Genomic DNA, 115,343 nt, shown 5'->3' on the forward strand with positions numbered 1-115,343 from the left:
AACGGACAGCGTGTCGATCACCGCGAGATCGAGTTCAAGAAAGAGTCCAAAGACACTCCTGTCGTGCCTTGCCTGACGGCGGCGGACTATCAGGATTACGGCGTAAAGCTGCCTGGCGATCTGACTACCGCCGGCGCCGCGCAATGCTATGCATTGCCGCAAGAAATCTCCGGCGCCAAGCTGAGCTATGATGCTGCCGTACAACGTATGGATCTGGAAGTGCCGCAGGTGTTTCTGATCCCGCGTCCGCAAGGCGCCATTTCCCCGAAAGTTTACGATCGCGGCATCAATGCCGGCTTTGTTAACTATAACTTTAGCGGCACCCATAACCGCTATGGCAATAACCAGAACGACAAGACTTCTGACTATTACTTCCTGAGCCTTAACAATGGCCTCAACATTGGCGATTGGCGCCTGCGCAACAACTCGACGCTGAACCAGCAGTCGGGCGCCGGCACGCACTGGAAGAACATTTCCAGCTGGGCGGAAACGGATATTGTTTCTCTGCGCAGCCGTCTGGTGATCGGCCAGACCAACACCAATAACAACGTCTTCGACAGCATTCAGTTCCGCGGTGTGCAGATGTCCAGCGCCGACGACATGCTGCCGGAAAGCCAGCGCGGCTATGCGCCGGTGGTGCGCGGCGTGGCGACGACCAACGCCCGTGTTGAAGTGCGGCAGAATGGCTATACCATTTACAGCACCAACGTTCCGCCGGGGCCGTTTGCACTGACGGACATTTTCCCAAGCACCCTGAGCGGTAACCTGGACGTGACGGTGATCGAAGCCAATGGTTCGAGAACCTCCTTTGTGGTGCCTTTCTCCTCCGTGCCGAACATGCTGCGCGAAGGGATTTGGAACTATCAGCTGACCGCCGGTAAATACCACGACGGCACCAGCCGTTATCAGCCTAAATTTGTGCAGGGTACCTTGTCGCACGGCATGGCGTATGACATCACGCCATACGGCGGCGTGCTGGTGGCGGAAAACTACCGTTCAGCGGTGGTGGGCCTGGGCAAAAACCTGGGGAACTGGGGGGCTGTTTCCTTTGATATGTCCTATTCCGACACCAACCTGGTGAACGGCGATGACAAACAAGGGGAGAGTTTCCGTTTCCTGTATTCCAAGTCGCTCAACGACTGGGGAACTGAATTCCGCATTGCCGGTTACCGTTACTCGACTTCCGGCTACTATGACTTCTCCGATGCGGTGGCTGAGCGCGAACGCTATGAGAACGGCTATTACCGCAACGATTATTACGATCAAAACGATCGCAATCTGGGCGTGCCGGACTGGGCCGAGTCGCGTCGCCGCAGCTATTATACCAGTCGTTTCAACAACAAACGCCAGCGCGTTGAGTTGTCTGTTAATCAGCGCATTGCCGGTAGTTCGACGCTGTACGCCAACCTCAGCAACCAGTCTTACTGGGGAGGATCCGGTGAAGATCGCACCGTACAAACCGGCTTCAACAGCAGCTATAAAAATATCAGCTATGGCGTCTTTTATCAGGACAGCCGCAGCAACTACGGCTATAAAGACCGCAGCGTTAACCTGACCGTATCGATTCCGTTCAGCTTCTTCAGCAAGGATTCGTCGGACATGACCGCCAGCTTCAACGCCGGCCACAGCAAGCAGAGCGGCAATACCTACAGCGCCGGCCTGAGCGGCACGGCGTTGGATGACAACCGCTTGAACTATGCGGTGCAAAGCGGTCATGATCGTTATTCGGGCCAAACCAGCTCGGCTAACGTCGGTTATCAGGGCAGCATGGGGAACATCAATGCTGGTTATAGCTACAGCAAAGATTATCAGCAGTCTTCGTTGGGCGTGGCGGGCGGCATCGTTGCACACTCCGGCGGCGTGACGCTGACCCAGCCGCTGCAGAATACGTTTGTGCTGGTGGAAGCCAAAGACGCCAAGGGCGTTCGTATCGAAAACCAACCGGGCGTCGCCATCGACCGCTTCGGTTACGCGGTGATGACCTCTGCGTCGCCATACCGCCATAACCGCGTGGCGCTGCGCACCGAAGATATCGGCAACGGCCTGGATATCCCGATGGCGGCAAGAGACGTGGTGCCGACTTACGGTGCGATCACCCGCGTGAAGTTTGAAACGCACACGGGCCAAAGCCTGCTGGTGCACAGCAAGATGGCCGACGGCAGCGTACCGCCGATTGGCGCCAACGTCTTCAGTGCGGACGGCAAGAACAACGGTACCGTCGGTACCAACGGCGATATTTATATTTCAGGTGCCTCCGCAGGGGATCGCCTGCTGGTGAAATGGGGCAACGAGGCGGGCGAAAGCTGCTCTCTGGTGGTGCCGGAATTGAAAGCGGCGACCGAACAGCTGATGGGTTATCAGGAACTTTCGCTGACCTGCGGAAAACCGTAAAAGGAAAGGATATGTCTTCTTTGTTAAAGCATAAGAATCTCGGATTGGCGGCGGGGCTGCTGGTCACGCTGGGCGCGTTTTCGCAGAGCAGCTATGCGCTGTCGTGTAAGCAGAACGGCAACATCCGTCAGGATATCGTGCTGGATAAGGCCATCAAGGTGTCGACGGCTAATACGGCACCGGGGGCATTGCTGTGGCGTTCGCAGCTTTTCACTTCGACTTTCCAATGTACGGATGACTGGAACAACCCTAAAGGGGAGAACGCCTACCTTTACTGGGATCCGCAAGCTCGCATGAGTCAGATCCATAACTCGATCGAAGTGGGCGTCACTTACCAGGGGATCGATGTTAAACCGACTAAAGGCGCGCGTCAGGATGTCGGGCCTGGTACGGAATGCCGTCCCTGGGGCAACCGCTGTCAGTCTCCGGCTAAGTCGCTTACGGTAACCGTGTCTTACGCTATCTATATTAAAGCAACCGGCAAGGCGCCGCCGGCCGGCGGCAAGATAAACGACAATAACGCCTATTCGGTATTTCAGGTCGATGGCGTCGGCGGCTTGAACAGTACGCCGAACAGCAACTTTAACGCCTACATCTCCGGGCTGGGTAATATTCAGTTTATCTCCTGCAACCCGAAAATCACCGTGGTGGCCAACAACGGTTCGACGGTGAACTTTGGCACCATTCCGCGTCAGAATGCGGTGGTGGGTAAAATCGAGAAACAGGTGCCGTTCTCGGTCGCCGCCAATATGTCCGATCCAACGACCGGTCAAGACTGCAAAGGGGAAACGCTGCAGGCCAGCTTCAGCACCACCTATCCATTGCAGGATAACAGCGTGATCCTGCCGACCAGCGACAGCGGCTTCGGTATTTTGATCTCGCAGGCGGCGACGCCGAATACGCCGATCATGATGAACAGCCCGGTCGATCTGGGGCTGGTAAACGGCACCATCGTTGAAAAGAACTTTTTGGCCAGCCTGAAATGGTTGAGCACCAATCCTAAGGTTGGGCCATTTAGCGCATCGGCGAATATCGACGTCACCTTCAAATAATCCGGTGTCGCTTCAATAAAAAGGGGTCAGTTCGCGCGAACTGACCCCTTTTTTGTACCTTATACCGTGCTGATTAACGCAGCCCCATCCAACTGGTGCAGACGCCTTCCGGCGGCTTGCCCGCATACCAACGAGGCAACGTAGGAGCATCGTGGCGCGGTTCGGCCTCCACTTCTACCGGCTGTGCCGGCCATTCCGCGACGTCCCAGCGGGTGGTACGGCGATAGACCGCTGGGGTTTTGCCGAACTGTTTCTTGAAGGCGCGTGAGAACGAAGGCTGAGAGTCGAAATGGTATTGCAGGGCGATATCCAGGATCGGGCGTGGGCTGGAACGCAGCGCCTGCGCCGCCTGCGAAAGACGCCGCTCGCGGATATAGCTGCCGAGCGCATGGCCGGTGGTGCTGCGGAACATGCGCTGCAGGTGCCATTTGGAGTAGCCCGACTTGGCTGCGACGTTGTCCAGCAGCAGCGGTTGATCCAGATGAGTTTCAATCCAGTCTAGTAAATCGTGAATGATATTGACGCGATCCATGGTTTTAGTTCTCCCGCAAAAACGACATTCAGGTCACAGTGACTTAGCTTAATTATCCAAGAATATACTTTGATAATAGGCGCGAGCACGCCGTTACGCAAGGGTGAAGCGGGGGTAAAAAGGTGACCAAAAATGCTCTTTGAGCGGCAGGGGTATAGAAAAAAGGCCGCATAAAGCGGCCTTTTCAGCAAGAAATGATTGGGAAATCAGTTGGTTTCCGGTTTCACTTCAATGTAGTTCAGACCCAGCACGCTGCTGGTGTAGCCGCGGATCTTGTTGGTCATCTCGATATCGCCGTTCAGCTTGTGGCCGTAAGACGGGATGATCTCTTTCAGCTTGCTCTGCCATTCCGGCGTCGCCACTTTGTCTTTGAACACGGTTTCCATCAGATGCAGCATGATCGGCGCAGCGGTGGAAGCGCCCGGCGAAGCGCCCAGCAGAGCGGCGATGCTGCCGTCTTCGGAGCTGACGACTTCGGTGCCGAACTGCAGCACGCCGCCTTTATCCGCGTCTTTCTTGATGATCTGCACGCGTTGGCCTGCGGTCCACAGCTTCCAGTCTTCCTGCTTGGCGTCCGGGAAGTACTCTTTCAGCGCGGCGAAGCGATCGTCGTCGTTCATCATCAGCTGGCCGACCAGGTATTTCACCAGATCGAAGTTATCCAGACCGACGTGGGTCATCGGCATCAGGTTCGAGGTGCTCAGCGAGTGCAGCAGGTCGAACAGCGAGCCGTTCTTCAGGAACTTGCTGGAGAAGGTGGCGAACGGCCCGAACAGCAGCACGCGCTTGCCGTCCAGCATGCGGGTATCCAGGTGCGGCACGGACATCGGCGGCGAACCTACGCTGGCCAGGCCGTACACTTTGGCCAGGTGCTGGTTGGCGATCTCCGGATTGGTGGTGACCAGGAACTGGCCGCCGACCGGGAAGCCGCCGTAGCCGTCGGCTTCAGGGATGCCGGATTTCTGCAGCAGGGTCAGGGATGCGCCGCCTGCGCCGATGAACACGAACTTGGCGTTAACGGTGGTTTCTTTACCGTCGCGGTTCAGATCGGCAACGGTCACGCTCCAGGTCTGGTCGGCGTTGCGCTTGATGTCGCGCACTTCGTGGCTCAGGTTCAGCTTGAACTTGTCGCTGGTGCTCAGCGCGTCAACCAGCTGGTGGGTGATCACGCCGAAGTTGACGTCGGTACCCAGCGGCATGCGGGTGGCGGCGATTTTCTGCGCCGGATCGCGGCCGTTCATCACCAGCGGTGCCCACTGCTTGATTTGCGCAGGATCTTCGGAGTATTCCATGCCGCGGAACAGGGTGCTGTGCTGCAGCGCCGCGTAGCGTTTACGCAGGAAGTTGACGTTGTCGTCGCCCCACACGAAGCTCATGTGCGGTACGCTGTTAATGAAGGATTTCGGATCTTTCAGGACATCGTTTTTCACCTGATAAGACCAGAATTGACGGGAGATTTCGAAAGACTCGTTGACCTTCACCGCCTTGCTGATGTCGATGGTGCCATCGGCTTTTTCCGGCGTGTAGTTCATTTCGCTGAAGGCGGAGTGGCCGGTACCGGCGTTGTTCCAGCCGTTGGAGCTCTCTTCCGCCACACCGTTCATGCGCTCGTACATGTCGATGGTCCAGGTCGGCTCCAGCTCATGCAGATAGGTACCCAAGGTGGCGCTCATGATGCCGCCGCCGATCAACACCACGTCGACGGTTTTATTCTTCTCTTCAGCCGCCGCCTGCTGCGTAACGCTAAACAGGCTGAGACTGAAAATCAGGACGAGTAATTTTCTCATTGAATTAAATCTCTTGTGTGTAAATTCTACTCATTGCAGGTGAAAGAATTTAGCGGGAGTTACCCTGGAAAATAATGAAGCCGACCGCCCGGCGTGAGCCGATAGGCAGCGATAATGCCTTTTTGTTAATAGGGTTTTTAACGAAAAGTGAACTATTGCAGGCCGTCCGGATGCAAATTGATCGGTTCACGTTACTGGCGGGGTATTATTGTTTGCGAGAATGTTAAAAACTACTTTTGTAACTAAAAAAAATGAATATAAGCAAAAAACGGCCGGTTGTTGTCGCAGGAATAAACAGAGAGGGCAGAAGGGCTATATAACCGCGTTATTTCCAGGGGTTAATTGTCGCGCAATTAAACGTTATTTCGTTATCACACAATAATTGCGGTTAAATTGCAAATACGCATCGGTAACCAATAATAAATGGCCGCCATTGCGGGCGGCCAGGATTCACAAGGCGGTTACTTGATGCCCATCGCATCGCGCATGGTGAAGAACAGATCGGTCTGATCGGTCAGGCCCACCACGTTGGCGGCGTGCGGGCCATAGGCCGCAACGCGCAGCTGGGTGCCGGTGTGCCCCTGCGACTCCTCTTCCGAGTTGCCGTAACTCAGGGTCATCGGCGCGCCGTCTTTGGTGGTCAGCGTCTGGGTCAGGCCCGGCGCTTTGGCGTCGGCGGCGACGATCTGGCTGGAATGCGCGTGGTCGGCGGTGACGATCACCAGCGTGTTGCCGTCGGCGCGGGCGAAGGCCAGCGCTTTTTGCACCGCTTCATCCAAATCGACGGTTTCGCCAATCTGCCCGCATGGGTTGGCGGCGTGATCCTGCTTATCGATCGACGCGCCCTCTACCTGCAGGAAGAAGCCGTTCGGGTTGTCTTTAAGCAGCGCGATCGCTTTTTCGGTCATCGCCGCCAGCGTTGGCGTGGCGGCGGTGCGCGCCGGGTTGTTTTCGCAGGTTACCGCCGGTTTGTCGAGGTTGCCGTGGTAGCTGGCTTTCGGCCCCAGCCAGCGCACCGGCATGTTGCCGTCGGCGAACAGGCCCAGCAGCGGTTTTTGCTGGTCGGCCAGGGTGACGGCCTGCAGTTCATCCGCGTTGCTGACCCACTGATAGCCCTGCGCCGCCGCCTGGTCTTTCAGCGATTTCCCCTGCCATTCTCCGCTTTTTGCCAGCTGGTTGAAGGATTTCGCGCCGCCCCCCAGCGTGACGTCGGCGCGGGTTTTCAGCAGCTGTTCGGTGATGGAGCCGCGGCCGCCGTTTTCCAACGCGTTAGCGGCGCATTTCTCGCTGGTTTCCTCCGGGCCGTAGCATTTGCGCGAGGTGACGTGCGACACCAGCGCCGCCGGCGTGGCGTCCTGCAGTTCGGCGGTGGAGACGTTGCCGGTGGCCTTGCCGGCCGCTTTGGCGATCTCCAGCAGCGTCGGCTGGTCTTTGCCGTTCACGTCCACGCCGAGCGCGCCGTTATAGGTTTTCACCCCGGTGGCCCAGGCGGTGGCCGAGGCGGCGGAGTCGGTCACGTAATCCGGCTTGTGGGTTTTCTTGTCCAGCGAGTAATGCGTGTATTGCCCGGTCAGCGGCAGGGCGTCGATGCCCTTGAAGTAACCGCCCGCGCCTTCAGCGTAGTTGCGCGCGGCGGTGATCTCGGAATCCCCCATGCCGTCGCCGATCAGCAGGATCACGTTTTTCGCCGGTTTGTCCGACAGCGACGCCTTCAGCGCGGCGGTCTGATCGCCGGCCAGACGACGGGCGCCGCCCGGTTCGACGAGGTTGCCGCGCGCGGCGCGCTCGGTCAGGCCATCGGCATTGGCCGAGGTTTCCGCCGCGAGGGCGGAGGAACAGAGCAGGGCGGACAGCACGGCGCCGGCGATCAGGGATACAGCAGGTTGCATGGGGTAAGCTCCTTGTCGTAATACAACAATGTAAATAACATCAAATTGTTACGTAAGGAGAGTAGAGCAGAGGGATGACAATTTTATGACAGCGAAAATGGGACGACCTGACGGTCATCCCGTTTGGCATTCAGGCTGGGCGCGCCGGGATCGCGAGCCCGCGCTGCACCGCCGACCGAGCCAGCCCGCGCTCCAGCCACTGCGCGACGCGCGGGAAGCGGTCGAACTCCACCAGCTCGCGCGCCTCATAGAAGCCGATCAGATTGCGCACCCAGCCCAGCAGCGAGATATCGGCGATGCTGTAGTCCGCCCCCATGATCCAGTCGCGGCCTTCAAGGCGCGTTTCCAACACGCCGAGCAGGCGTTTCGATTCATTTTTGTAACGCTCCAGCGGCCGCTTGTCTTCATATTCGCGCCCGGCGAATTTGTGGAAGAAACCGAGCTGGCCGAACATCGGGCCGACCGCCGCCATCTGGAAGAATACCCACTGAATGGTTTCGTAACGCTGCGCCGGATCCTGCGGCAGAAAGCGGCCGCTCTTTTCCGCCAGGTAGAGCAGAATAGCGCCGGATTCGAACAGCGGCAGCGGCCGGCCATCGGGGCCGTCGGGATCGATGATAGCCGGGATCTTGCCGTTCGGGTTCAGCGCCAGGAATTCCGGCGTCCAGGTTTCGTTGTTGCCGATGTCGATCAGGTGCGCTTCATAGGGCAGGCCGATCTCTTCGAGCATGATGGACACTTTGACGCCGTTCGGCGTCGGCAGAGAGTAGAGCTGCAGCCGTTCCGGATGCTGAGCCGGCCAGCGTTTGACGATCGGGAATTGGGTGGAATCGAGCATGGAAACTCCTCGGGTTGGCGGGATCGTTTAAGCGTACCCCTTGAGTATTGCAGTAAAACTACCCCGACGCAGAGCTACAGCGTGAGTTCAAAATGTGCGGCCAGCGCTTTTTTACCGGCGTCGGTCAGCTGCAGCTCGCGGCTGTCGAGTTGGCGCAGCATCCAACCGCGTTTGATAAAGGCGTTCAGCAGCGCAGCGCCAAGCGCGCCGCCGAGGTGGGCACGGCGTTCGCTCCAGTCCAGACAACCGCAGGCGAAACGGCGGCGGGTGGGGGCAGGGGAACAATCGACGCCCAGCCGCGCCAGCGCGGCCTGACCGGCGTCGCTTAAGCGGTAGTCTTCCTCGCCACTCAACCAGTTCAGCGCATGCAGCCGATCGTGCAGCTTCACCGCTACCTCGCCCGCCATATGGTCGTAGCAGGTGCGGGCATATTGCAGCGAGGTCGGCGTGCTGCTCTTCACCGACGGGCGCGGCACGCCCGTCAGTGCCATCAGGCCTTCCAGCGCGGCGGCCACCGGTTGCCCGGCCAGCCGAAAATAGCGGTAACGCCCCTGTTTGAGGCAGGCGATCAGCCGCTGTTCCAGCAGTTTCGCCAGATGCGCGCTGGCGGTGGAGGGAGCAACCTCGACCGCCGCGCTGAGCTCGGTGGCGGTGTAGGCGCGCCCGTCCATCAACAGGCACAGCATACGCGCCCGGGTGCGGTCTGCGATGGCGGCGCTGAGCGCCGCTAAACGATCTTCTATCTCGATGTTATGCATACTTCGAGGTTAGACGAAGTATGACGGCGCGTCCATCGTTAGCCTGTGGTTATCGCCATCTGGCTACGAGGGAGAAAACCATGTCCGTGTGTCCTTATGCCGCCGCGCTCGCCGCCGAGCCGCAGGCCCATTATCGCGCTCTGCCGCCCCTGAGCTGGGATAGCGCGTGGCAATGTTGGGTGGCCGCGGCGCCGCAGCTAGTGAGGGAAGCGCTGCTCAATGCCGATCTCGGCGTTCGGCCGGCCGATGAGCCGGTGCCGGTGGCCTTGCTGGAGACGCCGATGGCGCCGCTGTTCGCCGGGTTGGTGCGGATGCGCGACGGCGAACAGCACCACGCGCTTAAAGCGGCGCTGCAGCGGGCGCTGGCCGTCTGTTCGGATGCCCTGGTTCGGCAAACCGCTGCACAATGCGCTGAGTGGTTAGCGCCAAAGGTGCCCGATGCGGCGGCGATCACTCGCTTTAACTACGGATTGCCACTCTGCAGCCTCGGCGCATTGTTGGGTGTGCCCAGGGCGCAATGGCCATGCCTGATCGACGACGGTCTGGACTTCGTCCGCTGTATCGCACCTGGCAGCACACCGCCGCAGCTGGCGCGGGGTATAGCGGCAGCGCAGCGGCTCAGCGCCCAACTGATGGCGGAGCATGGCGTGCTGCGCAAGGCTTTGGAGCGGGAGATTGGCGATGCCCGGCTTGAGTTGGCCAATGCGCTCGGCCTGCTGTTTCAGGCCTGTGAGGCGACGGCGGGCTGGATCGGACAGGCGTATTGGCTGGCTCGGCAGAACGGTGAAGTGGACATTGCGCTGGATCGGGTACGGGCGCTAACGCCGCCGATCCAAAACACGCGCCGTTTCGTCTTGCGCGAGACGCAGCTTGGCGGTTGCACGCTGCGCGTGGGGGAGACCGTCTTGCTGCTGCTCGGTGCCGACGGCGAACTGGCCTTCGGCGCGGGGGCGCACCGCTGCCCGGGCGAACGTTGGGCGAGGATTATCGCGCGCTGCGGCGTTGCGCATCTGTGTTCGCTGGATATTGATGAGCGGGCGTTGAAATCGGTGCAGTGGCGCCGTTCGCTGAATGCGCGCGTGCCGGAATTTTACCGTTGAGAGGAGACGAGGATGATTGCCGTGATTTTTGAACTGCAGGCCGCCGACGGGCAGCGCGATACCTACCTGGCGCTGGCGGCGGAGCTGAAGCCGCTGCTGGCGCAGATCGACGGATTCATCTCCATCGAGCGCTTCCAAAGCCTGACGGAACCTGCGCGCCTGCTGTCGCTCTCTTTCTGGCGCGACGAGGCGGCGGTGCAGCAGTGGCGCAATCTCGAACAGCACCGGGCGGCGCAGGCGCGCGGCCGTGGCGAGGTGTTGGCGCAGTATCGGCTGCGGGTGGCGGAGGTGGTGCGGGATTACGGGCTGGACCAGCGCGAGCAGGCGCCGCCGGACAGCCGTTGCTATCACTGCACCTGAGTAAAAGCCCGCCGGCGGCGGGCTTTCATCCACTTATTTCGCCTCGCTGCCCACCTTCATCGCTCCGGCGTAGCTGGCGCCCATTCCCCAGGCGGCGCCGTGGTCGCGGGCGATCTGCAATACGCCTCCCGCCGTGGCCTTGCGGCTCCAGTCTTGCTGCCATTCCAGCATCAGCGCCACCCAATTGATGGGGGTAGCGCCCGCTTGCACCAGGCGCTGCATGGCGTTGTTTTGCGTGTCTGGCGTAATATCGCCGGTGACGTCTGACAGGATATAAACCTCATAACCCTCGCCCAGGGCGGACAGCGCCGGCAGCATCACGCAGCTGGCGGTCCATAGCCCGCCGATGATGATTTTCTTGCGGCCGGATTGCTTGATCAGATCCGCCACGCGCCGGTCCTGCCAGACATTGATGGCGGTGCGATCGTACACCTGCAGGTCTGGGCGCGCCTGCGTCACCTGCTGGAATACCGGTCCGGCGAAGCTTTTGGCATTGGCCGATGCCAGAATGGTCGGCACATTGAATACCTTGGCGGCCTTGGCGATACCGGCGGCGTTATTCACCAGGTTGGTTTGATCGATAGAAGAAACGGTCATGCCGAACATGTCCTGCAGATCGACCAGCAGCAACAGGCTGTTGTCGGCGGTCAGCGGTTGCACATAACCCGCCTGACGGCTGTCGGCGACAGGGGATTGCGCCAGCGCGACGACGGGGGCGGTGGCGGCGCTCAGGCCGAACATCAGGGCGAATAGGGTCTTTTTCATTATTAACTCCACGATTATCAGTAAATTAAGTTCACTTACCACTCAGGGAAGCGGTTGGATAAAGTCTACTGATGTTGATGGGGTTAATAATCTGTGGTTTATTGAATTTATAATTAACCTGTAGGACATAATATGGATGTGCTACTGACGATGCGCGCCTTTCGCCGCGTGGTCGAACGCAACAGTTTCTATAAGGCGGCGGAGGATCTGGCGATCACGCCGGCGGCCTTGAGCAAGCAGATTAAGCAGCTGGAAAATCGATTGGGTACGCTGTTAATCGTGCGCACCACTCGCAGCATGAGTCTGACCGAAGCCGGCCAGCTCTATTACCAGGAAGCCTGCCGGCTGCTCGGCGAATTCGACGCGCTGGAACAGACGGTGGCGGCCAGCACGCAGCAGGTTTCCGGCATGCTGCGGGTTAATGCGCCGCTCTCGTTTGGCCTGACGGTGCTATCGCCGCTGTTGCCGCTATTTATGCAGCGTTACCCGCAATTGCAGGTAGAACTGACTTTGGATGATCGCGTGTTGGACGTGGTGGCAGCCGGTTTCGATATCTCACTGCGCATTCGTCGGCGGTTGCCGGATTCATCGCTCAGCGCGCAGGCGCTGGGGGAGATACAGCAACGGATTTGCGCCGCGCCCGGTTATCTGGCGCAGCACGGTGCGCCACGGGCGCCGGAGGAACTGCAGCGGCACAGTTGCCTGGCGTATTCTTTGGCGGAAAGGCCGGGACAATGGCAGTTTAGCGCCGGCAGCGACAGCCTGAGCGTGGCGTTAACGCCGCGCTTCACCGCCAACAACAGCCTGATGTTACGCGATATGCTGGTGGCGGGGTTGGGGATCGGTTCACTGCCGTCGTTCGTGGCCGATCCCGAGATCGCCGCCGGTCGGTTGGTGCCGCTGTTCCCCGCAATGGCCGCCGAAACGCACCAGGTGTTTGCGGTGTATCCGACGCGCCGGCATTTGCAGCGGAAGGTGAGGTTGTTCACCGAGTTTGTGCGTGAATGTGGGCTGAGAACGCCGGATTGACAACGGTATTGGATTGTCATATTCATTAGACATGAGCAAATCTTACCGCCCATTCGCGCAAATTATTATCACCTTTCTCCGAAGGGTGGGATAGCGCGTCTGTCGCAAATAAAAAACCCGCCGGCAAGGCGGGTTTTTTTATCCCCTTCCGGCAAAGACCGGAGAACATTATGAAAACCCACCCTGCAGTTTTACACCTGATGTGCGGCAAGGCCGGCGCGGGCAAATCGACGCTGGCGCAACGTTTGGCGCAGCAGCCGCAAACGCTGCTGCTGGTTGAAGATGCGTGGCTGGCGACGCTGTATGAACAGGAGATGACCACCCTGCAAGACTATGCGCGCTGTTCCGCCCGATTGTGGCGGGCGCTGGGCGGGCACATCGTTCAACTGCTGCGCGGCGGCTGGTCGGTGGCGCTCGATTTCCCGATGAATACGCCGGACCGGCGGCGCTGGGCCAAAGCTCTGGCGGAGGAGGCCGGCGTCGCGCACTGCCTGCACTATCTCGACGTCAGCCATGCGCAGTGCCTGAGCCGCATAGCGTTGAGGAATGCGCGCGGCGAGCATCCGTTTACCCTGAGCGAAGCGGAGTTTGAGCACCTGGCGCAGTACTTCGTTCCTCCGACGGAAGAGGAAGGAATGACGGTGGTACGCTATGGTGAACAGGACTGAAAACCGGCGCCGTAATGGCGCCGGTAACAGGGTTAGGCTTCGGCGTTAAACGCGGCGTGGAAAGCGACTTCAGCACGCGGCAGCCCACCCTGGAAGGCGACGGCGCGGAAGTACTCTTGCGGTACGCCCGGCAGGGTCAGGGCGGTCTGCGCCTGGAAGCCGAAACGGCCGTAATAGTTCGGATCGCCCAGCACCACGCAGCCTGCGGCGCGCTCTGCTTGCAGCTCGGCCAGCAGTTGGCGGATCAGGCGGCTGCCGATCCCCTGGCCTTGGTAAGCCGGCAGTACCGATACCGGCGCCAGCCCGTACCAATCGGCGGCGCCGTTGCTGAGTACGACCGGAGAGAGGGAGGCGTGCCCGATCGGTGTGCCATGTTGTTCGGCGATCAGCGACAGGGTGAGCGCACCTGCTGCGCGCAGCGCGTTGACGATAAACTGCTCGGTGTGGCTGCTGTGTTCGGCGTGCAGGAACGCGGCGGCGGTCAGGGTGGTGATGGCGCTGACGTCGGCCGGCGTTTCGTGGCGTAAAATGATGCTCATAGTCTTTTCCTTATACGGATAAGGGGGTGCCGGCCGGGCAGCCTGCCCGACCGGTATCGATGATTAACGGTTATCCAGCTGCGCGCGCACGGCCTTGAGCCCGGCGACGGTGACGCGATAAGGGCGCCCCTGGCGAGAGAGGATCAGGCGTTTGGTTTTGAGCTTGGTGAAAATGGCCAGCGAGCAGTCGGCCAGGCCGAGCCCTTCGCGGGTGTAGCATTCGACGCGGGTGACGTGACCGGCGTCGCTGCGGGTGAAGGCGATATAGCCGCCTTTGGCCAACACGTGCAGCACGCGTTGTTCCGCTTTGGAAATGTTCATGTTGGGAGATCCTGTAATAACCCCAGATACGCGCATCCCCGCGCAAACGCGCGTCGGATACGTCAGAGTCCCTCGCCATACGGCAAGGAAGCGACTATCGGGTGGTTACAATCTCCAACATACAGGCCTCGGGCAGTGAAAAACGCCAGGGCGGCGTTTCAGCGCGGTTACTGTAGCCAATGACCGATTGGCTGTCAATCCGCCGGCGACGCGGGCCGCCGGCGAAAGGCCCATTAGAAAGGCTTGGTCGGCAGGTATTTGCCGTCCAGGGTGATCACCGCGCGTTCGCCGCCGTCCGGATCGGCGACCTTCTTGATATCCAGCTTGAAGTTGATGGCGCTGATGATGCCGTCGCCAAACTGCTCGTGCACCAACGCTTTCAGCGTGGAGCCGTAAACCTGCAGCATTTCATAGAAGCGATAAATGGTCGGATCGGTCGGCACGCCGCCGGGGATGCTGCCGCGCAGCGGGATGGTTTGCAGCAGCCGCACCGCCTCTTCGTCCAGCCCCAGCTTGGCCGCTACCGCGCGCGCCGCCGGTTCCGGCAGCGCATGCTGCCCGAGCAGCGCGGCGGTGACGAATGCCAGACTGAGGCCGGTGCCTTCGGTCAGCGCTTCGAACGTCAGGTTCTGGCGGATTTTGGCGGCCATGATGGTGTCGGTAAGCGCTTCGCGCGGGGCGGCGTTATGCAGAGAGTGTGTCATATTGGCTCCTTGTTGGCTTAAAAACGGGCGATCGCCGGCGTGGCGGTCACCTCGGGATGGGTGGCGAGCGGCACGAAGCGGCGGGTTTCACCGTCCAGCGCCTCGATAGCGCCGCTGGCGATGTCATAGACCCAGCCGTGCAGCTTCAGGCGGCCCTGCTCCAGCGCCAGGGCGACGGAAGGGTGCGTTTTGATGTTGTTGAGCTGGGCGATGACGTTCTCGCGCACCATCGACATGACCCGCGCCTCATCGGTGGCGTGCGGATAAGCCTGATTGACCGCCCTGGCCGAATCGGCGTAGCGCAGCCAGCCGGCGACCGTCGGCAGGTGATCCAGACACTGGCAGGTGGCGATGGCGGTCATCGCGCCGCAGTCGGAATGGCCGCAGATCACGATATCCTCCACGCCCAGCGCGGCGACGGCGTACTCGACCGAGGCGGAGACCCCGCCGGGTTCGGGGCCGAAGGAAGGCACGATGTTGCCGGCGTTGCGGATCACGAACAGATCGCCCGGCTCGCGCTGGGTGACCAGCTCCGGCACCAGACGGCTGTCGGAACACGAGATAAACAGGGTGCGCGGGTTTTGGCGGGTCGCCAGCCGCTGAAACAGCGCCGTGCGTTCAACAAAGGCTTCGCGCTGGAACTTCAGAAAGCCCTCAATCACCTCTTTCATCTTTTTCTCCCTGGGGTGTCGTTATGCGATGACGGCATGATGAACGCTTCTGGCTATAGGGTCTAAGACCCATTTATAATGATATCTATAGTTATTGCTAATAGCTGGGGCGCTATGCTGCTGCGACACATTCGATATTTTCTGGCCGTTGCCGAACAGGGCAATTTCACCCGCGCCGCTGAAGCGCTGCACGTCTCGCAACCGACGCTGTCGCAGCAGATCAAGCAGCTGGAGGAGGCGCTGGGGGCGCCGCTGTTCGATCGCAGCGGCAGAAGGGTGCAGCTGACCGACGCCGGTGAGGCCTGGATGCGCTATGCTCGGCTGGCGCTGCAGGATTTGGACGCCGGCGCGCGGGCGATCCATGACGTAGCGACGCTGGAGCGGGGCCATTTGCGGCTGGCGATGACCCCGACGTTCACCGCCTATCTGGTGGGGCCGGCGATCGATGCGTTCTACCGTCGCTATCCGGGAGTCACGTTGAGCATTGAGGAAATGGCGCAAGAGCGGATCGAAACGCTGCTGGCGCAGGATCGACTGGATCTGGGCATCGCTTTTGAGATGGCGCAGTCGGTGGAGGTGGAAGCCACGCCGTTGTTCAGCGAGACGCTGGAGCTGATGGTCGGCGCCGATCATCCCCTGGCGGCGCGGCGTCGGCCGCTGGCGCTGGCGGAGTGGCAACATCTGCCGCTGGCCTTGCTGAGCGGCGACTTCGCCACGCGGCAGTTTATCGATCGCTACTGCACGCAGCTCGGTTTTCGGCCGCAGGTGGCGGTGGAGGCCAATGCGCTGGGCGCCATCCTTGAGATCGTGCGGCGCGGGCAGCTCGCCACGCTGCTGCCGGCCGCCATTGCGCGCGAGAACCGGCAGTTGAAAAAGGTGGTGCTGGCCAACGCCATGCCGGCCCGGCAGGCGGTGTTGCTGCAGCGCAAAGGCGCTTACCGCAGCGCCGCCGCGCAGGCGTTTATCGCCGTATTGCAGCAACAGGGCGTTACGCCAACGCACTCCAGCGCTGCGTCATCCCGAGCAGATGCACCAGCCCGAAACCGAGGCAAATCAGCGAGCTGACGACGATGAAGCGTTGGCTGCGGCCGGTATCGCGCAGGGCGAAGGGGCCGGCGACGCCGCGCAGCAGGTAGATAAAGGTGATGATAAACAGCGCGGGCCGCAGCAGCGGCAGCGGCGCGATCAGCCCGGCGCCGGACAGTGCGTACAGAGCCCAAATAAACAGCACCAGCGCGATACCGGCGGTGACGACGGCCGGGAACTTTTTACCGGCTTCCGCCGCCTTAATGAAGCGATCGCCGGCGCCGCACAGCCGATAGCCGCGCGGCCCGGCGGCGATCACCCAAATATGCAGCAGGGCGGCGATGGCGCTCAGCGCAGCGCCGATCAACAGCGCGGTGTTATAGAGGTGTGGCATGGTAGGGCTTCCCTGTCAGCAGAGTGGTTGGCATGAAGCGTAGACCAGAAAAGACGAATTAACCGAACGCAACAGGGAAGAGGAGCACGTGATGAGAGTGGCGACAGGCATGCTGAGCGTATTGGCGCTGTGGAGCGGGCTGGCGATAGCGCAATCTGCGGCGCTGACGCTGCCGCGGGAAGACAAATCGAGCATTCGTTACTATCTGGATGCCGCCGTGCCAGGGAAGACGTCACCGGCGCTGCTGGTGATCCTGCAAGGCTCGGATTGCAACAGCGTGCGGCATATTCGTCTGGTCGCGCCAATGCGGCAGGTGTTACCGGCCGCAGACCTGCTGACGGTGGAGAAATACGGCATCGACGACCGGTTGCCGTACAGCGAAGACGTGCCGCGGTGGGATTGTCCGGACGCTTTCGTGCAGCGCGACACGCCGCAGCAGCGGGTGAGCGATGTCACCCAGGTGCTGCAGACGGTGATTAAGCAAAACGGCTATCGACAGGTTGCGGTGCTGGGGGGCAGCGAAGGGGCGGTGATCGCCAATCTGGTGACGGCCTCCTCGGGCCGGATTGACGCCACCCTGGCGTTCAGCGGTGGCGGACGATGGTTCATCGACGACGTGCGCCACAGCGCCGCCAGCGCGCCGGCGGAAGAGAAAGCCGGGCTGAACGCATTTTTACAGCAGGTGCTGACGGCGCCGCCGTTCACCCTGAACGCCAGCGATCATGGCTATGGCTGGTGGCACGGCATGCTGAGCATCGATCAGCTCGCCACCCTGCGAAGCATCAAGACGCCGGTGCTGATCGTTCAGGGCGAGCGGGATCGCGCCGTTTCACCGGGGGCAGTCGGGAAAATGATCGCCGAGCTGCGGGCCGCAGGCAAAACGAATATCACCTACCTTAATTATTCGGCATTGGACCATGTGATGCGGCGCGAGAACGGCGACAGCGAGATGACGCGGGTGGTGGCGGATATGCGCGTGTGGCTGGAGCAGCAGCTGCGTTGAGCGGCCATGCCACTCACAAATATTCTTGCTAATCAGGCGGTGCGCTCGTTGGGGCGTTTCGCCTGGGTATTTTCCGCTAAACCGCCTGCGGGCGGATGTGCCCGCAACCGCTCAAAATGTCACCGAAACTTCCCGCGATCTCTGCACCCCGTTGTGGCATAATGCGCGCCAAATCACATTCCCTATGTATAAAGAGCGAGCGCTGTGTTAAGCACTAACAACATCACCATGCAGTTCGGCAGTAAGCCGCTGTTTGAAAACATCTCTGTCAAATTCGGCGGCGGCAACCGTTACGGCCTGATCGGCGCCAACGGCTGCGGCAAGTCCACCTTTATGAAAATCCTCGGCGGCGATCTGGCACCGAGCGGCGGCAACGTGTTCCTCGATCCGAACGAGCGCCTGGGTAAACTGCGTCAGGACCAGTTCGCCTTCGAGCAGTACAGCGTGCTGGACACCGTGATCATGGGCCACACCGAACTATGGGCGGTGAAGGAAGAGCGCGACCGCATCTACGCCTTGGCGGAGATGAGCGAAGAAGACGGCTATAAAGTGGCCGATCTGGAAGTGGCCTACGGCGAAATGGACGGCTACAGCGCCGAAGCGCGTGCCGGCGAACTGCTGCTCGGCGTTGGCATCCCGGTGGAACAACACTACGGTCCGATGAGCGAAATCGCGCCAGGCTGGAAACTGCGCGTGTTGCTGGCGCAGGCGCTGTTCTCCGATCCGGAAATCCTGCTGCTCGACGAACCGACCAACAACCTGGACATCGACACCATTCGCTGGCTGGAAAACGTGCTCAACGAGCGCAACAGCACCATGATCATCATTTCGCACGACCGTCACTTCCTGAACATGGTCTGCACCCACATGGCGGATCTGGACTACGGCGAACTGCGCGTTTATCCGGGCAACTACGACGAATACATGACCGCCGCCACTCAGGCGCGTGAGCGTCTGCTGGCGGACAACGCCAAGAAGAAGGCGCAGATCAATGAGCTGCAATCGTTCGTCAGCCGCTTCAGCGCCAACGCCTCCAAATCCAAGCAGGCCACCTCACGTGCCCGCCAGATCGACAAGATCCAGCTGGAAGAGGTGAAAGCCTCCAGCCGTCAGAACCCGTTCATCCGTTTCGAGCAGGACAAGAAGCTGTTCCGTAACGCGCTGGAAGTGGAGGCGCTCACCAAGGGCTTCGATGAAGGTCCGCTGTTCAACAAGCTAAACCTGATGGTGGAAGTGGGGGAGAAGGTCGCGGTGCTGGGCGCCAACGGCATCGGTAAAACCACCCTGCTGAAAACACTGGTGGGCGACGCGCAGCCGGACAGTGGCACCGTGAAGTGGTCGGAAAATGCCCGTATCGGTTACTACGCGCAGGATCACGAATACGAGTTCGACGACACCCTGAGCGTGTTCGACTGGATGAGCCAGTGGAAGCAGGAAAAAGACGACGAGCAGGCGGTGCGCAGCGTGCTGGGCCGTCTGCTGTTCAGCCAGGACGACATCAAGAAGAAAGTGAAGGTGTTGTCCGGTGGCGAGAAGGGCCGCATGCTGTTCGGCAAGCTGATGATGCAGCGCCCGAATATTCTGGTGATGGACGAACCGACCAACCACCTGGATATGGAATCCATCGAATCGCTGAACATGGCGCTGGAGATGTACGAAGGCACGCTGATCTTCGTCTCCCACGACCGTGAGTTCGTCAGCTCGCTGGCGACGCGCATTCTGGAGATCACCCCGAACAAGGTGATCGACTTTACCGGCAACTACGAAGACTATCTGCGCAGCCAGGGTATCGTGTAATCCTCACGGCAACGCATCAGGGCGGGAATTATCCCGCCCTTTTTTTATCCGTCATTTCCCGCCGCACACCTCGCAGTGCGGATCCTTTGGCAGTTTCATCTCCCGGAACTGCATGCTCATCGCATCGAACATCAACAGCTTGCCGCGCAGCGGCTGACCATAGTCGGCCAGCAGCTTGATGGCTTCCATCGCCTGCAGAGTGCCGATAGTGCCGACCAGCGGCGCCATCACGCCCGCTTCAACGCAGGTGAGGGCGCTGTCGCCGAACAATCGGCTCAGGCAGCGGTAGCAGGGTTCGCCCGGCTGATAGGTGAACACGCTGAGCTGGCCCTCCATGCGGATCGCCGCGCCGGAAACCAGCGGCTTGCGCTGCGCGTGGCACAGACGGTTCAGCGCATTGCGCGCCGCTACGTTGTCGGTGCAGTCCAGCACCAGATCGCAGGCGGCGATCTCTGCCGCGACTGCGTCATCTTCCAAACGACCGTCGATCGCGTCGATGCAGATATGCGGGTTGATGGCGCTCAGTTCCTGCCTGGCCGAGGCGACCTTGCTCATGCCGATGCGATCGTCGCGGTGCAGGATCTGGCGCTGCAGGTTGGAGAGCGAGACGGTGTCGAAATCCACCAGCACCAGATGGCCGACGCCGGCCGCCGCCAGGTAAGGCGCGGCGGCGCAGCCCAGCCCGCCCAGCCCGGCGATCAGCACGCGGGCGGCCTTCAGTTTCTCCTGGCCGTCGAAGTCAAAGCCGCGCAGCACGATCTGGCGGTTGTAGCGCAGCGCTTCGGCGTCGGTCAGTTCCGGCAGCATGTTCAGCTCCTCAGCAGGGCGTTGAACGGCTCAATCTCCACCGTTTCACCCGCTGCCACTGAACCGCGTTCGCGCTCCAGCACGATGAAACAGTTGCCCTGGCTGTAGGAGCTGAACACGTGCGAACCCTGGTGTCCGGTGGTGCTCACCTCCAGTTCGCCCGCGGCGTTGCTGCTGAACACGCCGCGCTGGAAGTCGAGGCGGCCCGGCGATTTCTTCAGCGGCGTCAGTACCCGCGCGCGCAGGCGCGGCGGCAGGCGCCAGTCGCTGTGGCCGGCCAGCTTCGCCAGCAGCGGTTGCACCAGTTGGTAGAAGGTCAGGGCGGCGGAGACCGGGTTGCCCGGCAGGCCGCAGAACCAGGCGTGGCCCAGTTTGCCGAAGGCGAACGGTTTGCCGGGTTTGATCGCCAGCTTCCAGAAGCTGACCTGGCCCAGTTCGTCGAGCATCTGTTTGGTGTAGTCGGCTTCGCCGACCGAGACGCCGCCGCTGCTGATCACCACGTCAGCCTGGCTGTCCGCCTGTGTAAAGGCGGCGCGCAGCGCGTCGCGATCGTCGCGGATAATGCCGAGATCGAGCACTTCACAGCCCAGCTGTTCCAGCATCAGGCGCACCGCGAAGCGGTTGGTGTCGTAGATCTGGCCCGCCTGCAGCGGCTGGCCAACCGGCTGCAGCTCGTCGCCGGTGGAGAACACCGCAACCTTCAGCTTACGCATCACCTGCACTTCAGCGACCCCGAGCGAAGCCAACAGCGGCAGCTGCGCGGCGCCCAGCTTCACGCCGGCCGGCAACACGCTCGCGCCCCGGCGAATGTCTTCGCCCGCCAGACGGATATTCTGGCCTGCTTCTGCCGGTGCACTAAAACGCACGCCCTGGTCGCTCACTTCGGCCTGTTCCTGCATGACTACCGCCTCCGCACCGGCCGGGATCGGCGCCCCGGTCATGATGCGCACGCAGCTGTTGGCCGGCCATTCGCCGTCGAACGGCGCACCGGCGAAGGCCTTACCGGCGACCGGCAGCGGAACGTCGGCCTGTAAATCGGCAAGGCGCACCGCATAGCCGTCCATCGCCGAGTTGGCGAACGGCGGCACGTCGAGCGGCGAGACTACCGGCGCGGCGGTGATGCGGCCGGCGGCGGCGGTCAGGGCGACGGATTCGGTTTGCTGCAGCGGGGCGATCTGCCCGAGCATTTTTTCCAGCGCTTGCTCCAGGGAGATGAGATCGGAAGTATGGCAATGATCCATAAGAGGAACTCCGTAATCAGGGTGCGCTCAAAGAGCGACAAAGTGCGGCTATTATGGCAGAGAACGCCGGGGGGGAGAACGGATTATGCCCGCCATCTTTCGCACTGCGTCGTGAGGGCGTTCGGGTATAAACTGGGGAAAACAGAGGAGAATCATGATGCATAAACAGGTTATCGAGTTCTGGTTCGACGAGATAGAACCCATCATGTGGTTCAAAAAGGACGACGACTTCGATCGTCTGCTGCACAGCCGCTTCGGCGAAATCTGGCGGGCGGCGGCGGCGGGGGAGCTGGCGCACTGGCGCGACACCATCGAGGGACGCTTGGCGGAGGTGATCGTGCTCGATCAGTTCAGCCGCAACCTGTTCCGCGGCACGCCGCAGTCGTTCGCCTGCGACGGCATGGCGCTGGTCCTGGCGCAGGAAGCGATCCGCAGCGGCGAGTGCGAACGGCTGAGCCGCGAGCAGCGCGGCTTCCTCTATCTGCCGTTCATGCATTCGGAATCGCCGCTGATTCACCAACAGGCGCTGGTGTTATATACCGAGCTCAATAACGGCGACCAGCTGGAGTTCGAGCTGCGGCATAAGGCGATTATCGATCGCTTCGGCCGCTACCCGCATCGCAACGCGATATTGGGGCGCACCAGCACGCCGGAAGAAGAGGCCTTTTTGCAGCAGCCAGGCTCGGGTTTTTAATCGTCGGATCATCTGCGCCCGACCGGGGAAAAAACAGCAGGCCGGGCGTCGAAATAATGATTATTCAGCGCGAACGTTTATTTCATTACGCTACGCCCCTATTTCCGCATGCGGGATTACCATTAATCCCAACCGCGCTGTCAGCGGTTTTTCGATTTTCATAACTCGCTGTTTTTATTCCAATAAGCTATTTCAAGGTGCGAAACGGTCTAAGCGCGCTACGCTAAAAGCGGGGCGTGGACGTTATGCTGTACTTCCACTGTCGGACCAAATAGAGTCGAAAAAGACTGAATAATAATGATACCGCGCTCAGCTTTTTCGCTGTGCAACGGCGGGATTAACACAGGGTGTCAGGCAAATGAGCAAACCAGTGATTGCCATTCATGGCGGCGCGGGCGCAATTACCCGGGCGGCGCTGAGTGCGGAAAAGGAACGGCAGTATATTCAGGCGTTGTCCGAGATCGTGGCCGCCGGGCAGGCGATATTGGCGCAGGGCGGCAGCGCGCTGGACGCGGTGACCGAAGCGGTGCGGCTGCTGGAGGAGTGCCCGCTGTTCAACGCCGGCAAAGGGTCGGTGTTTACCCATCAAGGCACCCACGAGCTGGATGCCTGCGTGATGGACGGCCGCACCTGCGATGCTGGCGCCGTCGCCGGCGTCGGCCGCATTCGCAACCCGGTGCTGGCGGCGCGCGCGGTGCTGGAAAATAGCGAACACGTGCTGTTTGCCGCCGAAGGCGCCGAGAAGTTCGCCGCCGCCCACGGCCTGGAAATGGTTCCCCCCGATTTCTTCTTCACTCAGGAACGCTTTGATCAGCTGCACCGCGCCCAGGCGGAGCAGGGCCGGGTATGGCTCGATCACGACGGCGCGGCGCAGGCCGGCGATCCGCTCGATCCCGATCGCAAATTCGGCACGGTCGGCGCAGTGGCGCTGGATGCGCTGGGCAACCTCGCCGCCGCCACCTCCACCGGCGGCATGACCAACAAACAGGCCGGCCGAGTGGGCGACACGCCGATCATCGGCGCCGGCTGTTATGCCAACAATGCCACGGTGGCGGTTTCCAGCACCGGCACCGGCGAAATCTTCATGCGCGGCGTGGCGGCCTATGACGTCTCCGCCCTGATCGAATACGCCGGCCTCAGTTTGCAAGAGGCCAGCGATCGGGTGGTGATGGAGAAACTGCCGGCGCTCGGCGGCAGCGGCGGCATGATCGCCGTCGATCGCCACGGCAATATCGCGCTGCCGTTCAACAGCGAGGGGATGTACCGCGGTTTTGGCTATGTCGGCGATGCGCCGTCCGTCGGGATTTATCGCTAATCGTTCACCGGGAGGGTGCATGACCGACGTTTCATTCCAGCCCGCCGGCGGCGGCGGGCTGTCATTGCCGCCGCAGCGTGTGCTGTCGGTGCGCGATCTGAGCATCAGTTTTCCTCAATCGGAAGGCGCCGTGGAAGCGGTGCGCAGCCTGTCATTCGATCTCGATCGCGGCGAGACGCTGGCGATCGTCGGTGAGTCCGGCTCCGGCAAATCGGTCACTTCGCTGGGGCTGATGCGGTTGGTGGAGCAGGGCGGCGGGCGCATCGTCAGCGGCGCCATGACGCTGCGCCGCCGTGACGGCGCGCTGCTCGATCTGGCGCGCGCCTCGCAGAGCACGCTGCGCAGGGTGCGCGGCGCTGACATGGCGATGATCTTCCAGGAGCCGATGACCTCGCTCAACCCGGTGTTTCCGGTCGGCGAGCAGATCGCTGAATCGCTGCGCCTGCATCAGGGGATGGATCACCGCAGCGCGCGCCAGGAGGCGCTGCGTATGCTCGATCTGGTGCGTATTCCGGAGGCCAAAGAGGTGCTGGGGCGCTACCCGCACCAGCTTTCCGGCGGCATGCGCCAGCGGGTGATGATCGCCATGGCGCTCTCCTGCAAGCCGGCGCTGCTGATCGCCGATGAACCCACCACCGCCCTCGACGTCACCATTCAGGCGCAGATCCTGCAGCTGATCCGCGTGCTGCAACGGGAGATGCAGATGGGGGTGATCTTCATTACTCACGATATGGGCGTGGTGGCCGAGATCGCCGACCGGGTGCTGGTGATGCGCCGTGGCGAACAGGTGGAACAGAATCGGGTGCGTGAGCTGTTCGCCGCGCCGCAGCAGGACTACACGCGGGCGCTGTTGGCGGCGGTGCCGAAGCTGGGGGCGATGGCCGATTGCCCGCTGCCGGCGAAGTTTCCGCTGCCGGGTGACGAGGGCGATGAAGTGCCGCAGGATACCGTGCCGCCGAGCGCCGCGCCGATCCTGCAGGTGGAGCATCTGGTCACGCGTTTTGATCTGCGCGGTGGGCTGTTCAATCGGGTTACTCGCCGGGTACACGCGGTGGAAAACGTCAGTTTCGATCTTTACCCCGGCGAGACGCTGGGACTGGTGGGCGAGTCCGGCTGCGGCAAGTCCACCACCGGGCGCTCTTTGCTGAAGCTGGTGGACAGCCAGAGCGGCACCATCACCTTCGCCGGGCGGCGAATCGATCAGTTGAAGGGGCCGGCGCTGCAGCACCTGCGGCGCGATATTCAGTTCATCTTTCAGGATCCCTACGCCTCGCTCGATCCGCGCCTGACGGTCGGTTTCTCCATCATGGAGCCGCTGCTGGTGCACAACGTGATGCGCGGCCGGGAAGCGGAGCGGCGCGTGGCCTGGCTGCTGGAACGCGTCGGCCTGCTGCCGGAGCATGCGCGCCGCTACCCGCACGAGTTTTCCGGTGGCCAACGCCAGCGCATTTGCATCGCACGCGCGTTGGCGCTGAACCCGAAAATGGTGATCGCCGACGAGGCGGTCTCGGCGCTGGACGTGTCGATTCAGGCGCAAATCGTCAATCTGTTGCTCGATCTGCAGCGCGAGTTCGGCATCGCTTTTCTGTTCATTTCACACGACATGGCGGTGGTGGAGCGCATCAGCCACCGGGTGGCGGTGATGTACCTCGGGCAAATTGTCGAGATCGGCCCGCGGCAGGCGGTGTTTGACAACCCGCAGCATCCCTACACCCGCAAGCTGATGGCGGCGGTGCCGGTGGCCGATCCCGCTCACGCCCACAAACGGCAGCCGTTGCCGGTCGATGAGATCCCCAGCCCGGTACGCGCGCTGGGTGATGAACCCGTTACCGCACCGCTGGTGCAGGTTGGCGCCGGGCACTTTGTCGCCCGCCACCCGATCGCCGGTGCTTTTTAAAGACCTCAGGAGAGACAAGCGACATGAAGCACACATTCAAACGCAATGCGCTGTTGGCCGCCGTACTGCTGGCGGCGGGAACCGGCCCGGTCTGGGCGGCCAAGGACGCGGTGATCGCCGTGGCGTCCAACTTCACCACCCTCGATCCTTACGACGCCAACGACACGCTGTCGCAGGCGGTAGCCAAGTCTTTCTATCAGGGGCTGTTCGGCTTCGACAAGGACATGAAGCTGGTGAACGTGCTGGCGGACAGCTATGAGGTCAGCAAAGACGGCCTGACCTACACCGTTAAACTGCGCCAGGGCATTAAATTCCACGACGGCACCGCGTTCAACGCCGAGGCGGTGAAGGTTAACCTCGACCGCGCCAGCAACCCGGACAGCCACCTCAAGCGCTACAACCTGTTCAAGATGATCGACAAAACCGAGGCGGTGGACGCCAATACGGTGAAAATCGTGCTGAAGGCGCCGTTCTCGGCGTTCGTCAACAATCTGGCGCACCCGGCGGCGGCGATCATCTCGCCGGCGGCGCTGAAGCAATACGGCAAGGAGATCGGTTTCCACCCGGTCGGCACCGGGCCGTACCAGTTCGAGACCTGGAACCAGACCGATTTCGTCAAGGTGAAGAAGTTCGATGGCTACTGGCAGCCGGGGCTGCCGAAGCTCGACAGCATCACCTGGCGCCCGGTGGTGGATAACAACACCCGCGCGGCGATGTTGCAGACCGGCGAGGCGACCTTCGCCTTCCCGATCCCTTACGAGCAGGCCAAGGTGCTGGAAGGCAACGCCAAGCTGGACGTGGTGGCCGCGCCGTCGATCCTGCAACGTTACATCAGCATGAACGTCACCCAAAAGCCGTTCGATAACCCGAAGGTGCGTCAGGCGCTGAACTACGCCATCAACAAGGACGCGCTGATCAAGGTAGCGTTCGCCGGCTACGCGGTGCCGGCGGAAGGGCCGGTGCCGCCGGCGATCGACTTCGCCGCCCGCTATAAGCCGTGGCCGTACGATCCGGCCAAGGCGCGTGAGCTGCTCAAAGAGGCCGGCTATCCGAACGGTTTCACCACCACGCTGTGGTCGTCCCACAACCACAGCACCGCGCAGAAGGTGCTGCAGTTCACTCAGCAGCAGCTGGCGCAGGTGGGGGTGAAAGTGACGGTGACGGCGATGGACGCCGGGCAGCGCGCGGCGCAGGTGGAAAGCGTCGGGGTGAAAGACACCGGCGTGCGGATGTTCTATACCGGCTGGTCGGCTTCGACCGGGGAGGCCGACTGGGCGCTGTCGCCGCTGTTCTCCACTCAGGCGGCACCGCCGAAGCAGTTCAACACCGCGTTCTACAGCAACCCGCAGGTGGACAAGGATCTGACCGACGCGCTGGCGACCACCGATCGCGCCGAGAAACAGAAACTGTACCAGGACGCGCAGGATCGCATCTGGGCCGACGCGCCTTGGATCTTCCTGGCGACCGAACGTCTGTTGTCGGCCAACAGTAAACAGCTGAGCGGCTTCTACGTGATGCCGGATACCTCGTTCAACTTTGATAACGCCGATCTGAAATAAGGCGCCCATCCCCGCCCGTGGCCACGCGGCTGCGGGCGGGGGAAGGAATGAGATGCTCAATTATTTTCTGAAACGACTGCTGGGCCTGATCCCGACGCTGCTGATCGTGGCGGTGCTGGTGTTTCTGTTCGTCCATCTGTTGCCGGGCGATCCGGCGCGGCTGGCGGCGGGGCCGGAGGCCGACGAGGCGGTGGTGCAGCTGGTGCGCAAGGATCTGGGGCTGGATAAGCCGCTGCCGCAGCAGTTCGCGCACTTCTTCGTCAACGCGCTGCGGGGCGACTTCGGCATCTCGATGGTGTCCAAACGGCCGGTGAGCGAAGAGATCGCTTCGCGCTTTATGCCGACCTTCTGGCTGACCGTGGCCAGCATGCTGTGGGCGGTGGCGTTCGGTCTGGCGATCGGCGTGGTGTCTGCAGTGTGGCGCAACCGTTGGCCGGATCGTCTCGGCATGACGCTGGCGGTGTCGGGGGTCTCGTTCCCGGCCTTTGCGCTCGGCATGCTGTTGATGCAGGTGTTCTCGGTCGAGCTGGGGTGGCTGCCGACGGTGGGTGCCGACAGCTGGCGGCACTACATTCTGCCTTCGATAACCCTGGGGGCGGCGGTGGCGGCGGTGATGGCGCGCTTCACCCGCGCTTCGTTCGTCGAGGTGCTGCAGGAGGACTACATGCGCACCGCGCGCGCCAAGGGCGTGCGGGAAAGCGTGGTGGTGATGAAACACGGCCTGCGTAACGCGATGATCCCGGTGGTGACCATGATGGGGCTACAGTTCGGCTTCCTGCTCGGCGGTTCGATCGTGGTGGAGAAGGTGTTCAACTGGCCGGGGCTGGGGCGGTTGCTGGTGGACTCGGTGGAAATGCGCGATTACCCGGTGATCCAGGCCGAGGTGTTGCTGTTCTCGCTGGAGTTCATCCTGATCAACCTGCTGGTGGATATGCTGTACGCGGCGATCAACCCGGCGATTCGTTACCAATGAGGATGCGGCATGATTAAGCATTGGCGGCGCAACGCCGCACTGAAGGTGATGCCGCTTATCGAGCCCAACGCGGTGCGCACGCCGTGGGGCGAGTTTTGGCGGCGTTTTCGCCGCCAGCGGGCGGCGCTGGTCGCCGGTCTGTTGGTGTTGCTGCTGATCGCGGCGGCGCTGCTGGCGCCTTATCTGGCGCCGTTCGATGCGGAAAACTATTTCGATTACGACCGGCTGAACGAAGGGCCTTCGCTGATGCACTGGCTGGGTGTCGATTCCCTCGGGCGCGATATCTTCAGCCGCATCCTCATGGGCACGCGCATTTCGCTGGCGGCCGGGGTGTTCTCAGTGCTGGCGGGCGGGGCGATCGGCACCTTGCTGGGGCTGCTGGCCGGCTACTATGAGGGCTGGTGGGATCGCCTCACCATGCGCGTGTGCGACGTGCTGTTCGCGTTTCCCGGCATTCTGCTGGCGATCGGCGTGGTGGCGATCATGGGCAGCGGCATGGCCAACGTGATTGTCGCGGTGGCGATCTTCAGCATTCCGGCCTTTGCTCGCCTGGTGCGCGGCAACACGCTGGTGCTGAAGCACCTGACCTATATCGAGTCGGCGCGCAGCATCGGCGCTTCGGACTGGACCATCATTCTGCGGCACATTCTGCCGGGCACGTTGTCGTCGATCGTAGTCTATTTCACCCTGCGCATCGGCACCTCGATCATCACCGCCGCCAGCCTGTCTTTTTTGGGCCTGGGCGCCCAGCCGCCGACGCCGGAGTGGGGGGCGATGCTCAACGAGGCACGCGCCGATATGGTGATCGCGCCGCACGTGGCGATCTTCCCCAGCCTGGCGATATTCATCACCGTGCTGGCGTTCAACCTGTTGGGCGACGGATTGCGCGACGCGCTCGATCCGAAGCTGAAGGGGTGATGCTTTAACGTATGGCGCATATTTGAACGGGCTCAAATGTCGTCTCAATGCTACTATCGTTCGATAAACCGTGTTGTTTGCACGAAAATGAGTGAGAGAGGTGCCGATGCCAGTAAAACAACGAACGACGCAAAGTGTGACCATGACGCTGGAACGCAGTTTGTTGAGCCGTGCGCGTGAGGCGGGGATTAATCTCAGTGCGACGCTAACTGCTGCTTTAGATGCTGAGTTGCGTCAGCATGAGAGGATAAAATGGCAGGAAGAAAACCGAGAGGCGCTTGAAGCGCTTAACCGATTTAATGATGAGCATGGTTGCTTTAGCGACGAATACAGGACGTTTTAGCGATGCAATTTACGGTGTATGCGAATAGGGGGAACAGCGCGGTTTATCCCCTGCTGCTTGATGTGACGAGCGATATCATTGGGCAATTAAATCGTCGGGTTGTGATCCCTTTGTTGCCCGTTGAAAAATACCCGGGGAGTACACGACCGGAGCGCTTGATCCCGTTGATCCGATTGATTGATGACAACGAGTACGCCGTGATGACATATGAAATGGCCAGCATCCCGGTTCGGGCTTTGGGGGCCGAGTTTTGTGATGTTTCCCAGTATCGGACCAGGATAAAAGCCGCCATCGACTTTCTTCTTGACGGTATTTGAAGAAATCCGGGCGGTTTAACCGCCCGGATTTTTTATCAGCGGAACAGGTGCTCGGCGTGGAAGCGCAGGTGATCTTCCACGAAGGTGGCGATGGTGAAGTAGCTGTGATCGTACCCCGGCTGAATGCGCAGCGTCAGCGGCCAGTCGCGCTGACGCGCCAGTTCGGCCAACCGCGCCGGCTGCAGCTGATCGGCCAGGAACTGGTCGTCGTCGCCCTGGTCGATAAGCACCGGCATTTTCTCCGCGCCGCTGGCCAGCAGATGGCAGCTGTCGTACTGCAGCCATTGGCTTTCGTCGCTGCCCAGATAGGCGGTGAACGCCTTGCGGCCCCACGGCACCTGGCACGGGTTGACGATCGGCGCGAACGCCGACACCGAGCGGAAGCGCTGCGGATTGCGAAACGCCATCATCAGCGCGCCGTGGCCCCCCATCGAGTGACCGAAGATAGATTGACGATCGCTGACGCTGAAGTGCTGTGCGATCAGCGCCGGCAGTTCGGCGCTGACGTAATCGTACATGCGGAAGTGACGATCCCACGGCGCCTGGGTGGCGTTCAGGTAGAACCCGGCGCCCTGGCCCAGATCGTAGCCTTCGTCGTTCGGCACCTCGTCGCCGCGCGGGCTGGTGTCCGGCATCACCAGCACCAGACCCAGCTCGGCGGCGATGCGTTGCGCGCCGGCTTTCAACGTGAAGTTCTCGTCGTTGCAGGTCAGCCCCGACAGCCAGTACAGTACCGGCGGCGGGTTATCATCGCGCGGCGGCGGCAGGTAGATGCTGAATGTCATGTTGCAATTCAGGCTCTGCGCCGCGTGGCGATAACGCTGTTGCCAGCCGCCGAACATGCGGTGCTCTTCGAGAAGTTCCAATGACAACGTCATCTCTGCCTCCTGGCTTATTGGTCGAAGTGGATAACGGTGCGGATCGATTTGCCTTCGTGCATCAAATCGAACGCTTCGTTGATCTGCTCCAGCCCCATGGTGTGGGTGATAAAGTCGTTCAGCGCGAACTCGCCGTTCAGATAACGCTCGACGATGCCCGGCAGCTGCGAACGGCCCTTGACGCCGCCGAACGCCGAACCGCGCCAGACGCGGCCGGTCACCAGCTGGAACGGACGGGTGGCGATCTCTTCACCGGCGCCTGCGACGCCGATGATCACCGACTCGCCCCAGCCCTTGTGGCAGCATTCCAGCGCGGAGCGCATCACGTTAACGTTGCCGATGCACTCGAAGGAGAAATCGACCCCGCCATCGGTCAGTTCGACGATCACGTCCTGAATCGGCTTGTCGTAATCTTTCGGGTTGATCAGGTCGGTGGCGCCCAGTTTGCGCGCCAGATCGAATTTGCTGGTGTTGAGATCGATGCCGATGATGCGGCCTGCGCCGGCCATCTGCGCGCCGATGATCGCCGACAGGCCGATACCGCCCAGGCCGAAGATCGCCACGGTATCGCCCGGCTGCACCTTGGCGGTGTTGATCACCGCGCCCATGCCGGTGGTCACGCCGCAGCCCAGCAGGCACACTTCTTCCAGCGGCGCTTCCTTGTTGATTTTCGCCAGTGAGATTTCCGGCACCACGGTGTACTCAGAGAAGGTGGACGTGCCCATGTAGTGGAAGATCGGCTTGCCGTCCTTGAAGAAGCGGGTGGTGCCGTCCGGCATCAGCCCTTTACCCTGAGTGGCGCGGATCGCCTGGCACAGGTTGGTCTTGCCGGATTTACAGAATTTGCACTCGCCGCATTCCGGGGTGTAGAGCGGGATCACGTGGTCGCCGACCGCCACGCTGGTGACGCCTTCACCGACCGCTTCCACCACGCCGCCGCCCTCATGGCCGAGGATCGCCGGGAACACGCCCTCCGGATCTTTGCCGGACAGGGTGTAGGCGTCGGTATGGCAGACGCCGGTAGCGACGATCCGCACCAACACTTCGCCTTTTTGCGGTGGCATCAGATCGACTTCCTCAATCTTCAGCGGCTGGTTCGGGCCCCAGGCAACGGCGGCGCGGGTTTTGATCATCTCCATCATAGTCTCCTCAGTAGTTTTCTTTTTAAATCAGGCGATATCGCTAACGTCTGATAAATCGTTGGGGGTGCTTTCATCAACAGCGGCGGTTTCCGTCTGTTCAATAATCAATTCTTTCAGCGCGCGCACGTTCGGCCCGAACGCGTCGCGGCGCCACAGCAGCCAGGTGGCGGTGTCGGCCACTTCCGGCGGGAGGGCGTGAACCCGCACCCGCTCATGGCCCGGCAGCAGGCTGAGCACCGAGTGCGGGATCATCGCCAACCCGGCGCCGCTGGCGACGCAGGCCAGCATCGCGTGATAGGACTGGATCTCCATGACCTGCCCCGGCCGCGCCCCTTCGTTTTTGAACCAGGCTTCCAGCCGCAGGCGGTAGGAGCAGCTGGCGCGAAAGGCGAACAGCGTTTCGCCATTGGCGTCTTTGGCGCTGTGGATCGGCGCATGATCGAGACAGGAGATCACCACCATATGTTCAGGATAGGCGATACAGCCGTTCAACTCGTCATAAGGCACCGGGCCGTCGACCAGGGCGGCCGCCAACGTGCCGGCGCGCACCCGATCGGCGATTTCGCCGGAGGTGCCGGTGGTCAGCGACAGTGAAACCTGCGAGAAGCGCTGGTGGTAAGCCGCCAACAGCGAGGGCAGGCGGGTGGCGGCGGTGCTTTCCATCGAACCGAGGGCGAAGTTGCCCGCCGGTTCGCCGGCGTGGGTGATGCTCATCGCCTCGTCGCTCAGCGCCAGAATCCGGTTGGCGTAACACAGAAAGTTATGGCCCATCGGCGACAGGCGCAGACGCTGCTTTTCACGGATAAACAGATCGGCGCCGAGCTCCTGCTCGAGCTGGCGCAGCCGGGTGGTCAGATTCGACGGCACGCGGTGCAGCTGCTCGGCGGCGCGGGCGACCGAGCCGGTTTCCGCCACGCAGCAGAACATGCGAAGCTGGGTCAGATCCATTTCATTCTCTTTTCGTGATGAACTTGATAACTATTATTCAGTTTTTGTGAGTTTAATACTGCGGCATGATACTGGCAACCTTCTTTTAACCTTTTTGGATACCGATATGGCTTTACGCATTGCCTTGGGTGGTTTTGTCGCGCTGATCGTCGCGATGGGCATCGGCCGCTTCGCTTTCACCCCTCAGGTGCCGCTGATGATCGCTGAACACCAGTTCAGCCTGACCGGTGCCGGGCTGGTGGCGGCGATCAACTATTTGGGCTACCTGTGCGGCGCCTATGATGCGATGCGCGCCACGCGCCACGTCGAACGGCGCCTGTGGCTCGGCGTGTGGGGCGCGGTGGCGCTGACGCTGCTGTCGGCGCTGGCGCAGGATGCGTGGACGCACGGCGCGCTGCGCTTCGTCATCGGTTGGGCCAGCGGCTGGGCGATGGTACTGGTGGCGGCCTGGACCAACGAGCGGTTGGCGCACTACGGTAGGCCGGCGCTGAGCGCGGCGGTGTTCGCCGGGCCGGGCGCCGGTATCTTCCTCAGCGGCATGCTGGCGGTGGGCATCAACACGCTGGGGCTGACGGCGGCGCAGGCCTGGCTGGCGTATGGCGTGCTGGCGCTGGTATTGATAGGAGCGATTAGCGCCTATCTGCCGCGGGCCGGCGAGTTGCACCGCCCGAACGCAGCCCTGGAGCCGCTGCTGTTGACGCCGGCGCTCAAACGTTTGGTGTGGAGTTACAGCCTGGCCGGCTTCGGCTACATCCTGCCGGCGACGTTCTTGTCGCAGATGGCGGCGGCGCGTTTTCCCGGCAGCCTGTTCGCGCAGTTCGTCTGGCCGGTATTCGGCGGCGCGGCGGTGCTGGGGATCGTCATCGGTATTCTGACCCGCCACCGCCTGACCACTCGGACCCGATTGGCGATCACGCTGTGGGTGCAGGCACTGGGCGTGCTGAGCGCCGAAGTGGTGCCGGGCGTGGCCGGTCTGGCGCTCGGGGCGTTGTTGACCGGCGGCGGTTTTCTCTGCGTGGTGCAGCTCGCTCTTCAGCACGGCCGGGAGCTGGCGCCGCGCCATGCGCGCTACATGGCCGGGTTGCTGACTACCGGCTATGCGATCGGCCAGCTGGTAGGGCCGATGCTGTCGGCGCTGTCGACCGCTTTGACCCATCGGCTGGAGCCGGCGTTGTACGTGGCGGTGGCGGCGCTGTTGGCGGCCGGCGTATTGGTGGTCAATACGCCAGCGCGGCGATTGGCGCAAAAAGCGGCGCCGCGGTGATTAAAATCCATACAAAAAACGTGGAATCCCGCAGCCGGCCTGATTGTGCTAAATGCGAATATTTCACCTGCGGATGACGCACAATCACTGGATAATCGCCGCGCTCTCATCTACAGTGGGGGCAAAATCTTGACCGGGTTCACGTTATCCATCACGAAAACTCTGCCGTCACGAGAGCAAGCAATCCGTCGGCCGCACGCCATGCCTGGCCGCCGGCGGGTTCCGTCCGCAGGAGAACAAGTACATGACATCATTAAGTAAAGAAGCCGCGCTGGTGCATGCGGCGCTGGAAGAGCGTGGTCTGGAGACACCGCTGCGCGGGGAAGTGCTGGATCGCGAAACGCGCAAACGCCGCATCAAAGAGCACATGACCGAAATCATGCAGCTGCTGAATCTCGATCTGTCCGACGATAGCCTGGCGGAAACGCCGCATCGCATCGCCAAAATGTATGTCGACGAGATCTTCTCCGGCCTGGACTACGCCAACTTCCCGAAAATCACCGTCATCGAAAACAAGATGAAGGTGGATGAGATGGTGACGGTGCGCGACATCACGCTGACCAGCACCTGTGAACACCACTTCGTGACCATCGACGGCAAGGCCACCGTGGCCTATATCCCGAAAGACTCGGTGATCGGTCTGTCGAAGATCAACCGCATCGTGCAGTTCTTCTCCCAGCGTCCGCAGGTGCAAGAGCGCCTGACCCAGCAGATCCTGGTGGCGCTGCAAACTCTGCTCGGCACCAATAACGTGGCGGTATCGATCGATGCGGTCCATTATTGTGTCAAGGCGCGCGGCATCCGCGACGCGACCAGCGCCACCACCACCACCTCGTTGGGGGGGCTGTTCAAGTCCAGCCAGAACACCCGCCAGGAGTTCCTGCGCGCGGTGCGTCATCACCAGGGGTGATGGCGTTGCGGGGCGACCCGCAAGACGACAACAGGCGCCTGCGGGCGCCTTTTTCATGAGCGGAAGACAGCGATAAAAAATGAACAGTCATCCTCTGCCGCGTATCGCCACGCTGGACTGCGTGCGCGGCATCGCCATCCTCGGCATTTTATTGCTGAACATCAGCGCCTTCGGTTTGCCGAAGGCCGCCTACCTCAACCCGGCTTATCTGGGTATGCCGTCATCACGCGACGCCTGGACCTGGGCGCTGCTCGATCTCTTCGCCCAGGCCAAATTCCTGGCGATGTTCGCGCTGCTGTTCGGCGCCGGGCTGCAAATGCTGTTGCGACGAGGCAAAAGCTGGATCCGCGCGCGGCTGTCGTGGCTGGTGCTGTTTGGCCTCGCGCACGCGATCTTGTTGTGGGACGGTGACATTCTGCTGGCCTACGGGCTGATCGGCCTGGTGTGCTGGCGCCTGATCCGCGATGCCAAAGAAACCTTTCAACTGCTGAAAACCGGCGTGGTGCTGTATCTGATCGGCGTGGCGGTACTGCTACTGCTCGGGTTTGTTTCGCACGGCGAACCGGGCGGCTTCTGGCTGCCTGGCGTGGCGGAGTTACAGTACGAGAAGTTCTGGAAGCTGCAGGGCGGTTTCGAAGCCTGGCGCAGCCGCGCCGATCTGCTCTCTTCCAGCCTGTTGGCCATCGGCGCGCAGTATGGCTGGGAGCTGGCGGGGCTGATGCTGTTCGGCGCCGGGCTGATGCGCAGCGGCTGGCTGCGCGGCAGCTACTCCTCCGGCTATTATCTGCGGCAGGCGGCGTGGCTGCTGCCGCTCTCGGTGCTGATCCAACTGCCGGCGGTGGCGCTGCAATGGCAGGTGCATTGGGACTATCGCTGGAGCGGTTTCCTGCTGCAGGTGCCGCGCGAGCTGGGCGCGCCGCTGCAGGCGATGGGCTATCTGGCATTGTGCTATGGCTTCTGGCCCGCGTTGTCGCGCCTGCGCATCGCTCACTGGCTGAGCCAGGTGGGGCGCATGGCGCTGAGCAACTACCTGTTGCAAACGCTGATCTGCACCACGCTGTTTTATCGCTTCGGTCTCTATGAGCAGTTCGACCGGCTGCAGCTGTTGGCGTTTGTACCGCTGGTCTGGTTGATCAATCTGGCGTTTTCCGCACTGTGGCTGCGTTATTTCACCCAGGGACCGATGGAGTGGCTGTGGCGCAAGCTGACGCAGATGGCCGCCGGCGAAGCGGAAACCAAAGCGCCGAAATGAGCGCCCACCGGCAGGTTAAAAAAATGTATGTAAACGTTTTCTTTCCTGTGACGTAATTCACGCAGAACAGCGGGCCAATCGGGGTAGGATAGCGCCACCGGCCACTACCCCGATTTCAGGATCCTGCATGCCTCCAGTTCATCCGATCACCATTCGCGACGTGGCGAAACGCGCCGGGGTCTCTGTCGCGACCGTCTCCCGGGTACTCAATCATAGCGCGTTGACCAGCAAAGAGACGCGCGAGCTGGTGCTGCAGGCGGTGGCGGAGTTGGGCTACCGCCCCAACGCCAATGCACAGGCGTTGGCGACCCAAAGCAGCGATACCTTGGGCGTGGTGGTGATGGACGTGTCCGATCCGTTCTTCGGTGCGCTGGTGAAAGCGGTAGACACGGTGGCGCAGAAACACCACAAATATCTGCTGATCGGCAACAGCTATCATCAGGCGGACAAAGAGCGCCATGCGATCGAAGTGCTGATCCGTCAGCGCTGTAACGCCCTGATTGTTCACGCCAAAGCCCTGAGCGACGCCGAACTGATCGGCTTTCTGGAGCAGGTGCCGGGCATGGTGCTGATCAATCGGATTATCCCCGGCTATGAGCCGCGCTGCGTTGGGCTGGATAACGTCTGCGGCGCCGAGATGGCGCTACGCCTGTTGCTGTCGCAGGGCCATCGGCGCATCGGCTATCTGGGTTCCAACCACCCGATCGAGGACGGGCCGCTGCGTCAGCAGGGTTACGCACAGGCGATGGCCGCCGCCGGGCTGGCGACGCCCGACAGCTGGCGCGCCTATGGTTCGCCGGATCTGCAGGGCGGCGAGGCGGCGATGGTGGAGCTGCTGGGGCGCAACTTACAGCTAAGCGCGGTGTTCGCCTACAACGACGCCATGGCCGCCGGTGCCATGGCGGTACTGAAAGAAAACGGTATCACTGTGCCGCAGCATTTCTCGCTGATCGGCTTCGACGACATTCCCATCGCGCGCTACACCAGCCCCAAACTCACCACGGTGCGTTACCCGATCGTTTCGATGGCCACGTTGGCGACCGAGCTGGCATTACAGGGCGCAGCTGGCCTGACGGAGCCGCAGGCCGAGCATCTGTTCATGCCGACGCTGGTGCGCCGCCATTCCGTCGCTCCCTGGCAAAGTGAGGCGACGGTCACTCTCTGACGATTTTGTCTTGTGTAACCGTTTTCAATCTGTGAGAAAATTCACAGATTATTAACATCACGCCGTCTATGCTCTAGGCGTTTTCCGGCGCAAAGGCCCTTGCCGCTGTAACCTTTATCTCGCGCTGACGCAGCATTTCTCGGAAATAACAAGATCCACGGACGACAGGTGTTGAGTGGAAATCGCCTGGCCTGGGGTGTGCGCACTGCCGGTGACCATTGGCTCAAAGACGAGTAATACCCTACACAGAACCGGAGACTGACAATGAATAAGAAGGTTTTCACCCTGGCCGGCCTGGCCGCAGCCATGATGTTTGGCGCCGCAGCCCATGCTGATACCCGTATTGGCGTCACGATTTACAAATACGACGACAACTTCATGTCGGTGGTGCGCAAAGCGATCGAAAAAGACGCCAAGGCCTCGCCGGACGTCACCCTGCTGATGAATGACTCGCAGAACGACCAGTCCAAACAGAACGACCAGATTGACGTGCTGTTGGCCAAGGGCGTGAAAGCGCTGGCGATCAACCTGGTCGACCCGGCCGCGGCGCCGGTGGTTATCGATAAGGCGCGCGCAAACGATATCCCGGTGGTGTTCTACAACAAAGAACCTTCCCGCAAGGCGCTGGACAGCTACGACAAGGCGTATTACGTCGGCACCGACTCCAAAGAATCCGGCGTGATCCAGGGCGAGCTGATCGCCAAGCACTGGAAAGCCAACCCGGCCTGGGATCTGAACAAAGACGGCCAGATCCAGTACGTGTTGCTGAAGGGCGAGCCGGGCCACCCGGATGCCGAGGCGCGCACCACCTACGTGGTGAAAACGCTGAACGAGAAGGGCATCAAGACCCAACAGCTGCAGATGGATACCGCGATGTGGGACACCGCACAGGCGAAAGACAAGATGGATGCCTGGCTCTCCGGCCCGAACGCCAACAAGATTGAAGTGGTGATCGCCAACAACGACGCCATGGCGATGGGCGCGGTGGAAGCGCTGAAAGCGCATAACAAGACCAGCATTCCGGTGTTTGGCGTCGATGCGCTGCCTGAAGCGTTGGCGTTGGTGAAATCCGGCGCGATGGCGGGCACGGTGTTGAACGATGCCGACAACCAGGCGAAAGCCACTTTCGAGCTGGCGAAGAACCTGGCGGTGGGCAAACCGGCCACCGAAGGCACCCAATATAAAATCGAAAATAAAGTCGTGCGTATTCCTTACGTCGGCGTAGATAAAGACAACCTGTCTCAGTTTGTTAAATAAACGCTGAGATCCCGCTAAGACCCCGCCTGCGGCGCCAACACCAGGGATACCGCCGGCGGGGATGTTTACGACTGCAAATCGTTAAGCCAGGTGTATTTATGGCCGATAGTTCACGCGAATTTTTGCTGGAAATGACGGATATCTGTAAGTCGTTTCCCGGTGTCAAAGCCTTGGATAATGTCAATTTACGCGTCCGTCCGCACTCGATTCACGCCCTGATGGGGGAGAACGGGGCGGGGAAATCGACGTTGCTGAAATGCCTGTTCGGCATTTACAAGAAAGACAGCGGCAGCATCGTGTTTCAGGGCCGGGAAATCGATTTCAAGAGCTCGAAGGAGGCGCTGGAACACGGCGTTTCCATGGTGCACCAGGAGCTGAACCTGGTACTGCAACGCACCGTGATGGACAACATGTGGCTGGGGCGCTACCCGATCAAAGGCCTGTTTGTCGATCAGGATAAAATGCTCAAAGACACCCAGGCGATCTTCGACGAGCTGGATATCGACATCAACCCGCGCGAGAAGGTGGGTAATCTGTCGGTGTCGCAGATGCAGATGATCGAGATCGCCAAGGCGTTCTCCTACGACGCCAAGATCGTCATCATGGATGAACCGACCTCCTCGTTGACGGAGAAAGAGGTCAATCACCTGTTCACCATTATCCGCAAGCTGAAAGAGCGCGGCTGCGGCATTGTCTATATCTCGCACAAGATGGAGGAGATCTTCCAGCTGTGCGACGAGATAACGGTGCTGCGCGATGGCCAGTGGATCGCCACCCAGCCGCTGGAAGGGCTGGATATGGACAAGATCATCGCCATGATGGTCGGCCGCTCGCTGAGCCAACGTTTCCCCGACAGGCAGAACACGCCGGGTGAAGTGATCCTCGAGGTGAAGAATCTGACTTCGCTGCGCCAGCCCTCGATCCGCGACGTTTCCTTCGATCTGCATCAGGGCGAGATCCTCGGCATCGCCGGGCTGGTGGGCGCCAAGCGCACCGATATCGTCGAGACGCTGTTCGGCATTCGCGAAAAGGTGGCGGGTACTATCAAGCTACATGGCAAGGCGATCGACAACCACAGCGCCAACGAAGCGATCAACCACGGCTTTGCGTTGGTGACCGAAGAACGGCGTTCCACCGGGATTTACGCTTACCTCGACGTGGGCTTCAACTCGCTGATCTCCAATATCCGCAATTATAAGAACAAGCTCGGCCTGCTGGATAACGCGCGAATGAAGAGCGACACCCAGTGGGTGATCGACGCCATGCGGGTGAAAACGCCGGGGCATCACACCCATATCGGTTCGCTGTCCGGCGGCAACCAGCAGAAGGTGATCATCGGCCGTTGGCTGCTGACGCAGCCGGAGATCCTGATGCTGGATGAACCGACGCGCGGCATCGACGTGGGCGCCAAGTTCGAGATCTATCAGTTGATGACCGAGCTGGCGAAGAAGGGCAAGGGGATCATTATCGTCTCGTCCGAAATGCCGGAGCTGTTGGGGATCACCGACCGCATTTTGGTGATGAGCAATGGTCAGGTTGCGGGCATCGTTAACACCAAACAGACCTCGCAAAATGAAATCTTACGTCTCGCCTCCCTGCACCTTTAAGGATCGGAATTATGAACGCGCTAAATAAAAAAACCTTATTTACCTATTTCAAGGAAGGCGGCATTTACGTGGTGTTGCTGGTGCTGTTGGCCATCATCATCATTCAGGACCCCACCTTCCTCAGCCTGATGAACCTGAGCAACATCCTGACGCAGTCTTCGGTGCGCATCATCATTGCGCTGGGCGTGGCGGGGCTGATCGTCACCCAGGGCACCGACCTGTCCGCCGGGCGCCAGGTGGGGCTGGCAGCGGTGGTGGCTGCGACGCTGCTGCAATCGATGGATAACGTCAACAAAGTGTTTCCGCACATAGAAACCTGGTCGATTCCCCTGGTTATTCTGCTGGTGTGTGCGGTCGGCGCGGTGATCGGCCTGGTCAACGGCTTGATTATCGCCTATCTCAACGTGACGCCGTTTATCACCACCTTGGGCACCATGATCATCGTCTACGGCATCAACTCGCTGTATTACGACTCGGTCGGCGCTTCGCCGGTCGCCGGCTTCGATCCGAAGTTCTCCACCTTTGCCCAGGGCTTCTTGCGCTTCGGTGACTTCAAACTGTCGTACATTACCTTCTATGCGCTAATAGCCATCATATTCGTCTGGATCCTGTGGACCAAGACCCGCTTCGGCAAGAACATCTTCGCCATCGGCGGCAACCCGGAAGCGGCCAAGGTGTCCGGCGTCAACGTGCCGTTGAACCTGATCATGATCTATGCGCTGTCCGGCGTGTTTTACGCCTTTGGCGGCCTGCTGGAAGCGGGGCGCATCGGCAGCGCCACCAACAACCTCGGTTTTATGTACGAGCTGGACGCCATCGCCGCCTGCGTGGTGGGCGGCGTCTCGTTCGCCGGCGGTGTGGGTACGGTGTGGGGCGTGGTGACCGGGGTGATCATCTTCACCGTCATCAACTACGGTTTGACCTATATCGGCATCAACCCGTACTGGCAGTACATCATCAAGGGCAGCATCATCATCTTCGCCGTGGCGCTGGATTCGTTGAAATACGCCAAGAAGAAGTAGCTGTTTGGCTTCGCAGACAACAAGGCCGGCATATTGCCGGCCTTTCTTGTTGGGCATTGCGCGTCAGGGCTGTTTAGCTTTCTGCTTCTCTTCTTTCAGCTTGTGCTCCAGCTCCACCAACTGTTCCGGCGAGACGGCGGGATACCCCTGGGCGTCTTCCGGCACGGTGTGCATGGCGGAGATCGGGATCAGCGGGCCGAGGAAGCGCGGCTCGCGCTTGAGGATGTACAGATCGGTCAGTGCGCCCAAGCGGGCGAAGATCTCGCGAGCGCGCACCGTCATCATGTCTTTCGGCGACGGCACCGCGTAGCACTGCGCTTGAATCCCCATGTGCAGGGCGATAAACAGCGCCCGCTCGCAGTGGAAGCGTTGGGTGATGATGATGAAGTCGTTGGTGTCGAACACCTTGCGGGTGCGCACGATGGAATCCAGGGTGCGGAAGCCGGCATAGTCCAGCACGATATCGCTCGGCGCTACGCCGGCGGCGATCAGATCGCGCCGCATGGTCATCGGTTCGTTATAGCTTTGCTGGGCGTTGTCACCGCTCAGCAGCAGGTATTTCACCTTGCCGCTGTTATAGGCGTTGATCGCCCCCTGAATGCGGTAACGGTAATACTGGTTGATCACCCCGGTGCGGTAATACTTGGCGGTGCCGAGTACCACGCCGACCTGGCGGTGCGGCAATTCCTGCAGTTCGTCGTAGACGTAAGGCGCGGTTTTCCAGCTGATCCAGCGATCGAGCGCAATAGCCGAGCCCATCAACACCGCAATGATGATGAACAGGCTGATTATCAGGCGTTTCCACATGTTGTTGCCTTACGCGCGCCGGGCTGAAAAAGATGGATCAAGGCTACTTTACCTGACCGGGCGACGCAAGACGCGAACCGCCTGAAGCACGCGCTCCGCCGCATTTTTCGGCGGTTTTACCGCACAAAAAAGCCCGGCGGAGCCGGGCTGGGTCATTTCAGCGCGCCGATCAGAACGAGGTGCGCTTGTAGCTGCGGTACTGCGGTCGCCAGAAGTTGTGCTCGATGGCTTTCGACAGCGCGTCTTCGGAGGTGACGATCGCCACGCCCTGCAGCTGCGCGGCTTTGCCCACTTCCATGGCGATGCACTTCGACACGCCCTGAATATCGTCGATATTCGGCAGCAGCGCGCCGTGGCCGTCGGTAGCCAGCGGCGAACAGTCCGCCAACGCGCGGCTGGCGGCCATCAGCATGGAATCAGTGACGCGGGTGGCGCCGGAGGCCAGCACGCCGAGGCCGATGCCCGGGAAGATGTAGGAGTTGTTGCACTGGGCGATCGGGAACAGCTGGTCTTTATAGCTCACCGGGGCGAACGGACTGCCGGTTGCCACCAGGGCGGCACCGTCGGTCCAGTTGATGATGTCTTCCGGACGGGCTTCCACGCGTGAGGTCGGGTTGGACAGCGGCATCACGATAGGGCGTTCGCAGTGCTTATGCATCTCGCGGATCAGCTCTTCGGTAAACAGCCCCGGCTGGCCGGACACGCCGATCAGAATGGTCGGCTTGGCGTTGCGCACGACGTCCAGCAGCGAAATGGCGTCGCTGGCGGTTTCCCAGCCGGCGAGATTGTCGCTCTTCTGCACCAGCTTGCTCTGGAAATCGAGCAGGTTCGGCAGCTTGTCGGTCAGCAGGCCGAAACGGTCGACCATGAATACGCGGGCGCGCGCTTCGTCTTCGCTCAACCCTTCGGACTTCATCTGCGCGATGATCTGCTCGGCGATGCCGCAGCCGGCGGAACCGGCGCCGAGGAAGGTGACGGTTTGATCGCGCAGCTGGCTGCCGGCGGCGCGGCTGGCGGCGATCAGGCTGCCGAGGGTGACCGCGGCGGTGCCCTGGATGTCGTCGTTAAAGCAGCAGATCTCGTCGCGGTAGCGGTTCAACAGCGGAGTGGCGTTGTTCTGCGCGAAGTCTTCGAACTGCAGCAGGACGTTCGGCCAGCGGCGTTTGACCGCCTGAATAAACTCTTCGACGAAGGCGTGGTACTCCTCGCCGGAGATGCGTGGATGGCGCCAGCCCATGTACAGCGGATCGTTGAGGCGCTGCGGGTTGTTGGTGCCGACGTCCAGCACCACCGGTAGGGTGTAGGCCGGGCTGATGCCGCCGCAGGCGGTGTACAGCGACAGCTTGCCAATTGGAATCCCCATGCCGCCGATGCCCTGATCGCCCAGGCCGAGAATGCGCTCACCGTCGGTGACCACGATCACCTTGACGTTCTGCTTGGTGGCGTTTTGCAGCATGTCATCGATGCGATCGCGGTTCGGGTAGGAGATGAACAGCCCGCGCGCGCGGCGGTAGATATCGGAGAAGTGTTCGCAGGCCTCGCCGACGGTCGGGGTGTAGATGATCGGCATCATCTCGCTCAGGTGCGAGTCCAGCAGGCGGTAGAATAGGGTTTCGTTGGTGTCCTGGATGTTGCGCAGGTAGATGTGCTTATCGTTATCGTTCTTGAAATCCTGATACTGACGGTAGGCGCGTTCCACCTGTTCTTCGATGGTCTCCACCGCTTCCGGCAGCAGGCCGTGCAGGTTGAAGTGGCTACGTTCTTCCTCGGTGAAAGCGCTGCCTTTGTTCAGCAGCGGAAATTCCAGCAGAATTGGGCCGGCGTAAGGGATGTAGAGCGGGCGTTTGCTTTCGTATTCTAGTTCCATCAGTTTTACTCTTCACGTATCAGATAACTTTATTGCCGACGATCCTAAAAGATAAAGAGCAGATGTACAGCATTTGTTGCCAGATGATGAACCAGGTTGGCGTAATTATCGACAATCAAATGATTTTTTAACTAAATAAAGTGTCTGCGGCGGCATCGGGGCATTGTATTTGGCGGGCGGGGCTGTTAGCGGCGGAACCGGATGGCTCCGCCGTGGTGCGCTTAGAACGCGGTGCGGCTGACGTTCTGGCAGCCCAGCGCCGCCAGGGTGGCGCGGGTGGCGTCCCATTGGCTGATGATCGCGTCCTGCGGTTCGGCCAGCACGGCGCGGCGGATGTTCTGGCAGTCGCCGCCGGAGAGGTTCAGCAGGATCAGCGCGGCCTGCAGCGGCGGCAGGCTCGGGTTGAAGGCGGCGTTTTCCGCATAGCGGCCGGCGTAGATGTTGCCGTCTGCCGTTTCCAGCGCCACGCCGCTATGGGCGCGGCTGTATGGCGCGTGGCTTCGGTTGGCCGCCGCCAGCGCCGCTTGCGCCAGCGCATCGTTCAACGCCAGCTGATGGCCGTGATCGACCTCGTCCATCAGCAGTGAGGCGACATCCAGATCTTTCGGGCCGAAGGCGTCCGGCAGATAGTCCGCCAGCGTGGCCGGCGCGCGGCCCGGCAGGCGGATTTGCAGCTCGCCGCCGCTGTTCAGCTCATTCATAAACTGGCGGCAGTGGCCGCACGGCGTGTAGTTGACGGTGACCGAGGCCAGCGCTTTTTCGCCGCGCAGCCAGGCGTGCGTCACCGCACTCTGTTCCGCATGCACGGATTGCTGCAGTGGCGCGCCGCTGAACTCCATATTGGCGCCGAAATAGAGATTGCCGCTCTGCCCGCGCGCGATGGCGCCGACGTGGAAATGCGATATCGGGGTTAACGAGCAGGCCGCCGCCAGCGGCAGCAGAGCGAATGCCAGCGCGTCATCGTCCAGTCCGCAGCCTGAGCGGATCGCCGCCGCTTGCTCGGCCGTGAACATCGCCGGAAAGTCGGACGCGTCCAGATAGGGCTGCAGGGCGGATTGCAGTGTCGCGGGCAGTGCGCTGAAAGCGGTGTGAAAACGCGGATGCATAGAAGGTCTCTCTACAGGTTAACGGGATAACATTCTAGGCAGCGCGGTAACATTAAAGTGTGACCAATATCTCTTAATTGATGAAATCAATGCAATGAAATACATAAATGCGAGATGTATCGCAAGTTTAATCCTGTTTAACCGAACAGGTGCAGCAGCACCGGGAACAGAAATGGCGCCAGCAGTGAGGTGATGATGCCGCAGATCACCAGCGCCAGCGAGCCGAAGGCACCTTCCTGGTAGTCCATCTCCGCGCAGCGCGCGGTGCCCAGCGCGTGAGATGCGGTGCCCATCGCCAGGCCGCGCGCCGAGTGGGTGGTGATTTTCAACAGGTTGAACAGCGTATGGCCGAACACGGCGCCGAGGATGCCGACGAAAATGACGCAGACCGCGCTGATCGCCGGAATACCGCCGAGCGAGTCCGCGACGGCCATGGCGATTGGCGTAGTGACCGATTTCGGCAGAATAGAAGCGGCGATTTCCGGCGTAGCGCCCAGCCACAGGGCGATGGCGCCGCCGCTGATCATGGCGGTCAGGCTGCCGATGAAGCACACCGCGATAATCGACTTCCAGCGCGCGCGAATTTGGTGCAGCTGCTCATACAGCGGGAAGGCCAGCGCGACGACCGCCGGCTGCAGCAGATCGTTGAGGATCCTGCTGCCCTGAAAATAGCGCTCATAGGGGATACCGGTGAGCAGCAGCAGCGGGATGATCACCGCCATGGACACCAGCAGCGGGTTGAGCAGCGGCATGTTCAGTTTGCGCGCCAGCCAGCGCGCGGCGAAATAGACCGCCAGCGTCAGCGGCAGCGACCACCAGATTTCATGGATCATGGGTTGCCCTCCGTATCGTCGGGCTTACCGACGATGCGGCGCTCGCGGTGGAAATAATGTGAGGTATAGCCGACCACCACCAGCACCATTAGCGTGCTGATGAGGCAAGAGATAACCAGCGGGCCCAGGTGCGCCACGATCTGGTCGTAGTATTTCATGACCCCGACGCCGATCGGCACGAACAGCAGCACCATATAGCGGATCAGTAAATGGCAGCCGGGTTTAACCCACTTGGCCGGCAGGATCTGGGTGGAAAGCAGGGCGAACAGCAGCAGCATGCCGAGGATGCTGCCGGGAATGGCGAACGGCAGCAGCGCCGCCAGCGCGTTGCCGACGAACAGACAAAGGTAGATGAGGAGCAGGGCCCTGAGGTATTTCCAGCACAGTGTGAGCACGTTGGCCATTGTCTTTTCCCGTTTAACTGATGCATTCATCATACAATTAAACTGTGAGCCATGCCACAGATCGCACCATGAATTCTCGCTATGGCCGCCATGCACGATCGTTGGGTTGACAGCCTGGATTAAGTGTAGCGCGCCGGATTAAGGTGCATCTTCAGCCGCCGTCGCCTGTTCCGCCAGCCGATGGCCGAGGAAGAAAAACAGCAGGCTGAGCAGCGCGGCGACGATCAGCATTACGAACATCAACGGCGGCGCGGCGTAGCTGAGCAGCACCCCGCACAGCACTGGGTTGATGGCGCCGCCCAGCGCGCTGAGGTTCTGTACCCCATAGTAGCTGCCTTTCAGGTGCGGCGGCGCGATAAAGTCGATGAACATGTATTCCACCGGGATAACGATGATTTCGCCGAGGGTAAACACCGCCATCGCCGCCAGCCACAGCCAGACCGCCTCGCCGGCGACCATAAAGCCGAGCAGCCCGACGATGAAAAACAGCGTGCCCAGCGCCAGCCAGCGCAGCATGTTTTCCTGGCGCATGCCGCGACTGAGCAGGTATTGCAGGGCGATGACGATGCTGGCGTTGACGATCATCACCAGCCCGATGATTTTGTAGGCGAACTCGGCGCTGGAAACGGTGATCAGGTACTGCGACAGATAGCCGGTGAACTGTCCGAACACCACGGCGCCCAGGGTGCTGCCGAGGGTGAAGTAGATCAGCCGGCGATCGCTGCGCAAGATGGTCAGCGTCTGGCGGAAGTTGGGTAGTGAGGCTGATGCGGCGATAGGGGCTGCGTGCTGTTCCCGCCCGCGCAAGCGCAGGCTCAGCGCCGCCACCGTCGCCAGCGCCAACCCACCCGACAGGTAAAACGGCAGCAGCGGGTTGAGGCCGGCCACCAGTACGCCGAGCGCCGAGCCGATCGCCCAGCCGACGTTGACCAGCGTGTAGTTGATTGAGAAAGCCTTGATGCGCTGCTCGACCGGCAACCAGTCGGCGAAGCAGGCCTTGATGGTGATGCTCAGCACCGAATAACAGGTGTGCAGGATCGCCAGCACCACGATCACGCCGCCGGGGCGCGGGATCCAGGGAATGGCGAAGAAGCTGAGCGAAAACAATAAAATCGACAGCAGGATCAGGCGATTTTTGCTGAATTTGTCCACCAGATAGCCGCCGTACAGGCTGGCGATGATGCCGAGGGTGAGGCTGACGCCCAGGAGCACGCCCACGCTCTTCGGCAACAGGTGGAAATGCTCGGTAAGGTAGATGGTGATGAACGGCAGCGTGACGCCGCGACCGATGGTCAGCACCAGCGAACTGGCCAGCAGCACGTTAATCTGCGAGGGGAATCCCTTCATTCGAAACCTGTTTATGCATACAGTTATTAGGCGATGCAAATAACATAGCGCATTTTGGCGGGGACGGAAGGGGGAGGCCGATAATTAGTTGAAAAACAGAGGCTGCGTCGGCAGCCCCGTGAAAAACAGCATTATTTACCGTGTTCTGCCTGTAGCGTGGCGAACCACGGCTGAACGAAATCGCTGCTGCTGCCCCAGCCGGGGATGATCTTCGCCAGGCCGGCGACGTTGACCGGCCCCGGCTGCGCCAGTAACAGCGCCTGCGGAATGACCGTCGCTTTGAACTGATAGTTGTCCGGCGTGCTTTCTCCGGCGATTTTGTTGGCCACCAGGCGCAGGTTGATCGCGCCGATCAGTTTCGGATCCACCGCGACGCTGACCTGCCACGGGCTGTCGGCCTCACGCATTAGCTGCAGATCCTGGTTGGAGATATCGATACTGTACAGTTTGATTTCGGTGCGTCCGTTCTCTTTCAGCGCCTTGTAAGCCCCTTGGGTAAAGGCATCCCAGGTGCCCCAGATGGCGTCTATCTTGCCTTTCGGGTATTTCGCCAGCACCGCGCCCACCTTGTTGGCGGTATCGCCCTGTACGTCGGATGAGACCGCGCCGATCGATTCCAGCTCATGAATGCCCGGATGCTGTTTCAGCAACTGCTGATAGGCGGCCTGGCGGCGCTCCATCGGCGGGAAGCCGGCCACCCAGAGTTTGATGATGTTGGCCTGGCCGTTGAAATCTTTCACCAGCTGGCCGAAGGAGGCGTTGGCCAGCGAAGCGTCGTCCTGCTGCGAGACGGTGACGCCGGGAACGCTGCCGCCGACGTCGGTATCGAAAGCCGCGACGGCGATGCCGGCCGCCGCGAGGCGTTTGACCAGATCGGTGGAATAGGGGGCTCGCCCCTGCGAGAGAATGACGCCGTCATATTTCTGGCTGATGGCCTGGTTGACGAAGTCCTGGAAGCGCGCGTCGTCGCCGTTGCTGAGGAAGGTATCCACCTTGAAGCCCAGTTTGCGCCCTTCCTGAATGGCGCCCGCCAGAAATTGCGTGGTGTTGTCGTCGGAACCGAGATTACGGATCACCGCGATGCGCACCGGCCCCTGATGCTGAGCGATGGCAACCGGCACGGCGGCCTGTTCCGCCGCCTGCAGCGGCAGAGCGGACAACAGGCTGAGGGCGAGTAGCGAAGTCTTGAGATTTTTCATTATTATAGGCTCCAAAAAAGCAGGGAAACGGTCCCGGTGAAGGTCTGTTATAGCAGTCTTTCTGTCTGGACGTCTATTTGTTGTTTCGGAGCATCATAGCCGGATGCGGCGGGTGTGGGAATCAGGGCGGTTATGACTTTTTCTTAATGCTTATAACCCTGAGTTTGGGGCAATAAAAAAGGGCCGAGCAAGCTCGACCCTTGAAACCGCGCGTTAGTGCGATTACTTGACCTGCATGCCAGGCTGCGCGCCGCTGTCCGGGCTCAGCAGGAAGATCTCTTTCCCGCCAGGGCCCGCCGCCATCACCATGCCTTCTGACACGCCGAAGCGCATTTTGCGCGGCGCCAGGTTGGCGACCATGATGGTCAGACGGCCTTCCAGCGCCTTCGGATCCGGGTAAGCGGAGCGAATGCCGGAGAAGATCTGGCGCGATTCGCCGCCCAGATCCAGCTGCAGCTTCAGCAGCTTGTCGGAGCCCTCGACGAAGTCGGCGCTCTTGATCAGCGCGATGCGCATGTCGACCTTGGCGAAGTCGTCGAAGGTGATGGTTTCCTGGATCGGATCGTCGGCCAATGGACCGGTCACCGGTTTGGCGGCGGCCATGTCTTCCTTCGAGGCGTTGACCATCTCGCTGACCTTGTCCAGATCGATGCGGTTGAACAGCGCTTTGAATGCGTTTACCTGGTGACCCAGCAGCGGCTGCGGGATCGCGTCCCAGCTCAGCTCGGCGTTGAGGAACGCTTCGGCGCGTTCGGTCAGCGAAGGCAGCACCGGCTTCAGGTAAGTCATCAACACGCGGAACAGGTTGATGCCCATCGAGCAGATGGCCTGCAGATCGGCGTCGCGGCCTTCTTCCTTCGCCACCACCCACGGTGCCTGCTCATCCACATAACGGTTGGCCAGATCGGCCAGCGCCATGATCTCGCGGATCGCGCGGCTGAACTCGCGGCCGGCGTAGGCTTCGGCGATGCTCTGCGCCGCGTCGACGAAGGTCTGGTACAGCGCCGGATCGGCCAGGCTGTCGGCCAGCTTGCCGCCGAAGCGCTTGTTGATAAAGCCGGCGTTGCGTGAAGCCAGATTCACCACCTTGTTGACGATATCGGCGTTCACGCGCTGCACGAAGTCTTCCAGATTGAGATCGATGTCATCAATGCGTGAAGAGAGCTTGGCGGCGTAGTAATAGCGCAGGCAGTCGGCGTCCAGATGCTGCAGGTAGGTGCCGGCCTTGATGAAGGTGCCGCGCGACTTGGACATCTTGGCGCCGTTCACCGTCACGTAGCCGTGCACGAACAGGTTGGTCGGTTTGCGGAAGTTGCTGCCTTCCAGCATCGCCGGCCAGAACAGGCTGTGGAAGTAGACGATGTCCTTGCCGATAAAGTGATACAGCTCGGTGGTGGACTCTTTGCGCCAGAATTCGTCGAAGTCCAGATCGCCGCGCTTGTCGCACAGGTTCTTGAAGGAACCCATGTAACCGATCGGCGCGTCCAGCCAGACGTAGAAGTATTTGCCCGGCGCATCCGGGATTTCAAAGCCGAAGTAAGGCGCATCGCGGGAGATGTCCCACTGCTGCAGGCCGGATTCGAACCACTCCTGCATTTTGTTCGCCACCTGCTCTTGCAGCGCGCCGGAGCGCGTCCACGCCTGCAGCATTTCGCTGAAGGCCGGCAGATCGAAGAAGAAGTGTTCGGAGTCGCGCATCACCGGCGTCGCGCCGGAAACCACGGACTTCGGATCGATCAGTTCCGTCGGGCTGTAGGTGGCGCCGCACACTTCGCAGTTGTCGCCGTACTGATCCGGCGATTTGCATTTCGGGCAGGTGCCCTTCACGAAACGATCCGGCAGGAACATGCCTTTCTCCGGATCGTACAGCTGAGAAATGGTGCGGTTCTTGATAAAACCGTTTTCTTTCAGGCGGCTGTAAATCAGGGTGGACAGCTCACGGTTTTCATCGCTATGGGTCGAATGGTAGTTGTCATAGCTGATGCCAAAGCCGGCGAAATCCTGTTGGTGCTCCTGGCTCATCTCCGCGATCATTTCTTCCGGTTTGACGCCCAGTTGCTGCGCTTTCAGCATGATCGGCGTGCCGTGCGCGTCGTCCGCGCAGATGAAATGCACTTCGTGGCCGCGCATTCGTTGGTAACGCACCCAGATATCCGCCTGGATGTGCTCGAGCATGTGGCCGAGATGGATGGAACCATTTGCGTACGGTAGCGCGCACGTCACCAATAATTTTTTCGCGACTTGAGCCATAGTGAGAACTTGCTTTCTGTAATGAATAAAAGGGCCTTCGATGTTAACCGATCGCGCCCTTCGCTGCTAGGGCGGTTTCTTACAGGTTATACGCGCCAGCTACCGGGCAGTTCTGATATGCTTAGCCAGAAGCGACTCATTCAAAATCAAGGAGCCGGGATGAACGCAAAATCCCCTGAGCAGACCAACCCCGAAGTTCTGCGCGCCCTGGTGACCGGTGTACTGGCCGCCTTTGAACACCCGACGTTGAAAAACAACCTGACTGCGCTGAAGGCTATTCATCACTGCGCATTATTGGACGATGTACTGCATATCGAACTGACGATGCCGTTTGCCTGGCAGAGCGGCTTTGAAGCGCTGCAGGCGAGCGTCGGCCCTGAGCTGCTGCGCGTGACCGGCGCCGCCGCCATCGACTGGAAGTTGAAACACGACATCACGACGCTGAAACGCGCCAACGGCCAGGCCGGGATCAAAGGCGTGCGCAACATCATCGCCGTCAGCTCCGGCAAAGGCGGGGTGGGGAAATCCAGCACCGCCGTCAACCTGGCGCTGGCGCTGGCCGCCGAAGGCGCCAAGGTCGGTATCCTTGACGCCGACATTTACGGCCCGTCAATCCCGAACATGCTGGGCACCGAACATGAGCGACCGACCTCGCCGGACGGTCAGCACATGGCGCCAATCATGGCGCACGGCCTGGCGACCAACTCCATCGGTTATCTGGTGACCGACGACAACGCCATGGTGTGGCGCGGCCCGATGGCCAGCAAGGCGCTGATGCAGCTGCTGCAGGATACGCTGTGGCCGGATCTGGATTACCTGGTGCTGGACATGCCGCCGGGCACCGGCGACATCCAGCTGACGCTGTCGCAGAACATTCCGGTGACCGGCGCGCTGGTGGTCACCACGCCGCAGGATATCGCCTTGCTGGATGCCGCCAAGGGCATAGTGATGTTCGAAAAAGTGCACGTGCCGGTGCTGGGCATTGTCGAGAACATGAGCGTGCATATCTGCAGCAACTGCGGCCACCATGAGCCGATCTTCGGCACCGGCGGCGCCGAGAAGCTGGTGCAGAAATACCACAGTCGTCTGTTGGGTCAGATGCCGCTGCATATCTCGCTGCGTGAAGACCTGGATCGCGGTACGCCGACGGTGATCAGCCGCCCGGACAGCGAATTCGCCGAGATGTATCGCCAGCTCGCCGGCCGCGTAGCCGCGCAGATGTACTGGCAGGGCGAGGCGATCCCGACGGAGATTGCGTTCCGCGCGCTGTAGCTGTAATTGACAAGAGGCTCATGGACAAATCCCGGGCTCCCGGGATTTTTTATTGAGCTGAGCGTGAGTTGAGGGTGTTATAAGCGACGGGCACGTTGGCATGCATATCTTCACGTGTAAAAGGCTTATCTATCGGCGCGATGTTGACGGCGATAAACTCCAGCAGTCCCTGGGTCGGGGCTATCGTGCCGTTGTTGATCAACAACAGAGGAAGCAGCAGGGCGGCTGCGATCTTTCGGTATGACAGTGCTGGCGGTGCAATGTTGCGCTGCAGCCATAAAAATGTGCTGCTGGCGGCAACTCCCAGTGCGAGGCCGCTGACAACCTCTGAAACGGAGTGTACGTGTATAGCCAGACGAGAGTAGCCTATCAACAGCGCCAGCACGTAACCGCTCAGCACGGCTGTTTTGCGCACGGCAGTGGAGAAGCGACCGGTTAGTAGCCACATCATCACTGGCCAAATGCTGGCGGAAAGTGCGGAATGACCGCTAAAACCAGTGAAATCCAGTTCACGAATGCCGATTCCCCAGCCCATAAAGGCCAGTTTGGATGTGCACACGATGGTGCCTACGCCACCGAACAACAGCGCCCATTGGGCTGTCTGCTTCCAATCCTGGCAGACAAACACCAGGATAGCGAAAACAATGATTCCGGAAGGCAGCAGTAACATGCTGTCGCCGAAAAAGGTCAGGGAATACCAATCCATTACGAAAAAACCTTCATGAGAACAACGAGCGGTGGTGTATTCTAGGTTGCTTTCAGACCTTTATAGATAAAAGGTCTTCTAAGCAGGAAGCGCGGCATAGTACTCCGAACGATAAAAAATAAGTAGAGTAAAAGTTCTGAAAAGCGGAGTTTGATTTCCGGTATAGCCTAAAAAAGAACGGGAAAAGATGGCGTTTAGACATTGTTAAATGCTGGCGCAAACCCCGATGACTCCCTATAATTGTCGCGTTTTAGTTCCCCCCTTCACATTACGAAATCAGGTCTTTAATTTTATGACTGACAATCCGCATCAGTGCGTCATTATTGGTATAGCTGGCGCATCTGCCTCCGGAAAAAGCCTTATTGCCAGCACGTTGTACCGCGAACTCCGCGAACAGGTCGGCGATGAGCACATCGGCGTTATCCCAGAAGACAGTTACTATAAAGACCAGACTCACCTGACCATGGAAGAACGGGTCAAAACCAACTATGACCACCCGAGCGCCATGGATCACAATCTGCTGTTCCAGCATCTGCAGATGCTGAAGGCCGGCAAAGCGATCGAACTGCCGCTGTACAGCTACACCGAACACACGCGCAAGAAAGAAACCGTCCACCTGGAACCTAAAAAAGTGATCATTCTGGAAGGGATCTTGCTGCTGACGGATATTCGTCTGCGTCAGGAGATGAACTTCTCGATCTTTGTCGACACGCCGCTCGATATCTGCCTGATGCGCCGCATGAAGCGCGACGTCAACGAGCGCGGCCGCTCGATGGATTCGGTGATGGCGCAATACCAGAAGACCGTGCGCCCGATGTTCCTGCAGTTTATCGAACCTTCCAAACAATACGCCGATATCATCGTCCCGCGCGGTGGCAAAAACCGCATCGCGATCGATATTCTGAAAGCCAAAATCAGCCAATTCTTTGAATAATGCCGCTTAATGGCCGGAAATGTGCATTTCCGGCCGACGGCCAACTATTTGCAGCCCGGCGTAGACCTTTCGCCCGTTGTGTGGCAATTTTTGTTTAGTTACGCGTTTTGATGGAGAAGAAACACATGAGACTGTGCGACCGCGATATAGAAGCCTGGCTGGATAGCGAGAAACTGGTGATTTCCCCGCGTCCGCCGCTCGAACGCATCAACGGGGCCACAGTAGATGTCCGTTTGGGCAATCAGTTCCGCGTGTTCAGTGGCCATACTGCGCCTTTTATCGATCTCAGCGGGCCGAAAGATGAAGTCAGCGCTGCGTTGGATCGCGTGATGAGCGACGAAATTGTCCTGCCGGAAGGCGAGGCGTTTTTCCTCCATCCCGGTGAGCTGGCCCTGGCGGTGACGTTCGAATCCGTGACGCTGCCGGACGATCTGGTGGGTTGGCTCGACGGCCGTTCTTCCCTGGCGCGTCTGGGATTGATGGTGCACGTCACCGCGCACCGTATCGACCCAGGCTGGCATGGGCGCATCGTGCTGGAGTTTTACAACTCCGGCAAGCTGCCGCTGGCGCTGCGGCCGGGGATGCTGATCGGCGCCTTGAGCTTTGAGCCGTTGTCCGGCCCGGCGGCCCGGCCGTACAACAGCCGCCAGGATGCTAAATATCGCGATCAGCAGGGCGCAGTAGCCAGTCGAATCGACAAGGACTAACGGCGCGGGATGCACCGTCGGTGTGGCGCTGACAAGAGGGTGGCATGAGAAGATTACTGACGACATTGGCGATTTTGCTGGTGGTAGTGGTGGCGGGAATGTCCGCACTGGTGCTGCTGGTGAATCCGAATGATTTTCGCGGTTATATGGTCAAGAAGGTCGAGCAGAAAAGCGGTTATCAGCTGACGCTCGAAGGCGATCTGCGTTGGCATATCTGGCCGCAGCTCAGCATTTTGGCCGGGCGCATGACGCTGACCGCGCCGGGCGCCAAGGCGCCGGTGGTCAGTGCGGAAAACATGCGCCTCGATGTCAAACTGTTGCCTCTGTTGTCGCATCAGCTGTTTGTGAAACAGGTGATGCTGAAAAACGCCGTCATTCGCCTCACGCCCGACAGTGAAGAACATTCGCAGGTGGATGCGCCGATAGCTCCGGCCGGCAGCGGCACTGACGCGGCAGACGCGGCCTGGAAGTTTGATATCGATGACTTGCGGGTCGTGGACAGCCTGCTGATTTGGCAGCGCGCCGACAACGATCAAATCAATGTTCGGGACATCAATCTCACCCTGCAGCAAACGGCGAAACGGCAGGCGCAGCTTGAACTGTCCAGCCGGGTCAACCGCGATCAGCGTGACCTGACCTTCAGCATGGCGGCCGATGTCGACCTGCAGCAGTTCCCACACCAGATCGGCGCCAAAGTGACCCAGTTCAATTATCAACTGGCCGGGGCGGACATTCTTAACGGCGGCATTCAGGGCGAGGGCAATGCCCAGGTCGTCTATCAACAGACGCCGGCGCAGATTGCCGTCAGCCAACTGAACGTCAGCGCCAACAACAGCCAGTTGGCCGGCGATATCAGCGCCACGCTGGGGGCGGTGCCGGGCTATGTGGTGAATCTCAATTCGGCTAACCTCGATCTCGACGCGCTTTCCGGCTGGCAATCCAGCAGCAATACTGCCGAGCAACCGGCCGTGACTGCCGCCCCGGTGATCGCGAGCCAGGTTGACGATCGGCAGCAGAATTTAGAGGCGCTGCGCGATTTCAATGCGCAGTTGAACCTGCAAGCGGCGCAGTTGACCTATCGCGGAATGAATGTCACCCAATTGGCCGTTACCGCGGACAACCAACGCGGTCTGTTGACGCTGCATAAGCTGGCCGGGCAATTGGCCGGCGGAGATTTCTCCTTGCCGGGAACGCTGGATGCGCGCGGCAATAAACCGGTCATCAGCGTGCAGCCGACGCTGAACCAGATTGAGCTGGGCACGGTGCTCAAAGCTTTCGACATGCCGCAGATGCTGACCGGCAAGTTCAGCATGAAAGGGGATTTGACCGGCGATCGCCTCTCTTCACAGTCATTTGAGCACCGCTGGCGTGGTACGGCGCAGCTGGCGATGCAGGATGCGCAACTGCACGGTTTGAACATCCAGCAGCTGATCCAACAGGCCGTGGCGCGCAATGACAACAGCGTGCGCGGTCAAGACAGCTATCAGCGCTATACCGAAGTCAAAAGCGTTTCGGCGCAGGCTACCCTGAACCAGGGCACGGTCAAACTCAGCGGCCTGACGGCGGATTCGCCTTTGCTGGCGCTGACCGGCACCGGCAGCATCGATATGCCGGGCAAACAGTGTGATATGGCGCTTAACGTGCGCGTCACCGGCGGTTGGCAAGGGCGCGGCGAGCTGATCGAACAGCTGCAAAAAACGCCGATCCCGCTGCGGGTCTACGGGCCGTGGCAACAGCTGAATTATCAATTGCAGGTCGATCAGGTGCTGCGTAAAACGCTGCAGGATCGGGCCAAGGATGCGCTGAACAAGTGGGCTGAAAAGAACAAGGATTCGCGCGAAGGCCAGGATCTGAAAAAGCTGCTCGACAAACTCTAATCATCCCTGATGCGGGCCGTCTTGTGGCCCGCATCAATATCGACATTTCCCGTGAATATTTCCCTCCGTTACCTTGATGAAGGTCATGAAGGCCCGCGCTCAGTTTGTGCAAAGTAAGGGCCTGTTCTGCTATGACTATGCGCCTGAGCGCGAAAACATGACGAGTTGAGGAAACATGATAGAGCTTCTTATTGGCGCCTTAGTAGCGGCGGGCGTGGGCCGTTACATCATCAAGGGGTATTCCGCCACCGGCGTCTTGATGGTGGGAGGGCTGCTGCTGCTCGGCATCAGCGCCCTGATGGGGAAAACGCTGCTGCCGTCCGGCGCTGCGTCTACCGGCTGGCGCGCGACCGACATGATCGAGTACGTCAAGATCTTGCTGATGAGCCGCGGCGGCGATCTGGGCATGATGATCATGATGCTATGCGGCTTTGCCGCCTACATGACGCATATCGGTGCCAACGACGTGGTCGTCAAGCTGGCCTCGCGCCCTTTGCAGATGATCAACTCGCCTTATCTGCTGATGGTGGCGGCGTACTTTGTCGCTTGCCTGATGTCGCTGGCGGTTTCTTCCGCCACCGGCCTTGGCGTATTGCTGATGGCGACACTGTTCCCGTTGATGGTGAACGTCGGCATCAGCCGTGGCGCGGCGGCAGCCATTTGCGCTTCGCCGGCGGCGATTATTCTGGCGCCAACCTCCGGCGACGTGGTGTTGGCGGCCAAGGCGGCGGAGATGCCGCTGGTGGACTTCGCGTTCAAAACCACGCTGCCGATCTCGATCGCCGCTATCGTCTGCATGGCTGTGGCGCACTTTTTCTGGCAGCGTTATCTCGACAGAAAGGGCAATGAACAGCATCACATCATGGACGTCAGCGAGATCAAAACCCATGCACCGGGGTTCTACGCGCTATTGCCGTTTACGCCTATCCTCGGTGTGTTGATCTTTGACGGCAAGTGGGGTCCGGAGCTGCACATCATAACCGTACTGGTAGGGTGCATACTGTTGGCGGCAGCGATCGAGTTTCTGCGCAGCTTCAGCGCCAAACAGGTATTCAGCGGCCTGGAAGTGGCCTATCGCGGCATGGCGGACGCTTTCGCCAGCGTGGTGATGCTGCTGGTGGCTGCGGGCGTCTTCGCGCAAGGGTTGAGCACCGTTGGCTTTATCAGCGGATTGATCGGGCTGGCGCAGTCGTTCGGCACCGGTGGTTTGATCATGATGCTGGTCTTGGTGGTAATCACCATGCTGGCGGCGATGACCACCGGCTCCGGCAATGCGCCGTTTTACGCGTTTGTCGAACTGATCCCGAAACTAGCGGCGCAGATGGGCGTGAATCCGGCCTATCTGGTGATCCCGATGCTGCAGGCGTCTAACCTCGGCCGCACGCTGTCGCCAGTCTCAGGCGTGGTGGTGGCGGTTTCCGGCATGGCGAAAATCTCGCCGTTTGACGTGGTAAAACGCACATCGGTGCCGGTGATTGTCGGATTGGTGGTGGTGATCGTGGCGACGGAGCTGCTGGTTCCCCAGTAAAGAAAGGCCGGGCAATGCCCGGCCTCAATGTTAAACCTCGTAGTCCTCCGGTGGGGGAGGCGGGGTGATCTTCACTTTCAGGATGCGGTGGCTGTTGACCTCCAAAGGTTCGAACTGGTAGTCACCGATCTTGATTTGCTCGCCTTCTTGCAGCACGCGCTGGCTATGCTCCATCAGCAGCCCCGCCAGCGTGTGGTATTCGCGCTTTTCTTCCAGCGGCATCGGCAGATACAACACCAGATCCTCCAGCGGCATATAGCCGTTGGCAATCCAGCTGCCGTCTTCGTTTTGCTGAATGTCGTGGCGTGCGTCCACCTCTTCGCCGGCCTCCGGCAGGTTGCCGGCAATGGTTTCCATCACGTCCGTCAGGGTGACGATACCTTCGACCGAGCCAAACTCATCGACCACAAAAGCGAAGTGCGTCTGCGCCTGACGGAATTGCTCCAGGGCGCTTAACAGCGTGAGCTGTTCCGGGAAGATCAGCGGTTGGCGTATCAGCGCGCGCAGATCCAGCGGTGCCTGCGCCAACTGCTGTTTGAGGACGTCGATGGTGTGGATCACACCCAGCGGTTCGTCGCTGGCGCTGCTTTCCACCACCACGATACGCGTGTGTTGATTACGTTCCAGCAATTGTGTCAGCTTTTCCTGCGGATCGTTCAGCTCAAGATATTCGACGTCATGACGCGAGGTCATGATGCTGCTGACCGTGCGCTGCGCCATGCCCAGCACGCGTTCGATCATGCGCCGCTCCTGCTGGTTAAAGATCTCGCCGTTTTCGCTGTCGCTGTCCGCCAGCAGGTTGGCCGAATGGCTGTCGACTTCCGCTTCTTCATGTTTACCGCTCAGCATGCGCAACACCGCCTCGGCGGTACGTTCGCGCAGTGGCCGCACCTTCGACAGGAAGCGGCGGCGGTTGAACTGCGCCAGTTGGTTCAAGGCTTCGATCATCACAGAGAAGCCGATCGCCGCGTAGAGGTAGCCTTTCGGAATGTGATAGCCGAAGCCCTCCGCCACCAGGCTGAAGCCGATCATCAGCAGGAAACTAAGGCACAGGATGACGATAGTCGGGTGAGCGTTGACGAAGCGCGTCAACGGCTTGCTGGCCAGCAGCATCAGGCCGATGGCGATACAGACCGCGATCATCATCACCGCCAGGTGGTCGACCATGCCGACTGCGGTGATCACCGAGTCGAGTGAGAAGACGGCGTCCAGCACCACGATCTGCGCCACTACCGGCCAGAAACGCGCGCCTTTGCGTGTGCCGTGCTGCTCTTCATCCTTGCCTTCCAGCCGCTCGTTCAGCTCCATGGTGGCTTTGAACAGCAGGAATATCCCGCCGACCAGCATGATCAGATCGCGGCCGCTGAAGGGGTGCTCCGCAATGATGAACATCGGCTTGGTCAGCGTCGCCAGCCACGAGATGGAGGCGAGCAGCGCCAGACGCATCACCAACGCCAGCAACAGACCGACGACTCGAGCCTTATCTCTTTGTTGTTTTGGTAGTTTATCCGCCAGAATGGCGATGAAGACAAGGTTGTCTATACCCAGAACGATTTCCAGCACGACCAAGGTGGCCAGGCCGGCCCAAATTGTTGGATCAGCGATCCATTCCATACGCCCAATTTCACCTGTAAGTTCTACGGCTTATGCCGCAGGGGAATGATGGGCGCTGAGGCGGCAAAATTCAACTTTAATTCGAAGATGTGAGAGTGAGTTAGGGTGAGTATCGGGTTAAGGTTTAAGGGAAATAGGGGATATCAATAAATTAAATGGCCATGCGGTGAACTGGGAGAAATAGCGTACCTCATTTGGCTGTAAAATAACCCACATTCAATATCTTAATGAATATCATGATGTTATTGATGTTTTCGTCAATTTTCATATTATGAATTGGACTGCCCTAGTAGTCTTATTCTGAAAACGAGACGGCTAGGGTATCTAAGGCTTGTGTCCAAAGATTAATAGTATAAGAATCTTAGCCATATAAACGGCCTAAATTATCTGCTTTTGGTTATAAAAATACCTCTTTACATGGTTTGACGAACCAAACGCTATTGATAGTCATTGTGTGTAAAAAAATTAAATAAATCAGTGCGTTAATTGGTATCTTCTTTTTCAACCACTGCAAGCAGCGCATTGGTAGCTGGAAGCCAAGGGCGGTAGCGTGCCTGCTATTGGCCATAAACAGCGGGCAATGGATTAGCGTATTTTACAGAATAATGTGATTGTGGATAAAAAACATGCAAAAGAGACTTAAGGCTGTAATTCCGGTTGCTGGACTGGGGACGCGGATGTTGCCAGCAACTAAAGCAATTCCTAAAGAAATGTTGCCGGTTGTCGATAAACCCTTAATTCAGTACATCGTAAATGAATGTGTAGCTGCCGGGATTAAGGATATCGTACTGGTTACGCACTCCTCAAAGAATGCGATTGAGAACCACTTTGACACGTCATTCGAACTTGAGGCGGTACTGGAGTCGCGCGTCAAGCGTCAGCTGCTGGAAGAGGTCAAAGGTATTTGCCCTCCAGATGTCACTGTGATGCAAGTGCGACAAGGGCAGGCTAAGGGATTGGGACATGCGGTGTTATGTGCTAAGCCGATGGTAGGTGATGAACCGTTTGTGGTGCTACTACCCGATGTTTTATTGGACGATGCTACGGCGGACCTGCGCAAAGAGAACTTGGCTAAAATGCTGCAGCGCTTCGATGAAACCGGCTATAGCCAAATCATGGTGGAACCTGTCCCTGAGCAAGACGTGTCGAAATATGGCGTCGTGGACTGTGGCGGCGCGTCGCTGGCGGCGGGCGAAAGCACCGCTATGACGGCGGTGGTGGAAAAACCCGCGCGCGAAGAAGCTCCTTCTAACTTGGCCGTGGTCGGTCGCTACGTGCTGGCCGCTGATATCTGGGCGCTGCTGGAAAAAACGCCGCCGGGCGCTGGTGACGAAATTCAATTGACGGACGCCATTGCCATGCTGATGGAGCAACAAACCGTTGAAGCGTTCCATATGAGCGGCAAATCGCATGACTGCGGCGACAAATTAGGCTACATGAAGGCATTCGTCCAATATGGGTTGCGCCATCAGACTGAAGGCGCAGGATTTACCCAATGGCTGAAGCAGGCGTTGAACGATAAATAACTGCGGTGAGCTTGTGCAATCGCAATGTTGAAGAGGATTACCATGACTAAGTTAAAGGCTGTCATTCCTGTTGCCGGTTTGGGCATGCATATGCTGCCGGCGACGAAGGCGATTCCCAAAGAGATGTTGCCGATTGTCGATAAGCCGCTGATTCAATATATCGTTAATGAATGCGTAGCTGCCGGGATCAAAGACATCATTCTGGTGACGCACTCTTCCAAGAATGCGATCGAAAACCACTTTGACACGTCGTTCGAACTGGAAGCCATGTTGGAAGCGCGCGTGAAACGCCAATTGCTTGATGAAGTGAAATCCATCACGCCGAAAGGGGTGACCTTGATGCACATTCGGCAGGGTCAACCCAAAGGGCTCGGGCATGCGATACTGTGCGCCAAGCCCCTGATCGGCAAAGCACCTTTCGTTGTTCTGCTGCCCGACATTTTGTTGGATGACGCCAAGGCCGATCTCAAGAAAGACAACCTGGCGCACATGATTTCCCGGTTTGAACAAACCGGGTTGAGCCAGGTCTTGGTGCAGCCCGCAGATGAACATGTGCTCTATGATTATTCGGTCGTCGAGTGCGAGACTGATGTCTTGCGTCCGGGCGCAAGCGCCAGAATGACATCGATCATCGAGAAGCCGAGCCGCGAACTTCAGCTTAAATCCAATTATTCCGCCGTAGGGCGCTATGTGTTGTCGGCAGATATTTGGCCTATCTTGGAGAAAACCGAACCTGGCGCCTGGGACAGAATTCAGTTGACCGACGCCATCGCCGAATTGTTGAAACACAACACCGTTGAGGCGACGGAGTTGGTGGGTGAATCGTTCAACTGCGGTGAAAAAATGGGTTACCTGCATGCTTTCGTGACCTACGGATTGCGTCATCCGACGCAGGGTGAGGCGTTTAGCGTTTGGGCCAGGCAGCTGTCGTTGTAAGGTCGCTCGATTTGACCACATTGTACACTCTGCGTTTCGCTATGGAGGGGAACGCTCAGTGTTCCTTACTACGTTGGACTCAGCTTTGGAAATACTCCATAATCATACGGCCCTGATTCTCAACGCTGGCTCAATACGAGCATGGTTTTCTGTCAAAATATCTGAGATATGACAGTGCTTATGAAGCGCATACGACGATGTAGCCTAGGTTGACCAGCTAACGTAGCTTGTAGATATATTTACTTTGAAAGTGATGATAACTCGATGGCAAAAAAACAATGGAAACTGATACCACTTTTGGTATCTATCGGTGTGGTTAGCGGCTGTACTATCGTACCGGGCTCTCATCTTTCAACCAGTGGCAAAGAGGTCGTCAAACAACAAGATAATGATTTTGACATCGATAAGCTGGTTAATGTCTATCCGCTTACGCCAAGTTTGGTCGAGAAGATGCGACCTAAACCAGTTGTTGCACAACCCAATTCTTCTTTAGAACGTGAACTACAGAACTATGAATACCGTATCGGTATCGGTGATGTCTTGATGGTAACCGTTTGGGATCATCCTGAACTGACTACTCCGGCTGGCCAATATCGGAGCGCTAGCGATACAGGGAACTGGGTCAATTCTGACGGTACTATTTTCTATCCTTACATTGGCAAGGTAAAAGTCGCTGGCAGGACCATGAGTCAGGTTCGCAATGATATTGCCGGGAGGCTTGCGCAATATATCGAAAGCCCACAAGTGGACGTCAGCATTGCAGCCTTCCGTTCACAAAAGGTTTATGTTACAGGTGAGGTAGCAACATCAGGAAAGCAGGCCATCACGAACGTACCTTTGACAGTTATGGATGCTATTAACGCCGCTGGTGGTTTAGCAGAGAACGCTGATTGGCGCAATGTAGTGTTGACTCATAATGGGCAGGAACAGCGCATTTCCTTGCAGGCACTGATGCAGCGTGGCGATTTGACGCAAAACCGTTTACTTTATCCTGGTGATATCCTCTACGTGCCACGTAACGATGACTTGAAAGTTTTCGTTATGGGGGAAGTGAAAAAGCAAACCACATTGAAAATGGACCGCAGCGGAATGACGTTGACGGAGGCACTTGGTAACGCTGAAGGAATGGATCAGGCTGTATCCGATGCAACAGGTGTATTTGTTATCAGGCCTTTACGCGGAACGGAAGGTCAGAAACTGGCGAGTATCTATCAGTTGAATGCATCGGATGCGACGGCAATGGTCATGGGAACAGAGTTCCACTTGCAACCTTACGATATTGTTTATGTAACCACGGCTCCCTTGGCCCGTTGGAACCGCGTAATTAACCAACTGTTACCAACTATTGTTGGATTTAACAACCTCAGTGAAGGCTCACTGCGTATCCGTAATTGGCCATAGTTTATGTGAGTTCTGTCTCTCGCGTGTAAATAAGTGGTGGCCATCTTAATATTAGAAAGATGGTCACTACGTACATTAATAGGCCAAAAGTATCTGATTACTGAGCTATCCTAAAATAAGCTATGTGAAGTCAAGATAAAATAATTACACCCATTCATGATATTAACTCTCCGCGATGAGTCACATTTAGTACTCTAGAACCATAGCGCGCTTAACATGTTAGAAGTACCCAGCCAATGACCGGAAACACTATGTCTGAAAAAAAACACGTAACTGAACCGTGCGATAGTGGCCAAAGTAACAGCAATTTGCATCATTTAGTTGGTGTGCTGCTTGAACATCATAAGTTTATTATCGGACTGGTATTCTTATTTGCGGGTATGAGTATTGGTTACACATGGCTAGCAACGCCCATGTACCGTGCGGATGTGTTAATACAGGTTGAAAAAAACGCCGCTGACAGTTTAGTATCGAACGTTTCTGAAGCTTTCACGCAAGATCAGGAAGTAAAGGATGCTGCTGAAATGGCTTTACTATTTTCTCGACGTGTCATTGGTGAGGCTGTATCGACGCTAAAACTTGATATTGATGCTAAAGAAAAGGTTTTACCTGTAATTGGCACGCTGATCTCGAAAGTTACCGGGGACAAAAAATATATTATTGTACACGTTTTGGAAGTTCCGGAGAACCTTCAGGATAAAACTCTTCGATTAGACGTTATCTCTCAAAAAAAATATAAAATTATGACTGAGCAGGGTGATGTCATAACAGGAGAGTTTAATAATCCTATTTTGGAAGGTGGTGTTTCTGTTTTAATAAATAAAGGAAACGCTACCGTCGGGGACACTTTTGAGTTAGTAAAAAAATCTAAAATAACAGCAATTAACTCTGTTATAGCTAACCTCAGTTTCGTGAGTAACGCACGGGATAATGGTATTTTTAGAGTATTCTATCAAGGAACAGTTCCTGAAAAAGTAGTATCAACGCTGAATGAAATTGCGAAAAATTATCTTAATCAAAATATAAAGGATAAATCAGCACAAGCTGAGAAAGGGCTTAATTTTTTGTCTATGCAATTGCCTATTAAAAAAAATGATCTAGTCCTTGCTGAGGATGCACTAAATAAACATAGAAGAAATAGTAACTCTCTTGATATGACTTTAGAGGCCCAACAATTATTAAAGCGAGGAGTTGCGTTAGACACTCAACTAAATGCGCTTACGATACAAGAGGTTGATGTATCGCAAGCTTACACGAAGGAATATCCATCATACAAAGCTCTTCTCGATAAGAAAAAAGCTATAGAAGAAGAGCGTTCAAAAATTAACTACAGTATTGCCAACTTACCAGAGACCCAACAGCAACTAATTCGACTGAGTCGCGACGTTCTGGTAGGGCAGGCTGTCTACGTGTTACTTTTGCAAAAAGAACAAGAGTTACGAGTTACTAAGGCGAGTATTATCGGTGATGTAAGAATCATTGACTACGCAGAGTTGAGGAATGGAGTTGCAAGTCTGAATAGCAAGGTGATTATTTTTGTCTCTATTTATCTTGGTTTCATATTTGCGTTTATATTGGTATTGTTGAAAACAATCCTTTATAAACGAGTTGAAAAAATCGAAGAATTGGGGCAGCTGGGAGTGAGTGTGCTAGCTACGATACCGTTTACATCGATACAAGGTGAAATCATCAAGAAAGAGAGAAAAGGCAATAATAAAATATTTCTCCAGCACACAATACTGGCTGACTTTGACCCTAGCGATTTAGCGATCGAAGCACTTCGTGGATTACGCACTTCACTACATTTTGCAATGATTGAGTCTAATAATAACGTACTAATGATCTCTGGTGTAAGTCCAGGGTGTGGTAAAACGTTTATTAGTGCCAATTTATCAAGTTTAATCACGAAGTCTGGGAAGCGAGTGCTTTTGCTTGATGCTGATTTGAGAAAGGGATATGTTCATGAGCTATTTTCTTTGAAAAACGAGTTGGGATTATCCTCCTACCTTACGTCATCTGAGGTTGATGTTAGTAAATACATCCAGCATGACGAGCGCACAGGATTGGATATAATTCCTAGAGGTAAGATAGCTCCAAATCCTTCAGAGTTGTTGATGACGGCTCGCTTCGAGCTTTTAGTTTCAACATTAGGTAATATGTATGATTTTGTTATCATTGATACACCTCCTATTATGGCCGTTACCGATCCGTCTATTATTGGGCGGCACGCTGGAACGACAATGTTGGTAGTTGGATTCGCGAAAAATACTGTGAAAGAAGTTGAAATGTCAATATCTCGTTTTGAAAAATCGGGAGTTAGTATCAGCGGGTTAATTGTAAATGGGTATGTTAAAAAAGCAACAGAGAGTTACTCTGAAGGCTCATATTACAATTACGGATATAAATACCAATAAGTAAAGAAGTAAAAGAGCCATTTAAAATAAAGGTGAAAATATGGAGTTAACGGAAATGGTGAACAAAAGGAATATGGTCCTTTGCTTATTGGTGCTGGTTGCTATGAGCAGTTTCTTTGTCGCCCCCTACCTCACTATGGTTGGCTTTTGCGGGATAATGGCTTTTTATATCATTGCTAGTGACAGAGAAAAAAACTATTTGGCATACTTTTTTTTCTTTATTGCAATGACATTGATAACTTGCACTGTTATATCCACAAAGACACTTGATCCAATTATGAATGACAAGGTCAATTACCGTGTATCGATGCTAGAAGGTAATGGGCTAAATATCGTTCAGTGGGTTGCCAGTTTCAGGGACTCGGATTTCATTTCTTATTTATTCATGTACATTTCCGCATACTTATTCGGAGTGAACAACGAGGCATTTGCCTTCTTTTATTTCGTCAGTTTTGCGTTACTTGTTGTGGGCCTCTATAGAATTACCGGAAACAGCTTCGCGATTATTTTGTTTATGTTCTGTTGTCAGTATACTTTCCAAGGGTTGTACGGGAATATTCTTAGGCAGTCTTTAGCCTTATCCTTTTTAATTTGTGCACTCTCTTGTAAAACCATACGAAACGGTATGGCATTAATAATTTTGGCAGCACTGAGCCACTTCTCGTTTATAATGTATGCCCCTTATATATTTTTAAGACGTTTCTTCCACAAAGTTTCAACACCTCTTGCACTCGTTGCATTTGGGGCCACTTATATTGTTGGGAAATACTTTTTTTCAGTGTTGGTGGCTTTTTTCCCGACAGGGAGCCTATTATCAGAAAAAGCGGCGGTATATGACAATGATGCAACGTTTGAAGGTAGTGATTTTGGCCGAAAATTGGGAGCGATAGTTTTCTTCATCATGATTATTGAAGGGGGGAATCTTTTCCAAAAATATTTTCTAGAGTTAGACGAGTCTAGAAAGAGAACATTAGAAGATATACGCGGCTTCTTTATGTATGGCGCATTGATGTTTTTTCTATGCACGTCGTTCGAAGAGATTTCGACACGATATGCGTTTAATTTAATGATCTTTGCGTTTGCTTATGCCATTTTATTAATAGGCGGAATAAAAGATTACACGCTAAAATGCATGATTTATCTTTCTTTGGTAGCTCTGTTATTATTAATGTATGTATACATCAATGTCGTTAGTAACCAGTTTTTCTACTATGGAGACCTTGTCTCTATTCTTAGTGATGATTTGCCAACTATTCTAAATAAAATAGGCATATTTTAAACTGGCTGACATATTAGGATAATACATGGGATCTATACTTTTTAGCATAATTATACCTGCATATAATGTTTCTGAGTACTTATCAAACTGTCTTGCCTCTATAGCCAAACAACAGGGCTGTGTGTCATTCGAATGCATTATCATTAATGACGGTTCGACAGATAATACCGGGGATATTGCAGAGTCGTTTATAATCAATGAGAAGGTAAGTAACTTTCATTATTATGAGAAGAAGAATGGTGGTGTGTCAGAGGCTAGGAATTTCGGATTGCAAAAGGCCTCTGGGGAATACATTATTTTCATAGATGCAGATGATATCATATCGCCAAATTTACTATGTTTTTTGAATAAAGCTATCGAAGAGAATAACGCGGATTTAGTATACTATAACTTCGAAGTATTACGTGGAGAGTCGACAGAAGAAAGCAACGTTTTAAGAAATGATTTGAAATTCATATGCAGTGAAATGTCTAAGCAAGAGCTAGCATCTAAGCCCAATTACCCCTGGGCTAGAGCCGCGAAGAGAGACCTCTATGAAAACGTTGTTTATCCACTTGGGCTTATCTATGAAGATATTGTTAGTACAACTATTCTGAATGCACTGTGCCAAAAACCTTATCACATAGAGAACTCGCTCTATGGCTATAGAAAACGATCAAATTCTTTGATGTCAGAGTCGGCACTTAAGCAACTGGTAATGTTTGAAACAATAAAATATCTGAAGATTGAATGCAGAAAAAACAATATAGCAGAAATTTATTATAATTCTGCTGTTGTCAACCTTTCACGTTCTGCATTTATGAGCGTTTATCGTATCAAAGATAGAGATAAATTTATTGAAGGAAGGAAAATGATGTGGAAAAGCTATAATGAACTTCCTTTGATTGAGGGCTTGCGCAGCTATGCTACTCGTTTAGAAAAGCTGATCTTTATTATTATAAAGGCAAAAAAATTAGCAATACCATTGTCATGGGGACTTGGTAAGCTAGTTAATAGAATGGATGCTAAACGCAACTCTCGTTTTAGTGATTAAGAATTTAAAAGGTGTAAAATGGTCATATATATAGTCACCCATAAGGATTATCAGTTCCCGGCAGATAATGTTTACAAACCGATTAAAGTCGGTTCGGGAAATGTAAATTCTGATATTTTAACTGATGCAAACGGTGAAAACATCAGCTCTTTGAATCCCTATTTCTGCGAACTTACAGCCCTTTATTGGATATGGAAAAATGCGAGAGAAGATATTGTTGGCTTGGTCCACTACCGTCGATATTTTTCATCTGGAAGCAATTCTGTTCAAATAAATGGTCGCGGAATATTAAGCCGCGAAGAGATCGACTTCGAACTAAGTGGATTCGATCTGATTGTGTCAAAGCCAAGAAACTATTACATTGTAAAAATAAAGGATCACTACATTAAAGCTCATGGGGAAAATGATTTTGAACTATTAAGAGCTGAGGTTGAAAAGAATGAGCCTGCGTATATTGAGAGTTTTGATGCGGTAATGAATAGTAAAAAAATAAGCCTTTACAATATGTTCATTGCAAGGAAAGAGGTTATCGATGAATACTGCGAATGGTTATTCGGGATTCTATTCTCCTTAAAAGATAAGATTCCGTACGAAACTTATGATGCCTACCAAAGACGTGTTTTTGGTTTCATGTCAGAGAGGCTCTTTAATGTTTGGATCAGGGCAAATGCTGAAAAATTAAAAGTAAAAGAAATGGCCGTTGCCAATATTGAAGGTGAGAATGTTTTAAAAAAAGGCTTTGGGCTTATTAAGAGACAATATCTATGAAGTGAGTGGTTAAATTGAATTTTCCACCAAGGAAATAGAATGCATACATAGTTGTTTACTTTTATTTAGTGGTGAACGTACTTACTGCGCTGTTCCAATTAAATCGGTAGCCAAGCATATACAAGGTTTTTGGTGCTAACCAGAAATGCTAATTTGATGAGTTGGAACATAATGGATGCGTGAAGGGGCTCGAAGATAATGGAAAAGAAAATATTAATATTGACTTCATTCGTTTCAGGTATGGGAGGAATGGAAAAGGTTATTGAACGAACTAATACGATTTTATCTAAAAATAAAAAATACACAACACGTATTATTTCTCTCAGTGGCGGTCAGAGTAATTTAATAAATGGAAAAACAAAATTCTTCTATACGGGGAAAGAATCATGGATAAATAATATAAACGGTTCTCGCTTCCCGTTTCGAAGTGGAATAAAGCATCTTGACTTTATTCTGCACGCTATGTATGTATTTTTGGTCCTCATTCGATATAGACCCAATTATGTTGTCTGCACTGGATTTGGTCAGATTGTCTATGCGAATAAGATTCGTAATCTCTTTGGTCTTAAATATAAAGTGCTTTCCTGGCCTCATTTCTCCATAGCATCAGGATTCGGGAATATAAGATATTCAACACAAGCCGATTACTGTTTGGGAATAAGTAAAGAGATAAATGATGAATTTATAAAGGCCTGCGTGGAGCCTGAGAAAGTTATTTATTTCCCGAATCCATTCTCTCGAATGGATATAATAAAAAGAAAAAATGACATTACAACCTTTGTCTTCATTGGCAGGTTACTAATTGATGGTCAGAAGAGGATTAGAGATATAATCGATGCAGCGGAAAAAGTAAATGGAGATTTTCGCGTAAAATTTATTGGTGATGGCGAAGATGCTGATCTAATCGAAAAGTATATAGAGAACAGTCCAGCTAATAAAAAATTAGAGTTGTTACGTGGGTGGGTTAATGATCCTTGGAGACTAGCTGGTAATCCGAATGCCTTGTTATTAGCATCTGCTTTCGAAGGATTGCCCACAGTAATTGGTGAGGCGATGTCTAGAGGCATTGTCTGCATTAGTTCTGATTGTAAAACAGGCCCGAGAGATTTTATAGAAGATGGAAGAAACGGCTATCTGTTCCCTGTAGGTGATGTAGATAGTTTGGCAAATCTTATGCAGCGTGTTGTTAATGGCGATATAAATCCATCACCGGAAATAATCGCGGAGAGCATCGATTTCTTCTATGAGGATAGATATGAAGAGCGTTTGCTCAAGGTGTTCAATTAAGAAGTGTTATCTAGTATAGGCTAATGATGAAGAAAATTGCATACATAACATTATTGGACACGAGTGCCAAGAGCAATGGTGTAAACAAAAAAATTTTTGCGCAATGTAAAGCATTTATTCACTTAGGGTACGATGTGGATATTTTCTCCATGACTAATTATGGATTGATGAAAACCAACCTCATCACAGGTGAATGTCATGAGGAAAAGTTGAGCAAGCGAAGGAATATTTTTTTTTACAACGAGGTTATTCACTATCTAAGTGGACGTGACGATGATTACCATATGGTATATCTTCGACAGCCATTTCCTACAATAAGAAGTATTGGGTTTAGTAATTTCATAAAAAAAATAAAGCTAAAGGCTAAAAAAATTGTCTTAGAAATGCCGACGTACCCATTTCTTAACGAATCAAAAAGCCTCAAAGAAAAGTTGTACAATTTTTTATTTAAATGGCAATTCTATACTTCGAAAAAAAACATTGATTTAATTGTGTATATGGGCGCTTTTGCTAAAGAAATCTGGGGTGTAAAGGCTTTGAGGGTTTTCAATTCAGTGGATATCTCTCAAAATCCGATGATCAAAAATTGTTTTCCCAAGACGGTTCATGATGAGCCTATCAGACTTATTGGTGTTGCACAGTTGGCCTTTTGGCATGGTTATGATCGAATAATTACAGGGTTGGCGGAATATTACAAAAATGGCTCCAATAGCAAGGCTGTATACTTTGATATTGTCGGGAGTTCCGACTTCGGGGGGGCAGAAACAGAACTCAAAGCTTTGGTTGATAAACTTAATTTAAGAAAGTATGTTATTTTTCATGGGCCACAACATGGTGATGCATTAACTAAAATTTTCGAATCCTCAAACATCGCCGTTGATTCATTAGGTCGTCATCGAAGTAATAATGAATATAATTGCTCTTTGAAGTCAAAAGAATACTGTGCGCGAGGCCTGCCGTTTGTTAAAAGTCATAAAGATGACGCCTTTGAAGGAACCAACTATTTTTACCAGGCTCCGCCGGATGAATCAGCTATCGATATCAGCGCATTATTAAATTGGTATAAACGAGTGGATTTTGACCCCAATGAAATGCGTTGTTTTGTCGAGAATGAGCTAGTCTGGGAAGTACAAATGGAAAAGGTTATATCAGCGCTATCGTAACATACTAGGTTTTTTATTCAATACGTTGTATTTATAATGAAGGTGATTTATGACAGTGAAAAATGTGCTACTTGTTGGTGCTGGCCTATCCGGTGTGGTTATTGGGCGCCAATTGGCTGAGAAGGGATTAAGAGTCACTATTATAGATCAGCGCCCTCATATCGGGGGGAACTGTTTTGACGAGCGAGATGCTGAAACAGAGGTAATGGTACACACCTATGGCCCCCATATCTTCCATACCGATAATGAAACCGTATGGAATTATGTCACTAAATACGCAGTAATGATGCCATATGTCAATAGGGTAAAGTCAACGGTTAATGGGCAGGTTTTTTCACTCCCGATAAACTTACACACAATAAATCAGTTCTTCAATAAAACGTGCTCTCCCTCAGAAGCAAAGGAGCTTATTCAGAGTAAAGGTGATAGTTCAATTGTTGAACCGAAAACTTTTGAAGAACAAGCGTTGCGCTTTGTTGGTCAAGAATTATATGAAGCCTTTTTCAAAGGCTATACGATAAAGCAGTGGGGGATGTCTCCATCCGAGTTGCCAGCCTCGATACTGAAACGCTTGCCGATTCGTTTCAATTACGATGACAATTATTTTAATCACAAGTATCAAGGTATGCCAAAAGATGGCTATACGGCGATGATAAAAAAAATTGCGGAGCACGACAATATTACTGTTAAATTGAATACTCCTTTTGATAAAGCCTGCATCGGAGATTATGACCATATATTTTATAGTGGCCCGCTCGATGCCTTTTATGAGTACAGCCTTGGCAGATTGGGTTATAGAACGCTAGACTTTGATAAGTTTAAATTTGATGGAGATTATCAAGGCTGCGCCGTAATGAATTATGGCAGCGTAGATGTACCCTATACCCGTATTACTGAACATAAACATTTCTCCCCATGGGAATCACATCAAGGCTCGGTCTGTTACAAAGAATATAGTCGATATTGTACTGAGGATGATATTCCTTATTATCCGATTAGGCAGGTTGGGGAAATGCAGATGTTGGAAGGATACATTTCTTTGGCTCAGAAAGAAAAGAACATTACTTTTGTTGGGCGATTGGGAACATATCGCTACTTAGACATGGATGTTACTATTCATGAGGCACTTCATACTGCAGATATTTATTTAAATAGTATCGCTAATGATTCGGATATGCCAGTATTTACCGTGAAATGAGTATTCATTCGAATTGTTAAAATAGCAAATTTTTCCTCCTGGTAGCCGCATGGTGATAAAGAACTACTCTTTCTCAGTTGAAAATAAACTCTTGTTGTATTAATTTTAATCACAGATAGCAGGCACGCAGCTTGTGTACTATGAAATGGGCTTGGCCTTGGAGAACGGAAAGAGTAGGTGCAGGTCGTCATGTGTGAGTTTACTGCCGATGATATGTAATCATCTGTTCTTACTAGAGTGTGCTGCCGATAACGAGTTCTGAAAGCTTGTGCATGGGGATGGTGATTTTGATATAGTAAACTCATCAAAGACATGAATGGTTTAAGCCAAAGTGAAACCTCGTACAAGTACTAATACTAAGCCTCAGGGATATGAATATGTTTGATTCTATCTTAGTTGTTTGCGTTGGCAATATATGCCGCTCTCCGACTGGTGAACGACTACTCAAGCAGTTTTTACCTTCTAAAAACATTGATTCCGCTGGTTTGGGGGCCGTAGTTGGGAGCGCTGCTGACTCAACAGCCAGTCTCGTTGCGCAAGCGCATGGTTTATCACTTGACGAACATATTGCCAAACAGTTAACTCGTGATTTGTGTAGGAAGTACTCGCTGATTTTAGTTATGGAAAAGAGCCATATTGAGGCTGTCACTCGGTTAGCACCGGAGGTTAGAGGAAAGACAATGCTATTTGGTCACTGGATGAATCAAAAAGACATCCCCGATCCATATGGCAAAAGCCATGAAGCCTTTGAGTTTGTTTACCGTTTACTTGCTGATTCGGCTCAGAAATGGGTTAAAGCACTGAATCCTTAATAGAGATCATAATGACAGATATAACCACAAAGAAAAGCGCCACCAACGCGAAAGGCAATGATTTTAACATTGCCCAAGTGCTTGGGGCATTGCTCGATCATAGATGGCTTATCATTGGTATTGTTACATTATTTGCAGTTTTCGGCATCATTTATTCGTTATTCACAACGCCCGTTTACCAGGCTGATTCTCTCGTGCAAGTTGAGAAAAAACCTGGTGGGTCTTTGCTGGATAATCTTTCACAAATGATTCCAAACTCTCAGGCCGAATCATCAACAGAAATTGAGTTAATTAAGTCAAGGATGATCATAGGCAAAGCTGTTGATGATCTGGGGCTCGACGTTTCCGTTGAAAGAAAATTCTTTCCTGTTTTTGGAAAAGGTTGGGCGCGGTTAACGGGCAGTAAACCGCAAGAAATTGAAGTGCCACGACTGTTGGTACCTGAGATATTGTTTGGTGAAGAACTAACACTTACCGTCTTAGATGATCAATCATTCTCTCTTAGCGATGATGATGGTGAAATATTAAAAGGAAAGTTTGGTGATCTGGCATTTGGTCAAGGTGTAACGGTCGTCGTTAATAATATCTCGGCAAAAGCAGGAGCTACTTACTATATCACTAAAAAAACGCGTTTAGCTGCGATAAATAGTGTTTTAAAGTCGCTAGTGGTCACTGATCGAGGTAAGAAAACTGGTGTTTTGGAGCTGACTCTAACCGGGGAAAGCAAGGCGCTGGTACAAAAAACACTGAACAGCATTGATGAAAACTACGTTCTGCAGAATGTAGCTCGTAAATCTGAAGAAGCAGAAAAAAGTCTGGAGTTTCTTAAAGAACAGTTACCAGCCGTAAGATCATCACTAGATGATGCCGAAGATAAGCTTAACAGTTATCGGAAGAAGAACGATTCTGTTGATTTATCATTGGAAGCAAAATCGGTGCTAGATAGTATTGTTGCCGTAGAATCGCAACTTAACGAGCTGACATTTAAAGAGGCTGAGATTTCGAAACTGTTTACGAAAGAACACCCTGCATATCGTGCTTTGATGGAGAAGAGGTCTACCTTAGAGAAAGAACGGGCGAAGTTAAACAAGCGTGTTGCTACAATGCCACAGACGCAACAAGAGATTTTGCGATTAACGCGCGATGTTGATGCGGGTAAGGTCATCTATATGCAGTTGCTTAATAAGCAACAAGAATTGAGTATTACTAAAGCCAGTACGGTCGGTAATGTTCGCATAGTTGATGATGCAGTTGCGCAGCCGCGACCTGTTAAACCAAGAAAGACATTAATCGTTTTAATAGCAATTTTCCTCGGTGGTTTGCTGTCCGTCGCTTTCGTTGTTATAAAAATGCGTATGCATAGAGGTATTGAATCACCCGATCAGCTAGAACAGGAAGGATTTAATGTCTATGCCAGTATTCCTCTCTCTGAATGGCAACAAAAGAAAGATCTCCAGGTTCGATTGGCCTCAAGGCGTAAAGTTAATGCTGATTCGGATAGTTTACTGGCTAATGGCAACCCGGCCGATTTAGCTATCGAAGCTATTCGTAGTTTACGCACCAGCCTCCACTTTGCCATGATGGAGGCGAAGAATAACGTACTGATGATCTCCGGGGCAAGCCCGAATATCGGTAAGACATTCGTGAGCATCAACTTGGCCGCAGTTATTGCACAATCAGGGCAAAAAGTACTGGTGATAGATGCGGATATGCGTAAGGGGTATCTTCACTCGTTGCTTGGTATTGATGGTGGTAATGGTTTATCTGATATCTTAGCGCAGCAAGTTTCAATTGAAAATGCAATCAAGAAAACCAATGTTGAGGGTATGGACATTATTGTTCGTGGTCAAGTTCCGCCTAACCCTTCCGAACTATTGATGACGCGTGGTCTTGGCGAGTTGATTGATTGGGCTAGCCAAAACTATGATATGGTATTGGTTGATACGCCTCCAATTCTGGCTGTTACTGATGCTGCTATTATTGGGCACCATGCGGGTACTGCATTGATGATCGCGCGTTTTGGTGTCAATACAGTAAAAGAAGTTGAGGTCAGTATTCGTCGCTTTGAGCAGAATGGTACCAATATCAAAGGCGTTATTCTTAACGCTGTTGAAAAGAAAGCGAGTAGTTATTATGGTGGTTATGGTTACTACCATTATGAATACGAGTCAACGAAGAAGTAAATTTAGATGTGTAATGATAGCAGCCCATTCCGGGCTGCTGTTAATAGTAACGATGTATGCTTTTTCCTAGGATGGTCATCGTGAAAATTATGATGGTTAGCTCGTTATACGCACCCTATCAGATGGGAGGTGCCGAGATATCTCTTCAATTGCTAAGTGAGGAACTAGTTAGAAGAGGTCATCAAGTTAGGGTAATTACGCTATGTGATAAACCGTTAAGGTCGTTCTCTATAATCAATGGCGTCGAGGTTGTATACATACCACTTAGAAATATATATTGGCCTTTCAGTGGCAGGAGGCGGAATGTTTTACTACGCTTCTTATGGCACATTATTGATAATTATAACCTATTAATGAAAACTCCGTTTAGGAAGGAAGTGGTAGAGTTTCAACCGGATATAGTGAATACAAATAATTTATCTGGATTTTCAGTTGCAGTTTGGAGTGTTGTTAACGCTCTGGGGATTACACTAGTTCATACTTCGCGTGATTACTATCTAATGCATCCGAATACGACGATGTATTGCAAAGGAAAAAATATTGAGCCGCATACGCTGTCAGTTTTTTTTTGGTCCTCTTTAAAGAGAATTTATAGTAAAAAAGTTAATTATTATATTGGCATTAGTTTTTTTATCATGGATTTTCATATAAAGAATAAATTCTTCAAGAATGCATTAAACGGTTATACTTATAATCCAGTATCGGTTTATTCTGGATGTTCGCCCTCTGCAGATGTGATTCGTATCGGGTTTATCGGACGGCTAACAAAAGAAAAAGGGGTTGACGTATTTTGTCGCTTGATTGTTAAATTGCGTAACGCCGGTTATAATATACAAGCTTTCGCTGCAGGTGATTGTTTTGATGACAATGATGAGATTCGAGTTATGTTGCATTCAGCTGATATTATTCAGATGGGACGCGTTAATGTCGAACATTTCTTAAATAACGTAGATATTGTCATTTTCCCTTTTCAATGGCGGGAGCCATTTGGTCGAGTCGTTGTTGAAAGTGCATTAGCCAAAAAACGCGTGTTAATTAACCCAGTTGGCGGGGCAGGAGAATTACTAGAGTTAATCCCATCTGTCAAAGAGATAACGGAAAATAATCTTGAGTGGGCATTGAACTCTACTACAGAAGTTATTATTGAGCCCGATGTTATAAAGCTTTTTGATATTTATAACATAACAGATGAGTATATATCGACTTATGATCGAGCCAGAGAAACTACCAATTATCACTGAACTTCCTGATTTCCTTATAGTTTACGATAGCATTGTTTTCTTTCTTGGTCTTTTCCTTGCCTTTGCCTATTTATATCGTATTGTAGTTAAGTATAATTTCAATTTTCATGCAGTGATACTTTTCGCTTTATACGTACTCTGTTCGTATTCATCATATAACATCATGGTTATGCCAATCCATGATTATAATATCGCCATAGCTAGAAATTTCATTTATCATTATAAATTCTTTAGTTTTATATCGATTGTCGACATTATCTTTGTAACTATTTTTTTTGCTTTGCTCGCACACTTCTTTCTTTATTCCTGTTGGTCCAGGTTTCGGCATAATGAGTATAAGCTCATCATCTTCCTAACTGGAGTTGTTATTATTCAAGGGTGCGTGATTGGTATTATATCAACTTCTGCGTTTTTAAATCACATCATGCAAGGAGGTCTTGGCCAGATTAAAAGGCAAGCTGTTTATTTTCGTGGATTTATTTATTTTAGTGTGCTGATTTATCTTTTCTTTAATTGCATTAAACAGCTTTCGTCATTAGGTTTTTATAAAGTACTTATTTTCTTTTGCGTTTTTGACTTAATAAATTTCATATCCAGTATAGCGGCAAGTAATATATACTATGATTTTCTATGGGAAAGATATGGGGTAAGGGTTACCATAATAGATCAGGATAAGATCTACAACTATTTTACTATTTACTCACTGATGATTTTCGCTTTATTCTTTTCCAGGTCACCGCAAAAATTCACAATCTGCTTGGCGACAATCGTTATTGGTGCAGTAATGTATTTTAATATGTACAAGTTTTTATTCGCCTTTGCCGTGCTTTTTATATTGTATGACATTATCATTAATATTCTTAATAATAAACTTCCAAGGTTAAAAATTGCGGTAACTTTTCTCATCTTTATCATAGCACTGCCTGCTATGATGAGTTTGTATTCCAGTAAATCGATGAATACACGCTCAAGTCAAATGATAGATTATTGGACATACACGGGACAGTATTTCCCCGCAAGTCTGATAGGCATCGGCTACGGGGGGCTCTACTATTCACCTTCCGGTATTGGTGATAAAGGAGAGACAAAAAAAATTGACCTTATGCAGTTAGATTCACATTATAAAAGAAGTATACAGACGCCCCTTCTAACACAGTTAAAAAATAGCGGATTGCTTGGTGTCATTTTTATGTTGTCTATTGCAGTTGTTGTCTCCTTTAGAATGATAAAGGTTAATTTAAAACTGACTGAAAATATCTTCAGTAATGCAATTTGTTTTAATGTCATTTGGTTGGTTGGTAGTGCCTCTATTTTATTACAGCCATATCCGATGCCGTCGCTTACTTTTGTGAAACTACTATTGCTTCTTTTTTTGATGTTAAGTGCAGATAAGTTGCGAATGGGGTTGCATAGACATGCTAACTGAATGGAAAATAAAATGGATGGGGTGGGGACGTGTATATATCAAATTATTTTCTAAGTTCTTACCTTGGCCCCTTCAGGATAGGTTCATTTTTTTATTGAAACTGGGTTATTTCCCTAATTTGAAAAATGCAAAAACCTTTAACGAAAAGGTATTGTTTAGAAAGCAAAATAAAATGAGTGGTGACAAATTTGTTATTCTCTCAGATAAATACTTAGTTCGTGATTATGTTCGAGAGAAAATCGGTGATCATTACTTCGTCCCATTAATATTTTGCACTGACTCTCCTGAGCTGTTATTTGACTATGCTCCTCACTGTGACGTTATTCTGAAGCCTAACCATGGTGCGGGGATGTACAGAATTGTAAAAAAATCAAATTATGGTTCTGAGATAGATGATATAGTTAAACTATGTAATGAATGGATGAAAATCGACTTTTCATCTGTTCAAAGAGAAATCCAGTATAAAAACATTCCCAAGAAGATATTGATGGAAAAATTGTTAGGTGATGGCATTATTGCTCCAACTGATTATAAGTTCCATATCTTTCGTGGTTTTACAGGCAAGGTTAATTATGTTCTTCAAATTATAAATGAAAGATTTACTGGTAACTTATCGCGTACTTTTTATGTTAATGGATTTGACAAGCCATTCGAAACTGGAATAAAGAAGAAAGGGAATGGTGAAGAGAAATCTTTTTACTTTATTGACAAAGAGTTGGCATCAGAGGCATTGAGATTGAGTTGTTTGCTGGCCGCTGATTTCGATTATGTACGTGTTGATTGGTATATTCATAATGGCTGTATTTATTTTAGTGAGCTTACATTTACGCCTGCTGCAGGATTCGGCGTTGGTTATGGCCCTCGTCTGGATAGGTTGATGGGGGAGTTTTGGGTATAAATACTGACATTAAGCCAACTGATAACTACTTTTATCGAGAAAGTGTATGATATACATCAACGCCCGGTTCTTAACTCAGGATATAACGGGAGTTCAGCGTTTCGCCGCAGAGCTTTGCCTACAGCTGGCAAGGCTAAGAGATGATGTTATATTCTTATCTCCACGAGATATTAAGCAAGTGGATATCGCATCCCGTCTAAATGTTAAAGTAGTAGGTAGTCGTTCGGGGCACCTCTGGGAACAGTGGGACCTTCCTTTTTTTTTGTGGAAAAAAGGATCCCCATTGCTTGTTAATTTGGGAAATACCGCCCCATTGCTATACCTGAATAAAGTAATGACATTACATGACATATCTTATCTGCGATATCCAAAAACATACTCGTGGAGTTTCCGACACTACTATAGAATATTGATGCCACTGCTGTTGAAAACATGTAAAAATCTATTGACGGTTAGTGATTTCTCTAAGAGTGAAATATGTTTGGAGTATGGTTTTCCTATAGAGAAAATACATGTTATTCATAATGCTGTAAGTGGAAAGTTTTCTGAGAAGCATGAGGCTAAGATTAGGGGGGGGTATTTTCTTGCTGTGTCTTCGCATCATTACCACAAAAATTTTAATGGGTTACTTACCGCATTCAATAAATTACCTGAAAAGTATAAAATGCATATGGTTGTTGCGGGTAGCACGCATCCTAACTATCAGCGCCTCGAATTTGAAAAAAATCTCAGTAATAAAGTCAGTTTTGTCGGGCGAGTTTCTGATGAGGAGTTGGTGGATCTATATCGCAACGCATTCTGCTTTCTTTTCCCATCCTTATATGAAGGTTTTGGTTTGCCGCCGCTAGAAGCTCAAGCCTGTGGCTGTCCTGTGATTGCTTCTAATGCCGCCGCGATACCTGAAGTTCTTGGCGAGAGTGCAATTCTTGTCGATCCATTAAATAATGAAGCATTAACTGAAGCTATGGAGAAAGTACTGCTTAACCCAAAACTCAGAGAGTCTCTTATTGAAGCAGGCACTAAAAATATTGAACGATTTTCTTGGCTACTATCCGCAAGAGAACTAAGCTATGTTATCGATAACGTATAAGTTTGTTAAATTAACTGCCTTCTGCTTTGCTACAGACTTGTCTGCGGATAAATTTAGAAGAGAAATATCTAGAGGCGTATAATGTTGGGTAGTGATTTTAGCGTTGGAATAGTTGCCGATTGGCTCGTTACATCAGCCGGCTCTGAGAGCGTCGTCAAAGAATTGATTAAAATATACCCGTCTTCTGAGTTGTTTTCGTTGATAGATTTTATATCTGCGGAAGAACGTAATGACTATTCTGGGAAGAAGGCTAAAACGACATTTATCCAAAAGCTTCCTTTTGTTAAGAAAAATTATCAAGTTTTTCTACCTTTGATGCCATTTGCTGTTGAGCAAATTGACGTTAGTTTTCATAATGTTATTATCTCTAGTAGTCACGCAGTTTCTAAAGGTGTTCTCACCGGCCCCGATCAATTACATATAAGTTATGTGCATTCACCTATGCGTTATGCATGGGATCTTCAACATCAATATCTAAAAGAGACTGGTCTCAGTAAAGGTTTGAAAGGACTGATTGTAAAGTGGCTTCTGCATAAAATACGAATTTGGGACTACCGAACTGCGCATGGTGTAGATCATATGGTAGCGAATTCCCATTTTATCGCACGTCGGATAAAGAAGGTTTATGGCCGCGATGCTGACGTCATTTATCCACCGGTGCATGTCGAACGCTTTGCTTTAAATCTTCATAAGGAAGATTTCTACATTACGGCATCTAGATTAGTACCTTATAAGAGGGTTGACCTCATTGTTGAAGCTTTTAGAAGAATGCCAGATAAAAAACTTATTGTTATTGGTGATGGTCCCGAGATGAAGAAAATTCTGCGGCATAGCTCGGAGAATATAAGTGTACTTGGATATCAGCCCGATGATGTCTTGCAAGGTTTGATGGGAAGAGCTAAGGCATTTGTTTTTGCTGCTGAAGAAGACTTTGGTATCGTGGTTGTTGAGGCACAGGCTTGTGGCACTCCTATCATTGCTTATGGACGTGGCGGGGCCTTAGAAACAGTAAGACCTTATGGTTCGCAGAATGCAACGGGAGTTTTTTTTCATAAACAAACACCTGAAGATATTATGTCTGCCGTTGAAAAATTTGAGTCTATTCGAGATGACTTCTTACCTGAAAACTGTCGCTGTAATGCATTGCGTTTTTCTGCTCATCGGTTCCGTGAAGAATTTAGCACTTACTTAAAAGATAAATGGGTAAATTTTCAAGAGTTAAAGAAGATCAAATACTGACATCGTAGAGAGAATGGCTATACCACAGTCTTCTCTTTCAATTTAAGTAACTTACCCTTTATATTGCTAGTCTTTGTATATAATTCAAGTGATATTTTATAAACTGTTTATGGGGAGTAAATATGTATATTATTTTTATGGATGGAAAGCACAATGTCAAAAAATAAAAGTGTACTAAAAACAATTGTGCCTAAGGTTTCCCTAATTGTGTCCGATTTTTTATTTTTCAACACCTCGCTTTTCCTTGCTTATTTTATTGTTTTTCACTCTACTGGTAATAGTCTCGTTTTACCTGCGGATGGAACTTACACTGCAAGGATTTTTGCTCATTTAATTCTATCCGGTGTTTGTATCACTTGGTTTTTGTCAAGGTTAAGACATTATACATATAGAAAACCTTTTTGGTTTGAACTGAAAGAGGTCGTTCGGACATTATTGATTTTTGCTGTTTTAGACCTTTCACTGGTAGCTTTCTCAAAGTGGAACTTCTCTCGCTGGGTTTGGTTGGTTACGTGGGTTCTCATTTTGATTCTAATTCCGCTAGGACGAGCGATTACAAAGCGAATATTGAACAAGCTTCATCTGTGGAAAAAAGATACTATTGTTATTGGTTCCGGCAAAAACGCAAAAGAGGCTTACGCCGCTTTACAGAGTGAGGAAGTGCTTGGTTTTAATGTGATTGCTTTTGTCTGCACAGGTTCGCCATGTGAGGAAGTTATCACCGATATCCCTGTGCTTGATTCTGAGGAAGCTCTGTGGAAGATCGCCGATGTTGAAAGTACACAGTTTATTGTAGCGTTAGAGTTCGAAGAACATGCATTGCGTGACTGGTGGTTAAAGAATCTTGCGAAACATAATTGCCGCTCTGTTTCAGTTATACCGACATTGCGAGGTGTTCCTTTGTATGGCACTGATATGTCGTTCATATTTAGTCACGAGGTCATGATATTGCGAGTGGGTAATAATTTGGCCAAGCGCTCATCACGACTGATTAAGCGTATTTTCGATATTGTTGGCTCGGCTTCTATCATGTTGATATTGTCGCCCGTATTATTATTCCTGGCTTATAAAGTTTCGCGTGATGGCGGCAAGGCTATTTATGGCCATGAACGTGTCGGTCATAACGGGAGAAGATTTAAGTGCCTTAAGTTTCGCTCCATGGTAATGAACTCGCAAGAAGTGTTAGATGATCTATTGCGAACAGATCCTGTTGCAAAGGCCGAGTGGGATAAAGATTTTAAATTAAAAAATGATCCGCGAATTACTAAAGTCGGAGATTTTATCCGTAAAACCAGCCTTGATGAGTTACCTCAATTATGGAATGTTTTTAAAGGGGAAATGAGTTTGGTTGGTCCGCGCCCTATTATTGAGGCTGAACTTGAGCGTTATGCTGGCGATGTTGACTATTACTACATGGCAAAACCTGGTATGACGGGGTTGTGGCAAGTTAGTGGCCGTAATGATATAGATTATGATACTCGTGTGTATTTTGATGCATGGTATGTGAAGAACTGGGCGCTGTGGAATGATATAGCGATTTTATTTAAGACGATAAATGTTGTTTTAAAACGAGATGGTGCATACTAGTTTTTGTATGACATCGAAAAGTATTATTTTAAAATGTGGTTGATTTTTTTCTTGCTGTTTAATCTATGTGCTAAATTAATATAGGGCTGTTGTGGGGCGTGAGAAGTTTATTCTTTTTGCCCTCTAATATCAAACGTTGGTATCTCGATGATATTATTTAACATATAAATAGTTTGGTCGGATGAGATGCTTAGGTATCGCTGTTGTATCTATCTCTGACGACGATAAGAGTACTGTTGAGGAATAAATGTTTTCTTCTATCTGAGCGTTCGACTAATAAATATGGATGTGTAGACTATCGAAATTTTCAGGTTTAACCCTCTTGATACGATTCGTATGAGGAGGGCGCATGAGGGGGGGAGGGCGCTTCATTGTTATCACGCTGTTAACTTATTGGCTTTGTTATGGCTGTGCCATTGCTGGAGGAGTTCAAGGATAAGCTCGTCAGTTCTATTTTCTTCCATTTTGTAGACAGCTCATTATCCAATGAGTGTTGGGCGTGGCATAATCTAGATGAGTCAGCGAAAAAACTAGAAGTGAAGACTCTGTTATATGTTACTACGCGATATATGGTGAAGAGTCAGATGTTTTTGCCGCTATAGATAGCGATCTATATTTATATGAATACGTAAGAGTGGTAATTAGTGTGGTTGCGTTCTTTATTCTAAAGCGTATTGTAAGGGCGGCATTCTTTTCATCTAACCAGGTTTATATGACTATTTTCATAAACTGATTATTTCGTCAATATGCTAAAAGTTTTTGTCTACCAAAGTGAGTGGATTTTTCAGCAAGGATAAACTCTATTCTAACAAACAGTAAATTGCAAAAAATCGAGTTGCTGTTACTCCTATTTAATTCAGTGTTATCCTTTTTGTTTGATAACTTATAAGTTAAATTGTGATGGCTTGAAAGTTGATTTGATATTATGAATGGTAGGTGTATGGTTCTGCCTGGAGAGGTAATAATGGAGGTCGTCGTGGGGAAAGTTTGTATTTTAGTTATCGTTTATGGTAAGAAGTTAGTTGACTCAACTACGTTGTCTTCGTTATTAAAATTCGATTGCTCTTTATTTGACTTGGTTATAATAAATAATGGCCCAGACGCTCTAAATGAACGCGACTTTTTTTATCATGATCTTAACGAGAGTTTTCGCTCTTTTGAGTTGCTGAACAAGACTGAGAATATGCCACTTAGTATTGCATATAATAATTTTATCGATTCGCACTCAAACGCGCAAAGATATGTGTTTCTAGATGATGACACTGAAGTGACTGAAAGTTTTATAACCCGGCTGTCTGACAATGAAGCTTCATATGACGTTGAAGTACCTAAGATCGTTGCAACTGATGGGTCTCTTGAGTCGGGGAGAGTTCAGTATCCGGTCGAAGATGGTATTCCTGTCGTAGAGTTCAGAGCTGTTAATGCAGGTACTGTTTTCTCCATTGGTTCGGGTTTAGTCTTGACTCGTCAATTTATTGATAAATTCCGAAATGCTTGCGTGCCTGTTTTTGATATCCATTACGCATTGTATGGCGTAGACTATAGTTTATTCAGAAACGTACGAAAGCTTTTAGCTAAAGGAGTCCCTTTTACCTTTACGAGCTTTTCTTCTATTAATCATTCTTTGTCCCGTTTGCAAAAGGGAGCGTTAAGCGAACATACGAAAAGAGAGCGCCTGTATGACATTATACTGTCGGCACGGCACTACCCTGATAAGTCTTATATTAGTGGCCTTATCAGGTCACTCGCTAGCGCGACTCTTCGCCTTGATTTTTCATTGGTTATTCATATTATTTCCACTTTTGTCAAAGGTTACCATCCGAGATGTAAGCCATATATTACCGCTGGCAAAAAATAAGCTGACCATAATTATTTAAACGCGCAGCATAAAATGCTGCGCTGTCACTTCTTCCTTTCTGCTTAGCTATCCTGCTTTTTCGTGCTCCCTCCTCAGCTCTGACTTCCGATACTTTCACCTTTCTTATATTTATTTCTTCTTTACATTTTTCAATTCCTAATAAAAAACCTACTGCTGAACGCCATCTCTCTCTTTAATAAACTCAATCACCTGATTGATAATGTTTTTTTAGCCTTGAATATTAAATGTAATCAATGGTGCAAATTCACTGTTGGCTATTTTTACGCTCATTTGTAATTGTTTGATTTTGTTGTTTTTTATTTTTTCTAAAGGGCTGCATTAAATCATGGGATTCAACTCTCTGCTAATTATTCGCCATCTAATTTTGACGTGATTCACTTTATTTTATTTAACTTATTGTTTTTGCTGTTTTTTGTTTTTATTTTGATTTGTGGTAATAAAAATCCTATCACCTTGACAGCTTGCGTTTTTTGAACTTTTCTTTATGTGCGAAGGAAGGGGGTTTCTTCGCGCGGGATTCAATTATGTGGTAACACTTTTATAGCTAACGCCAGGTTTTAAAATCAGATTTGATTTTGCCTTGCTAAAACCATTTTGTTTAAGGATACGATTATGGCTTCTCTCGTGTACCAAAAAGAGGCGGCGGCGCTTCTTTTAGCTGTGCTTGGGCAAAATGCATCACCAAGCGTGTTTGACACTGTTGGTAATCAAATAGAGAAAGGGCAGACGACCGCCCAGGCATACATCTCGAGTCTGTTATCCTCCAGTGCCGGACAGGCGCTTTATGCATCAAAAACAGACGTTGAAATACTGCAGAGTATTTATACTTCAGTCTATGGCAACTCTCCGACTACAGCACAGTTGCAGGCGATTCTTGCCGGCAGCACCTTGAATGATGCCATATCAAGTGCCGTTAATTCTTTGCTGAACTACAGCGGTTTTGATACAGGCACGCTGGCATCTCAGAGCAACTTCGATGCTCAACTCAACAACGTGCTGTTCCCGGGAACTAGCGCCGCTGGCTCTGGTCCTGGCGTGTCGGATGCATTAGCGCTCTATTACCTGGCTGGTATTGATCCGGTTACCAGCACGGTTATCACGTTGGGGACGCAGATCAATACCTCAGCGCAGACTTTCTCACAAGTTGCCAATAAATTTGTGACCGATCGCGCTGCACTGAATTCGCTTTCAAATACCGATTTTATTAATAAGGTCTTTAATGAAGCCTACGAACGCGCGCCAAGCAGCAGTGAGTTCTCGGCTCTGAATGCAATTCTCAGTGGCGGTGGCACTAAAGGCGATGTATTGATCAATATCATTACTGGATTGCGCGGCACCGTAGGTTCCGGTGATACTGCGGCGCAGCAATTCTTCCTGAATGAAACTCAGCCTGATGGTGCCGGCCAACTGGCTGGTTTGGCTGCTCGTGAACAGGTTGCTTCCATCTATCTTGCTGTACCTCAGCGCGATGTTGATGCGCAAGGCTTGGACGACTGGAGCAATTATCTGGGTAAGCACGGTAACACTTTTACTTCGCTGACCACAAAACTGTTGACCTCTGTTGAGTTCCAGAAGAAAGGTGCTCAATTGACCGGCACTGACTTCATTCAGCACGTATATACTGGCGTTCACGGTGTTGCTGCTACACCAGCGCAAATTGCACTGTATAGCGGGTTAACCGACAAAAGTGCGATCACGACTGCGATCATTAATGACCTGCGCAACTCAACTGCCACTGACGCCACTACTGTAACTCAGCAGCATGGCTTCGAATATGACATCGGTACTAGCCTGCTCTATAAAACCGCGGCATCTCTGACTGCAACGGCTGCTGGCGGCAACGCGACAGGCACTGTCAACACTGGCGCTTCCCACCAAATTAGCAACGCCGAAACTGCGGTACTGACGAATGTTCAACTGAACGCCAACGCCGCCAGCCTGGTCAACCTGAAGTTCGCCGATCACCTGGCTAACCTGACCATCAACGGCACCAGCGCAGCAACGGTGAACCTGTCTGATAACGGCGTCAACCCTGGCGTGGCGGTGACTGTCAACAACGGCAACGTCATTCTGAACGCCAGCTCCGGTTCAGACAATGTGGTCGTGACTTCGACGGCTAATATCGCGACCGGTACCGCACAGTTTAACCTCGGCGCCGGCAACGACAGCCTGCACTGGGCGGGTAACGCGGTCTCCGGCGGTGCGAACACCGTTGCCAATACCGTCAAGGCTGACGGCGGTACCGGCACGGATTCCATCTCTGCCAACTTCATCACCAAAACCGTAGTAACCAACCAGAACGCCCTGGGCGTTCGCACCAGCACGGTGACCAGCAACGCCAACAACTTCTCGAACTTCGAGCAGATTGATCTGACCGGCTATATCGGTAAGTCTGTCGGTACGTTGGTGACCACACCGCTGATTGGTTCGCCGACTACCACTACCGTCACTACGCCAACCAACACCTTCGACTTCGGCCTGACCAACGGCACGTCCACGGTGGAAGGCACTACCGGCGGTACGGTCACCCAAAACGCGGCGGCGACCAACCTGGGGGCGCAAGGTTTCGTGATTTCCGGGCTGGCTAACGTCAACGTCATCAACGCCGCCGGCGGTAACGCCGCGCAGCTGGAAGTGAAAGGGGACGCGACCTCCGCCAGTACGCTGAACTTCACCTTCGTGCAGAACGCCACCGATCACTTCAACATCAACTTCGATGCGGTGAGTTCGGCCAACGTGAATGCCGGCGCCATCAGCCTGAACAGCAGCAGCAGCGCCCTGCTGGGCACTGCGCTGACAACGGTGAACGTGGCTTCCGGCGGTACAGGTTCGTTTAACAACATTCTGTCTCTGGCCGGTACCAATGCGCAGGTTCAGACTGTTAATGTGACTGGCGATCATGCGTTGAATCTGACGCTGGGCAGCGGTTTCAGTAACGTGCGTGATGTTAACGCTTCGACCAATACCGGCGGTTTGAACCTGGATTCAAGCCATGCGGGTACTGGTGACGGTATCATCGTGCAGCTGTTGAACGCCTTGCCATTGAGCGCGGTTACCACCGCGTTGCTGACCCCGTTGTTGAACACCTTGGGCCTGAACGGTTATCAACTGACGGTTGAAGGGACGTCGACAGCCGACAGCTTCAACGTGCTGGGTAACACCACGTTGACCGGCGGTGCCGGGGCGAATATCTACGATCTGAAATCCAGTAACACGCAGGCGGGGGTCACCATCACCGACTTCAGTACTGCGAAGGACAAGATCGTTGATGCTGCTTCCGGGCTGACCCTGTCCAATACCGGTACTGCGGTAGCGGATTACGGCACCCGTCCGGCGGATACGCTGGATGCGCTGTTGGGCTCGTTGGTTGGCGGTCTGACCACCGGCGTTGTCGGCCTGTTGGGCGGCATCCTGGGCCTGAGCAATCCAAACTCGCTGACGGCGAAGGTGGGCGTGGCTTCGGTGGTGTTCAGCGGCACCGGCAACACGGCCGATTCCTACGTGATTATTGATAACAACAATAACCACACGCTGGATGCCAACGATACCGTGATTTACCTGACCGGCCAGAACCACCAGCAATTGGTGGATACTCTGCACTACGCCTAAGGGTAAGGTTGCAATAACCAATAATTCCCCATGGGACTATTTGGAATTAAATAATGCGGGGGCGTAATCCCCCGCATGTTTAATTTTGTGAGCGGCGTCATCCTCTCTAAGTTATTCCATTTCGTTATCTTCCCCTCTTATTTTTGCTCTCCCGTATCCCATTGTTTTTACATGGTTTGTCCTATCTCGATGACCGTCTTTTTTTTTATGGCCAACCTTGCTGATTTTCACTTTCTCAACCTATAGTTAACGAAAGTATCTGCAGTCTCGGGCATTTTTTTGGGGTGAGTCTTCCCGGGGTAAATTCTTTTTTAGGAATTTCTTTAGGGGAGGGGTCAATGCGGATTGGACTGACAGTGCACATGATGTAAGGGCAGAACGTGAATCAATTTATCCCGCGCAACGAAATTGCGGATGTTATACGGACGCGCAGTAAAGTCTTCTGGACCGTTGGTATTTTCACGGCGTTTATTAACCTGTTAATGCTGGTTCCTTCCATTTACATGCTCCAGGTTTATGACCGGGTGCTCCCTTCGCGTAATGAAATCACGCTGTTAATGCTGACGCTGATCATGCTGGGTATGTTTGGCATGATGTCCTTGCTTGAATACGTGCGCAGCATGGTGGTGATCCGCATCGGCAGCCAGCTGGATATGCGCCTCAATACGCGCATCTATACGGCGGCTTACGAGGCGAATTTAAAGAACGGCTCTTCCGATGCCGGCCAGATGTTGAGCGATCTGACCAACGTGCGCCAGTTTTTGACCGGAAGCGCGCTATTTGCCTTCTTCGATGCGCCCTGGTTCCCGATCTATCTGCTGGTGATTTTCCTGTTTAACCCTTGGCTGGGGTTGTTCGCCCTGGTGGGTTCCTTGCTGTTGATCGCCCTGGCGGTGATCAACGAAGTGGTGTCGAAGAAGCCGTTGGCGGATGCCAGCCGCCTTTCTATTATGTCCAGCAGTCTGGCCAGCACCAACCTGCGCAATGCCGAAGTGATCGAAGCGCTGGGCATGTTGCCTAATCTGAAAGGACGCTGGTTCGGTCTGCATCAGCGCTTCCTGAACAGCCAACGCATCGCCAGCGAGCGGGCGTCGCGGGTGACGTCGATCACCAAGTTTGTGCGTCTGTCGCTCCAGTCGTTGGTTTTGGGGCTTGGGGGCTGGCTGGCGATCGATGGGCACATTACGCCGGGCATGATGATCGCCGGTTCCATTTTGATGGGGCGCACGCTGGCGCCGATCGAGCAGGTGATCAACGTTTGGAAAAGTTGGAGTTCCGCCAAGCTGGCATACCAGCGCCTGGTACGCTTGCTGGATCAGCATCCTCCGCGCGGTACCGGCATGTCGTTGCCGCGTCCGGAAGGGGTGATCTCTGTTGAAGGGGTGACTGCGACGCCGCCCGGTTCGAAGGGAAGCGCGGTGTTGCATAACGTCAGCTTTGCCATTCAGCCGGGAGACGTGCTGGGGATTATTGGGCCAAGCGCCTCAGGCAAGTCAACGCTGGCGCGCCTGTTAGTCGGTATCTGGCCAGTCAGCGAAGGCATTGTGCGGCTCGACAACGCCGATATCTATCAGTGGAACAAGGACGAACTGGGGCCTTTCATCGGTTATCTGCCGCAGGATATTGAACTGTTCGCCGGCAGCATCGCAGAGAACATCGCCCGCTTCAACGAACTGGACTCGGAGAAAGTGATCGAGGCCGCCAAGTTGGCCGGGGTGCATGAGCTGATTCTGCGCTTCCCTAATGGCTATGATTCGGTGATCGGCAGCGGTGGCGCCGGGCTTTCCGGTGGTCAGAAACAGCGTATCGGTTTGGCGCGCGCGCTGTATGGCGATCCTTCTCTTATCGTGCTGGATGAACCCAACTCCAATCTGGACGATGCCGGCGAGCGGGCGTTGAACCAGGCCATTACGTTCCTTAAACAGCGGAATAAGACGGTGATTCTGATTACTCACCGTACCAATCTGCTGGCGATGACCAACAAGCTGTTGCTGTTGGTTAACGGGAACGTCAATGCGTTTGGCCCTACGCAGCAAGTACTGCAGGCGTTGGCGAATGCGCAAAAAGCGCAGGTGCCTCCGCAAGCGGTGCGCGCGGTGAACTCCGAGCCGGATGAAGGCGATATTCCTAAAACTCAAATTAATTAAGCCGTGAACTTGTCTGGCGGCGCCGTTGCGTCGCCGACAGTCAAAGGAGTTGGTATGTCTACGCATATTGGCGAGCCGAATGACTCGTACTCAGAACAGATCCCGCTGGATGAGCGTCGTTATACCCGCCTCGGGTGGTTGGCGCTGGGAGTGGGCGTGTTCGGCTTCTTAGCCTGGGCGGCGTTTGCGCCTCTGGATAAAGGGGTCGCTTCGCCGGGATCGGTAACCGTTTCCGGCAACCGTAAAACGGTGCAGGCGCCGGCCAGCGGCATCATCAAAAATATCGTGGTGAAAGACGGCGATAAGGTAAAAGCCGGCGAAGTCCTGGTGCAGTTGAGCCAGGTGCAGGCGCAGGCGCAGGTCGATTCCCTGCGCGATCAGTACTACACCACGCTGGCGACCGAAGGGCGTTTGCTCGCTGAACGGGATGGTCTGAGCACGGTCACTTTCTCCCCCATCTTCACCAAGATCAAGGATCAGCCGCGCGTCGCGGAGATCATCGCGCTGCAGACGCAGCTGTTCGCCTCCCGCCGCCAAGGGCTGCAGAGTGAAATCGACGGTTACAAGCAGTCGATGGACGGGATCCGTTTCCAGTTGAAAGGCCTGCAGGATTCGCGCGCCAACAAACAGATCCAACTCTCCAGCCTGCGTGAGCAGATGAACAGCATGAAACAACTGGCGGCGGACGGTTACCTGCCGCGCAACCGCTATCTGGAAATTCAGCGCCAGTTCGCCGAGGTGAACAGCAGCATCGATGAAACCGTCGGGCGAATTGGCCAATTGCAAAAGCAGCTGCAGGAATCTCAACAGCGTATCGATCAGCGTTTCGCCGACTATCAGCGCGAGGTCAGAACGCAGCTGGCGCAAACCCAAATGGACGCCAGCGAGTTCCGTAACAAGCTGCAAATGGCCGATTTCGATCTGGGCAACACCGCCATCACCTCACCGGTGGACGGCACCGTGGTCGGATTGAATATCTTCACTCAGGGGGGCGTCGTGGGAGCGGGTGACCACCTGATGGACGTGGTACCCAGTCAGGCGACATTGGTGGTGGATTCTCGTCTGAAAGTCGACCTGATCGACAAGGTGTACAACGGGTTGCCGGTGGATCTGATGTTTACCGCCTTCAACCAAAATAAAACCCCGAAAATTCCGGGAACGGTCACCTTGGTTTCCGCCGACCGTCTGGTCGACAAAACCAATGGTGAACCTTACTACCAGATGCAGGTCACGGTCTCGCCGGAGGGCATGAAAATGCTCAGCGGTGAGGACATCAAGCCGGGGATGCCGGTGGAGGTGTTCGTGAAAACGGGGTCGCGCTCGCTGCTGAGCTATCTGTTTAAACCTATTTTGGATCGCGCTCATACTTCATTAACCGAGGAATAATTTTGATTCAATCAAAACGACAGGCTGCCGGTCTGGTTATCGGCACCCTATTGTTTGCGATGTCTGCGCCGGTTTATTCGATAGGGATTTTAGACGCATATTCGCTGGCATTAGAAAAGGACCCGACCTTCCGGGCGGCTATAAAAGAGAAAGAAGCGGGAGATGAAAACGAAAATATCGGCAGGGCCGGGTTGCTGCCGAAAGTATCACTGAACTACCAGAATTCGCCGCGCAACTGGCAAACGCAGAAGTACCCGCAGAGCGACTTCTTTGGCAACATTACGGAAGCGACGCGGCGTCAGCAGTACCGCAGCTATTCCAGCTCGGTGACGTTGACGCAGCCGCTGTTCGATTACGAAGCCTATGCGCGCTATAAAGGCGGCGTGGCGCAGACGCTGATGTCGGACGAACGCTATCGCGGAAAACTGCTCGATCTGGCGGTGAGAGTGGTCAGCGCCTATGTCGAAGTGGCCTATTCCAAAGATCAGATTGCCCTGGCCGAGGCGCAAAAGGCGGCTTATAAAGAGCAGTTGGCGTTGAACGATCGGCTGATGAGCGCGGGTGAGGGGACGCTGACCGACGTTTCCGAAACGCAGGCACGCTACAGCCTGGCTGAAGCGCAGGTGATCGAAGCGCGCGACGCGTTGGATGCCGCGCAGCGTGAGTTGGAAGTCATCATCGGGGTACCGCTGAATCAACTGGATGAGCTGCAGGTCTTGCGGCCGGGCAAATTCCAGGTGGCGCCGCTGATCCCGTCGAAGTTCGAAGAGTGGCAAAAGATAGCTCTGGAGAATAACCCTCTATTGGCCGCCTCGCGCCACGGCGTCGATGCGGCGAAATACGAAGTAGAGAGAAACCGCGCCGGCTTTATGCCGAACGTGCAACTCTATGCTTCGCATTCGGAGAACGATTCCAGCAGTGACAACACGGTTAACCAGAAATACCGCACCGACAGCATCGGGGTACAGGTGAGTTTGCCGATTTACTCCGGCGGCGGCGTGGCGGCCTCAACGCGGCAGGCGGCGGCACGTTACGGCCAGGCGATGGCCGAGATGGATACGCAAGTGGGTTCGACGCTGAACGATCTGCGCAAGCAGTTCAATCTGTGCATCAGCAGCCGCGCCAAGCTGGCGGCCTACGAGCTGGCGGTGAAGTCGGCGACTACCCAGGTGACGGCGACTCGGCAGAGCGTATTGGCGGGGCAGCGCGTCAACGTCGATGTGCTCAACGCCGAACAGCAACTCTATAGCGCCCAGCGCGATCTGGCTTCTGCCAAGTACACCTACATCAAGTCCTGGATTACCCTGCTGAGCGATTCCGGTACGCTGGACGAGAAGGATGTGCTGCGTGTGGCGCAGTATTTCGCAAGACAGCGTTAGGTGTTGAAATAACGCTGAGGATGTCGGGGGGGCTGTTAATGTCCCCCATCGTCATTACATGTGCCAACTGGTGTCATATTCAAGGCTCTGGGACAATATGCATTCGCCTATCAGATCATGGAGCTTTTACTTTAGCTTATTGCCTTGTGCATTCTGCGTGTAACGCAATGTCATGCGAGCCGTGTCGCGTGCTGCTGTCATTATTTGGGTATCGTCATTTTTAGCGCCGCATTTATTACATGCAAAGTTGGACTGGTAGAACCAAACTCATAACTGGAGTCAGTATCTTTTGGGGAAGGCGTCAATAGTCATGCATTTTGCAGCTCTTTAGTATTGAGCGGTAATATAATTTCTATAAAGACATTGGTGCTCCTTGCGATGGAGACGTAGGAACCTTTGGCTGGGGAAAGGTGCTGCCTGTTGCCGGAAATACTGTTGTGTAGCTCAAGTGTGAATTTCTTCACTTTTTTATCTTCGTTACCGAATACGATGGGTTGCGATTCAAATCTCTCCGGCCAAAGACGCTCGATAATCACACCGTTTTTTCTATCCATAAACTCAAATAGCATAATGCGCTATTTGACACCCTGGACGAGGATAACGCCGTGCCGATGTTGTGGGTGTCAAGTAGAGTGGAAACCACATTATTATTGGCAAGGAGACCGTATCGTTTGGCCCGGGGAAGAGTTCTGGACCTCGCCGTCTTGCAGTGGGTTGTTTTTTACCGTTGTCAGACGAAGTTCGCGGCTCTGACGAGTGCATGCCGTCGCTGTCTTGAGAATAATTCTGAAATGTGGCTCAACTTCTGCATTGTTGCTTCAGATGCGTTATCGTATGCCTCCAAACAGTCCGCCTGAGCTCGGTTTGATGGCTGAAAGGCCGTTTTTAGCCAACACGTTTGCTTCAAATAGAGAATACAACAGCAGATGCGGGGCGATGAGGGCATGTCTAATGTATAACGCGAAGCATCAGAGGAGTGATTATGGCGATTTTGGTTACGGGCGGTGCGGGTTATATCGGGTCGCATACAGTTCTGACCCTGTTAGAGCGTGGGGAAGAGGTGGTCGTGTTGGACAACCTTTGTAACGCTTCCGAAGAGTCATTGCATCGCGTTGAGCAGTTGACCGGCAAAGCTGCGATATTTTATCGCGGGGACATTCGAGATCGGGAATGCCTTGGGCGCATTTTTGACGAGCAGCAGATTAACGCCGTTATCCATTTTGCGGGATTGAAAGCTGTAGGGGAGTCGACCCGCAAGCCGCTTGAATATTATCAAAATAATGTCGCGGGCACGCTGGTTCTGTTGGAAGAAATGCGCCGCGCCGGCGTACACCAATTTATCTTCAGTTCATCGGCGACGGTTTACGGCGCCCACTCACCAGTTCCTTATGTGGAAACGACGCCCATTGGCGGCACGACAAGTCCATACGGCACCTCCAAGCTGATGGTTGAGCAAATTTTGCAGGATTTCGCCAAGGCGGAACCGCAATTTTCCATTATTGCCTTACGCTATTTCAATCCGGTTGGTGCACATGAGTCCGGCATGATTGGTGAAGATCCGAACGGTATTCCGAACAATCTTTTGCCTTATATCTCTCAGGTGGCGATTGGTAAATTGGATAAGTTGGGCGTGTTCGGCGGAGACTATCCGACAAAAGATGGTACCGGCGTGCGCGATTATATCCATGTGATGGATTTGGCGGAAGGCCACCTTATGGCGATGGGGCATCTGGCTAAGATTGAAGGGTTCAAGGCTTATAACCTGGGGGCCGGCGTCGGGTATTCCGTCTTGGAAATGGTGCAAGCCTTTGAAAAAGCCTCCGGCGTCGCCGTTCCCTATCAAATTTTACCGCGCCGCGACGGCGATCTTCCCGCCTTCTGGGCTGATGCGCGCCTGGCGAAACAAGAGTTGGGATGGGAAGTTCAGCGCGGCATTGATGCCATGATGCGCGATACCTGGAACTGGCAGCAAAAGAATCCGCAAGGGTACCGCTGATCGCCAATGTGGTATGAGCCCGTTTGTGAAAGAAGGGAATTGGATAAAAAATGTTACTGCGCACCGGCAGATTTGCCGAGTGCGTTGCCACTGTTTTCATGGAGGGTGCGGTTTCGTGATTAACGGCAAATTCTTATGTCGATTCAACATGATTGAGATGGGAATTTTCCCACAAAGCTAGGCGTTGTTTTAGAGGATTTTATGAAAATTATCGTTACCGGTGGTGCAGGCTTCATTGGGTCGGCGGTTGCCCGACATATCATTAATGATACCAGCGACCACGTTCTGGTGCTGGATAGCCTGACCTACGCAGGTAATCTGGAGTCGTTGGCGACGATCGCCGAGAGCGACCGCTACGCGTTTGAGCTGGTCGACATTTGCGACCGTCCGGCGCTGGATCGTGTGTTCGCCACGTTTAAACCGGACGCTGTGATGCACCTGGCCGCGGAGAGCCACGTCGACCGTTCCATTGACGGTCCTGCGGCCTTTATCGAGACCAACATTGTCGGCACCTATACGCTACTGGAAGCGGCTCGCCACTACTGGCAGACCCTGGATGAAGCGAAAAAACAGGCGTTCCGCTTCCACCATATTTCGACCGATGAGGTCTACGGCGACTTGCACGGCACCGACGATCTGTTCACCGAAACGACTCCCTACGCACCAAGCAGCCCATACTCCGCCTCCAAGGCTTCCAGCGATCACCTGGTGCGCGCCTGGCTGCGCACCTACGGCCTACCGACCCTGGTCACCAACTGCTCGAACAACTACGGCCCTTACCACTTCCCGGAGAAACTGATCCCGCTGACCATACTGAATGCGCTGGACGGCAAGGCATTGCCGGTATATGGCAACGGCGCGCAGGTGCGCGACTGGCTGTATGTCGAAGATCATGCCCGTGCGCTGTATAAGGTAGTGACCGAGGGGACTGTGGGGGAAACCTACAATATCGGTGGCCATAACGAACGCAAAAATATCGACGTGGTGCGTACCATTTGCCGACTGTTGGATGAGTTGATGCCGAACAAGCCAGGCAATCTGAGCCGGTACGAAGAGCTGATCACGTTCGTGACCGATCGCCCGGGCCATGATATGCGCTATGCGATCGACGCTTCAAAAATTGACGCAGAACTGGGCTGGAAGCCGCAGGAAACGTTCGAGAGCGGCATTCGTAAAACCGTCGAGTGGTACCTGGCCAACGAAGCCTGGTGGAGCCGCGTGAAGGACGGCTCCTATGCCGGCGAACGCCTGGGCCTGACACGTTAATGATTTCGAAGGTATAAAAATGAAAGGTATTGTTTTAGCCGGTGGTTCAGGTACGCGCCTGTATCCGATCACCCGTGGTGTATCCAAGCAGCTGTTGCCGATTTACGATAAGCCGATGGTGTATTACCCGCTGTCGGTGCTGATGTTGGCCGGTATCCGTGACATTTTGATCATCAGCACCCCGGAAGACCTGCCGTCTTTCCAGCGGCTGCTGGGGGACGGCAGCCGTTTCGGCGTGTCGCTGAGCTACGCGGTACAGCCGAGCCCGGACGGCCTGGCGCAGGCGTTCATTATCGGCGAAGAGTTTATCAACGGCGACAGCTGTGCGCTGGTGCTGGGGGACAACATCTATTTCGGCCAGAGCTTTGGCAAAAAGCTGGAGTCCGTGGTGGAGCGTAATCAGGGCGCGACGGTCTTTGGTTACCAAGTGATGGATCCGGAGCGTTTCGGGGTGGTGGAGTTCGACGACAATTTCCGCGCGCTGTCGCTGGAAGAGAAGCCAGTGGTACCTAAGTCGAACTGGGCGGTAACTGGACTGTACTTCTACGACCGCGACGTGGTCGAGATGGCGAAGCAGGTGAAACCGTCGGCGCGCGGCGAGCTGGAAATCACCACACTGAACCAGATGTATCTGGACAAGGGCGCGCTCAACGTTGAGCTGCTGGGGCGTGGCTTCGCCTGGCTGGATACCGGCACGCACGACAGCCTGATTGAAGCGTCGCAGTTTATCCACACCATCGAAAAGCGCCAGGGGTTCAAGGTGGCCTGTCTGGAGGAAATCGCGTACCGCAAGGGGTGGCTGAGTCGTGAGCAGGTGGCGGAAGAAGCCCGGTTGCTCGGCAAGACGCTGTATGGCCAGTATCTGTCACAACTGATCGTGGAGAAATAATCATGCAGGTCACGGATACCAAAATTGCGGGCGTGAAAATTATTCAACCGAAGGTGTTTGGCGATACCCGCGGTTTCTTCCTGGAAACGTTTGAGAAAAAGCGTTACCAGGAAATGCTGGGCATTGATTTGGACTTCGTTCAGGACAACCACTCGCGTTCATCGCGCGGCGTGCTGCGCGGTTTGCACTTCCAGAAGGCCAATCCGCAGGGCAAGCTGGTGCGGGTGGTGCGTGGCGAAGTCTTCGATGTCGCCGTCGATATTCGGCCGGAATCGCCGACCTACGGTGCCTGGGAAGGGGTGATCCTGTCGGAAGAAAACAAGACGCAGTTCTGGGTGCCGCCGGGCCTGGCCCATGGTTTTGTGGTGCTGACGGACGTCGCTGATTTTGAATACAAGTGCACGGATTATTACAACCCGGCGCACGAAGGGTGCTTGCTGTGGAACGATCCGCAGGTTGGCATCGAGTGGCCGGTCACCCAGCCGCTGCTGTCGGAGAAGGACAAGGTGGGTAAACTGCTTGGGGAGCTGGTAGGATGAAAGTGCTGTTAACCGGTTCGAAAGGGCAGCTGGGCAGCTGTTTTCGTGATCGTTTGCCTTCCGGCTGGGAGGTGTTGGCGACGGACAGTGACAGTCTAGACATCAGCGATCTGGCTAGAGTGAAGCAGGTCGTCGCGGATTACTGTCCGGATGTGATAGTGAACGCCGCGGCGTATACGGCGGTGGACAAGGCGGAAAACTACGGGGAGCAGGCGGCGCGGGTCAATGAACAGGGGCCGAGCTATCTGGCATTGGCGGCGGCGGAGAGCGGTTGCCGCTTGATCCACGTCTCAACCGATTATGTTTTTGATGGTCGGGCTAACCGGCCCTATCGTGAGGATGACGCGACCAACCCTCTGGGGGTTTACGGCAGCACCAAGCTCGACGGGGAGCGTGCGGTGGCCGAAGTGCTGCCGGATGCGATAGTCCTGCGTACTGCCTGGGTGTTCAGTGAGTATGGGAATAATTTTGTGAAAACCATGCTGCGCTTGGCGAAAGAGCGGGACGAGCTGGGGATTGTCAGCGATCAGCGAGGTTGCCCGACGTACGCGGGCGATATTGCGCAGGCGATAATAGGGCTGCTGCAGTGCCGGGCAGAAGGCGGGGTTTACCATTACTGCGGGGACAGGGAAGTGAGCTGGAACGAATTTGCCGAAGCGATTTTCAGCGAGGCGATGGCGCAGGGCGTGCTGGAGAAATCACCGCGGGTGAATGGCATCACGACCGAACAGTACCCGACGCCAGCTAAACGACCCGCCTACTCGAGCCTGAACTGCGGGAAAATCGAAAGCTTAGGTATTTCACGTTCAGATTGGATGAATGCATTGAAAAGTACGATAAAAGCAAGAATTGCATAAAATAAATTTAAACAAGGAGCCTATCTCTATAGGTTCCTTGTTAGTTTAGTCAGGTTGATGGGAGTCATATGGGACTAGTCTCTAATGCGAAGTGGGTTGCTTTTTCGCAGCTGTTTAAAATTGGTGTCCAGGTTCTTAATATTGTTGTTTTAGCGCGACTCATGCCGCCCAGCGAATATGGCTTGATGTCAATGGCGTTGGTAGTGACAAACTTTGCGTTATTAGTCAGGGATCTTGGAACCGCAGCGGCGATTATCCAAAGGAAAGATCTTCAGAATGAGACGATCAATGCGATATTCTGGTTAAACATACTGATGGGTTTGACTATCGCCGGCGTTATTGTCATATTTTCACCGGTTATAGCGTATGTATTCCATGAGCCGAGGCTGATTGCAGTGCTCTGCCTTTTGGCAATAAGCTTCCCATTGGCAAGCAGTGCCTCTGCGCACATGGCCTTATTGGAGCGCGACTCTAAATTCAAAAAAGTGGCCTCTATTGAGATCAGCTCATCAATGGTTGCCGTCATTGTCGCTATTATTATGGCCTATCAGGGATTCGGCGTTTATAGCCTGGTAGTGCAAATATTGGCTCTGTCACTGATGTCGTCGGTACAACTTTGGCTTGCGTCAAAATGGCGCCCTTCATTCAATAACGTGATAAATACTAAGGAAATAAAAGGGCTGATTGGTTTTAGCGGGAATTTGACACTGTTTAATTTTATCAATTACTTCTCAAGAAACACTGATAGCATGATAATCGGGCATTACATGTCCGCAGCAATATTGGGGGCTTATTCGCTGGCATACAGAATTATGTTGTTCCCGTTACAAAGCATGACCACTGTCGCCTCTCGGGCGCTGTTCCCTATATTGAGTCAGCATCAGGATAATAGCGACAAGGTACGGGCTACCTATTTGAATGTCGTTTATGTGATACTGCTAGTTGTCTTTCCGCTGATGACTGGATTAGCCTTGCTGCGCGAGCCGTTTGTGCAGTTGGTATTCGGGGCTCAGTGGTCAATGACCGCCGTAATACTATTATGGCTTGCTCCAACTGGAATTATTCAGGCTGTATTAAGCACGACGGGATCCGTTTTTATGGCCAAGGGCCGAACCGATATCCTCATGCGTCTTGGTATGTTGGGGGCGATCTTGCAGGTCGGCGCATTTATTATTGGGGCTAGGTTTGATATTGACACATTTGTTAAGCTATACTTTATCGCTAATGTTATTAATTTCTTCCCGGTAATGGGGATCTTGATGTGGTTGATCGGCGGTGCTTTAAAAGATGTGTTCTTTAAAGTTTATCGCATTCCTCTTTCTACCATGATTATGGCGGGGGGGATTATAGTGCTTTGTAAGAATATTAAGCAATATAATCATATAGACAACGTTGTCGATCTTATCGTCGTGGCCGTGTTTGGCGCCGTACTGTATGCGGTATCGTTGTTTTTGATTGACTCCACGTTTAGGAAAGCGTTGATAGCAACCACGGTTAAGATTTCAAAAAAAATCGGTATCGCTTAGCATTGTGCTTGAGCGGATATTAACAATGCGGGTTGCTCAGGTGAGGGCCCGTTTTTTATTTCTTGCTGTTCATTTTCCTTTTTCGACTGTGTTGGCGCGCATCGATCTATTCTTGGCACTGTGCTGCCTCTCTGCACATGGCTTTCTAACCGACGGCGGGGCTAAGGTGTGCGACTCATGATAGAGGGCGTTCGGGCATTTCATATTGAGAAGAATGCGTGCCTTTGAAAAAGTCTCAGAGGTCTCGTCTTTACCCGATTTGCTGCGTTGCGATAGTTAAGAGGCGATGTGCGTTTTCACGGGGCGAATGTAGCTAGGGATGCTTATCCCTAGTATGATGTGTGGCATTGACCATTCGCTGTAGAAAGAGACTATTATCTTGCCGATTCGTACGTTATCGCATTCGGCGACAGATTACTCTGCAGACAAGTCATAATTTATACAAAGGGTCGTTTCACAAAGCTAGGCGTTGTTTTAGAGGATTTTATGAAAATTATCGTTACCGGTGGTGCAGGCTTCATTGGGTCGGCGGTTGCCCGACATATCATTAATGATACCAGCGACCACGTTCTGGTGCTGGATAGCCTGACCTACGCAGGTAATCTGGAGTCGTTGGCGACGATCGCCGAGAGCGACCGCTACGCGTTTGAGCTGGTCGACATTTGCGACCGTCCGGCGCTGGATCGTGTGTTCGCCACGTTTAAACCGGACGCTGTGATGCACCTGGCCGCGGAGAGCCACGTCGACCGTTCCATTGACGGTCCTGCGGCCTTTATCGAGACCAACATTGTCGGCACCTATACGCTACTGGAAGCGGCTCGCCACTACTGGCAGACCCTGGATGAAGCGAAAAAACAGGCGTTCCGCTTCCACCATATTTCGACCGATGAGGTCTACGGCGACTTGCACGGCACCGACGATCTGTTCACCGAAACGACTCCCTACGCACCAAGCAGCCCATACTCCGCCTCCAAGGCTTCCAGCGATCACCTGGTGCGCGCCTGGCTGCGCACCTACGGCCTACCGACCCTGGTCACCAACTGCTCGAACAACTACGGCCCTTACCACTTCCCGGAGAAACTGATCCCGCTGACCATACTGAATGCGCTGGACGGCAAGGCATTGCCGGTATATGGCAACGGCGCGCAGGTGCGCGACTGGCTGTATGTCGAAGATCATGCCCGTGCGCTGTATAAGGTAGTGACCGAGGGGACTGTGGGGGAAACCTACAATATCGGTGGCCATAACGAACGCAAAAATATCGACGTGGTGCGTACCATTTGCCGACTGTTGGATGAGTTGATGCCGAACAAGCCAGGCAATCTGAGCCGGTACGAAGAGCTGATCACGTTCGTGACCGATCGCCCGGGCCATGATATGCGCTATGCGATCGACGCTTCAAAAATTGACGCAGAACTGGGCTGGAAGCCGCAGGAAACGTTCGAGAGCGGCATTCGTAAAACCGTCGAGTGGTACCTGGCCAACGAAGCCTGGTGGAGCCGCGTGAAGGACGGCTCCTATGCCGGCGAACGCCTGGGCCTGACACGTTAATGATTTCGAAGGTATAAAAATGAAAGGTATTGTTTTAGCCGGTGGTTCAGGTACGCGCCTGTATCCGATCACCCGTGGTGTATCCAAGCAGCTGTTGCCGATTTACGATAAGCCGATGGTGTATTACCCGCTGTCGGTGCTGATGTTGGCCGGTATCCGTGACATTTTGATCATCAGCACCCCGGAAGACCTGCCGTCTTTCCAGCGGCTGCTGGGGGACGGCAGCCGTTTCGGCGTGTCGCTGAGCTACGCGGTACAGCCGAGCCCGGACGGCCTGGCGCAGGCGTTCATTATCGGCGAAGAGTTTATCAACGGCGACAGCTGTGCGCTGGTGCTGGGGGACAACATCTATTTCGGCCAGAGCTTTGGCAAAAAGCTGGAGTCCGTGGTGGAGCGTAATCAGGGCGCGACGGTCTTTGGTTACCAAGTGATGGATCCGGAGCGTTTCGGGGTGGTGGAGTTCGACGACAATTTCCGCGCGCTGTCGCTGGAAGAGAAGCCAGTGGTACCTAAGTCGAACTGGGCGGTAACTGGACTGTACTTCTACGACCGCGACGTGGTCGAGATGGCGAAGCAGGTGAAACCGTCGGCGCGCGGCGAGCTGGAAATCACCACACTGAACCAGATGTATCTGGACAAGGGCGCGCTCAACGTTGAGCTGCTGGGGCGTGGCTTCGCCTGGCTGGATACCGGCACGCACGACAGCCTGATTGAAGCGTCGCAGTTTATCCACACCATCGAAAAGCGCCAGGGGTTCAAGGTGGCCTGTCTGGAGGAAATCGCGTACCGCAAGGGGTGGCTGAGTCGTGAGCAGGTGGCGGAAGAAGCCCGGTTGCTCGGCAAGACGCTGTATGGCCAGTATCTGTCACAACTGATCGTGGAGAAATAATCATGCAGGTCACGGATACCAAAATTGCGGGCGTGAAAATTATTCAACCGAAGGTGTTTGGCGATACCCGCGGTTTCTTCCTGGAAACGTTTGAGAAAAAGCGTTACCAGGAAATGCTGGGCATTGATTTGGACTTCGTTCAGGACAACCACTCGCGTTCATCGCGCGGCGTGCTGCGCGGTTTGCACTTCCAGAAGGCCAATCCGCAGGGCAAGCTGGTGCGGGTGGTGCGTGGCGAAGTCTTCGATGTCGCCGTCGATATTCGGCCGGAATCGCCGACCTACGGTGCCTGGGAAGGGGTGATCCTGTCGGAAGAAAACAAGACGCAGTTCTGGGTGCCGCCGGGCCTGGCCCATGGTTTTGTGGTGCTGACGGACGTCGCTGATTTTGAATACAAGTGCACGGATTATTACAACCCGGCGCACGAAGGGTGCTTGCTGTGGAACGATCCGCAGGTTGGCATCGAGTGGCCGGTCACCCAGCCGCTGCTGTCGGAGAAGGACAAGGTGGGTAAACTGCTTGGGGAGCTGGTAGGATGAAAGTGCTGTTAACCGGTTCGAAAGGGCAGCTGGGCAGCTGTTTTCGTGATCGTTTGCCTTCCGGCTGGGAGGTGTTGGCGACGGACAGTGACAGTCTAGACATCAGCGATCTGGCTAGAGTGAAGCAGGTCGTCGCGGATTACTGTCCGGATGTGATAGTGAACGCCGCGGCGTATACGGCGGTGGACAAGGCGGAAAACGACGGGGAGCAGGCGGCGCGGGTCAATGAACAGGGGCCGAGCTATCTGGCATTGGCGGCGGCGGAGAGCGGTTGCCGCTTGATCCACGTCTCAACCGATTATGTTTTTGATGGTCGGGCTAACCGGCCCTATCGTGAGGATGACGCGACCAACCCTCTGGGGGTTTACGGCAGCACCAAGCTCGACGGGGAGCGTGCGGTGGCCGAAGTGCTGCCGGATGCGATAGTCCTGCGTACTGCCTGGGTGTTCAGTGAGTATGGGAATAATTTTGTGAAAACCATGCTGCGCTTGGCGAAAGAGCGGGACGAGCTGGGGATTGTCAGCGATCAGCGAGGTTGCCCGACGTACGCGGGCGATATTGCGCAGGCGATCATTGAGATGCTGAAGCGTGAGGCGGCGGGAGGGGTGTATCACTTCTGCGGTGACAAAGAAGTGAGTTGGAGCGAATTCGCCGAGGCGATTTTTGCGGAGGCGCTAGGGCAAGGGACGTTGATGAAGTTGCCGCAGGTGAACGACATCACAACCGATCAGTACCCTACGCCGGCTAAGCGTCCCGCATACTCGAGTCTGGACTGCGGGAAGATTGAAAGCTTGGGCATTCAGCCTTCCGATTGGCAACAAGCGCTGAAAAATATTATGCCGGCGTTAGGGGAAAGGTAATTTTCTCCGCGACTGGATAAAGAAAAAGGCGAACATCTAAAGAATGTTCGCCTTTTTCTGGTTTGCTTCTCAAGAGACGCAACCGATCAACCTTTCTCTTTTGAATATTTTCATGCTCATATAAATAATCAAGAGCGTGGCCAACAGCTCGGTGAAGACTAATGAGTAAGAAGCGCCCAGTGCGCCGAAAAGCGTCGTCGTGAAATAGATATGTAGACAGTGGGTTGCAGAACAGAAAATATAAATTCTCTGCAATACTTTATCGTGATTGTTCGCCAACAAGTACAGTTGAGCCAATACGATGGCTGGTGGAATGACCAATAACATAATGGACAACACCGCTAGGATGGGGGCAGCGGAAACGAATTTTTCACCAAACAGCAGGGTGATAATCGATGTGGAAAACAGATTTAGTATCGAGAAGGCGCCAATGCCGAATACGAAGCTGGCGGCTAAAACTAGTTTAATGATCTTATTTCGTTTAGCTGTTTGCTCTGCACGGCAGCTGCAAACGATAGGGTAGGCCGCCTGACATAGTGGAGCCATGACGGCCAGACCGGAACGAACCAACCTCTCCGCTGCGCCATATAACCCGGCGGCAAGAGGTCCGGAAAGGATGCCTAAAAGAATCGTATTACTGGCTGAATACACCATGGTGATTGAGTTGGCGACAAATACCGGCCAGCCTTCTTTTAGATTTGCCGTAACATTGGGCAAAGAAAATCGCGGTTGGCCAATGTGATACCGTGAAAAAACCCAAAGCAGCATAATAAGCGCAGCCAGAAAGTTGGGCAGTACCAGTAGCAAAACGGCGCTATAGGGTGTGATGGGAAAGCACAGGAAGACCAGCAAAGTGAAAATTCGGGCGAATAAGGTGATCAGCGCGCCCGCTGCCGTTTTCCCTACCCCCTGCAATAGCCAATAAGGGGACAACATAGATGCTACGATTAACAAAGAGGAAAGCAGCATATAATCGCGGAGAAGATTCAGTTTCTCCCAACTCAGGGTCATCAACGTCATCATGACGAGTGAGCCGGTGGCCAGTATAATCTTGGAACATGTAATGCTATAGAAGCTTTCACCTATGCTGTGATGATTTTCCATTTTTGAGACTCTTCGGACCGCCGAAAAGTTAAATCCGTAATCGACAAAAATGGAAAAATAGAAGGCGACCATATAGCAGAATAGAATATTGCCAAACTCACTGACACCGATATTCCTACCGACAAGAGGAAATACCAGAAGAGGGAATATAAAATTCCCTCCCTGTACTAACAGCAGTGAAACATAGTTTTTAACTAACGGCTGGTTCAGATACTTAATCATGAACCGCAGCCTTTAGCTCTGTAGATTGTTTGGCTAGTTTGAGTTTTACCAGCCAATCCCTGCTCATAAAGGCTTTGAACAATAACAACAGGATAATGTTGACGATGATGGTTGAATAATAGAAATGGTTATCAAAAATCATGAATAGCATGGCCATGCAGAAGTAACTGTAGAGTAGGGTGTTAATTAGGGTTTTTCTCTGCTGTACCCGTTGATATAGTGCCATCCCGATCCAGGTGAATATCAGCATAAAACCGCCAATGCCATAGACGCCAAAGTCCATGTATGGTTTCTGCATAAATGTCATGATATTGATCCAGTCATATCCTCCCATTTTCACCAAATCCAGTGTTTCATCCGGCATGAAACTTTTGGTCGCGAAACGGAAAGTACCGGTCATCAACATGCGCCCATCTCTGAAATCATGGGTTTTATCCAAATAAATGACCATTTTGTTAAAGGCATGCATCTCGGTACTCAGGTTAATCCAGATAGACATCATCTGTGGAGGCAACTTCATCGTAGGTTTAAAATCTTTTTCCTCTTTATGCTCCTGAGCGCTTGTGTTTGGGCTGTTATAAATGGCCTCATAGTAATGCGTGCCGGTCTGTGCTTTTTCCTCTGTTGACGACTGATGGTTCTGTACATAAATTTGGGTGCGAATCAATGGCATGCTCACCATCAACAGAACAACGGAGAACAATGTGACTATACCGGTAATCAACAGTGCGGATTTATTTTCTTTTGCTACATAATATTGAATGAGTACATAGAATAAACTAGTGATGACAGGGATAAAGATATTTATTCTTCCTCCTAATAACATCAGGAGACTTAAGTATGCGCAGCTGAAAATAAGATATCCGTATTTTCTCGACTCAGTAACGTAAATGGTATTGAAAATAATAAAGAAAGTAGGGATGACCATAAGTGTCATCAGATAATTGCTGATTACTTTGGGCATAATGTTCGCGCGGATATTGTCGTCAAATAAAGGAATGCCGCCAATTTTATGGATGGCATACCAATAAATAAACGCTTCGGCCACGATGCAAATGATATTGGACCAGAAGAGGGTTCGCGCGGCGATTCCTGAGCGAACGTTCGTTTCACGGTTGAGTGTGATGCGTCCTCGTCGCAGTATAAAGGTGGCAACTACCATATAAAAGCAGGCTATAACGGCGAATAATGCCATCCAAGTTGAGTGACTGAAATCGTCTTGCTCGATCAGTGTCAATTTCGCCTGGCTGCAACCAATCATGAATAAAAACATGCTCATGAAGATCGAAGCCGGATTGTATATGTTTTTGAAAAAATAGGTGAAGAAGACAAAGTTTGCGACCGCGGCGATGGCAAAAATTTTGCTTACCCCATTCACGGGAAGCAACAGAATGCATACAAGGCAAACAATACCAAAACCGGCGAGTGTTAAGTGCTTCAGTATCCCGTTATTACCCATTTTTATTCTCCCTCACCTGTTTTCCAAGCCTTGGCAGTTGTTTCATACATGTTTTATTCACGCCTCTGCGTTCTGCGTCAAAAAACCAACCCCATTTATTGAAATACGTAATCGCCGAACGAATGTGGTAGCCCATCAACTTCAGATTCTTGTAAGAGCCTTTGGCAAAGGCATGTGTCACCGTCGCTTCTGAACAAAACATAGGTTTTTCATATTGAAGCACTTTGCGGCAGAGGTCGACATCTTCAAGATACATAAAGTAACGTGAATCAAAACCTTGTAATTGCTGTAACAATCGCGACTCTACGAACATAAAGCAGCCAGAAATTGTCGGCGCAAAGAAGTTTTTGTTGTAATCGGCATCTTGCAGCTCATAGTTCTCATCGAGATACTTGGATAAAAAAGGCATGAACCTGCGCAAGAACAAATGAGCGGGAGTCGGCAATAAACGGCAGACGCGCTGCGCTTCTCCGTTCGGGTAAATAATCTTGGGTGCAATGAAACGGTGATTGCCGCTTTCCGCAAAATTATACAAACTTTTCACTGTGCCTGCGCTAAACTCGATATCTGGATTGCAGATAATAAAATATTTGCATTTACTCAGATACTTATTCATGGCCTGATTGTGCCCATGGCCATAGCCACCATTGAAATCCGACTTGATATAAGCAATTCTCGGATTGTTTAACTGGCTCGCCCATTCGCTACCTGCATTGTCAACCAACACGATGGTTTCTACCAGCGGCTCGGCTAACAGAGAGTCGATAGTGGGTTGAATGTCCTCTTGCTTGTGTTTGTACAGTACTATGGACGCGACCACTGGCACTTTATTTTCAACTGCACTCATTTTGAGCTAATTCCGTCTTTAACCGCACGGCACCATGTTGCCAGATGCGTTTTTTTATTCGGTTGCGTAGCAATCAGTAATACTTGATGGATGGCATTAAAAACGTTTTCACGTACTTTTATCAATGGCGGGATGTGTTTCATCCTTGCCAGCAACAGCCCGTTACGCAATCGGTAGTATCTGCGGAAAGCCGAGTGCACCGGCACATGCCAAGCCAGTATTTTGATTGCTTTGTCACCGATAGCGTGCGACATCTTGGCCGAGGTAGCCGCATAAACTTTGTAACCTTTGGCGATAGCGCGCAGGCACCATTCGGTATCCACGTAGTCAATGAACAACGATTCATCCATATCACCTACATCGCTCAAGACCGCTACGGGGATCAATGAGCCAGAAGAGATGATCATACTGACTTCAAAAGGTGCGTCCTGGAATTGCGGGCGAACTTTGCTGCGCCAGCCTAGTTTGTTCACACGGATCAATGGATAGTGGAAACCGTAGCGCGAATCGGTAAAGATCGGACCGATAGCCGCGAGCCTCTCGGTGGCCGAGATCTGGGCATAATCTTTGAGTAGTCCGGTCATAAAATGTTCGTCAATGTGGCTGTCTTGATCGAAAAAAACGATCAGTTGGGCACAATGTTTCTCGCGAGCGCACTGAATGCCGATATTTTGCGCTTTGGCGATACCGACGTTTTCTGGCAAACGTACGACGGTGGCGAGCTGTGAAAGCGATTCGACGGCGGATGCTTCTAGTGAACCATTATCAACGAGAACGCTGGAAACCTGTTGACGTTTAAGTTCTTTGATTAAGGTAGTGAGATTACCCAATTCCGGATGATAAGAGACTATTACTGCTGCGATTTTTTGACTGTTAACATGCTCATCGACGGTCGCAGGAGTATGGTTAATGGCTTGATGCTCGGACACTACATTCTCCAATTCAATACAATATCAATGCTGGCATGTCCTCGCCCCTTGGACAGAAGCGCATTGCATTAATTAAGCCGTCAATTTTAGCAGTCATGGGAAATCGCGCAATCAGGAAAACCTAAATTGTCGATAAATCTTATTTTTATTGTGTAACGTATTAATGCATTGAAATAAAAGGGTTAACTAAATTTTATTGGGTAATCCTGTAAAGGAGTAGGGGGATTCTCTTAGGAAAGTGGTGAAGAAGCGCTCCCGCGGTTCACCTATCGCACCAATCACTACCCACCCGGCTCAATCCTGAGTTAACATGTGTGCCACATCACAAAACCTGTTGGCCCGCGTTGCCAACAGGGTCATCCTCAGACAGGAGTTCCTAAATGTCCAAGCAACAAATCGGCGTTGTCGGCATGGCGGTAATGGGCCGCAACCTCGCGCTTAACATCGAGAGCCGTGGTTACACCGTTTCCATTTTCAACCGTTCTGGCGACAAAACTGACGAAGTGATCGCTGAGAACCCGGGCAAGAATCTGGCGCCGTATTACACCGTTGAAGAGTTTGTTGAATCGCTGGAAAAACCGCGCCGCATCCTGCTGATGGTGAAAGCGGGCGAAGCAACGGATAAAACCATTGCCTCGCTGACTCCGCACCTGGACAAGGGCGATATCCTGATCGACGGCGGCAACACCTACTATCAGGACACCATCCGTCGTAACCGCGAACTGTCCGACCAGGGCTTCAACTTCATCGGCACCGGCGTTTCCGGCGGTGAAGAGGGCGCGCTGAAAGGGCCTTCCATCATGCCTGGCGGCCAGAAAGAAGCTTACGAGCTGGTGGCGCCAATCCTGGAGAAAATCGCTGCGGTTGCGGAAGGCGAGCCTTGCGTGACCTACATCGGCGCAGACGGTGCCGGCCACTATGTGAAAATGGTGCACAACGGCATCGAATACGGCGACATGCAGCTGATTGCCGAAGCCTATTCTCTGCTGAAGCAGGCGCTGAATCTGAGCAACGAGCAGTTGGCCGAAACCTTCGCCGAGTGGAACAAGGGCGAACTGAACAGCTACCTGATCGACATCACGAAAGACATCTTCACCAAGAAAGACGAAGAGGGTAAATACCTGGTCGATGTGATCCTGGACGAAGCCGCCAACAAAGGCACCGGCAAGTGGACCAGCCAGAGCTCGCTGGATCTGGGCGAACCGCTGTCGCTGATCACCGAGTCGGTGTTCGCACGCTACCTGTCTTCGCTGAAAGACCAGCGCGTTGCCGCGTCTAAAGTGCTGACCGGCCCGAAAGTGGCGCCGTTCACCGGCGACAAAGCCGAATTCATCGAGAAAGTGCGTCGCGCGCTGTATTTGGGCAAGATCGTGTCCTACGCGCAGGGCTTCTCTCAGCTGAAAGCTGCGTCTAAAGAAAATAACTGGGATCTGCACTACGGCGAAATCGCCAAGATCTTCCGCGCCGGCTGTATCATCCGCGCCCAGTTCCTGCAGAAGATCACCGACGCTTATGCGGCGGACGCAGATATCGCCAACCTGCTGCTGGCGCCATACTTCAAGCAAATCGCCGACGAGTACCAGCAGGCACTGCGTGACGTGGTGGCTTACGCCGTACAGAACGGTATCCCTACGCCAACCTTCTCCGCTGCGATCGCTTACTACGACAGCTACCGTTCTGCGGTGTTGCCGGCGAACCTGATCCAGGCGCAGCGCGACTACTTCGGTGCGCATACCTACAAACGTATCGACAAGGAAGGCGTGTTCCATACCGAATGGATGGAGTAATCCCTTCTCGTTTCTGAAAAAGCCGCCGTCAGGCGGCTTTTTTTTTGCCAAGACATCGAAAAATATGCATAACGCCCTCTCTACGCTGGGATGCGCGATCCCTTCCCTTAATCTGGCACTATTCTTAATTTTTATTTTTTCATAATAAGATCCGTATCGTATTATTTAGAATGATGAAGGTGTTTTTTTTGATTCAGCTTGCCGAAACACTTATCTTTGCTAATATAATTCCTAATCATGTTTCTCGATTTTTTTAGCTCATTCCATCTGCGTTTTTGCTAATCGCCTTTTTGTTGATTTATTTGGTTTTTTTGTCTCTTTGACTACCTGTGAACATAGGGGGAAACATAGGCCGCTAAACTTCTATGAGGCTATTAAGTTCATAGTGGGGTTTGATTTTTCTTGTAAAGAATAAGGAAATTCTTAATTTTCGGCAATCTGCTAGCAATAGGTATTGGGTACTTAACCTGATCACTATGCGCAATGCATCTGTTTCTGGGGTAATCCTAGTTTATGGTGAACTTAATCCCTGTCATTCTGGCCGGTGGGAACGGCAGCCGCCTATGGCCTTTATCAAGAGAAGCATTCCCCAAGCAATTTCTTACGCTTGACGGTAGCAAGCATAGTCTGCTGCAGCAAACGCTACTGCGTTTAGATGGGTTACAAGGGGTTGAGATCGCGGCACCGATTGTCATTTGCAATGAAGAGCACCGTTTTTTGGTGGCGGAACAACTGCAAGAGATCGATTGTTTGGACTCGCGCATCATTCTGGAGCCCGCCGGACGTAATACAGCGCCCGCGGTTGCTTTGGCTGCTCAGTATGTTCTACAAAATGAACCAGATAGTATGTTGCTGGTGTTGGCTGCCGATCACCTGATTACACAATTGGGCGCTTTTCATGATGCGTTGAACAGGGCAATCGAGTTTTCATTATGCGGCCGTTTGGTGACTTTTGGTATCATTCCTCAGCACCCTGAAACGGGCTACGGATATATCAAGCGTGGAGCGCCGCTCTCCCCTTACTGTTTTAACGTCGAGCGTTTTGTCGAGAAACCCGGTTTTCAAAAAGCGCAAACATACTTAGAAAGTGGCGATTACTGCTGGAATAGCGGCATGTTCATGTTTACAGCTAAGAAGTATTTGTGTGAACTGAATCGCTTTCGTCCTGATATTTTTCAAAAGTCACTGTTCGCGATGCAAGCCAGTCGACTTGAGCTCAACTTCATCCACATTGACGAAGAAACGTTTCTCCGTTGCCCCTGTGAGTCTATCGATTATGCGGTGATGGAGAATACTGCTGATGCGGTAGTTATGCCGGTTGATATCGGTTGGAGTGATGTCGGCTCTTGGGGAACTCTATGGGATTTGACTGAAAAAGATGCTCAAGGTAATGTCCATCGTGGCAATGTTATCGCGATTAACTCATTGAATAACTACGTTTCTTCAGGTAATAAACTGGTCGCCACGCTAGGAATAAACAACTTGGTTATAATACAAACTGACGATGCGTTATTGGTTGCCGCTCGTGAAGCAGTGCAAGACGTCAAACAGCTAGTGGGTGAGCTAAAGGCGCGAAAACTGCCGTTTTGATACCCGTGTAAAAATCTCGGGCATGAACCCATAGCAAAGATTCCCACATAAGCGAGATAGTGATAAATGTAAGCAAGGCCGTACCAGTAATTGCGACCCCATCGCATTAAGCTCCAAGAAGGCGACAGAGCGTAAAGGTACAAATAACAGAAGAATGTGACATGACTGAGTTAACTTGTTTTAAGGCTTACGACATTCGTGGCCAATTGGGGAATGAACTGAATGATGAAATCGCTTATCGAATTGGCAGGGCTTTTGGTGAATATTTGCATCCTAAAGCCGTAGTTTTGGGCAATGACTCCCGTTTGAGCAGTGAAAGCCTTAAACAATCTTTGGCTAAAGGTTTGCGGGACGCCGGAGCTAACGTGATTGATATCGGAGTGAGCGGGGCAGAGGAACTCTATTTTGCTACTGCTTTTTTGGCCGCCGATGGCGGTATAGAAGTCACTGGCAGTCATAATCCTGAAGATTACAACGGCATGAAATTGGTGTGCAAAGATGCTCGGCCGATCAGCAGTGATTCAGGGCTGCGGGAAATCAAGGCGTTAGCTGAAAAAGAAACGTTTACTCACACTGAGCATTCTCGCGGCGGCTATCGACAAACCGATACACTGGACAGTTATGTCGATCATATTTTATCTTTTGTTGACTTCGCGCATTTCAAACCCCTGAAGGTGTTGGTGAACTCGGGGCATGGTACTGCTGGGCGGGTCATAGATGCTATTGAACTCCGTTTTCAGCAGCATAAGGTACCGCTGGAATTCATCAAGATTCAACATGAACCTGATGGCAATTTTCCGCGAGGGGTTCCTAATCCGCTTTTACCTGAGCGTCGTCAAGACACGATGGAGGCGATACTGCGCTATGGTGCGGACATGGGGATCGCCTTCGATGGCGATGCAGATCGCTGTTTTTTATTTGATAGTAAAGGGAATTTTATTGAGGGCTACTATATCGTCGGTTTGTTGGCTGAGGCGTTTCTAGCCAGGCGGACAGGAGAGAAAGTCGTTCACGATCCGCGACTAAGTTGGAATACCGTGGAGATCGTTGAGAAAGCTGGCGGTATTCCTGTGATGTCGAAAACTGGGCACGCTTTCATCAAAGAACGAATGCGGGCTGAAGATGCAGTCTATGGTGGCGAGATGAGTGCCCACCATTATTTCCGCGACTTCTATTACTGCGATAGCGGCATGATCCCTTGGTTAATGGTCGCCGAGATCATGTCTCTGAAAGGTCGCTCGTTGGAACAGCTGGTTGCGGAACGTATCCGTGCCTATCCTTCTTCGGGTGAAATTAACATCGTCCGAGTTCCTGCGACATCCGCGCTTGATATGATCGAGCGACATTATCGAGATCAGGCCTTAGAGGTTGATAAGACGGATGGGATCAGCATGACCTTTGCCGACTGGCGGTTCAATTTGCGAGCGTCAAACACCGAACCTTTGCTTCGCCTCAACGTTGAATCGCGGGGTAACCGAGACTTAATGGAGAGTAAAACAGAGGAAATTCTCGCGCTAGTAAACAGCCGAATATAAGGCTTCCCATTATCAGGGAAGCCTGTGTGCACTATTTCTGATGTCGCTCGCGCAGCCGGCCGATCACCGCGCTCAGATCCAAATCCTGGTCCTGCAGCAGCACCAGCAGGTGATAGATCAGGTCCGAGGCTTCGTTGGTCAGCTCTTCGCGATCGTTGACTGTGGCGGCCAGCGCGGTTTCCACGCCTTCCTCCCCGACCTTCTGCGCGATGCGCTTGGTGCCGCTGGCGTACAGGCTGGCGGTGTACGAGCTGTCCGGGCTGGCGTGCTTGCGCTCCGCCAGCAGCTGTTCCAGCTGATAGAGGAACGTCCAGTCGCTGGCGGCCGGGTGGAAGCAGCTGCTGTTGCCCAGGTGGCAGGTCGGGCCGATCGGGTTGGCCAATACCAGCAGCGTGTCGTTATCGCAGTCCGGCGTGATGCTGACCACCTTGAGGAAGTGGCCGGAGCTTTCACCCTTAGTCCACAGGCGCTGCTTGGTGCGTGAGAAGAAGGTGACGTTGCCGCTCTGCTCGGTGGTCGCCAGCGCTTCCGGCGTCATGTAGCCCAGCATCAGCACTTCGCCGGAAACGGCGTGTTGCACGATGGCGGGCATCAGGCCGTCGGTTTTTTCCCAGTCCAGCTGGTTTCTCTGTTGTTCTGTCAGCACACGCGAATCTCCACGCCTTGTTCAACCAGGAACCTTTTCAGTTCGCCGATATTGATGATTTGTTTGTGGAACACCGACGCCGCCAGCGCGCCGTCGACGTCCGCATCGCGGAACGCCTCAAGGAAGTGTTCCATGGTGCCCGCGCCGCCGGAGGCGATCAGCGGCACCTTGCAAGCCTCGCGTACCAGGCGCAGTTGCTGCAGATCGTAACCGTTGCGCACGCCGTCCTGATTCATCATGTTCAGCACGATCTCACCGGCGCCGCGGCGCTGCACTTCCTGCACCCAGTCGAGGGTTTCCCACTGGGTGATGCGGGTGCGGCTCTCATCGCCGGTATATTGGTTGACGTGATACTTGCCGGTTTCACTGTCAAACCAGGTATCGATGCCCACCACGATGCACTGCACGCCGAAGCGATCCGCCAGGCGGCTAATCAGCTCGGGATCGGCCAGCGCCGGGGAGTTGATGGAAATCTTGTCGGCGCCGAAAGACAGGATCTGGCTGGCATCCTCGGCGCTTTTAATGCCGCCGGCGACGCAGAACGGAATATCAATCACCTCCGCCACGCGCGATACCCAGCTTTTGTCCACCACCCGGCCGTCGCTCGAGGCGGTGATATCGTAAAATACCAGCTCGTCCGCACCTTCTTGCGCATAGCGCTGCGCCAGCGGCACGATGTCGCCGATGATTTCGTGGTTGCGGAACTGCACGCCTTTCACCACTTGCCCGTCTTTAACATCCAGGCACGGGATTATCCGTTTTGCCAGCATGCGATCGCCTCCTCAACGCTAAATTTACCTTCCAGCAGGGCGCGCCCCACGATCACGCCGGCAACGCCGCTGCCGCG

At 53.7% G+C, this 115,343-nt stretch carries 99 protein-coding genes (2 of these 99 only partly in view); 65 read left to right on the top strand and 34 right to left on the bottom strand.

Annotation, left to right across the window (positions count from 1 at the left end):
* Window positions 1-2,391, top strand: the 3' portion of a protein-coding gene (locus AAIE04_RS03340; RefSeq protein WP_498576482.1) for a fimbria/pilus outer membrane usher protein. The gene continues 225 nt to the left of window position 1, outside the view; only the last 2,391 of its 2,616 coding nucleotides appear in the window; its start codon lies beyond the left edge, outside the window; the stop codon is at window positions 2,389-2,391.
* Window positions 2,392-2,402: 11 nt separating this feature from the next.
* On the top strand, window positions 2,403-3,443 hold the full coding sequence (locus AAIE04_RS03345) for a fimbrial protein (RefSeq protein WP_498576483.1): 1,041 nt from the start codon (window positions 2,403-2,405) through the stop codon (window positions 3,441-3,443).
* Between the two features lie 73 nt (window positions 3,444-3,516).
* On the opposite strand, the gene AAIE04_RS03350 is transcribed toward AAIE04_RS03345, so the two are convergent.
* From AAIE04_RS03350 to AAIE04_RS03370, 5 genes are all read right to left on the bottom strand, one after another.
* Complete coding sequence (locus AAIE04_RS03350; RefSeq protein ID WP_074054702.1) at window positions 3,517-3,975, bottom strand: helix-turn-helix domain-containing protein; 459 nt, start codon at window positions 3,973-3,975, stop codon at window positions 3,517-3,519.
* Window positions 3,976-4,181: 206 nt separating this feature from the next.
* A complete protein-coding gene (locus tag AAIE04_RS03355; protein WP_063919041.1) occupies window positions 4,182-5,762 on the bottom strand; it encodes a malate:quinone oxidoreductase in 1,581 nt (526 codons plus the stop codon).
* 461 nt (window positions 5,763-6,223) lie between these two features.
* A complete protein-coding gene (phoA, locus tag AAIE04_RS03360; RefSeq protein ID WP_498576484.1) occupies window positions 6,224-7,651 on the bottom strand; it encodes an alkaline phosphatase in 1,428 nt (475 codons plus the stop codon).
* A 130-nt stretch (window positions 7,652-7,781) separates the two neighbouring features.
* Window positions 7,782-8,489 carry a glutathione S-transferase N-terminal domain-containing protein gene (locus tag AAIE04_RS03365; protein WP_498576485.1) on the bottom strand — a complete coding sequence of 236 codons (708 nt, stop codon included), beginning with the start codon at window positions 8,487-8,489 and terminating at the stop codon, window positions 7,782-7,784.
* A gap of 74 nt (window positions 8,490-8,563) precedes the next feature.
* Window positions 8,564-9,247 carry an ArsR/SmtB family transcription factor gene (locus tag AAIE04_RS03370; protein WP_432525419.1) on the bottom strand — a complete coding sequence of 228 codons (684 nt, stop codon included), beginning with the start codon at window positions 9,245-9,247 and terminating at the stop codon, window positions 8,564-8,566.
* 80 nt (window positions 9,248-9,327) lie between these two features.
* Between AAIE04_RS03370 and AAIE04_RS03375 the strand changes: the two genes are divergently transcribed.
* A complete protein-coding gene (locus AAIE04_RS03375) occupies window positions 9,328-10,347 on the top strand; it encodes a cytochrome P450 family protein (RefSeq protein WP_019454449.1) in 1,020 nt (339 codons plus the stop codon).
* Between the two features lie 12 nt (window positions 10,348-10,359).
* Window positions 10,360-10,707, top strand: a complete 348-nt coding sequence (locus AAIE04_RS03380) for an antibiotic biosynthesis monooxygenase family protein (protein WP_498576486.1) — start codon at window positions 10,360-10,362, stop codon at window positions 10,705-10,707.
* 33 nt (window positions 10,708-10,740) lie between these two features.
* On the opposite strand, the gene AAIE04_RS03385 is transcribed toward AAIE04_RS03380, so the two are convergent.
* On the bottom strand, window positions 10,741-11,472 hold the full coding sequence (locus AAIE04_RS03385) for an isochorismatase family protein (RefSeq protein WP_084799113.1): 732 nt from the start codon (window positions 11,470-11,472) through the stop codon (window positions 10,741-10,743).
* Window positions 11,473-11,604: 132 nt separating this feature from the next.
* On the opposite strand from AAIE04_RS03385, the gene AAIE04_RS03390 reads away from it, so the two are divergent.
* Together AAIE04_RS03390 and AAIE04_RS03395 are read left to right on the top strand one after the other, a co-directional pair.
* Window positions 11,605-12,501: a LysR family transcriptional regulator gene (locus tag AAIE04_RS03390; protein ID WP_498576487.1), complete on the top strand. Its 897-nt coding sequence runs from the start codon at window positions 11,605-11,607 to the stop codon at window positions 12,499-12,501.
* A 170-nt stretch (window positions 12,502-12,671) separates the two neighbouring features.
* Complete coding sequence (locus AAIE04_RS03395) at window positions 12,672-13,169, top strand: P-loop nucleotide/nucleoside kinase family protein (protein WP_498576488.1); 498 nt, start codon at window positions 12,672-12,674, stop codon at window positions 13,167-13,169.
* A 32-nt stretch (window positions 13,170-13,201) separates the two neighbouring features.
* Here AAIE04_RS03395 and AAIE04_RS03400 read toward each other — a convergent pair whose 3' ends face one another.
* The 4 genes from AAIE04_RS03400 to AAIE04_RS03415 all read right to left on the bottom strand — a co-directional run bounded on the left by AAIE04_RS03400 (window position 13,202) and on the right by AAIE04_RS03415 (window position 15,404).
* Window positions 13,202-13,708, bottom strand: a complete 507-nt coding sequence (locus AAIE04_RS03400) for a GNAT family N-acetyltransferase (RefSeq protein WP_019454444.1) — start codon at window positions 13,706-13,708, stop codon at window positions 13,202-13,204.
* Between the two features lie 63 nt (window positions 13,709-13,771).
* Window positions 13,772-14,029, bottom strand: coding sequence for a YjhX family toxin (locus AAIE04_RS03405; protein ID WP_019454443.1), 258 nt, complete (start codon window positions 14,027-14,029; stop codon window positions 13,772-13,774).
* 233 nt (window positions 14,030-14,262) lie between these two features.
* On the bottom strand, window positions 14,263-14,733 hold the full coding sequence (gene cynS, locus AAIE04_RS03410) for a cyanase (protein ID WP_019454442.1): 471 nt from the start codon (window positions 14,731-14,733) through the stop codon (window positions 14,263-14,265).
* Between the two features lie 17 nt (window positions 14,734-14,750).
* On the bottom strand, window positions 14,751-15,404 hold the full coding sequence (locus tag AAIE04_RS03415; protein ID WP_063919049.1) for a carbonic anhydrase: 654 nt from the start codon (window positions 15,402-15,404) through the stop codon (window positions 14,751-14,753).
* 114 nt (window positions 15,405-15,518) lie between these two features.
* On the opposite strand from AAIE04_RS03415, the gene cynR reads away from it, so the two are divergent.
* Window positions 15,519-16,469, top strand: a complete 951-nt coding sequence (cynR, locus tag AAIE04_RS03420; protein ID WP_498056451.1) for a transcriptional regulator CynR — start codon at window positions 15,519-15,521, stop codon at window positions 16,467-16,469.
* On the opposite strand, the gene AAIE04_RS03425 is transcribed toward cynR, so the two are convergent.
* Window positions 16,393-16,824 carry a hypothetical protein gene (locus tag AAIE04_RS03425; protein WP_019454439.1) on the bottom strand — a complete coding sequence of 144 codons (432 nt, stop codon included), beginning with the start codon at window positions 16,822-16,824 and terminating at the stop codon, window positions 16,393-16,395. The genes cynR and AAIE04_RS03425 overlap by 77 nt on opposite strands.
* Before the next feature lie 91 nt (window positions 16,825-16,915).
* Between AAIE04_RS03425 and AAIE04_RS03430 the strand changes: the two genes are divergently transcribed.
* Both AAIE04_RS03430 and AAIE04_RS03435 read left to right on the top strand, forming a co-directional pair.
* Entirely contained in the window at window positions 16,916-17,827 is a 912-nt protein-coding gene (locus AAIE04_RS03430) for an alpha/beta hydrolase family protein (protein WP_498576489.1), read from the top strand.
* A gap of 204 nt (window positions 17,828-18,031) precedes the next feature.
* Window positions 18,032-19,624, top strand: coding sequence for an ABC-F family ATPase (locus AAIE04_RS03435; protein ID WP_071532835.1), 1,593 nt, complete (start codon window positions 18,032-18,034; stop codon window positions 19,622-19,624).
* A gap of 51 nt (window positions 19,625-19,675) precedes the next feature.
* Here AAIE04_RS03435 and moeB read toward each other — a convergent pair whose 3' ends face one another.
* Both moeB and moeA read right to left on the bottom strand, forming a co-directional pair.
* Window positions 19,676-20,431, bottom strand: a complete 756-nt coding sequence (moeB, locus tag AAIE04_RS03440; RefSeq protein ID WP_498576490.1) for a molybdopterin-synthase adenylyltransferase MoeB — start codon at window positions 20,429-20,431, stop codon at window positions 19,676-19,678.
* A gap of 2 nt (window positions 20,432-20,433) precedes the next feature.
* Complete coding sequence (moeA, locus tag AAIE04_RS03445; protein WP_498576491.1) at window positions 20,434-21,672, bottom strand: molybdopterin molybdotransferase MoeA; 1,239 nt, start codon at window positions 21,670-21,672, stop codon at window positions 20,434-20,436.
* 157 nt (window positions 21,673-21,829) lie between these two features.
* Between moeA and AAIE04_RS03450 the strand changes: the two genes are divergently transcribed.
* The 8 genes from AAIE04_RS03450 (at window position 21,830) to AAIE04_RS03485 (ending at window position 29,688) form a co-directional block, all read left to right on the top strand.
* Entirely contained in the window at window positions 21,830-22,366 is a 537-nt protein-coding gene (locus tag AAIE04_RS03450; RefSeq protein ID WP_016928462.1) for a DUF924 family protein, read from the top strand.
* Window positions 22,367-22,724: 358 nt separating this feature from the next.
* Entirely contained in the window at window positions 22,725-23,681 is a 957-nt protein-coding gene (locus AAIE04_RS03455; RefSeq protein ID WP_063919054.1) for an isoaspartyl peptidase/L-asparaginase family protein, read from the top strand.
* Between the two features lie 19 nt (window positions 23,682-23,700).
* Window positions 23,701-25,578 (top strand): dipeptide ABC transporter ATP-binding protein, encoded by a 1,878-nt coding sequence (locus AAIE04_RS03460; protein ID WP_498576492.1) that lies wholly within the window; start codon window positions 23,701-23,703, stop codon window positions 25,576-25,578.
* 23 nt (window positions 25,579-25,601) lie between these two features.
* A complete protein-coding gene (gene gsiB, locus AAIE04_RS03465; protein WP_019454430.1) occupies window positions 25,602-27,137 on the top strand; it encodes a glutathione ABC transporter substrate-binding protein GsiB in 1,536 nt (511 codons plus the stop codon).
* Window positions 27,138-27,189: 52 nt separating this feature from the next.
* Window positions 27,190-28,110 carry a glutathione ABC transporter permease GsiC gene (gene gsiC / locus AAIE04_RS03470; RefSeq protein ID WP_498576493.1) on the top strand — a complete coding sequence of 307 codons (921 nt, stop codon included), beginning with the start codon at window positions 27,190-27,192 and terminating at the stop codon, window positions 28,108-28,110.
* 9 nt (window positions 28,111-28,119) lie between these two features.
* A complete protein-coding gene (gsiD, locus tag AAIE04_RS03475) occupies window positions 28,120-29,028 on the top strand; it encodes a glutathione ABC transporter permease GsiD (protein WP_498576494.1) in 909 nt (302 codons plus the stop codon).
* Window positions 29,029-29,134: 106 nt separating this feature from the next.
* Window positions 29,135-29,371, top strand: coding sequence for a type II toxin-antitoxin system CcdA family antitoxin (locus AAIE04_RS03480; protein WP_029988820.1), 237 nt, complete (start codon window positions 29,135-29,137; stop codon window positions 29,369-29,371).
* Window positions 29,372-29,373: 2 nt separating this feature from the next.
* Window positions 29,374-29,688: a CcdB family protein gene (locus AAIE04_RS03485; RefSeq protein ID WP_019454426.1), complete on the top strand. Its 315-nt coding sequence runs from the start codon at window positions 29,374-29,376 to the stop codon at window positions 29,686-29,688.
* Window positions 29,689-29,723: 35 nt separating this feature from the next.
* Here AAIE04_RS03485 and fghA read toward each other — a convergent pair whose 3' ends face one another.
* Genes fghA through ptrR form a run of 3 tightly spaced genes read right to left on the bottom strand, consistent with a single transcriptional unit; the run spans window position 29,724 to window position 32,656 of the window.
* A complete protein-coding gene (gene fghA / locus AAIE04_RS03490; protein WP_019454425.1) occupies window positions 29,724-30,566 on the bottom strand; it encodes an S-formylglutathione hydrolase in 843 nt (280 codons plus the stop codon).
* A 14-nt stretch (window positions 30,567-30,580) separates the two neighbouring features.
* Complete coding sequence (locus tag AAIE04_RS03495) at window positions 30,581-31,705, bottom strand: S-(hydroxymethyl)glutathione dehydrogenase/class III alcohol dehydrogenase (protein ID WP_063919057.1); 1,125 nt, start codon at window positions 31,703-31,705, stop codon at window positions 30,581-30,583.
* 30 nt (window positions 31,706-31,735) lie between these two features.
* On the bottom strand, window positions 31,736-32,656 hold the full coding sequence (gene ptrR, locus AAIE04_RS03500; protein ID WP_432525414.1) for a putrescine utilization regulator PtrR: 921 nt from the start codon (window positions 32,654-32,656) through the stop codon (window positions 31,736-31,738).
* 106 nt (window positions 32,657-32,762) lie between these two features.
* On the opposite strand from ptrR, the gene AAIE04_RS03505 reads away from it, so the two are divergent.
* The 7 genes from AAIE04_RS03505 to mglC all read left to right on the top strand — a co-directional run bounded on the left by AAIE04_RS03505 (window position 32,763) and on the right by mglC (window position 41,133).
* A complete protein-coding gene (locus AAIE04_RS03505) occupies window positions 32,763-33,920 on the top strand; it encodes a YbfB/YjiJ family MFS transporter (RefSeq protein WP_498576495.1) in 1,158 nt (385 codons plus the stop codon).
* A 244-nt stretch (window positions 33,921-34,164) separates the two neighbouring features.
* A complete protein-coding gene (folE, locus tag AAIE04_RS03510; RefSeq protein WP_004938969.1) occupies window positions 34,165-34,830 on the top strand; it encodes a GTP cyclohydrolase I FolE in 666 nt (221 codons plus the stop codon).
* A 79-nt stretch (window positions 34,831-34,909) separates the two neighbouring features.
* On the top strand, window positions 34,910-36,082 hold the full coding sequence (gene yeiB / locus AAIE04_RS03515) for a DUF418 domain-containing protein YeiB (RefSeq protein ID WP_440528907.1): 1,173 nt from the start codon (window positions 34,910-34,912) through the stop codon (window positions 36,080-36,082).
* A 127-nt stretch (window positions 36,083-36,209) separates the two neighbouring features.
* Window positions 36,210-37,247, top strand: a complete 1,038-nt coding sequence (galS, locus tag AAIE04_RS03520) for an HTH-type transcriptional regulator GalS (RefSeq protein ID WP_498576496.1) — start codon at window positions 36,210-36,212, stop codon at window positions 37,245-37,247.
* Between the two features lie 264 nt (window positions 37,248-37,511).
* Window positions 37,512-38,504: a galactose/glucose ABC transporter substrate-binding protein MglB gene (gene mglB, locus AAIE04_RS03525; protein ID WP_498576497.1), complete on the top strand. Its 993-nt coding sequence runs from the start codon at window positions 37,512-37,514 to the stop codon at window positions 38,502-38,504.
* A 98-nt stretch (window positions 38,505-38,602) separates the two neighbouring features.
* Window positions 38,603-40,111, top strand: a complete 1,509-nt coding sequence (gene mglA, locus AAIE04_RS03530; protein WP_019454418.1) for a galactose/methyl galactoside ABC transporter ATP-binding protein MglA — start codon at window positions 38,603-38,605, stop codon at window positions 40,109-40,111.
* Between the two features lie 11 nt (window positions 40,112-40,122).
* Window positions 40,123-41,133 (top strand): galactose/methyl galactoside ABC transporter permease MglC, encoded by a 1,011-nt coding sequence (gene mglC / locus AAIE04_RS03535; protein ID WP_498576498.1) that lies wholly within the window; start codon window positions 40,123-40,125, stop codon window positions 41,131-41,133.
* A gap of 63 nt (window positions 41,134-41,196) precedes the next feature.
* On the opposite strand, the gene sanA is transcribed toward mglC, so the two are convergent.
* From sanA to metG, 8 genes are all read right to left on the bottom strand, one after another.
* Entirely contained in the window at window positions 41,197-41,940 is a 744-nt protein-coding gene (sanA, locus tag AAIE04_RS03540; RefSeq protein ID WP_004938948.1) for an outer membrane permeability protein SanA, read from the bottom strand.
* Between the two features lie 169 nt (window positions 41,941-42,109).
* Complete coding sequence (locus AAIE04_RS03545) at window positions 42,110-43,807, bottom strand: NAD-dependent malic enzyme (protein ID WP_063919060.1); 1,698 nt, start codon at window positions 43,805-43,807, stop codon at window positions 42,110-42,112.
* Between the two features lie 221 nt (window positions 43,808-44,028).
* Window positions 44,029-44,913 carry a cytidine deaminase gene (gene cdd / locus AAIE04_RS03550; protein WP_019454416.1) on the bottom strand — a complete coding sequence of 295 codons (885 nt, stop codon included), beginning with the start codon at window positions 44,911-44,913 and terminating at the stop codon, window positions 44,029-44,031.
* Between the two features lie 137 nt (window positions 44,914-45,050).
* Window positions 45,051-45,746 (bottom strand): CidB/LrgB family autolysis modulator, encoded by a 696-nt coding sequence (locus AAIE04_RS03555; RefSeq protein WP_063919061.1) that lies wholly within the window; start codon window positions 45,744-45,746, stop codon window positions 45,051-45,053.
* Window positions 45,743-46,150, bottom strand: a complete 408-nt coding sequence (locus AAIE04_RS03560; protein ID WP_019454414.1) for a CidA/LrgA family protein — start codon at window positions 46,148-46,150, stop codon at window positions 45,743-45,745. Before AAIE04_RS03560 ends, AAIE04_RS03555 begins: the two co-directional genes overlap by 4 nt.
* 138 nt (window positions 46,151-46,288) lie before the next feature.
* Window positions 46,289-47,497, bottom strand: a complete 1,209-nt coding sequence (locus AAIE04_RS03565; protein WP_498576499.1) for an MFS transporter — start codon at window positions 47,495-47,497, stop codon at window positions 46,289-46,291.
* 131 nt (window positions 47,498-47,628) lie between these two features.
* Window positions 47,629-48,696, bottom strand: coding sequence for a sugar ABC transporter substrate-binding protein (locus AAIE04_RS03570; protein ID WP_498576500.1), 1,068 nt, complete (start codon window positions 48,694-48,696; stop codon window positions 47,629-47,631).
* A 222-nt stretch (window positions 48,697-48,918) separates the two neighbouring features.
* A complete protein-coding gene (metG, locus tag AAIE04_RS03575) occupies window positions 48,919-50,946 on the bottom strand; it encodes a methionine--tRNA ligase (protein ID WP_025159975.1) in 2,028 nt (675 codons plus the stop codon).
* 159 nt (window positions 50,947-51,105) lie between these two features.
* Between metG and apbC the strand changes: the two genes are divergently transcribed.
* Window positions 51,106-52,218: an iron-sulfur cluster carrier protein ApbC gene (gene apbC / locus AAIE04_RS03580; protein WP_019454410.1), complete on the top strand. Its 1,113-nt coding sequence runs from the start codon at window positions 51,106-51,108 to the stop codon at window positions 52,216-52,218.
* A 49-nt stretch (window positions 52,219-52,267) separates the two neighbouring features.
* Here apbC and AAIE04_RS03585 read toward each other — a convergent pair whose 3' ends face one another.
* Complete coding sequence (locus AAIE04_RS03585) at window positions 52,268-52,924, bottom strand: phosphatase PAP2 family protein (RefSeq protein ID WP_498576501.1); 657 nt, start codon at window positions 52,922-52,924, stop codon at window positions 52,268-52,270.
* 292 nt (window positions 52,925-53,216) lie between these two features.
* Here AAIE04_RS03585 and udk point away from each other — a divergent pair, with 292 nt between their 5' ends.
* The 4 genes from udk to dcuC all read left to right on the top strand — a co-directional run bounded on the left by udk (window position 53,217) and on the right by dcuC (window position 57,970).
* Window positions 53,217-53,858, top strand: coding sequence for a uridine kinase (gene udk / locus AAIE04_RS03590; protein ID WP_004938922.1), 642 nt, complete (start codon window positions 53,217-53,219; stop codon window positions 53,856-53,858).
* 125 nt (window positions 53,859-53,983) lie between these two features.
* Window positions 53,984-54,565, top strand: a complete 582-nt coding sequence (gene dcd / locus AAIE04_RS03595; RefSeq protein WP_019454407.1) for a dCTP deaminase — start codon at window positions 53,984-53,986, stop codon at window positions 54,563-54,565.
* Between the two features lie 44 nt (window positions 54,566-54,609).
* A complete protein-coding gene (gene asmA, locus AAIE04_RS03600; protein WP_197667392.1) occupies window positions 54,610-56,442 on the top strand; it encodes an outer membrane assembly protein AsmA in 1,833 nt (610 codons plus the stop codon).
* Window positions 56,443-56,617: 175 nt separating this feature from the next.
* Window positions 56,618-57,970, top strand: a complete 1,353-nt coding sequence (gene dcuC, locus AAIE04_RS03605; protein WP_025159973.1) for an anaerobic C4-dicarboxylate transporter DcuC — start codon at window positions 56,618-56,620, stop codon at window positions 57,968-57,970.
* Between the two features lie 30 nt (window positions 57,971-58,000).
* Here dcuC and AAIE04_RS03610 read toward each other — a convergent pair whose 3' ends face one another.
* Window positions 58,001-59,584, bottom strand: coding sequence for a TerC family protein (locus tag AAIE04_RS03610; protein ID WP_498576502.1), 1,584 nt, complete (start codon window positions 59,582-59,584; stop codon window positions 58,001-58,003).
* A 626-nt stretch (window positions 59,585-60,210) separates the two neighbouring features.
* Between AAIE04_RS03610 and galU the strand changes: the two genes are divergently transcribed.
* The 23 genes from galU (at window position 60,211) to AAIE04_RS03725 (ending at window position 93,465) form a co-directional block, all read left to right on the top strand.
* Window positions 60,211-61,110: a UTP--glucose-1-phosphate uridylyltransferase GalU gene (gene galU / locus AAIE04_RS03615; RefSeq protein WP_498576503.1), complete on the top strand. Its 900-nt coding sequence runs from the start codon at window positions 60,211-60,213 to the stop codon at window positions 61,108-61,110.
* Between the two features lie 42 nt (window positions 61,111-61,152).
* Complete coding sequence (locus AAIE04_RS03620) at window positions 61,153-62,046, top strand: sugar phosphate nucleotidyltransferase (RefSeq protein ID WP_498576504.1); 894 nt, start codon at window positions 61,153-61,155, stop codon at window positions 62,044-62,046.
* Between the two features lie 264 nt (window positions 62,047-62,310).
* Window positions 62,311-63,447 carry a polysaccharide export protein gene (locus AAIE04_RS03625; protein ID WP_047728112.1) on the top strand — a complete coding sequence of 379 codons (1,137 nt, stop codon included), beginning with the start codon at window positions 62,311-62,313 and terminating at the stop codon, window positions 63,445-63,447.
* A gap of 251 nt (window positions 63,448-63,698) precedes the next feature.
* Window positions 63,699-65,861 (top strand): polysaccharide biosynthesis tyrosine autokinase, encoded by a 2,163-nt coding sequence (locus tag AAIE04_RS03630; protein ID WP_498576505.1) that lies wholly within the window; start codon window positions 63,699-63,701, stop codon window positions 65,859-65,861.
* 40 nt (window positions 65,862-65,901) lie between these two features.
* Window positions 65,902-67,140: an EpsG family protein gene (locus AAIE04_RS03635; RefSeq protein WP_498576506.1), complete on the top strand. Its 1,239-nt coding sequence runs from the start codon at window positions 65,902-65,904 to the stop codon at window positions 67,138-67,140.
* A gap of 25 nt (window positions 67,141-67,165) precedes the next feature.
* Complete coding sequence (locus AAIE04_RS03640) at window positions 67,166-68,173, top strand: glycosyltransferase family 2 protein (RefSeq protein WP_498576507.1); 1,008 nt, start codon at window positions 67,166-67,168, stop codon at window positions 68,171-68,173.
* Between the two features lie 18 nt (window positions 68,174-68,191).
* Window positions 68,192-68,941 (top strand): DUF4422 domain-containing protein, encoded by a 750-nt coding sequence (locus tag AAIE04_RS03645; RefSeq protein ID WP_498576508.1) that lies wholly within the window; start codon window positions 68,192-68,194, stop codon window positions 68,939-68,941.
* A 198-nt stretch (window positions 68,942-69,139) separates the two neighbouring features.
* On the top strand, window positions 69,140-70,228 hold the full coding sequence (locus AAIE04_RS03650; RefSeq protein WP_498576509.1) for a glycosyltransferase: 1,089 nt from the start codon (window positions 69,140-69,142) through the stop codon (window positions 70,226-70,228).
* A 23-nt stretch (window positions 70,229-70,251) separates the two neighbouring features.
* Window positions 70,252-71,391: a glycosyltransferase family protein gene (locus AAIE04_RS03655; protein WP_498576510.1), complete on the top strand. Its 1,140-nt coding sequence runs from the start codon at window positions 70,252-70,254 to the stop codon at window positions 71,389-71,391.
* 49 nt (window positions 71,392-71,440) lie between these two features.
* Window positions 71,441-72,589: a UDP-galactopyranose mutase gene (glf, locus tag AAIE04_RS03660; protein ID WP_498576511.1), complete on the top strand. Its 1,149-nt coding sequence runs from the start codon at window positions 71,441-71,443 to the stop codon at window positions 72,587-72,589.
* Window positions 72,590-72,966: 377 nt separating this feature from the next.
* Window positions 72,967-73,401 (top strand): arsenate reductase/protein-tyrosine-phosphatase family protein, encoded by a 435-nt coding sequence (locus tag AAIE04_RS03665; protein ID WP_498576512.1) that lies wholly within the window; start codon window positions 72,967-72,969, stop codon window positions 73,399-73,401.
* An 11-nt stretch (window positions 73,402-73,412) separates the two neighbouring features.
* Window positions 73,413-75,584: a tyrosine-protein kinase Wzc gene (gene wzc, locus AAIE04_RS03670; RefSeq protein WP_498576513.1), complete on the top strand. Its 2,172-nt coding sequence runs from the start codon at window positions 73,413-73,415 to the stop codon at window positions 75,582-75,584.
* Between the two features lie 122 nt (window positions 75,585-75,706).
* Window positions 75,707-76,825 (top strand): glycosyltransferase, encoded by a 1,119-nt coding sequence (locus tag AAIE04_RS03675; RefSeq protein WP_498576636.1) that lies wholly within the window; start codon window positions 75,707-75,709, stop codon window positions 76,823-76,825.
* 382 nt (window positions 76,826-77,207) lie between these two features.
* On the top strand, window positions 77,208-78,251 hold the full coding sequence (locus tag AAIE04_RS03680; RefSeq protein ID WP_498576514.1) for a hypothetical protein: 1,044 nt from the start codon (window positions 77,208-77,210) through the stop codon (window positions 78,249-78,251).
* A complete protein-coding gene (locus tag AAIE04_RS03685; protein ID WP_498576515.1) occupies window positions 78,241-79,149 on the top strand; it encodes an ATP-grasp fold amidoligase family protein in 909 nt (302 codons plus the stop codon). Before AAIE04_RS03680 ends, AAIE04_RS03685 begins: the two co-directional genes overlap by 11 nt.
* 46 nt (window positions 79,150-79,195) lie before the next feature.
* A complete protein-coding gene (locus AAIE04_RS03690) occupies window positions 79,196-80,239 on the top strand; it encodes a glycosyltransferase family 4 protein (protein ID WP_498576516.1) in 1,044 nt (347 codons plus the stop codon).
* Window positions 80,240-80,320: 81 nt separating this feature from the next.
* Window positions 80,321-81,478, top strand: coding sequence for a glycosyltransferase family 4 protein (locus tag AAIE04_RS03695; protein ID WP_498576517.1), 1,158 nt, complete (start codon window positions 80,321-80,323; stop codon window positions 81,476-81,478).
* A gap of 153 nt (window positions 81,479-81,631) precedes the next feature.
* Window positions 81,632-83,065 (top strand): undecaprenyl-phosphate galactose phosphotransferase WbaP, encoded by a 1,434-nt coding sequence (gene wbaP, locus AAIE04_RS03700; RefSeq protein ID WP_498576518.1) that lies wholly within the window; start codon window positions 81,632-81,634, stop codon window positions 83,063-83,065.
* A gap of 964 nt (window positions 83,066-84,029) precedes the next feature.
* A complete protein-coding gene (locus AAIE04_RS03705; protein ID WP_498576519.1) occupies window positions 84,030-84,923 on the top strand; it encodes a glycosyltransferase family 2 protein in 894 nt (297 codons plus the stop codon).
* Between the two features lie 633 nt (window positions 84,924-85,556).
* Window positions 85,557-88,553, top strand: a complete 2,997-nt coding sequence (locus tag AAIE04_RS03710; protein WP_498576520.1) for a beta strand repeat-containing protein — start codon at window positions 85,557-85,559, stop codon at window positions 88,551-88,553.
* A gap of 380 nt (window positions 88,554-88,933) precedes the next feature.
* Window positions 88,934-90,700, top strand: coding sequence for a type I secretion system permease/ATPase (locus AAIE04_RS03715; RefSeq protein WP_063919074.1), 1,767 nt, complete (start codon window positions 88,934-88,936; stop codon window positions 90,698-90,700).
* A gap of 54 nt (window positions 90,701-90,754) precedes the next feature.
* Window positions 90,755-92,086 (top strand): HlyD family type I secretion periplasmic adaptor subunit, encoded by a 1,332-nt coding sequence (locus AAIE04_RS03720; RefSeq protein ID WP_154746826.1) that lies wholly within the window; start codon window positions 90,755-90,757, stop codon window positions 92,084-92,086.
* Window positions 92,087-92,088: 2 nt separating this feature from the next.
* Window positions 92,089-93,465 (top strand): TolC family outer membrane protein, encoded by a 1,377-nt coding sequence (locus tag AAIE04_RS03725; protein WP_498576521.1) that lies wholly within the window; start codon window positions 92,089-92,091, stop codon window positions 93,463-93,465.
* A gap of 308 nt (window positions 93,466-93,773) precedes the next feature.
* Here AAIE04_RS03725 and AAIE04_RS03730 read toward each other — a convergent pair whose 3' ends face one another.
* Window positions 93,774-94,019, bottom strand: a complete 246-nt coding sequence (locus AAIE04_RS03730; RefSeq protein ID WP_498576522.1) for a hypothetical protein — start codon at window positions 94,017-94,019, stop codon at window positions 93,774-93,776.
* A 428-nt stretch (window positions 94,020-94,447) separates the two neighbouring features.
* On the opposite strand from AAIE04_RS03730, the gene galE reads away from it, so the two are divergent.
* The 10 genes from galE (at window position 94,448) to rfbD (AAIE04_RS03780) (ending at window position 104,377) form a co-directional block, all read left to right on the top strand.
* Window positions 94,448-95,461, top strand: a complete 1,014-nt coding sequence (gene galE / locus AAIE04_RS03735; protein WP_498576523.1) for a UDP-glucose 4-epimerase GalE — start codon at window positions 94,448-94,450, stop codon at window positions 95,459-95,461.
* A gap of 201 nt (window positions 95,462-95,662) precedes the next feature.
* On the top strand, window positions 95,663-96,727 hold the full coding sequence (rffG, locus tag AAIE04_RS03740; protein ID WP_498576524.1) for a dTDP-glucose 4,6-dehydratase: 1,065 nt from the start codon (window positions 95,663-95,665) through the stop codon (window positions 96,725-96,727).
* Window positions 96,728-96,746: 19 nt separating this feature from the next.
* Entirely contained in the window at window positions 96,747-97,616 is an 870-nt protein-coding gene (gene rfbA, locus AAIE04_RS03745) for a glucose-1-phosphate thymidylyltransferase RfbA (RefSeq protein WP_498576525.1), read from the top strand.
* 2 nt (window positions 97,617-97,618) lie between these two features.
* The gene (rfbC, locus tag AAIE04_RS03750) at window positions 97,619-98,155 is read left to right on the top strand and encodes a dTDP-4-dehydrorhamnose 3,5-epimerase (RefSeq protein WP_498576526.1); all 537 of its coding nucleotides are present in this window, start codon (window positions 97,619-97,621) and stop codon (window positions 98,153-98,155) included.
* Window positions 98,152-99,012 (top strand): dTDP-4-dehydrorhamnose reductase, encoded by an 861-nt coding sequence (rfbD, locus tag AAIE04_RS03755; RefSeq protein WP_498576527.1) that lies wholly within the window; start codon window positions 98,152-98,154, stop codon window positions 99,010-99,012. Before rfbC (AAIE04_RS03750) ends, rfbD (AAIE04_RS03755) begins: the two co-directional genes overlap by 4 nt.
* 68 nt (window positions 99,013-99,080) lie before the next feature.
* Complete coding sequence (locus AAIE04_RS03760) at window positions 99,081-100,538, top strand: lipopolysaccharide biosynthesis protein (RefSeq protein WP_498576528.1); 1,458 nt, start codon at window positions 99,081-99,083, stop codon at window positions 100,536-100,538.
* A 486-nt stretch (window positions 100,539-101,024) separates the two neighbouring features.
* A complete protein-coding gene (rffG, locus tag AAIE04_RS03765; protein ID WP_498576524.1) occupies window positions 101,025-102,089 on the top strand; it encodes a dTDP-glucose 4,6-dehydratase in 1,065 nt (354 codons plus the stop codon).
* Between the two features lie 19 nt (window positions 102,090-102,108).
* Window positions 102,109-102,978, top strand: coding sequence for a glucose-1-phosphate thymidylyltransferase RfbA (gene rfbA, locus AAIE04_RS03770; protein ID WP_498576525.1), 870 nt, complete (start codon window positions 102,109-102,111; stop codon window positions 102,976-102,978).
* A gap of 2 nt (window positions 102,979-102,980) precedes the next feature.
* Window positions 102,981-103,517 carry a dTDP-4-dehydrorhamnose 3,5-epimerase gene (rfbC, locus tag AAIE04_RS03775; protein WP_498576526.1) on the top strand — a complete coding sequence of 179 codons (537 nt, stop codon included), beginning with the start codon at window positions 102,981-102,983 and terminating at the stop codon, window positions 103,515-103,517.
* Entirely contained in the window at window positions 103,514-104,377 is an 864-nt protein-coding gene (gene rfbD / locus AAIE04_RS03780; RefSeq protein WP_498576529.1) for a dTDP-4-dehydrorhamnose reductase, read from the top strand. The genes rfbC (AAIE04_RS03775) and rfbD (AAIE04_RS03780) overlap by 4 nt, the downstream gene beginning before the upstream one ends.
* Window positions 104,378-104,446: 69 nt before the next feature.
* Here rfbD (AAIE04_RS03780) and AAIE04_RS03785 read toward each other — a convergent pair whose 3' ends face one another.
* From AAIE04_RS03785 to AAIE04_RS03800, 4 genes are read right to left on the bottom strand one after another with little or no spacing between them, the layout of a single operon-like run.
* A complete protein-coding gene (locus tag AAIE04_RS03785) occupies window positions 104,447-105,703 on the bottom strand; it encodes an oligosaccharide flippase family protein (RefSeq protein WP_498576530.1) in 1,257 nt (418 codons plus the stop codon).
* Window positions 105,696-107,162 carry an O-antigen polymerase gene (locus tag AAIE04_RS03790; RefSeq protein WP_498576531.1) on the bottom strand — a complete coding sequence of 489 codons (1,467 nt, stop codon included), beginning with the start codon at window positions 107,160-107,162 and terminating at the stop codon, window positions 105,696-105,698. Before AAIE04_RS03790 ends, AAIE04_RS03785 begins: the two co-directional genes overlap by 8 nt.
* Window positions 107,155-108,009 (bottom strand): glycosyltransferase, encoded by an 855-nt coding sequence (locus tag AAIE04_RS03795; RefSeq protein WP_498576532.1) that lies wholly within the window; start codon window positions 108,007-108,009, stop codon window positions 107,155-107,157. Before AAIE04_RS03795 ends, AAIE04_RS03790 begins: the two co-directional genes overlap by 8 nt.
* Window positions 108,006-108,938 (bottom strand): glycosyltransferase family 2 protein, encoded by a 933-nt coding sequence (locus tag AAIE04_RS03800; protein WP_498576533.1) that lies wholly within the window; start codon window positions 108,936-108,938, stop codon window positions 108,006-108,008. Before AAIE04_RS03800 ends, AAIE04_RS03795 begins: the two co-directional genes overlap by 4 nt.
* 380 nt (window positions 108,939-109,318) lie before the next feature.
* Between AAIE04_RS03800 and gnd the strand changes: the two genes are divergently transcribed.
* From gnd to AAIE04_RS03815, 3 genes are all read left to right on the top strand, one after another.
* Window positions 109,319-110,725 (top strand): NADP-dependent phosphogluconate dehydrogenase, encoded by a 1,407-nt coding sequence (gnd, locus tag AAIE04_RS03805; RefSeq protein WP_004938815.1) that lies wholly within the window; start codon window positions 109,319-109,321, stop codon window positions 110,723-110,725.
* A gap of 513 nt (window positions 110,726-111,238) precedes the next feature.
* Window positions 111,239-112,315 carry a mannose-1-phosphate guanylyltransferase/mannose-6-phosphate isomerase gene (locus AAIE04_RS03810; protein ID WP_432525377.1) on the top strand — a complete coding sequence of 359 codons (1,077 nt, stop codon included), beginning with the start codon at window positions 111,239-111,241 and terminating at the stop codon, window positions 112,313-112,315.
* A gap of 161 nt (window positions 112,316-112,476) precedes the next feature.
* The gene (locus AAIE04_RS03815; protein ID WP_498576534.1) at window positions 112,477-113,850 is read left to right on the top strand and encodes a phosphohexomutase domain-containing protein; all 1,374 of its coding nucleotides are present in this window, start codon (window positions 112,477-112,479) and stop codon (window positions 113,848-113,850) included.
* Between the two features lie 31 nt (window positions 113,851-113,881).
* On the opposite strand, the gene hisIE is transcribed toward AAIE04_RS03815, so the two are convergent.
* The 3 genes in view from hisIE to hisA are tightly spaced (each overlapping or abutting the next) and all read right to left on the bottom strand, a layout consistent with a single transcriptional unit that may run on beyond the window.
* Entirely contained in the window at window positions 113,882-114,496 is a 615-nt protein-coding gene (gene hisIE / locus AAIE04_RS03820; protein WP_072627992.1) for a bifunctional phosphoribosyl-AMP cyclohydrolase/phosphoribosyl-ATP diphosphatase HisIE, read from the bottom strand.
* Window positions 114,490-115,266 carry an imidazole glycerol phosphate synthase subunit HisF gene (gene hisF, locus AAIE04_RS03825; RefSeq protein ID WP_019454372.1) on the bottom strand — a complete coding sequence of 259 codons (777 nt, stop codon included), beginning with the start codon at window positions 115,264-115,266 and terminating at the stop codon, window positions 114,490-114,492. Before hisF ends, hisIE begins: the two co-directional genes overlap by 7 nt.
* On the bottom strand, window positions 115,248-115,343 hold the 3' end of the coding sequence (gene hisA / locus AAIE04_RS03830) for a 1-(5-phosphoribosyl)-5-[(5-phosphoribosylamino)methylideneamino]imidazole-4-carboxamide isomerase (protein ID WP_004938806.1). It continues 642 nt past the right edge of the window; the window shows 96 of its 738 coding nt (coding positions 643-738); its start codon lies beyond the right edge, outside the window — the gene reads right to left on this strand; its stop codon occupies window positions 115,248-115,250. Before hisA ends, hisF begins: the two co-directional genes overlap by 19 nt.

Source organism: Serratia sp. Ae19-1, assembly GCF_059801225.1.

What these genes read in the sequence shown, in the direction of transcription:
- AAIE04_RS03345 (WP_498576483.1), top strand. Translation starts at nt 2,403, where the DNA reads ATGTCTTCTTTGTTAAAGCATAAGAATCTCGGATTGGCGGCGGGGCTG.
- AAIE04_RS03350 (WP_074054702.1), bottom strand. Translation starts at nt 3,975, where the DNA reads ATGGATCGCGTCAATATCATTCACGATTTACTAGACTGGATTGAAACT.
- AAIE04_RS03355 (WP_063919041.1), bottom strand. Translation starts at nt 5,762, where the DNA reads ATGAGAAAATTACTCGTCCTGATTTTCAGTCTCAGCCTGTTTAGCGTT.
- phoA (WP_498576484.1), bottom strand. Translation starts at nt 7,651, where the DNA reads ATGCAACCTGCTGTATCCCTGATCGCCGGCGCCGTGCTGTCCGCCCTG.
- AAIE04_RS03365 (WP_498576485.1), bottom strand. Translation starts at nt 8,489, where the DNA reads ATGCTCGATTCCACCCAATTCCCGATCGTCAAACGCTGGCCGGCTCAG.
- AAIE04_RS03370 (WP_432525419.1), bottom strand. Translation starts at nt 9,247, where the DNA reads ATGCATAACATCGAGATAGAAGATCGTTTAGCGGCGCTCAGCGCCGCC.
- AAIE04_RS03375 (WP_019454449.1), top strand. Translation starts at nt 9,328, where the DNA reads ATGTCCGTGTGTCCTTATGCCGCCGCGCTCGCCGCCGAGCCGCAGGCC.
- AAIE04_RS03380 (WP_498576486.1), top strand. Translation starts at nt 10,360, where the DNA reads ATGATTGCCGTGATTTTTGAACTGCAGGCCGCCGACGGGCAGCGCGAT.
- AAIE04_RS03385 (WP_084799113.1), bottom strand. Translation starts at nt 11,472, where the DNA reads ATGAAAAAGACCCTATTCGCCCTGATGTTCGGCCTGAGCGCCGCCACC.
- AAIE04_RS03390 (WP_498576487.1), top strand. Translation starts at nt 11,605, where the DNA reads ATGGATGTGCTACTGACGATGCGCGCCTTTCGCCGCGTGGTCGAACGC.
- AAIE04_RS03395 (WP_498576488.1), top strand. Translation starts at nt 12,672, where the DNA reads ATGAAAACCCACCCTGCAGTTTTACACCTGATGTGCGGCAAGGCCGGC.
- AAIE04_RS03400 (WP_019454444.1), bottom strand. Translation starts at nt 13,708, where the DNA reads ATGAGCATCATTTTACGCCACGAAACGCCGGCCGACGTCAGCGCCATC.
- AAIE04_RS03405 (WP_019454443.1), bottom strand. Translation starts at nt 14,029, where the DNA reads ATGAACATTTCCAAAGCGGAACAACGCGTGCTGCACGTGTTGGCCAAA.
- cynS (WP_019454442.1), bottom strand. Translation starts at nt 14,733, where the DNA reads ATGACACACTCTCTGCATAACGCCGCCCCGCGCGAAGCGCTTACCGAC.
- AAIE04_RS03415 (WP_063919049.1), bottom strand. Translation starts at nt 15,404, where the DNA reads ATGAAAGAGGTGATTGAGGGCTTTCTGAAGTTCCAGCGCGAAGCCTTT.
- cynR (WP_498056451.1), top strand. Translation starts at nt 15,519, where the DNA reads ATGCTGCTGCGACACATTCGATATTTTCTGGCCGTTGCCGAACAGGGC.
- AAIE04_RS03425 (WP_019454439.1), bottom strand. Translation starts at nt 16,824, where the DNA reads ATGCCACACCTCTATAACACCGCGCTGTTGATCGGCGCTGCGCTGAGC.
- AAIE04_RS03430 (WP_498576489.1), top strand. Translation starts at nt 16,916, where the DNA reads ATGAGAGTGGCGACAGGCATGCTGAGCGTATTGGCGCTGTGGAGCGGG.
- moeB (WP_498576490.1), bottom strand. Translation starts at nt 20,431, where the DNA reads ATGCTGCCGGAACTGACCGACGCCGAAGCGCTGCGCTACAACCGCCAG.
- moeA (WP_498576491.1), bottom strand. Translation starts at nt 21,672, where the DNA reads ATGGATCATTGCCATACTTCCGATCTCATCTCCCTGGAGCAAGCGCTG.
- AAIE04_RS03450 (WP_016928462.1), top strand. Translation starts at nt 21,830, where the DNA reads ATGCATAAACAGGTTATCGAGTTCTGGTTCGACGAGATAGAACCCATC.
- AAIE04_RS03455 (WP_063919054.1), top strand. Translation starts at nt 22,725, where the DNA reads ATGAGCAAACCAGTGATTGCCATTCATGGCGGCGCGGGCGCAATTACC.
- AAIE04_RS03460 (WP_498576492.1), top strand. Translation starts at nt 23,701, where the DNA reads ATGACCGACGTTTCATTCCAGCCCGCCGGCGGCGGCGGGCTGTCATTG.
- gsiB (WP_019454430.1), top strand. Translation starts at nt 25,602, where the DNA reads ATGAAGCACACATTCAAACGCAATGCGCTGTTGGCCGCCGTACTGCTG.
- gsiC (WP_498576493.1), top strand. Translation starts at nt 27,190, where the DNA reads ATGCTCAATTATTTTCTGAAACGACTGCTGGGCCTGATCCCGACGCTG.
- gsiD (WP_498576494.1), top strand. Translation starts at nt 28,120, where the DNA reads ATGATTAAGCATTGGCGGCGCAACGCCGCACTGAAGGTGATGCCGCTT.
- AAIE04_RS03480 (WP_029988820.1), top strand. Translation starts at nt 29,135, where the DNA reads ATGCCAGTAAAACAACGAACGACGCAAAGTGTGACCATGACGCTGGAA.
- AAIE04_RS03485 (WP_019454426.1), top strand. Translation starts at nt 29,374, where the DNA reads ATGCAATTTACGGTGTATGCGAATAGGGGGAACAGCGCGGTTTATCCC.
- fghA (WP_019454425.1), bottom strand. Translation starts at nt 30,566, where the DNA reads ATGACGTTGTCATTGGAACTTCTCGAAGAGCACCGCATGTTCGGCGGC.
- AAIE04_RS03495 (WP_063919057.1), bottom strand. Translation starts at nt 31,705, where the DNA reads ATGGAGATGATCAAAACCCGCGCCGCCGTTGCCTGGGGCCCGAACCAG.
- ptrR (WP_432525414.1), bottom strand. Translation starts at nt 32,656, where the DNA reads ATGGATCTGACCCAGCTTCGCATGTTCTGCTGCGTGGCGGAAACCGGC.
- AAIE04_RS03505 (WP_498576495.1), top strand. Translation starts at nt 32,763, where the DNA reads ATGGCTTTACGCATTGCCTTGGGTGGTTTTGTCGCGCTGATCGTCGCG.
- folE (WP_004938969.1), top strand. Translation starts at nt 34,165, where the DNA reads ATGACATCATTAAGTAAAGAAGCCGCGCTGGTGCATGCGGCGCTGGAA.
- yeiB (WP_440528907.1), top strand. Translation starts at nt 34,910, where the DNA reads ATGAACAGTCATCCTCTGCCGCGTATCGCCACGCTGGACTGCGTGCGC.
- galS (WP_498576496.1), top strand. Translation starts at nt 36,210, where the DNA reads ATGCCTCCAGTTCATCCGATCACCATTCGCGACGTGGCGAAACGCGCC.
- mglB (WP_498576497.1), top strand. Translation starts at nt 37,512, where the DNA reads ATGAATAAGAAGGTTTTCACCCTGGCCGGCCTGGCCGCAGCCATGATG.
- mglA (WP_019454418.1), top strand. Translation starts at nt 38,603, where the DNA reads ATGGCCGATAGTTCACGCGAATTTTTGCTGGAAATGACGGATATCTGT.
- mglC (WP_498576498.1), top strand. Translation starts at nt 40,123, where the DNA reads ATGAACGCGCTAAATAAAAAAACCTTATTTACCTATTTCAAGGAAGGC.
- sanA (WP_004938948.1), bottom strand. Translation starts at nt 41,940, where the DNA reads ATGTGGAAACGCCTGATAATCAGCCTGTTCATCATCATTGCGGTGTTG.
- AAIE04_RS03545 (WP_063919060.1), bottom strand. Translation starts at nt 43,807, where the DNA reads ATGGAACTAGAATACGAAAGCAAACGCCCGCTCTACATCCCTTACGCC.
- cdd (WP_019454416.1), bottom strand. Translation starts at nt 44,913, where the DNA reads ATGCATCCGCGTTTTCACACCGCTTTCAGCGCACTGCCCGCGACACTG.
- AAIE04_RS03555 (WP_063919061.1), bottom strand. Translation starts at nt 45,746, where the DNA reads ATGATCCATGAAATCTGGTGGTCGCTGCCGCTGACGCTGGCGGTCTAT.
- AAIE04_RS03560 (WP_019454414.1), bottom strand. Translation starts at nt 46,150, where the DNA reads ATGGCCAACGTGCTCACACTGTGCTGGAAATACCTCAGGGCCCTGCTC.
- AAIE04_RS03565 (WP_498576499.1), bottom strand. Translation starts at nt 47,497, where the DNA reads ATGAAGGGATTCCCCTCGCAGATTAACGTGCTGCTGGCCAGTTCGCTG.
- AAIE04_RS03570 (WP_498576500.1), bottom strand. Translation starts at nt 48,696, where the DNA reads ATGAAAAATCTCAAGACTTCGCTACTCGCCCTCAGCCTGTTGTCCGCT.
- metG (WP_025159975.1), bottom strand. Translation starts at nt 50,946, where the DNA reads ATGGCTCAAGTCGCGAAAAAATTATTGGTGACGTGCGCGCTACCGTAC.
- apbC (WP_019454410.1), top strand. Translation starts at nt 51,106, where the DNA reads ATGAACGCAAAATCCCCTGAGCAGACCAACCCCGAAGTTCTGCGCGCC.
- AAIE04_RS03585 (WP_498576501.1), bottom strand. Translation starts at nt 52,924, where the DNA reads ATGGATTGGTATTCCCTGACCTTTTTCGGCGACAGCATGTTACTGCTG.
- udk (WP_004938922.1), top strand. Translation starts at nt 53,217, where the DNA reads ATGACTGACAATCCGCATCAGTGCGTCATTATTGGTATAGCTGGCGCA.
- dcd (WP_019454407.1), top strand. Translation starts at nt 53,984, where the DNA reads ATGAGACTGTGCGACCGCGATATAGAAGCCTGGCTGGATAGCGAGAAA.
- asmA (WP_197667392.1), top strand. Translation starts at nt 54,610, where the DNA reads ATGAGAAGATTACTGACGACATTGGCGATTTTGCTGGTGGTAGTGGTG.
- dcuC (WP_025159973.1), top strand. Translation starts at nt 56,618, where the DNA reads ATGATAGAGCTTCTTATTGGCGCCTTAGTAGCGGCGGGCGTGGGCCGT.
- AAIE04_RS03610 (WP_498576502.1), bottom strand. Translation starts at nt 59,584, where the DNA reads ATGGAATGGATCGCTGATCCAACAATTTGGGCCGGCCTGGCCACCTTG.
- galU (WP_498576503.1), top strand. Translation starts at nt 60,211, where the DNA reads ATGCAAAAGAGACTTAAGGCTGTAATTCCGGTTGCTGGACTGGGGACG.
- AAIE04_RS03620 (WP_498576504.1), top strand. Translation starts at nt 61,153, where the DNA reads ATGACTAAGTTAAAGGCTGTCATTCCTGTTGCCGGTTTGGGCATGCAT.
- AAIE04_RS03625 (WP_047728112.1), top strand. Translation starts at nt 62,311, where the DNA reads ATGGCAAAAAAACAATGGAAACTGATACCACTTTTGGTATCTATCGGT.
- AAIE04_RS03630 (WP_498576505.1), top strand. Translation starts at nt 63,699, where the DNA reads ATGTCTGAAAAAAAACACGTAACTGAACCGTGCGATAGTGGCCAAAGT.
- AAIE04_RS03635 (WP_498576506.1), top strand. Translation starts at nt 65,902, where the DNA reads ATGGAGTTAACGGAAATGGTGAACAAAAGGAATATGGTCCTTTGCTTA.
- AAIE04_RS03640 (WP_498576507.1), top strand. Translation starts at nt 67,166, where the DNA reads ATGGGATCTATACTTTTTAGCATAATTATACCTGCATATAATGTTTCT.
- AAIE04_RS03645 (WP_498576508.1), top strand. Translation starts at nt 68,192, where the DNA reads ATGGTCATATATATAGTCACCCATAAGGATTATCAGTTCCCGGCAGAT.
- AAIE04_RS03650 (WP_498576509.1), top strand. Translation starts at nt 69,140, where the DNA reads ATGGAAAAGAAAATATTAATATTGACTTCATTCGTTTCAGGTATGGGA.
- AAIE04_RS03655 (WP_498576510.1), top strand. Translation starts at nt 70,252, where the DNA reads ATGATGAAGAAAATTGCATACATAACATTATTGGACACGAGTGCCAAG.
- glf (WP_498576511.1), top strand. Translation starts at nt 71,441, where the DNA reads ATGACAGTGAAAAATGTGCTACTTGTTGGTGCTGGCCTATCCGGTGTG.
- AAIE04_RS03665 (WP_498576512.1), top strand. Translation starts at nt 72,967, where the DNA reads ATGTTTGATTCTATCTTAGTTGTTTGCGTTGGCAATATATGCCGCTCT.
- wzc (WP_498576513.1), top strand. Translation starts at nt 73,413, where the DNA reads ATGACAGATATAACCACAAAGAAAAGCGCCACCAACGCGAAAGGCAAT.
- AAIE04_RS03675 (WP_498576636.1), top strand. Translation starts at nt 75,707, where the DNA reads ATGGGAGGTGCCGAGATATCTCTTCAATTGCTAAGTGAGGAACTAGTT.
- AAIE04_RS03685 (WP_498576515.1), top strand. Translation starts at nt 78,241, where the DNA reads ATGCTAACTGAATGGAAAATAAAATGGATGGGGTGGGGACGTGTATAT.
- AAIE04_RS03690 (WP_498576516.1), top strand. Translation starts at nt 79,196, where the DNA reads ATGATATACATCAACGCCCGGTTCTTAACTCAGGATATAACGGGAGTT.
- AAIE04_RS03695 (WP_498576517.1), top strand. Translation starts at nt 80,321, where the DNA reads ATGTTGGGTAGTGATTTTAGCGTTGGAATAGTTGCCGATTGGCTCGTT.
- wbaP (WP_498576518.1), top strand. Translation starts at nt 81,632, where the DNA reads ATGTCAAAAAATAAAAGTGTACTAAAAACAATTGTGCCTAAGGTTTCC.
- AAIE04_RS03705 (WP_498576519.1), top strand. Translation starts at nt 84,030, where the DNA reads ATGGAGGTCGTCGTGGGGAAAGTTTGTATTTTAGTTATCGTTTATGGT.
- AAIE04_RS03710 (WP_498576520.1), top strand. Translation starts at nt 85,557, where the DNA reads ATGGCTTCTCTCGTGTACCAAAAAGAGGCGGCGGCGCTTCTTTTAGCT.
- AAIE04_RS03720 (WP_154746826.1), top strand. Translation starts at nt 90,755, where the DNA reads ATGTCTACGCATATTGGCGAGCCGAATGACTCGTACTCAGAACAGATC.
- AAIE04_RS03730 (WP_498576522.1), bottom strand. Translation starts at nt 94,019, where the DNA reads ATGGATAGAAAAAACGGTGTGATTATCGAGCGTCTTTGGCCGGAGAGA.
- galE (WP_498576523.1), top strand. Translation starts at nt 94,448, where the DNA reads ATGGCGATTTTGGTTACGGGCGGTGCGGGTTATATCGGGTCGCATACA.
- rffG (WP_498576524.1), top strand. Translation starts at nt 95,663, where the DNA reads ATGAAAATTATCGTTACCGGTGGTGCAGGCTTCATTGGGTCGGCGGTT.
- rfbA (WP_498576525.1), top strand. Translation starts at nt 96,747, where the DNA reads ATGAAAGGTATTGTTTTAGCCGGTGGTTCAGGTACGCGCCTGTATCCG.
- rfbC (WP_498576526.1), top strand. Translation starts at nt 97,619, where the DNA reads ATGCAGGTCACGGATACCAAAATTGCGGGCGTGAAAATTATTCAACCG.
- rfbD (WP_498576527.1), top strand. Translation starts at nt 98,152, where the DNA reads ATGAAAGTGCTGTTAACCGGTTCGAAAGGGCAGCTGGGCAGCTGTTTT.
- AAIE04_RS03760 (WP_498576528.1), top strand. Translation starts at nt 99,081, where the DNA reads ATGGGACTAGTCTCTAATGCGAAGTGGGTTGCTTTTTCGCAGCTGTTT.
- rffG (WP_498576524.1), top strand. Translation starts at nt 101,025, where the DNA reads ATGAAAATTATCGTTACCGGTGGTGCAGGCTTCATTGGGTCGGCGGTT.
- rfbA (WP_498576525.1), top strand. Translation starts at nt 102,109, where the DNA reads ATGAAAGGTATTGTTTTAGCCGGTGGTTCAGGTACGCGCCTGTATCCG.
- rfbC (WP_498576526.1), top strand. Translation starts at nt 102,981, where the DNA reads ATGCAGGTCACGGATACCAAAATTGCGGGCGTGAAAATTATTCAACCG.
- rfbD (WP_498576529.1), top strand. Translation starts at nt 103,514, where the DNA reads ATGAAAGTGCTGTTAACCGGTTCGAAAGGGCAGCTGGGCAGCTGTTTT.
- AAIE04_RS03785 (WP_498576530.1), bottom strand. Translation starts at nt 105,703, where the DNA reads ATGATTAAGTATCTGAACCAGCCGTTAGTTAAAAACTATGTTTCACTG.
- AAIE04_RS03790 (WP_498576531.1), bottom strand. Translation starts at nt 107,162, where the DNA reads ATGGGTAATAACGGGATACTGAAGCACTTAACACTCGCCGGTTTTGGT.
- AAIE04_RS03795 (WP_498576532.1), bottom strand. Translation starts at nt 108,009, where the DNA reads ATGAGTGCAGTTGAAAATAAAGTGCCAGTGGTCGCGTCCATAGTACTG.
- gnd (WP_004938815.1), top strand. Translation starts at nt 109,319, where the DNA reads ATGTCCAAGCAACAAATCGGCGTTGTCGGCATGGCGGTAATGGGCCGC.
- AAIE04_RS03810 (WP_432525377.1), top strand. Translation starts at nt 111,239, where the DNA reads ATGGTGAACTTAATCCCTGTCATTCTGGCCGGTGGGAACGGCAGCCGC.
- AAIE04_RS03815 (WP_498576534.1), top strand. Translation starts at nt 112,477, where the DNA reads ATGACTGAGTTAACTTGTTTTAAGGCTTACGACATTCGTGGCCAATTG.
- hisF (WP_019454372.1), bottom strand. Translation starts at nt 115,266, where the DNA reads ATGCTGGCAAAACGGATAATCCCGTGCCTGGATGTTAAAGACGGGCAA.